General features: G+C 67.3%; 113 protein-coding genes, 1 tRNA gene and 1 pseudogene (1 of these 115 cut by a window edge). 61 read left to right on the forward strand and 54 right to left on the reverse strand.

Going from position 1 to position 108,469, the window contains the following annotated elements; genetic code table 11:
* Nucleotides 1-87 precede the first annotated feature (87 nt).
* From rimP to ABXG85_RS02850, 7 genes are all read left to right on the forward strand, one after another.
* A complete protein-coding gene (gene rimP, locus ABXG85_RS02820; RefSeq protein ID WP_353512396.1) occupies nucleotides 88-513 on the forward strand; it encodes a ribosome maturation factor RimP in 426 nt (141 codons plus the stop codon).
* 8 nt (nucleotides 514-521) lie between these two features.
* Nucleotides 522-1,685, forward strand: coding sequence for a transcription termination factor NusA (gene nusA / locus ABXG85_RS02825; RefSeq protein ID WP_353512222.1), 1,164 nt, complete (start codon nucleotides 522-524; stop codon nucleotides 1,683-1,685).
* Nucleotides 1,685-1,960: a YlxR family protein gene (locus ABXG85_RS02830; RefSeq protein WP_353512223.1), complete on the forward strand. Its 276-nt coding sequence runs from the start codon at nucleotides 1,685-1,687 to the stop codon at nucleotides 1,958-1,960. The genes nusA and ABXG85_RS02830 overlap by 1 nt, the downstream gene beginning before the upstream one ends.
* Nucleotides 1,929-3,644: a translation initiation factor IF-2 gene (infB, locus tag ABXG85_RS02835; protein WP_353512224.1), complete on the forward strand. Its 1,716-nt coding sequence runs from the start codon at nucleotides 1,929-1,931 to the stop codon at nucleotides 3,642-3,644. The genes ABXG85_RS02830 and infB overlap by 32 nt, the downstream gene beginning before the upstream one ends.
* 4 nt (nucleotides 3,645-3,648) lie before the next feature.
* A complete protein-coding gene (locus ABXG85_RS02840) occupies nucleotides 3,649-3,936 on the forward strand; it encodes a hypothetical protein (protein WP_353512225.1) in 288 nt (95 codons plus the stop codon).
* A 107-nt stretch (nucleotides 3,937-4,043) separates the two neighbouring features.
* Nucleotides 4,044-6,251, forward strand: a complete 2,208-nt coding sequence (gene secD / locus ABXG85_RS02845; protein WP_353512226.1) for a protein translocase subunit SecD — start codon at nucleotides 4,044-4,046, stop codon at nucleotides 6,249-6,251.
* Nucleotides 6,252-6,344: 93 nt separating this feature from the next.
* Entirely contained in the window at nucleotides 6,345-7,100 is a 756-nt protein-coding gene (locus ABXG85_RS02850) for a 3-hydroxybutyrate dehydrogenase (protein WP_353512227.1), read from the forward strand.
* Here the strand turns inward: ABXG85_RS02850 and sdaAA are convergent.
* Nucleotides 7,097-7,954: an L-serine ammonia-lyase, iron-sulfur-dependent, subunit alpha gene (sdaAA, locus tag ABXG85_RS02855; protein ID WP_353512228.1), complete on the reverse strand. Its 858-nt coding sequence runs from the start codon at nucleotides 7,952-7,954 to the stop codon at nucleotides 7,097-7,099. The two genes, ABXG85_RS02850 and sdaAA, sit on opposite strands and share 4 nt — an antisense overlap.
* 24 nt (nucleotides 7,955-7,978) lie before the next feature.
* Between sdaAA and ABXG85_RS02860 the strand changes: the two genes are divergently transcribed.
* Nucleotides 7,979-8,557: a response regulator transcription factor gene (locus tag ABXG85_RS02860; protein ID WP_353512229.1), complete on the forward strand. Its 579-nt coding sequence runs from the start codon at nucleotides 7,979-7,981 to the stop codon at nucleotides 8,555-8,557.
* A 39-nt stretch (nucleotides 8,558-8,596) separates the two neighbouring features.
* Here ABXG85_RS02860 and rplS read toward each other — a convergent pair whose 3' ends face one another.
* Genes rplS through ABXG85_RS02890 form a run of 6 tightly spaced genes read right to left on the reverse strand, consistent with a single transcriptional unit; the run spans nucleotide 8,597 to nucleotide 13,563 of the window.
* A complete protein-coding gene (gene rplS / locus ABXG85_RS02865) occupies nucleotides 8,597-9,037 on the reverse strand; it encodes a 50S ribosomal protein L19 (protein ID WP_353512230.1) in 441 nt (146 codons plus the stop codon).
* Nucleotides 9,038-9,094: 57 nt separating this feature from the next.
* A complete protein-coding gene (gene trmD / locus ABXG85_RS02870; protein WP_353512231.1) occupies nucleotides 9,095-9,814 on the reverse strand; it encodes a tRNA (guanosine(37)-N1)-methyltransferase TrmD in 720 nt (239 codons plus the stop codon).
* 6 nt (nucleotides 9,815-9,820) lie between these two features.
* A complete protein-coding gene (locus tag ABXG85_RS02875; protein ID WP_353512232.1) occupies nucleotides 9,821-10,438 on the reverse strand; it encodes a TetR/AcrR family transcriptional regulator in 618 nt (205 codons plus the stop codon).
* A 25-nt stretch (nucleotides 10,439-10,463) separates the two neighbouring features.
* Nucleotides 10,464-10,958 carry a DJ-1/PfpI family protein gene (locus tag ABXG85_RS02880; protein ID WP_353512233.1) on the reverse strand — a complete coding sequence of 165 codons (495 nt, stop codon included), beginning with the start codon at nucleotides 10,956-10,958 and terminating at the stop codon, nucleotides 10,464-10,466.
* A gap of 9 nt (nucleotides 10,959-10,967) precedes the next feature.
* A complete protein-coding gene (locus ABXG85_RS02885) occupies nucleotides 10,968-12,677 on the reverse strand; it encodes an FAD-dependent oxidoreductase (RefSeq protein WP_353512234.1) in 1,710 nt (569 codons plus the stop codon).
* Between the two features lie 31 nt (nucleotides 12,678-12,708).
* Nucleotides 12,709-13,563, reverse strand: a complete 855-nt coding sequence (locus ABXG85_RS02890) for an NAD(P)H-dependent flavin oxidoreductase (protein ID WP_353512235.1) — start codon at nucleotides 13,561-13,563, stop codon at nucleotides 12,709-12,711.
* Between the two features lie 36 nt (nucleotides 13,564-13,599).
* Between ABXG85_RS02890 and ABXG85_RS02895 the strand changes: the two genes are divergently transcribed.
* Nucleotides 13,600-14,772 (forward strand): MFS transporter, encoded by a 1,173-nt coding sequence (locus tag ABXG85_RS02895; protein ID WP_353512236.1) that lies wholly within the window; start codon nucleotides 13,600-13,602, stop codon nucleotides 14,770-14,772.
* Here ABXG85_RS02895 and ABXG85_RS02900 read toward each other — a convergent pair.
* The 9 genes from ABXG85_RS02900 to sdhC form a co-directional block, all read right to left on the reverse strand.
* Nucleotides 14,734-16,164: a glycosyltransferase family 2 protein gene (locus tag ABXG85_RS02900; RefSeq protein ID WP_353512237.1), complete on the reverse strand. Its 1,431-nt coding sequence runs from the start codon at nucleotides 16,162-16,164 to the stop codon at nucleotides 14,734-14,736. The two genes, ABXG85_RS02895 and ABXG85_RS02900, sit on opposite strands and share 39 nt — an antisense overlap.
* Entirely contained in the window at nucleotides 16,164-17,297 is a 1,134-nt protein-coding gene (locus ABXG85_RS02905) for a HEAT repeat domain-containing protein (protein ID WP_353512238.1), read from the reverse strand. Before ABXG85_RS02905 ends, ABXG85_RS02900 begins: the two co-directional genes overlap by 1 nt.
* Entirely contained in the window at nucleotides 17,281-17,643 is a 363-nt protein-coding gene (locus ABXG85_RS02910; RefSeq protein WP_486401640.1) for a response regulator transcription factor, read from the reverse strand. Before ABXG85_RS02910 ends, ABXG85_RS02905 begins: the two co-directional genes overlap by 17 nt.
* Nucleotides 17,644-17,653: 10 nt before the next feature.
* Nucleotides 17,654-19,822, reverse strand: coding sequence for an ATP-binding protein (locus ABXG85_RS02915; protein ID WP_353512240.1), 2,169 nt, complete (start codon nucleotides 19,820-19,822; stop codon nucleotides 17,654-17,656).
* Nucleotides 19,823-19,865: 43 nt separating this feature from the next.
* Nucleotides 19,866-20,183 (reverse strand): cupin domain-containing protein, encoded by a 318-nt coding sequence (locus ABXG85_RS02920; RefSeq protein ID WP_353512241.1) that lies wholly within the window; start codon nucleotides 20,181-20,183, stop codon nucleotides 19,866-19,868.
* Between the two features lie 62 nt (nucleotides 20,184-20,245).
* Nucleotides 20,246-20,944: a succinate dehydrogenase iron-sulfur subunit gene (locus ABXG85_RS02925; RefSeq protein WP_353512242.1), complete on the reverse strand. Its 699-nt coding sequence runs from the start codon at nucleotides 20,942-20,944 to the stop codon at nucleotides 20,246-20,248.
* Nucleotides 20,945-20,953: 9 nt separating this feature from the next.
* Complete coding sequence (gene sdhA / locus ABXG85_RS02930; protein ID WP_353512243.1) at nucleotides 20,954-22,687, reverse strand: succinate dehydrogenase flavoprotein subunit; 1,734 nt, start codon at nucleotides 22,685-22,687, stop codon at nucleotides 20,954-20,956.
* A gap of 1 nt (nucleotide 22,688) precedes the next feature.
* Nucleotides 22,689-23,084, reverse strand: a complete 396-nt coding sequence (locus ABXG85_RS02935; RefSeq protein WP_353512244.1) for a succinate dehydrogenase hydrophobic membrane anchor subunit — start codon at nucleotides 23,082-23,084, stop codon at nucleotides 22,689-22,691.
* Nucleotides 23,074-23,439 (reverse strand): succinate dehydrogenase, cytochrome b556 subunit, encoded by a 366-nt coding sequence (sdhC, locus tag ABXG85_RS02940; RefSeq protein WP_353512245.1) that lies wholly within the window; start codon nucleotides 23,437-23,439, stop codon nucleotides 23,074-23,076. The genes ABXG85_RS02935 and sdhC overlap by 11 nt, the downstream gene beginning before the upstream one ends.
* Before the next feature lie 279 nt (nucleotides 23,440-23,718).
* Between sdhC and speD the strand changes: the two genes are divergently transcribed.
* From speD to ABXG85_RS02960, 4 genes are all read left to right on the forward strand, one after another.
* A complete protein-coding gene (speD, locus tag ABXG85_RS02945; protein WP_353512246.1) occupies nucleotides 23,719-24,153 on the forward strand; it encodes an adenosylmethionine decarboxylase in 435 nt (144 codons plus the stop codon).
* Nucleotides 24,154-24,240: 87 nt separating this feature from the next.
* The gene (locus ABXG85_RS02950) at nucleotides 24,241-25,386 is read left to right on the forward strand and encodes an NEW3 domain-containing protein (RefSeq protein WP_353512247.1); all 1,146 of its coding nucleotides are present in this window, start codon (nucleotides 24,241-24,243) and stop codon (nucleotides 25,384-25,386) included.
* Nucleotide 25,387: 1 nt separating this feature from the next.
* A complete protein-coding gene (locus ABXG85_RS02955) occupies nucleotides 25,388-26,311 on the forward strand; it encodes an ABC transporter ATP-binding protein (RefSeq protein WP_353512248.1) in 924 nt (307 codons plus the stop codon).
* Nucleotides 26,301-27,257 (forward strand): ABC transporter permease, encoded by a 957-nt coding sequence (locus ABXG85_RS02960; RefSeq protein WP_353512249.1) that lies wholly within the window; start codon nucleotides 26,301-26,303, stop codon nucleotides 27,255-27,257. The genes ABXG85_RS02955 and ABXG85_RS02960 overlap by 11 nt, the downstream gene beginning before the upstream one ends.
* A 27-nt stretch (nucleotides 27,258-27,284) precedes the next feature.
* Here the strand turns inward: ABXG85_RS02960 and ABXG85_RS02965 are convergent, their stop codons facing one another.
* Nucleotides 27,285-27,665 (reverse strand): cupin domain-containing protein, encoded by a 381-nt coding sequence (locus ABXG85_RS02965; protein ID WP_353512250.1) that lies wholly within the window; start codon nucleotides 27,663-27,665, stop codon nucleotides 27,285-27,287.
* On the reverse strand, nucleotides 27,653-28,279 hold the full coding sequence (locus tag ABXG85_RS02970) for a phosphoribosyltransferase (RefSeq protein ID WP_353512251.1): 627 nt from the start codon (nucleotides 28,277-28,279) through the stop codon (nucleotides 27,653-27,655). Before ABXG85_RS02970 ends, ABXG85_RS02965 begins: the two co-directional genes overlap by 13 nt.
* A gap of 89 nt (nucleotides 28,280-28,368) precedes the next feature.
* On the opposite strand from ABXG85_RS02970, the gene ABXG85_RS02975 reads away from it, so the two are divergent.
* Nucleotides 28,369-30,051 (forward strand): long-chain-fatty-acid--CoA ligase, encoded by a 1,683-nt coding sequence (locus ABXG85_RS02975; protein WP_353512252.1) that lies wholly within the window; start codon nucleotides 28,369-28,371, stop codon nucleotides 30,049-30,051.
* Here ABXG85_RS02975 and ABXG85_RS02980 read toward each other — a convergent pair.
* From ABXG85_RS02980 to ABXG85_RS03025, 10 genes are read right to left on the reverse strand one after another with little or no spacing between them, the layout of a single operon-like run.
* Nucleotides 30,048-31,172 (reverse strand): cysteine desulfurase family protein, encoded by a 1,125-nt coding sequence (locus tag ABXG85_RS02980; RefSeq protein WP_353512253.1) that lies wholly within the window; start codon nucleotides 31,170-31,172, stop codon nucleotides 30,048-30,050. The two genes, ABXG85_RS02975 and ABXG85_RS02980, sit on opposite strands and share 4 nt — an antisense overlap.
* 9 nt (nucleotides 31,173-31,181) lie before the next feature.
* Nucleotides 31,182-31,628: an RrF2 family transcriptional regulator gene (locus ABXG85_RS02985; RefSeq protein WP_014516078.1), complete on the reverse strand. Its 447-nt coding sequence runs from the start codon at nucleotides 31,626-31,628 to the stop codon at nucleotides 31,182-31,184.
* Between the two features lie 15 nt (nucleotides 31,629-31,643).
* Entirely contained in the window at nucleotides 31,644-32,450 is an 807-nt protein-coding gene (locus ABXG85_RS02990; RefSeq protein WP_353512254.1) for a metal ABC transporter permease, read from the reverse strand.
* The gene (locus tag ABXG85_RS02995; RefSeq protein ID WP_353512255.1) at nucleotides 32,443-33,183 is read right to left on the reverse strand and encodes a metal ABC transporter ATP-binding protein; all 741 of its coding nucleotides are present in this window, start codon (nucleotides 33,181-33,183) and stop codon (nucleotides 32,443-32,445) included. The genes ABXG85_RS02990 and ABXG85_RS02995 overlap by 8 nt, the downstream gene beginning before the upstream one ends.
* 39 nt (nucleotides 33,184-33,222) lie before the next feature.
* A complete protein-coding gene (locus ABXG85_RS03000) occupies nucleotides 33,223-34,050 on the reverse strand; it encodes an ABC transporter ATP-binding protein (RefSeq protein WP_353512256.1) in 828 nt (275 codons plus the stop codon).
* A gap of 44 nt (nucleotides 34,051-34,094) precedes the next feature.
* On the reverse strand, nucleotides 34,095-35,291 hold the full coding sequence (locus tag ABXG85_RS03005) for an ABC transporter substrate-binding protein (RefSeq protein WP_353512257.1): 1,197 nt from the start codon (nucleotides 35,289-35,291) through the stop codon (nucleotides 34,095-34,097).
* Nucleotides 35,292-35,303: 12 nt separating this feature from the next.
* Nucleotides 35,304-36,371, reverse strand: coding sequence for a branched-chain amino acid ABC transporter permease (locus ABXG85_RS03010; protein WP_353512258.1), 1,068 nt, complete (start codon nucleotides 36,369-36,371; stop codon nucleotides 35,304-35,306).
* Complete coding sequence (locus ABXG85_RS03015; protein WP_353512259.1) at nucleotides 36,368-37,261, reverse strand: branched-chain amino acid ABC transporter permease; 894 nt, start codon at nucleotides 37,259-37,261, stop codon at nucleotides 36,368-36,370. The genes ABXG85_RS03010 and ABXG85_RS03015 overlap by 4 nt, the downstream gene beginning before the upstream one ends.
* Nucleotides 37,258-39,192 (reverse strand): long-chain fatty acid--CoA ligase, encoded by a 1,935-nt coding sequence (locus ABXG85_RS03020; RefSeq protein ID WP_353512260.1) that lies wholly within the window; start codon nucleotides 39,190-39,192, stop codon nucleotides 37,258-37,260. The genes ABXG85_RS03015 and ABXG85_RS03020 overlap by 4 nt, the downstream gene beginning before the upstream one ends.
* On the reverse strand, nucleotides 39,189-39,950 hold the full coding sequence (locus ABXG85_RS03025; protein WP_353512261.1) for an ABC transporter ATP-binding protein: 762 nt from the start codon (nucleotides 39,948-39,950) through the stop codon (nucleotides 39,189-39,191). The genes ABXG85_RS03020 and ABXG85_RS03025 overlap by 4 nt, the downstream gene beginning before the upstream one ends.
* 161 nt (nucleotides 39,951-40,111) lie before the next feature.
* On the opposite strand from ABXG85_RS03025, the gene rpmH reads away from it, so the two are divergent.
* The 6 genes from rpmH to prmC are packed head-to-tail and all read left to right on the forward strand — an operon-like array spanning nucleotide 40,112 to nucleotide 43,547.
* Nucleotides 40,112-40,258 carry a 50S ribosomal protein L34 gene (rpmH, locus tag ABXG85_RS03030; protein ID WP_014516087.1) on the forward strand — a complete coding sequence of 49 codons (147 nt, stop codon included), beginning with the start codon at nucleotides 40,112-40,114 and terminating at the stop codon, nucleotides 40,256-40,258.
* Complete coding sequence (gene rnpA, locus ABXG85_RS03035; protein ID WP_353512397.1) at nucleotides 40,228-40,596, forward strand: ribonuclease P protein component; 369 nt, start codon at nucleotides 40,228-40,230, stop codon at nucleotides 40,594-40,596. The genes rpmH and rnpA overlap by 31 nt, the downstream gene beginning before the upstream one ends.
* Nucleotides 40,597-40,601: 5 nt before the next feature.
* Nucleotides 40,602-40,844, forward strand: coding sequence for a membrane protein insertion efficiency factor YidD (gene yidD, locus ABXG85_RS03040; protein ID WP_353512262.1), 243 nt, complete (start codon nucleotides 40,602-40,604; stop codon nucleotides 40,842-40,844).
* Entirely contained in the window at nucleotides 40,841-42,133 is a 1,293-nt protein-coding gene (locus ABXG85_RS03045; protein WP_353512263.1) for a YidC/Oxa1 family membrane protein insertase, read from the forward strand. The genes yidD and ABXG85_RS03045 overlap by 4 nt, the downstream gene beginning before the upstream one ends.
* Nucleotides 42,134-42,142: 9 nt before the next feature.
* Nucleotides 42,143-42,730: a Jag family protein gene (locus ABXG85_RS03050; RefSeq protein ID WP_353512264.1), complete on the forward strand. Its 588-nt coding sequence runs from the start codon at nucleotides 42,143-42,145 to the stop codon at nucleotides 42,728-42,730.
* Complete coding sequence (gene prmC / locus ABXG85_RS03055) at nucleotides 42,693-43,547, forward strand: peptide chain release factor N(5)-glutamine methyltransferase (RefSeq protein WP_353512265.1); 855 nt, start codon at nucleotides 42,693-42,695, stop codon at nucleotides 43,545-43,547. The genes ABXG85_RS03050 and prmC overlap by 38 nt, the downstream gene beginning before the upstream one ends.
* On the opposite strand, the gene ABXG85_RS03060 is transcribed toward prmC, so the two are convergent.
* Nucleotides 43,455-44,840: a DUF3084 domain-containing protein gene (locus tag ABXG85_RS03060; RefSeq protein ID WP_353512266.1), complete on the reverse strand. Its 1,386-nt coding sequence runs from the start codon at nucleotides 44,838-44,840 to the stop codon at nucleotides 43,455-43,457. The two genes, prmC and ABXG85_RS03060, sit on opposite strands and share 93 nt — an antisense overlap.
* A complete protein-coding gene (gene lptB / locus ABXG85_RS03065; RefSeq protein ID WP_353512267.1) occupies nucleotides 44,841-45,569 on the reverse strand; it encodes an LPS export ABC transporter ATP-binding protein in 729 nt (242 codons plus the stop codon). It lies immediately after the preceding gene.
* A gap of 54 nt (nucleotides 45,570-45,623) precedes the next feature.
* Here lptB and gltX point away from each other — a divergent pair, with 54 nt between their 5' ends.
* From gltX to ftsY, 3 genes are read left to right on the forward strand one after another with little or no spacing between them, the layout of a single operon-like run.
* Nucleotides 45,624-47,036, forward strand: a complete 1,413-nt coding sequence (gene gltX, locus ABXG85_RS03070) for a glutamate--tRNA ligase (protein WP_353512268.1) — start codon at nucleotides 45,624-45,626, stop codon at nucleotides 47,034-47,036.
* Nucleotides 47,037-47,068: 32 nt separating this feature from the next.
* Nucleotides 47,069-47,506 carry a hypothetical protein gene (locus ABXG85_RS03075; RefSeq protein WP_353512269.1) on the forward strand — a complete coding sequence of 146 codons (438 nt, stop codon included), beginning with the start codon at nucleotides 47,069-47,071 and terminating at the stop codon, nucleotides 47,504-47,506.
* On the forward strand, nucleotides 47,506-48,420 hold the full coding sequence (gene ftsY / locus ABXG85_RS03080; RefSeq protein ID WP_353512270.1) for a signal recognition particle-docking protein FtsY: 915 nt from the start codon (nucleotides 47,506-47,508) through the stop codon (nucleotides 48,418-48,420). The genes ABXG85_RS03075 and ftsY overlap by 1 nt, the downstream gene beginning before the upstream one ends.
* Here the strand turns inward: ftsY and ABXG85_RS03085 are convergent.
* Nucleotides 48,417-48,569 carry a C1orf53 family protein gene (locus ABXG85_RS03085; RefSeq protein WP_353512271.1) on the reverse strand — a complete coding sequence of 51 codons (153 nt, stop codon included), beginning with the start codon at nucleotides 48,567-48,569 and terminating at the stop codon, nucleotides 48,417-48,419. The genes ftsY and ABXG85_RS03085 overlap by 4 nt on opposite strands.
* 30 nt (nucleotides 48,570-48,599) lie before the next feature.
* Between ABXG85_RS03085 and ABXG85_RS03090 the strand changes: the two genes are divergently transcribed.
* Nucleotides 48,600-49,007, forward strand: a complete 408-nt coding sequence (locus ABXG85_RS03090) for a disulfide oxidoreductase (protein WP_353512272.1) — start codon at nucleotides 48,600-48,602, stop codon at nucleotides 49,005-49,007.
* Here ABXG85_RS03090 and ABXG85_RS03095 read toward each other — a convergent pair.
* From ABXG85_RS03095 to ABXG85_RS03105, 3 genes are all read right to left on the reverse strand, one after another.
* Nucleotides 49,004-49,654, reverse strand: coding sequence for a chromosome segregation protein ScpA (locus ABXG85_RS03095; RefSeq protein WP_353512273.1), 651 nt, complete (start codon nucleotides 49,652-49,654; stop codon nucleotides 49,004-49,006). The two genes, ABXG85_RS03090 and ABXG85_RS03095, sit on opposite strands and share 4 nt — an antisense overlap.
* Entirely contained in the window at nucleotides 49,651-50,664 is a 1,014-nt protein-coding gene (trpS, locus tag ABXG85_RS03100) for a tryptophan--tRNA ligase (protein ID WP_353512274.1), read from the reverse strand. Before trpS ends, ABXG85_RS03095 begins: the two co-directional genes overlap by 4 nt.
* Before the next feature lie 45 nt (nucleotides 50,665-50,709).
* Nucleotides 50,710-50,796, reverse strand: a tRNA-Leu gene (locus ABXG85_RS03105).
* A gap of 234 nt (nucleotides 50,797-51,030) precedes the next feature.
* Between ABXG85_RS03105 and leuC the strand changes: the two genes are divergently transcribed.
* The 6 genes and pseudogenes from leuC to ilvD all read left to right on the forward strand — a co-directional run bounded on the left by leuC (nucleotide 51,031) and on the right by ilvD (nucleotide 56,802).
* Nucleotides 51,031-52,449 carry a 3-isopropylmalate dehydratase large subunit gene (gene leuC, locus ABXG85_RS03110; protein ID WP_353512275.1) on the forward strand — a complete coding sequence of 473 codons (1,419 nt, stop codon included), beginning with the start codon at nucleotides 51,031-51,033 and terminating at the stop codon, nucleotides 52,447-52,449.
* A gap of 11 nt (nucleotides 52,450-52,460) precedes the next feature.
* A complete protein-coding gene (gene leuD, locus ABXG85_RS03115) occupies nucleotides 52,461-53,066 on the forward strand; it encodes a 3-isopropylmalate dehydratase small subunit (RefSeq protein ID WP_353512276.1) in 606 nt (201 codons plus the stop codon).
* Nucleotides 53,063-54,100 carry a 3-isopropylmalate dehydrogenase gene (leuB, locus tag ABXG85_RS03120; RefSeq protein WP_353512277.1) on the forward strand — a complete coding sequence of 346 codons (1,038 nt, stop codon included), beginning with the start codon at nucleotides 53,063-53,065 and terminating at the stop codon, nucleotides 54,098-54,100. Before leuD ends, leuB begins: the two co-directional genes overlap by 4 nt.
* A gap of 109 nt (nucleotides 54,101-54,209) precedes the next feature.
* A pseudogene (locus ABXG85_RS12910) lies at nucleotides 54,210-54,308 on the forward strand (Uma2 family endonuclease); the annotation flags it as partial.
* 95 nt (nucleotides 54,309-54,403) lie between these two features.
* On the forward strand, nucleotides 54,404-55,138 hold the full coding sequence (locus tag ABXG85_RS03130; protein ID WP_353512279.1) for an SDR family NAD(P)-dependent oxidoreductase: 735 nt from the start codon (nucleotides 54,404-54,406) through the stop codon (nucleotides 55,136-55,138).
* Nucleotides 55,135-56,802 (forward strand): dihydroxy-acid dehydratase, encoded by a 1,668-nt coding sequence (ilvD, locus tag ABXG85_RS03135; protein WP_353512280.1) that lies wholly within the window; start codon nucleotides 55,135-55,137, stop codon nucleotides 56,800-56,802. Before ABXG85_RS03130 ends, ilvD begins: the two co-directional genes overlap by 4 nt.
* Here ilvD and ABXG85_RS03140 read toward each other — a convergent pair.
* The 9 genes from ABXG85_RS03140 to ABXG85_RS03180 are packed head-to-tail and all read right to left on the reverse strand — an operon-like array spanning nucleotide 56,799 to nucleotide 63,393.
* Entirely contained in the window at nucleotides 56,799-57,173 is a 375-nt protein-coding gene (locus tag ABXG85_RS03140; RefSeq protein WP_353512281.1) for a c-type cytochrome, read from the reverse strand. The genes ilvD and ABXG85_RS03140 overlap by 4 nt on opposite strands.
* Before the next feature lie 36 nt (nucleotides 57,174-57,209).
* Nucleotides 57,210-58,265 (reverse strand): polyamine ABC transporter substrate-binding protein, encoded by a 1,056-nt coding sequence (locus ABXG85_RS03145; protein ID WP_353512282.1) that lies wholly within the window; start codon nucleotides 58,263-58,265, stop codon nucleotides 57,210-57,212.
* On the reverse strand, nucleotides 58,262-59,041 hold the full coding sequence (locus tag ABXG85_RS03150; protein WP_353512283.1) for an ABC transporter permease: 780 nt from the start codon (nucleotides 59,039-59,041) through the stop codon (nucleotides 58,262-58,264). The genes ABXG85_RS03145 and ABXG85_RS03150 overlap by 4 nt, the downstream gene beginning before the upstream one ends.
* Entirely contained in the window at nucleotides 59,038-59,898 is an 861-nt protein-coding gene (locus ABXG85_RS03155; RefSeq protein ID WP_353512284.1) for an ABC transporter permease, read from the reverse strand. Before ABXG85_RS03155 ends, ABXG85_RS03150 begins: the two co-directional genes overlap by 4 nt.
* Nucleotides 59,891-60,958 (reverse strand): ABC transporter ATP-binding protein, encoded by a 1,068-nt coding sequence (locus ABXG85_RS03160; protein ID WP_353512285.1) that lies wholly within the window; start codon nucleotides 60,956-60,958, stop codon nucleotides 59,891-59,893. Before ABXG85_RS03160 ends, ABXG85_RS03155 begins: the two co-directional genes overlap by 8 nt.
* Before the next feature lie 18 nt (nucleotides 60,959-60,976).
* Nucleotides 60,977-62,056 carry a rod shape-determining protein RodA gene (gene rodA, locus ABXG85_RS03165; RefSeq protein ID WP_353512286.1) on the reverse strand — a complete coding sequence of 360 codons (1,080 nt, stop codon included), beginning with the start codon at nucleotides 62,054-62,056 and terminating at the stop codon, nucleotides 60,977-60,979.
* Nucleotides 62,057-62,063: 7 nt separating this feature from the next.
* Nucleotides 62,064-62,285 carry a cell division topological specificity factor MinE gene (gene minE / locus ABXG85_RS03170; RefSeq protein WP_353512287.1) on the reverse strand — a complete coding sequence of 74 codons (222 nt, stop codon included), beginning with the start codon at nucleotides 62,283-62,285 and terminating at the stop codon, nucleotides 62,064-62,066.
* The gene (gene minD / locus ABXG85_RS03175) at nucleotides 62,285-63,088 is read right to left on the reverse strand and encodes a septum site-determining protein MinD (RefSeq protein WP_353512288.1); all 804 of its coding nucleotides are present in this window, start codon (nucleotides 63,086-63,088) and stop codon (nucleotides 62,285-62,287) included. Before minD ends, minE begins: the two co-directional genes overlap by 1 nt.
* Nucleotides 63,085-63,393, reverse strand: a complete 309-nt coding sequence (locus ABXG85_RS03180) for a winged helix-turn-helix transcriptional regulator (RefSeq protein WP_353512289.1) — start codon at nucleotides 63,391-63,393, stop codon at nucleotides 63,085-63,087. Before ABXG85_RS03180 ends, minD begins: the two co-directional genes overlap by 4 nt.
* A gap of 73 nt (nucleotides 63,394-63,466) precedes the next feature.
* Here ABXG85_RS03180 and ABXG85_RS03185 point away from each other — a divergent pair, with 73 nt between their 5' ends.
* The 3 genes from ABXG85_RS03185 to ABXG85_RS03195 are packed head-to-tail and all read left to right on the forward strand — an operon-like array spanning nucleotide 63,467 to nucleotide 65,548.
* Complete coding sequence (locus tag ABXG85_RS03185; protein ID WP_353512290.1) at nucleotides 63,467-63,604, forward strand: hypothetical protein; 138 nt, start codon at nucleotides 63,467-63,469, stop codon at nucleotides 63,602-63,604.
* A gap of 9 nt (nucleotides 63,605-63,613) precedes the next feature.
* Nucleotides 63,614-65,158: an acyl-CoA mutase large subunit family protein gene (locus ABXG85_RS03190; protein ID WP_353512291.1), complete on the forward strand. Its 1,545-nt coding sequence runs from the start codon at nucleotides 63,614-63,616 to the stop codon at nucleotides 65,156-65,158.
* Between the two features lie 3 nt (nucleotides 65,159-65,161).
* The gene (locus tag ABXG85_RS03195) at nucleotides 65,162-65,548 is read left to right on the forward strand and encodes a nuclear transport factor 2 family protein (protein ID WP_353512292.1); all 387 of its coding nucleotides are present in this window, start codon (nucleotides 65,162-65,164) and stop codon (nucleotides 65,546-65,548) included.
* Between the two features lie 25 nt (nucleotides 65,549-65,573).
* On the opposite strand, the gene acs (ABXG85_RS03200) is transcribed toward ABXG85_RS03195, so the two are convergent.
* Complete coding sequence (acs, locus tag ABXG85_RS03200; protein ID WP_353512293.1) at nucleotides 65,574-67,520, reverse strand: acetate--CoA ligase; 1,947 nt, start codon at nucleotides 67,518-67,520, stop codon at nucleotides 65,574-65,576.
* A 128-nt stretch (nucleotides 67,521-67,648) separates the two neighbouring features.
* Between acs (ABXG85_RS03200) and ABXG85_RS03205 the strand changes: the two genes are divergently transcribed.
* The 10 genes from ABXG85_RS03205 (at nucleotide 67,649) to ABXG85_RS03250 (ending at nucleotide 81,186) form a co-directional block, all read left to right on the forward strand.
* A complete protein-coding gene (locus ABXG85_RS03205) occupies nucleotides 67,649-70,180 on the forward strand; it encodes an AMP-binding protein (protein WP_353512398.1) in 2,532 nt (843 codons plus the stop codon).
* Nucleotides 70,158-72,041: an acetate--CoA ligase gene (acs, locus tag ABXG85_RS03210; protein ID WP_353512294.1), complete on the forward strand. Its 1,884-nt coding sequence runs from the start codon at nucleotides 70,158-70,160 to the stop codon at nucleotides 72,039-72,041. The genes ABXG85_RS03205 and acs (ABXG85_RS03210) overlap by 23 nt, the downstream gene beginning before the upstream one ends.
* A gap of 206 nt (nucleotides 72,042-72,247) precedes the next feature.
* On the forward strand, nucleotides 72,248-72,499 hold the full coding sequence (locus tag ABXG85_RS03215) for a DUF4212 domain-containing protein (protein WP_353512295.1): 252 nt from the start codon (nucleotides 72,248-72,250) through the stop codon (nucleotides 72,497-72,499).
* Between the two features lie 9 nt (nucleotides 72,500-72,508).
* Entirely contained in the window at nucleotides 72,509-74,179 is a 1,671-nt protein-coding gene (locus ABXG85_RS03220; RefSeq protein ID WP_353512296.1) for a sodium:solute symporter family protein, read from the forward strand.
* Between the two features lie 66 nt (nucleotides 74,180-74,245).
* The gene (locus ABXG85_RS03225; RefSeq protein ID WP_353512297.1) at nucleotides 74,246-74,617 is read left to right on the forward strand and encodes a hypothetical protein; all 372 of its coding nucleotides are present in this window, start codon (nucleotides 74,246-74,248) and stop codon (nucleotides 74,615-74,617) included.
* The gene (locus tag ABXG85_RS03230; protein WP_353512298.1) at nucleotides 74,571-76,316 is read left to right on the forward strand and encodes a DUF294 nucleotidyltransferase-like domain-containing protein; all 1,746 of its coding nucleotides are present in this window, start codon (nucleotides 74,571-74,573) and stop codon (nucleotides 76,314-76,316) included. The genes ABXG85_RS03225 and ABXG85_RS03230 overlap by 47 nt, the downstream gene beginning before the upstream one ends.
* Nucleotides 76,313-76,489 carry a hypothetical protein gene (locus ABXG85_RS03235; RefSeq protein ID WP_353512299.1) on the forward strand — a complete coding sequence of 59 codons (177 nt, stop codon included), beginning with the start codon at nucleotides 76,313-76,315 and terminating at the stop codon, nucleotides 76,487-76,489. The genes ABXG85_RS03230 and ABXG85_RS03235 overlap by 4 nt, the downstream gene beginning before the upstream one ends.
* A complete protein-coding gene (locus ABXG85_RS03240) occupies nucleotides 76,486-78,978 on the forward strand; it encodes an ATP-binding protein (RefSeq protein ID WP_353512300.1) in 2,493 nt (830 codons plus the stop codon). The genes ABXG85_RS03235 and ABXG85_RS03240 overlap by 4 nt, the downstream gene beginning before the upstream one ends.
* Nucleotides 78,956-79,315, forward strand: coding sequence for a response regulator transcription factor (locus ABXG85_RS03245; RefSeq protein ID WP_353512301.1), 360 nt, complete (start codon nucleotides 78,956-78,958; stop codon nucleotides 79,313-79,315). Before ABXG85_RS03240 ends, ABXG85_RS03245 begins: the two co-directional genes overlap by 23 nt.
* Complete coding sequence (locus tag ABXG85_RS03250; RefSeq protein WP_353512302.1) at nucleotides 79,312-81,186, forward strand: 3'-5' exonuclease; 1,875 nt, start codon at nucleotides 79,312-79,314, stop codon at nucleotides 81,184-81,186. Before ABXG85_RS03245 ends, ABXG85_RS03250 begins: the two co-directional genes overlap by 4 nt.
* On the opposite strand, the gene purD is transcribed toward ABXG85_RS03250, so the two are convergent.
* Genes purD through ABXG85_RS03275 form a run of 5 tightly spaced genes read right to left on the reverse strand, consistent with a single transcriptional unit; the run spans nucleotide 81,176 to nucleotide 85,527 of the window.
* Nucleotides 81,176-82,429, reverse strand: coding sequence for a phosphoribosylamine--glycine ligase (gene purD / locus ABXG85_RS03255; protein WP_353512303.1), 1,254 nt, complete (start codon nucleotides 82,427-82,429; stop codon nucleotides 81,176-81,178). The genes ABXG85_RS03250 and purD overlap by 11 nt on opposite strands.
* Nucleotides 82,426-83,298 carry a phosphoribosylglycinamide formyltransferase gene (purN, locus tag ABXG85_RS03260; RefSeq protein WP_353512304.1) on the reverse strand — a complete coding sequence of 291 codons (873 nt, stop codon included), beginning with the start codon at nucleotides 83,296-83,298 and terminating at the stop codon, nucleotides 82,426-82,428. The genes purD and purN overlap by 4 nt, the downstream gene beginning before the upstream one ends.
* 1 nt (nucleotide 83,299) lies before the next feature.
* Entirely contained in the window at nucleotides 83,300-84,199 is a 900-nt protein-coding gene (locus ABXG85_RS03265) for an MBL fold metallo-hydrolase (protein WP_353512305.1), read from the reverse strand.
* On the reverse strand, nucleotides 84,193-84,987 hold the full coding sequence (locus tag ABXG85_RS03270; RefSeq protein ID WP_353512306.1) for a fumarylacetoacetate hydrolase family protein: 795 nt from the start codon (nucleotides 84,985-84,987) through the stop codon (nucleotides 84,193-84,195). The genes ABXG85_RS03265 and ABXG85_RS03270 overlap by 7 nt, the downstream gene beginning before the upstream one ends.
* Before the next feature lie 9 nt (nucleotides 84,988-84,996).
* Nucleotides 84,997-85,527 carry a glycerol-3-phosphate acyltransferase gene (locus ABXG85_RS03275; protein ID WP_353512399.1) on the reverse strand — a complete coding sequence of 177 codons (531 nt, stop codon included), beginning with the start codon at nucleotides 85,525-85,527 and terminating at the stop codon, nucleotides 84,997-84,999.
* An 84-nt stretch (nucleotides 85,528-85,611) separates the two neighbouring features.
* On the opposite strand from ABXG85_RS03275, the gene ABXG85_RS03280 reads away from it, so the two are divergent.
* From ABXG85_RS03280 to ABXG85_RS03320, 9 genes are all read left to right on the forward strand, one after another.
* Nucleotides 85,612-86,646, forward strand: coding sequence for a substrate-binding domain-containing protein (locus tag ABXG85_RS03280; RefSeq protein WP_353512307.1), 1,035 nt, complete (start codon nucleotides 85,612-85,614; stop codon nucleotides 86,644-86,646).
* Between the two features lie 3 nt (nucleotides 86,647-86,649).
* On the forward strand, nucleotides 86,650-87,093 hold the full coding sequence (locus ABXG85_RS03285) for a YqhA family protein (protein WP_353512308.1): 444 nt from the start codon (nucleotides 86,650-86,652) through the stop codon (nucleotides 87,091-87,093).
* Entirely contained in the window at nucleotides 87,093-87,758 is a 666-nt protein-coding gene (locus ABXG85_RS03290; protein WP_353512309.1) for a hypothetical protein, read from the forward strand. Before ABXG85_RS03285 ends, ABXG85_RS03290 begins: the two co-directional genes overlap by 1 nt.
* A 10-nt stretch (nucleotides 87,759-87,768) precedes the next feature.
* Complete coding sequence (gene mqnE / locus ABXG85_RS03295) at nucleotides 87,769-88,887, forward strand: aminofutalosine synthase MqnE (RefSeq protein ID WP_353512310.1); 1,119 nt, start codon at nucleotides 87,769-87,771, stop codon at nucleotides 88,885-88,887.
* The gene (locus ABXG85_RS03300; protein ID WP_353512311.1) at nucleotides 88,887-89,699 is read left to right on the forward strand and encodes a menaquinone biosynthetic enzyme MqnA/MqnD family protein; all 813 of its coding nucleotides are present in this window, start codon (nucleotides 88,887-88,889) and stop codon (nucleotides 89,697-89,699) included. The genes mqnE and ABXG85_RS03300 overlap by 1 nt, the downstream gene beginning before the upstream one ends.
* A 64-nt stretch (nucleotides 89,700-89,763) precedes the next feature.
* Complete coding sequence (locus tag ABXG85_RS03305; RefSeq protein ID WP_353512312.1) at nucleotides 89,764-90,300, forward strand: YceI family protein; 537 nt, start codon at nucleotides 89,764-89,766, stop codon at nucleotides 90,298-90,300.
* A complete protein-coding gene (locus ABXG85_RS03310; protein WP_353512313.1) occupies nucleotides 90,300-91,067 on the forward strand; it encodes a VOC family protein in 768 nt (255 codons plus the stop codon). Before ABXG85_RS03305 ends, ABXG85_RS03310 begins: the two co-directional genes overlap by 1 nt.
* 139 nt (nucleotides 91,068-91,206) lie before the next feature.
* Entirely contained in the window at nucleotides 91,207-92,241 is a 1,035-nt protein-coding gene (gene aroF / locus ABXG85_RS03315; protein WP_353512314.1) for a 3-deoxy-7-phosphoheptulonate synthase, read from the forward strand.
* Nucleotides 92,238-93,317, forward strand: coding sequence for a prephenate dehydrogenase/arogenate dehydrogenase family protein (locus ABXG85_RS03320; RefSeq protein ID WP_353512315.1), 1,080 nt, complete (start codon nucleotides 92,238-92,240; stop codon nucleotides 93,315-93,317). Before aroF ends, ABXG85_RS03320 begins: the two co-directional genes overlap by 4 nt.
* On the opposite strand, the gene ABXG85_RS03325 is transcribed toward ABXG85_RS03320, so the two are convergent.
* From ABXG85_RS03325 to ABXG85_RS03335, 3 genes are read right to left on the reverse strand one after another with little or no spacing between them, the layout of a single operon-like run.
* Nucleotides 93,302-94,258 (reverse strand): GGDEF domain-containing protein, encoded by a 957-nt coding sequence (locus ABXG85_RS03325; RefSeq protein WP_353512316.1) that lies wholly within the window; start codon nucleotides 94,256-94,258, stop codon nucleotides 93,302-93,304. The two genes, ABXG85_RS03320 and ABXG85_RS03325, sit on opposite strands and share 16 nt — an antisense overlap.
* 58 nt (nucleotides 94,259-94,316) lie before the next feature.
* Nucleotides 94,317-95,666 carry an FAD-binding oxidoreductase gene (locus ABXG85_RS03330; protein ID WP_353512317.1) on the reverse strand — a complete coding sequence of 450 codons (1,350 nt, stop codon included), beginning with the start codon at nucleotides 95,664-95,666 and terminating at the stop codon, nucleotides 94,317-94,319.
* 9 nt (nucleotides 95,667-95,675) lie between these two features.
* Nucleotides 95,676-96,155, reverse strand: a complete 480-nt coding sequence (locus tag ABXG85_RS03335) for a hypothetical protein (protein ID WP_353512318.1) — start codon at nucleotides 96,153-96,155, stop codon at nucleotides 95,676-95,678.
* 70 nt (nucleotides 96,156-96,225) lie between these two features.
* Here ABXG85_RS03335 and ABXG85_RS03340 point away from each other — a divergent pair, with 70 nt between their 5' ends.
* A complete protein-coding gene (locus ABXG85_RS03340) occupies nucleotides 96,226-96,678 on the forward strand; it encodes an EVE domain-containing protein (RefSeq protein ID WP_353512319.1) in 453 nt (150 codons plus the stop codon).
* Here the strand turns inward: ABXG85_RS03340 and pilC are convergent.
* A complete protein-coding gene (pilC, locus tag ABXG85_RS03345) occupies nucleotides 96,653-97,873 on the reverse strand; it encodes a type IV pilus assembly protein PilC (protein WP_353512320.1) in 1,221 nt (406 codons plus the stop codon). The two genes, ABXG85_RS03340 and pilC, sit on opposite strands and share 26 nt — an antisense overlap.
* Here pilC and ABXG85_RS03350 point away from each other — a divergent pair.
* Nucleotides 97,872-98,465 (forward strand): L-threonylcarbamoyladenylate synthase, encoded by a 594-nt coding sequence (locus tag ABXG85_RS03350; RefSeq protein WP_353512321.1) that lies wholly within the window; start codon nucleotides 97,872-97,874, stop codon nucleotides 98,463-98,465. The genes pilC and ABXG85_RS03350 overlap by 2 nt on opposite strands.
* On the forward strand, nucleotides 98,458-98,979 hold the full coding sequence (gene scpB / locus ABXG85_RS03355; RefSeq protein WP_353512322.1) for an SMC-Scp complex subunit ScpB: 522 nt from the start codon (nucleotides 98,458-98,460) through the stop codon (nucleotides 98,977-98,979). Before ABXG85_RS03350 ends, scpB begins: the two co-directional genes overlap by 8 nt.
* On the opposite strand, the gene ABXG85_RS03360 is transcribed toward scpB, so the two are convergent.
* Nucleotides 98,926-100,005, reverse strand: coding sequence for a PIG-L deacetylase family protein (locus ABXG85_RS03360; RefSeq protein ID WP_353512323.1), 1,080 nt, complete (start codon nucleotides 100,003-100,005; stop codon nucleotides 98,926-98,928). The genes scpB and ABXG85_RS03360 overlap by 54 nt on opposite strands.
* 33 nt (nucleotides 100,006-100,038) lie before the next feature.
* Here ABXG85_RS03360 and ABXG85_RS03365 point away from each other — a divergent pair, with 33 nt between their 5' ends.
* From ABXG85_RS03365 to ABXG85_RS03390, 6 genes are all read left to right on the forward strand, one after another.
* A complete protein-coding gene (locus ABXG85_RS03365; RefSeq protein WP_353512324.1) occupies nucleotides 100,039-100,662 on the forward strand; it encodes a GNAT family N-acetyltransferase in 624 nt (207 codons plus the stop codon).
* 198 nt (nucleotides 100,663-100,860) lie between these two features.
* Nucleotides 100,861-103,062: a DEAD/DEAH box helicase gene (locus ABXG85_RS03370; RefSeq protein WP_353512325.1), complete on the forward strand. Its 2,202-nt coding sequence runs from the start codon at nucleotides 100,861-100,863 to the stop codon at nucleotides 103,060-103,062.
* A 9-nt stretch (nucleotides 103,063-103,071) separates the two neighbouring features.
* Nucleotides 103,072-103,473 carry a hypothetical protein gene (locus ABXG85_RS03375; protein ID WP_353512326.1) on the forward strand — a complete coding sequence of 134 codons (402 nt, stop codon included), beginning with the start codon at nucleotides 103,072-103,074 and terminating at the stop codon, nucleotides 103,471-103,473.
* A 2-nt stretch (nucleotides 103,474-103,475) separates the two neighbouring features.
* A complete protein-coding gene (locus ABXG85_RS03380; protein WP_353512327.1) occupies nucleotides 103,476-106,070 on the forward strand; it encodes an adenylate/guanylate cyclase domain-containing protein in 2,595 nt (864 codons plus the stop codon).
* A complete protein-coding gene (dnaG, locus tag ABXG85_RS03385) occupies nucleotides 106,049-107,782 on the forward strand; it encodes a DNA primase (protein WP_353512328.1) in 1,734 nt (577 codons plus the stop codon). The genes ABXG85_RS03380 and dnaG overlap by 22 nt, the downstream gene beginning before the upstream one ends.
* 41 nt (nucleotides 107,783-107,823) lie before the next feature.
* Nucleotides 107,824-108,469, forward strand: partial view of a malate dehydrogenase gene (locus ABXG85_RS03390; RefSeq protein ID WP_353512329.1) — the 5' portion only. The gene runs 338 nt beyond the window's last position; only the first 646 of its 984 coding nucleotides appear in the window; it begins with the start codon at nucleotides 107,824-107,826; the stop codon falls past the right edge of the window.

Below are 108,469 nucleotides of genomic sequence, written 5' to 3' on the forward strand. Positions count from 1 at the left end.
TGGGTGTACACTGAGCCCAGTGCTCCCAAGGGAGGGGGGTGGGTGTAAGCCCACCCTTCCTTTGTGAAGGGAGGTGGGGAGGTGCCGGTGGACCTTTGGCGGTTAGTGGAAGAGGCGGTGGAGGCCTTGGGCCTTCAGGTTCTGGAGGTGAAGGAGGCCCCAGGCGAGGTCCTGGTGCGCCTGGAACGCCTGGACGAGAAGCCCATCACCGTGGCCGATCTGGAACGGGCGAGCCGCCACATCGAGGCCGCCTTGGACCGGGAAGACCCCATCCCAGGGAGCTACCGGCTCCTGGTGGAGTCCCCCGGGCCCAAGCGTCCCCTCTTCACCCGCCGCCACTTTGAGCGCTTCCAGGGCCTGAAGGCCAAGGTGCCTGGGCCCGAGGGCTTCGTGGGGCGGATCCTGCGGGTGGAGGGAGAAGAGGTGGTCTTCCAGGTGGGCCCAGAGGAAAAGCGCCTCAAGATCGGCACCTTCCGCGCCAACCTGGCCGAGTGGCCCGAGGAGCCTAGGTAGGAGGAAGCATGAACCGGGATTTTATTGACGCCATGCAACAGCTGGCCCTGGAGCGGGGCGTGACCACCGAGGAGGTCCTGGAGGCCTTCAAGGAGGCCCTGCGCAAGGCGTACATCAAGCGGCAGAAGGGTTACCGCAAGGAAGAGGTGGACGCCGGCAAGGGCCCCGAGGTGGACGTGTACATTGACCCGCAAACGGGGCGGATCGAGATGGTGGAGGTCCGCAGGGTGGTGGAAAAGGTGGAGGACCCGGACAAGGAGATCGCCCTCTCCGAGGCCCTCCAGTACGACCCCGAGGTCCAAGTGGGGGACGAGATGGAGTTCCCCATCGACCCGGAGGGGCTTTCCCGCATGGCCATCCAGGACCTGCGGCAAATCCTTACCCAACGCCTCAAGGAGTCCGAGCGCAACCGCATCTACAACGAGTACAAGGACAAGGAAGGGCAGGTCCTCACTGGGGTGGTGACCCGGGTGGACAACCGGGGCAACGTCTTCGTGGAACTGGGCCGGGGCGAGGCCTACCTGCCCAAAAGCGAGCAGATCCCCACGGAGAAGTACTACCCGGGGCAACGCCTAAAGGTCTACCTGAAGAAGGTGGACCGCTCCGCCAAGGGGCCTTCCCTCATCGTGAGCCGGGCCCACGAAAAGCTTCTGGAGCACATCCTCAAGCAGGAGGTGCCCGAGATCGCCGAAGGGATCGTGGAGATTAAGGCCATCGCCCGCGAGCCCGGGAAGCGGAGCAAGGTGGCGGTGATGAGCCACAACCCCAACGTGGACCCCATCGGGGCCTGCATCGGCCACAAGGGGCAGCGGATCCAGGCGGTTTCCGCGGAGCTGGGCCGGGAAAAGGTGGACATCATCCTGTGGTCCAAGGACCCTAAGGAGTTCATCCGCAACGCCCTCTCCCCCGCCCAGGTGGGCTCCATTGAGCTGGACCCCGAGACCAAGAAGGCCCGGGTGAAGGTGACCAAGGACCAGCACTCCCTGGCCATTGGCACCGGCGGCCAGAACGTGCGCCTGGCCTCGAAGCTCACCGGGTACGACATCCACTTCGAGGAGGCGGAGATCTCCGATCTGGACGAAGCCATTCGCCGCGCGGCGGAGGAGGAGGCGGCGACGCCCAGCCGGACCCGGGAAGAGTTTGAGAAGCTCTTCAAGGACCTTTCCGAGTGATGCAGCACGTCCCCTTGCGCATGTGCGTGGCCTGCCGCAGAAGGCGGCCTAAAGGGGAGCTTTTGCGCATCCTCATGACCCCCGAGGGGTTTCAGCTGGACCCCACGGGCAAGCTGCCGGGCCGGGGAGCCTACGTCTGCCCCGACAACCCGGACTGCTGGACGGAAAAGAAGCTCCGGCGCTTCGCCGGGGCCCGGGCCAAGGCGCTTTCCGAGGCCCTTTGGGCCCGTTTAGGAGGTAAAGATGGCCAAAGTACGCATCTACCAGCTGGCTAAAGAGCTGGGCATGGAAAACGAGGAGCTCTTAGAGCTCCTGGACCAGATGGGGGTACCCTATAAGTCCCACGCCTCCACCTTGAGCGAGGAAGACGCCGAGGCGGTGCGGGAACTGGTTCGGGAGCAGCGGGGACTCCAGGAAAAGCTAGCGGAGGAGGAGCGGCGAAAAAGCCTCCCCAAGCGCCCCCCTGTGGTGGTCATCATGGGCCACGTGGACCACGGGAAGACCACCCTCCTCGACTACCTGCGCAAAAGCCGCATCGCCGAGAAGGAGGCGGGGGGGATCACCCAGCACGTGGGCGCCTTTGAGGTCAAGACCCCTCAGGGCACCGTGGTCTTCATCGACACCCCGGGCCACGAGGCCTTCACCACCATCCGCCAGCGGGGGGCCAATGTGGCGGACATCGCCGTCATCGTCATCGCCGCGGACGACGGGGTCATGCCCCAGACGGAGGAGGCCATCGCCCACGCCAAGGCCGCCGGGGCGAAAATCATCTTCGCTCTGAACAAGATGGACCTGCCCCAGGCGGACCCCGAGAAGGTGAAGCGGCAGCTCATGGAGCGGGGCTTCGTTCCCGAGGAGTATGGCGGGGACGCAATCCTTGTCCCCATCAGCGCCAAGACAGGGCAGGGGGTGCAGGACCTCTTGGAGATGATCCTCCTCCTCTCCGAGCTGGAGGATTACCGGGCCGACCCCAACGCCGAGCCCCGGGGGGTGATCCTGGAGTCCAAGCTGGACAAGCAGGCGGGGATCATCGCCAACATGCTGGTGCAGGAAGGCACCTTCCGCGTGGGGGACTACGTGGTGGCCGGGGAGGTGTACGGGCGGATCCGGGCCATGATGGACGCCGACGGCAACCAGCGCAAGGAGGCGGGCCCGGGAAGCGCCGTGCAGGTTCTGGGCTTCCAGGAGCTCCCCCACGCCGGGGACGTGGTGGAGTGGGTGCCGGACCTCGAGGCCGCCAAGGAGATCGCCGAGGAGCGCAAGGAAGAACGCCGCGCCCGGGAAGAGGCGGAAAAGGAGCGCCGCCCCAAGACCATGGCCGACCTCTTGCGGGCCTTGCAGGAAGAGGGCCGGAAGGAGGTCAACCTGATCCTGCGGGCGGACACCCAAGGCTCTTTGGAGGCCATCCAGCACATCTTGGCCAAGGAGGGCACCGAGGACGTCAAAATCAACGTCCTGCTGGCCCAGGTGGGGGCCCCCACGGAGTCGGATGTCCTCCTGGCGCAAACGGCCGGGGCCGCCATCCTAGCCTTTGGCGTGAACCCCCCGGCCTCCGTGAAGAAGGCGGCGGAGCAAAAGGGCGTCCTCCTCAAGACCTTCCGCATCATCTACGACCTCATTGACGAGGTTCGGACCATGGTCAAGGGGCAGAAGGAGCCCCAGTTCAAGGAGGAGGTCCTGGGCCGGGCCGAGGTGCGCGCCGTCTTCCGCCTGCCCACGGGCAAGCAGGTGGCGGGGTGCATGGTGACCCAGGGCAAGGTCCCCCGCAACGCCGAGGTCCGGGTCCTGCGCAAAGGGCAGGAGATCTGGAAGGGCCGCATCGCCAGCCTCAAGCGCTTCAAGGAGGATGTGCGGGAGGTGGCCCAAGGGTACGAGTGTGGGATTGGCCTCGAGGGCTTCGACGATTTCCAGGAAGGGGACATCATCGAGGCTTTCCAGCTGGTGGAGGTACCCGCTTAAGCCCATGCGGGGCCTGAAGCTCCTAGCGGCCCTAAGCCTCCTCGTCCCGGGGTTCGCCTTCCCTCCCTCCCCGGGCAAGGGGGAGGCGGGGCTCCTGGCCAAAGGTCCGGTCCTGGTGCTGAAGGAGGATCGGGGCGGGGGCTTCGCCCCCCCTCTTTTGGGAAACCTAGGCCGGTCCACCCCACCCCGCCCACCCCGGCCTAGGGATAACCCCCTTCCCGCCCCCAAGGACGCCCTGCCCCAACCTGTCCTTTACCTCCTCTATGGGAAGCTCCAGCTGGAAGGTGGCTAAGGCTCCTCCCCGCCCTTGGTGCCTTACGGGAAGGGGGCGCCAAGGCTAGGGGATCCTTGGGCCTTCCCCCGGCTAAAGGAGCCTTGCTGTCTTCCAAAGGAGCAAGCATGAACCGCAAACTACTTAACGGGCTTTTCCTCCTATCCCTCTTCCTCCTCTCCTTGCTCTTTGTCTGGAAACCTTGGGCCCCAGGCGAACCCAAAATCCGGTTGGGCCTGGACCTCAAGGGGGGCCTGCGTATCGTCCTGGAAGCGGACGTGGAAAACCCCACCCCCGATGACCTGGAAAAGGCCCGCACCGTCTTGGAAAACCGCATCAACGCTCTGGGGGTGGCGGAGCCCCTCATCCAAATCCAGGGTCAGAAGCGCATCGTGGTGGAGCTTCCTGGTCTTTCCCAGGCGGACCAGGACCGGGCGCTCAAGCTCATCGGACAACGGGCGGTGCTGGAGTTCCGCATCCTGAAGGAAGGGGCGAGCGGCACCACCGTGGCCCAGATCAACCAGGCCCTCAGGGAAAACCCCCGCCTCAAGCGGGAGGAGTTGGAGAAGGACCTCATCAAGCCCGAGGACCTGGGCCCTCCCCTCCTCACCGGGGCGGACCTGGCGGACGCTCGGGCGGTCTTTGACCAGTTTGGCCGCCCCCAGGTGGCCCTCACCTTCACCCCGGAAGGGGCCAAGAAGTTCGAAGAGGTGACCCGCGCCAACGTGGGCAAGCAGCTCGCCATCGTCCTGGACGGGAAGGTCTACACCGCCCCCGTGATCCGCCAGGCCATCACTGGGGGGCAGGCGGTGATTGAGGGCCTCTCCGGCCTCGAGGAGGCCAGCGAGATCGCCCTGGTCCTCCGCTCGGGGGCCTTGCCCGTGCCCCTCAAGGTGGCGGAAATTAGGGCCATCGGCCCCACCCTGGGCCAAGACGCCATCCAGGCGGGCATCCGCTCCGCCCTCATCGGGACCCTGGCCATCTTCCTCCTCATCTTCGCCTACTACGGCCTCCACCTGGGCCTGGTGGCCTCCTTGGGCCTGATCTACACCTCAGCCCTAATCCTCGGCCTCCTCTCCGGGCTCGGGGCCACCTTGACCCTTCCTGGCATCGCCGGCTTGGTCCTCACCCTGGGGGCGGCGGTGGACGGAAACGTGCTCTCCTTTGAGCGCATCAAGGAGGAGCTCCGGGCGGGGAAGCGGTTCCGCCAGGCCATCCCCGAGGGCTTCAAGCACTCCACCCTCACCATCTTGGACGTGAACGCCGCCCACCTCTTGGCGGCGGCGGCCCTTTACCAGTACGCCACCGGGCCCGTGCGGGGCTTCGCCGTGGTCTTGGCCATCGGCGTGGTGGCCAGCGTCTTCTCCAACCTGGTCTTTAGCCGCTACCTCCTGGAGCGGTTGGCGGAACGCCGGGAGATCCGCCCCCCCATGTGGCTGGTGGACCCCCGCTTCAACTTCATGGGCCCCGCCCGCTACATCACCGCCGCCACCTTGCTCCTGGCGGTCTTGGCGGCGGGGGTAGTCTTCACCAAGGGCTTCAACTACTCCATCGACTTCACCGGGGGCACCGCCTACACCCTGCGCGCCGCCCCGGAAGTGAGCGTGGATACCCTAAGGCGCTTCCTGGAGGAAAAAGGCTTCCCCGCCAAGGAAGCGGTGATCACCGAGGTCCAGGCCCCGGTGGCGGACCACAAGGAGTTTTCCGTCAAGCTCCCGCCCCTTACCGACGAGAAGCGCCTGGAACTGGAAAGGCTCTTGACGGCGGAGCTCAAGGCCACGGTATTGACCTCGGAAACCGTGGGGCCGGCCATCGGCTCGGAGCTCCGTCGCAATGCGGTGATGGCGGTGCTGGTGGGCCTGGGGCTCATCCTCATCTACGTGGCCTTCCGCTTCGACTGGACCTTTGGGGTGGCGAGCGTCCTGGCCGTGGCCCACGACGTGGCCATCGTGGCGGGGATGTATAGCCTCCTGGGCCTAGAGTTTTCCATCCCCACCATCGCCGCCCTCCTCACCGTGGTGGGCTACTCCATCAACGACTCCATCGTGGTTTCCGACCGGATCCGGGAAAACCAAAAGCTCCTCCGGGGCTTGCCCTACGCCGAGCTGGTGAACCGCTCCATCAACCAAACCCTCTCCCGCACCCTCATGACGAGCCTCACCACCCTTCTGCCCATCCTGGCCCTCTTGTTCCTGGGGGGAAGCGTCCTGCGGGACTTCGCCTTGGCCATCTTCGTGGGGATCTTCGTGGGCACCTATAGCTCCATCTACGTGGTGAGCGCCCTGGTGGTCTTCTGGAAAAACCTCAGGCGCAAGGAGCCGAAGAAGGCGGCCTAGGTTGCTGGCTTAGCCCCGGGCCCAGAAGGGCCCGGGGTTCGTTTAGCGCTTGGCCTCAAAAGTCCCTGTAGGATGGCGCAAGGAGGGGACCCTGTGGGAAGCTTCGCAGGCAAAACGGTTCTGGTCACCGGCGCAGGAAGCGGCATCGGGCGCGCCATCGCCGAGGCCTTCGCCCGGGAAGGGGCCAAGGTCCTGGTCCACGACGTGCGGGACGCAAGCCCCTTGGCCAAGGAGCTAGGCGGGGTCTTCCTTCACGCCGACCTCGCCGACCCCGAGGAGGTGGTCGCCTTGGGGCGGGAGGCCGCCCGCCTGGGCGTGGACGTCCTGGTGAACAACGCCGGCTTCCAGCACATCGACCCGGTGGAGGCTTTCCCCCTGAAGACCTGGCAAAGGATGCTCCAGGTGATGCTCACCGCCCCGTTCCAGCTCATCCAAGCCCTTCTGCCGGGCATGAAGGAACGGGGGTTCGGCCGCATCCTCAACATCGCCAGCGTCCACGGCCTGGTGGCAAGCCCCTACAAGTCCGCCTACATCGCAGCCAAGCACGGGCTGATCGGCCTCACCAAGACGGTGGCCCTGGAGGCGGGGCCCTTTGGCGTCACGGCGAACGCCATCGCCCCAGCCTACGTGCGCACCCCCTTGGTGGAAAACCAGGTAGCCGACCAGGCCCGCACCTTGGGCATCCCGGAAGGGGAGGTGGTGGAAAAGGTCTTCTTGGCCCAGGCGGCCATCAAGCGCCTCATCGAACCCGAGGAGGTGGCGGCCTTGGCCCTATTTCTGGCCTCGGAGAAGGCGGGGGCCATCACGGGCGCCGTCTTCCCCATCGACCTGGGTTGGACCGCCCGCTAAGGAGCCTTCTTCAGCGCCTCTTCCGCCAGCCTCCGCCCCGTGGGGGTATCGGCCAGGCCCCCAAGGCCCGTTTCCTTGAGCTCTAGAGGGAGAAGGCGGCCGATCCCGGCCATGGCCAAGACCACCTCGTCCGGGGGGATGACACTCCTAATCCCCGCCAGGGCCATGGAGGCGGCACTCACCGCATGCACGGCGTAAAAACCATTCCGCATCACGCAGGGCACCTCCACGAACCCTCCCACAGGATCGCAGACCAGGCCCAAGGTGTTCTGGAGGGCAAGGGCAGCGGCGTGGGCCGAGGCCTCCGGGCTCCCGCCGAGAAGCTCCGTCACGGCCGCAGCGGCCATGGCGGCGGAAGCGCCGATCTCCGCCTGACACCCCCCGCTGGCCCCGGCGATGTGGATCACCCGGTTGATCATCTTGGCCACCCCACCCGCCAAGACCATGGGCATGAGGAGCTCCTCCTCGGGAATGCCCAGGTGGTCCGCCACCCCCAAAAGGGCCCCGGGCAGGGTGCCGGCGCTTCCTGCGGTGGGAGCGGCCACGATGCGCCCCATGCGGGCGTTCTCCTCGTTCACCGCCATGGCGTAGGCCTGGACCCGTTTCAACAAGGGGTCCTTTAAGGGGTCTTCCGCCTCCCACAGGGTCTTGGCGTTCTTGCCCACCATTCCCGCTACGCTGGGGGCGTCCGAGGCAAGGCCCCGGCGGATGGAGTCCCGCATGATGGCAAGGCGCTCCGCCAGCTTGGCCAAAATGGCCTCGGGGGCTAGGCCGGTTTCCTCCACTTCCTCCTTGAGCACGTGTTCCGAAGCCCGGCCGGAAAGCTCCGCCAGGCGGTTGAGCGTGAGGGCCATGCCTCCAGTATAGTCTTGGGAAAGGTGCGCCTCCTCATCGCCGACGACCATCCCCTGTTCCGCCTTGGCCTGAGGGCGGGCCTCGAGGCCTTGGGCCTTGAGGTGGTGGCCGAGGCCCAAGACGGCCTCGAGGCCCTGGAAAAGACCCTGGCCCTTAGCCCCGAGGCCGTGTTGCTGGACCTAAAGCTTCCTGTCCTGGACGGGCTGGAGGTGACACGGCGGCTACGGGAAAGGGGCTACCGGGGCCTTCTCGCCCTCCTCACCACCTACCAGGAGCCGGCTCTGGTCAAGGAAGCCTGGTTGGCAGGGGCTGACGCCTACTTCTCCAAGGAGCTTTCCGCCCCCGAGCTAAAGCACCGCCTCCTTAAGGTGGCGCGGGGCGAGGAAAGGCTCACCCCCCCCGACCTGCCCCCCCTCACGCCCCGGGAGCTGGAGGTGCTTAGGCTCCTGGCCCAAGGGCTTTCCGCCAAGGAGGTGGCCCGCCTCCTCCACCTCTCCCCCGACACGGTGAAAGACCACCTGGAAAGCCTCTACGGCAAGCTCCAGGCTAAAAACCGGGTGGAGGCCCTGGAAAAGGCTCGAGCCCTGGGTTTTCTCACGTAAAAAAGAGGCGGCCAGGCCGCCCCCCAGAGCCAGACTCCCCTACTCCCCCGCCTCGCCTTGGGCCTCGGCGGCCTGTGCTGCCTCCTTAGCCGCCCTGGCCCGCTCCTGATCCTGGCCGATCCGCTTGCGGTCGGCCCGGAGCTTGCGCCGGATCTCCCTTTCGGAAAGCTCGCGGATGAAGTAGAGCTTGGCCCGCCGGGCCCGGCCCCGCTGCACGATCTCCACCTTCTCGATCAAGGGGGAGCTCATGGGGAAGATGCGCTCCACCCCCACCCCGTAGCTCACCTTGCGCACGGTGAAGCTGGAGTTGTAGCCGTTCCGCTTGATCTTGATGACGATGCCCTCAAAGTTCTGGATACGGGTGCGGTTGCCTTCCTTCACCCGGTAGGCCACCCGCACGGTGTCGCCCGGACGGAACTCGGGCAGGTCGGTGCGGGCGTAGCGGGACTCCACCACCTTTAGAAGCGCTCCTCGGTTCATGCTTGGCCTCCCGTCCCAGAGGAACCCTTCAAGGGTTCGTGGGCAACAGCCTCTAGTCTATTCCTCCCGGTCCAGTTCCGCAAGCCAGGCCGCCTCCAACGCCCCAAGCCTCGCCTGGCGCACCAATTCGGGCCTAAGGAGAAGGGTGCGCCGCAAAGCCTCCCGCCGACGCCACCTTTCCACCTCCTGGTGATGGCCGGTCAGGAGCACCTCGGGCACCCTAAGCCCTCGGAACTCCGGGGGACGGGTGTACTGAGGATAGTCCAAAAGGCCCCGCACAAAGGAATCCTCCCGGTGGCTCTCTGGGTCGCCGATGACCCCGGGAACCAGACGGGCCGTGGCCTCCAAAACCGCCAAGGCCGCCACCTCCCCCCCCATGAGGACGTAGTCCCCGATGGAAAGGGTGCGGGTGACAAAGGCCTCCACCCGGGCATCAAACCCCTCGTAGCGGCCCGAAAGGAGGACCACATGGGACTTAAGCACCAGCTCCTCCGCCACCTTCTGGGTAAAAGGCTCCCCCGCCGGGCTCAGGAGGATGACCTCGTCGGCAGGGAGAACCGACTCCAGGGCGGCCACGGCCACGTCGGGCCGGATCACCATCCCCGCCCCGCCCCCGTAGGGGGTGTCGTCCACGCTCCGGTGCCGCCCCAGGCCAAAGGCCCTGAGGTCCACCACCTCCACCGCCAGGAGCCCTCGCCCTATCGCCTTACCCATAAGGGATTCCCGGAGCCATGGCCGCAACAACTCGGGGAAAAGGGAGATGAGGGTGTAGCGCATAGCCCTCTAGGCCTTGGCGGCGGAAATATCCTGGCGGGTAAGGATCCCCTCTAAAGCCAAGCGCAACGACCGCTCTAGCTCCACGCCAAGGTCGCGATGGGGCGTGTAGGCCGCCCACCGCAAAGCGGCCAGAAAGTACAAATCGGCCAGGGTCCGCCCCATCCGCTCCAAAGAAAGATCCCGCCGCACAATTCCTTTCTCCTGCAAAGGACGCAACACCTCGGCGATCAGATCCCCTAAAGGTAGCGCCTCAAAAGCAGCCCGCGCCCGTACTGGGTCCGGATTGAGAAGCTCGTAAAGAAGCGGCAACAAAAGCCCTTTCTCTTCTTTGGTGTACTGCGCCAGTTCGCTGAACAAGCGGTAAAGGACCTCCAGAGGGTCCATGCCTTGAGCAAGGTAACGGCGCACCTCTGCTTTTGCGTATTCCAGAAGTTGGGCACCATACTCTAACAGCACCGCTTCCTTGTAGGGGAAGTAGTTGAAAAAGGTGCCCCGGGAAACGTGCGCGGCCTTGGCGATGTCCGTGGCGGTGGTTTCCTGGAAGCCCCGCTCCCGAAATAGCTTCATGGCCGCCTGGAAGATCCGGTCCCGGCGGCGCTTCTTCTGGTACTCCCGGACGGACATGGGTTTAGTGTATCTTAGTCCAAACTCAAAGCACAACCGCTTTCTGAGCCCAGTCTTCCATGGCCCGGAGCAGGGCCAGGCCCCCTTGGGAGGTGTACACCCGGCCCGCCCGGTGGAACGCCTCTTCCCTCACCCGGTAACCCATCCGCACCAAGTCCTGGGCCACCTCCTCCCCCGCCGCCACCTCGAGGGGAAGCCTTCCCGCCTCGGCCAAAAAGAGGTGGGCGTTAAAGCCCACGAACACCGCCTCCACCTCCTCCCATACCTCTTCCAAAAAGGCCAGCCAGGCTGGGTCCTGGGCCAGACGCTTGGGCCGCTTGGCCCCCGGGATAAGGAGGGCCGTGGGCTTCGGAGCGGCCGGGAAGGCGTAGGTGGGGGTCCAGACCGACCCAGCAAGCCCCGGGGTGCCCTTCCTGCCCTTGGCCGCGGTGTAGGCGGGGACCCCCAAAAGGCGGGCCGCCTCGAGGCCAAGAGCGGCCTCCAGCTCGGAAAACTCGGGAAGGAGCAGTACGGCAAGCACCCTAAGCCATTATGGCAGAAGGCGGAAAAGGAGCCGGGCCGCCTCGCCCCGGCTCACCCCCCCTTCCCCCGGCCAGGGCGGCTCCCCCAAGGCCTGCAGGACCTGATTGAGAAGGGGGCGCCGCAAGGGCTTTTGCAGTTCCTCGCGGTAGAGCTCGCGGGCCTTAAGCACCACCCGCAGCCGCTCCTCGGGCCCCTTGGCCCGGTAATAGTGCTCCAGGTTGGCCAGGAAGTCGCCGAGCAGGATGGGCTCCGCAAGCCCCAAGGTGCCCTTCAGGTAGTAGGGACCGGCGAACAGCCCCCGCCTCAGGAGGCTCACCGCCTCCCGGTAACCGGGCCGGTCCGCTTCCACCCGGCCCCGCTCCCGGGAGGAAAGCCGGGCGCCCCGCTCCAGGAGGCGCCTGCGCAGGGCCTCGAGGGCAGCGGGGCTTGCGGCTAGCTCCTGGAAAGTTCCCAAGGGCACCCGCTCCAGCCCCGCCTGGGGCGCAAGGCGCAACAAGGCCGCCGCCACCCCCGCTGCCTCCCCCAGGGCCATCTGCAAGGGCACCACCCGGGCGGAGAAAGCGGCCACGCTGTCGAACCCCGCCGCCTGGGAAACCACCAGCAGGTTGGCCACCTCCCGCGGCACCAAGGTGCGGAAGGGCACCCCGTAGGGCGCCGGGGTCCCAAGGAGGTAAGGGGTTTCCCCAGGAAAATAGGCCTGGCCGTCCAATGGGTAGCCGCCCAAGGCCACGGCATCGGGGAAATCCTTGCCCAGGAGAACCTCCTCGGCCCGTAAGCGGTAAAGGGCCTGGAGGTGGCGGCTTTCCCGGAGGTAGAGCGCTGGGGCCACATCGGCCAGGCGGGCGGTGCCGAAGACCAGGGGGTCTTTCTCCCGGAAGAAGGCCACCACCCGCTCCGCCTCCAAGGCCGCCTCCTGCCGCTTGCGTTCCAGCTCCGAGGGGTCCAAGCCCTCGAGGCCAAAAAGGAGAAGGGCGTTGACCAGGAGGCTCCCGTCGTCCTGGCGGGACAGGTTGAGGCCCCTCAGGGCGTAACGGCCAGGGTCGGAAGGGGTATACCCCCGCGCCAGCTCGGCAAAACCCCAGCCGCTCCGACCCCAAGCCCCCGCCCCCGTGCGCCGCACCTGCCCCTCGTAGTTGAGGGCCAAGAAGACCACCCCCCAAGGCACCCCCTCCAGGCGGAAGACCAAGGTGGCGGCCATGGAGCGGCGGTCCAGCCCCGTGTCCTCCCGCCCCAGGGTGAAGGAAGCCCCGGCGCGAAACGCCAGCTCAGCGGTGTCGCTGGCGTCCAGGAAGTAGGGGGCCTGGTAGGCGGCCCTCGGGGTCCTTAGGAGAACGAGGCGGGCCCCCTCCACCTCCACGGCGTCCAGGGGCTCCTCCAGGCGCACCTCCACCCCTGCTTGGCGCAGCATGCCCCCAAAGACCTCCTCCGCCCGCTTCACGTCAAAGGAGGGCTCTCCCCCCACCCGGCGGTAAAACTCCCGGAAAAGCCCCCCTTGCAACAACCCGTCCCCGTCCTTGGCCACGTCCAAGGTGGCAAGCCACCCTTGGGTGAGGACGCCCCCTACCCCCCGGCCCGGCTCCACCAGGGCCACCTTAAGCCCCTCCTGGGCCGCAGCCACCGCCGCCGCCACCCCTTGAGGGGTGGCCCCGTAAACCACCAGGTCGTACTGGGCCCAAGCGAGGCCCAAGAGGATCACCCAGGCGATCCATCTAGGCATGGTCCGTGAGCGGGAAGCCGCAGGCAAGGGTTTAGGGAAGCGTGCGCTTGGCCTCCTGGTATTCCGCCACCAGGCGGGCCACCACCTCCTTGGCCGAGGGGATATCCCGGATGAAGGCCACCCCATGCCCGGCGGAGTACACCTCCTTCCAGGCCTTCCCCCCACCTTGGCGGAAGCGTTCCAAGGATTCTTTGAGGAAGTTGGCGGGTACCCCCGTGACCTCCGGGGTGTACTGGATGTCCTCCGGGGTGGCCCGCAAGAGGGCCTCCTTGTACTCCAAGGGCGCCTCCGACTCCAGGGTAGCGATGAAACGGGTGCCGATATAGGCCCCATCCCCCAGGGCCAGGGCGGCCAGGAGCTGCCTACCCGTGGCGATGCCGCCAGCGATGAGCACGGGTACTTCGAGCTCCTCGCGAAGCCAAGGCCCCAGGACAAAGGGGCTTACCCCCCCGGCGTGCCCCCCCGCCCCCGCGGCCACGGCCACCAAGGCGTCCGCCCCCACCTCCACCGCCTTCTTGCCGTGCCGCAGGCCCACCACGTCGCACCAGACCACGCCCCCGTAGGCCTTCACCCTTTCCACCACCCTCGAGGGGTCCCCCAAGGAGGTGACCACCAGGGGCACCTTGCGCTCCGCCACCGCCTCGAGGTCCTCCTCCAGGCGGGGGTTATCCTTCAGGATGAGGTTCACCCCGAAGGGCACCCCTTGGGGAAAGGTTTCCAGAAACTCTCGGAAAGCGGCGTGGGTGCGGAAGTTGAGGCTAGGAATGACCCCGATGGCCCCCGCCTCGGCCACGGCCAGAAGGAGCCTGGCCCCAGACACCAGGAACATGGGCGCAGCCACGATGGGGTAACGGATGCCCAGCATCCTCGTGATGGCGGTCTCCATGGGGGCGATTTTACCCGGTTCAAGGATAATGGGCGGGTGGAACCGGAGCGCTCCTTGCGGCTATCCATCCTGGAAGGCACCCTGGCCGTCCTGTTCCTCTACTGGAGCACGGGGGTCCTGATTACGGGCTACGCCCTGGCCTTGGGGGCGTCCCCCTTGGCCTTGGCCCTTTTGGGAGCCTTGCCCTTTTTGGCCCAGCTCACGGCTCCCCTGGCCCTTTTCTTGCGAGGAAGCCGCAAGGCGTTGACGGTGCGCCTCAACCTGGCCTCCCGCCTCCTCTTTTTGCCCACCCTCCTAGCTCCCCTGCTGCCCGAGGGGCTTAGGATCCCGGCCCTCCTCCTCTTCGCCGGGGCCTCCCAGCTCCTAGCCGCCCCCGTGGGGGTGCTCTGGCTTTCCTGGATGGCCGACTTGGTGCCCCCAGAGCGGCGGGGCCGCTACTTCGGCCTCAGGAATGCCCTTTTGGGCCTGGTGGGCACCGTGGGGAACCTCCTTGGGGGTCTGGTGGCCGATACCCTCCCCCCTCCCACGGGGTACCAGGCGGTGCTGCTCCTCGGCGTGGGGGCGGGGCTCTTGTCGGTCCTGGTCCTGCGGCTGCAAAAGGAGCCCCCGCTGGCCCCCGCACCCCCACCCCAAGCCGCCATGCGGGCCGCCTTGGAGGACCGGGCTTACCGGAACTACCTGGCCTTGGTCTTCCTCTGGTACGGGGCGGTGATGGTGGGGGGGCCCTTCGTGGTGCCCTACTTCGTCAAGGTGGGCGGGTTTTCCATGACCGAGGTGGGGCTGTGGACGCTGATCTCCGCCACCTCCGGGCTTCTTTTCGGGCCCCTGTGGGGCCGCATGGCGGACGGGGCGGGGCACGGGGTGGTGGTCTTTCGGGCCGGGATGGTGGGGGCCGCCATGCCTGTCCTTTGGCTTTTGGGCACGGAGGCTTTTCCCTGGCCCATCTGGCTTTCCGCCGTGGTCGACGCCCTGGCCTGGAGCGGCCTCGGCACAGCCTTGGTCAACGCCGCCTTGGCCCGGGCCCCCGAGGAGGCGCGAAGCGGCTACCTGGCCTTCTTCTGGCTGGCCTTGGGGCTTGGCGGGCTTGCGGGAAGCCTCCTGGGTGGCGGCCTCGCCAGCCTGGGCCTGGGCCCAAGCCCCTACCACCTGCCCATCCTCGCCTCCCTGGGCCTACGGCTTCTCGTGGCCTTGCGCTTCCGCGGGCTCTAGGCCCTTCCTTTGCATCTCCCCCCACACCCCCCGCTTGCGCCACACCTGGAAGGTGGCGAAAAAGCGCTCCAGGGCGAGGAGCTGGCGGTAGCCCAAGGCCTCGAGGATCCCCAAAAGGAGAAGCCAAAGCCTATCCCTTAGCCGCGGGTACCGCTTGAGGAGCAGGGTTTCCATCCCCACGGCCAGGTGGGAAAGGAGCACCCCGTACCCCACGGCCAAGGCTAGGAAAAGCACCCCCACCTCGGCGTTCAAGAGGCCCAACAGCCAAAACAAAGGGAAGAGGAGATAGCCCAAAACCTCCACCACCGGCCCCAACGCCTCAAAGAGGAAAAAGTAGGGCATGGCCACCAGACCAAGCCGCCCATACCGAGGGTTGAAGAGCATGGCCCGGTGCGTCCAAAGCACCTCCCAAAGCCCCCGGTGCCAACGGTTGCGCTGTTTGCGCAAGGTGGCTAGGTCCACCGGCACCTCGGTGTAGCAAATGGGGTCTGGGGTGTAGAGGATGCGGTAATCCCGCCCCTCCTCCCGGGCCCGGCGGTGGAGGCGCACCACCAGCTCCATGTCCTCCCCCACGGTGTCCGTGCGGTAGCCCCCCACCCGGATCACCTCCTCCCGGCGGAAGACCCCAAAGGCCCCAGAGATGATAAGGAGGGCATTCATGGCGCTCCAGCCGGCGCGACCCATGAAAAAGGCCCGGGCGTACTCGATCACCTGCATCTTCTCCAGGAAGCCCCGAGGTAGCCGCATCTCCCGCACCACCCCGCCCCGCACCACCGCTCCATTCAAGGGCCTGATGGTGCCCCCCACGGCCAGGACCCTATCCTCCTCCAGGAAAAGCCGGCTCGCCCGGAGGAGAGCCTGGGCGTCCAGGAGGCTATCGGCGTCCACGGCGCAAAAGAGGGGGTAGCGGGCGAAGTTGAGCCCGGCGTTTAAGGCGTCCGCCTTGCCCCCGTTTTCCTTGTCCACCACCAGGAGGTTGGGGTAAAGGAGGGAGCGGTACACCGCCCGTACCGGCTTGCTAGGAAGCGCCCGGCGATACACCCAGCTCACCTCCACCAGGCGGAAGGCTTCCTTCAGGACCTCCAGGGTCCTATCCTTAGGCCCGTCCGCCACCACGATTACCTCGAACTCCGGGTAGTGGAGGGCGAGGAAGGAGCGCACGGAGGCGGCGATGGTCTTCTCCTCGTTATAGGTGGGCACCAGGATGGAAACCGGGAGATAAGCCTCCCGCTCCAAAAGGTCCTTCAGGGCCAGCTCGGATAGCTCGTGAACGTAGCGGGCCACCATGGCAAGGCCCGTCAGGGCGAAGTAGGCGTAAAGGAGGTTCAAGAGGGCGAAGTAGTAGAGGACGAAGACCTGGTAAGCGAACAGGAGCCAAAGAAATGCCTCCATCACGCCTCCGCCACCTGTTTGGCCATATCCCGGCCGTAGGGGTCCGGGTGGGCTTCGGCGGCCTGGCGCAGGAGGGCGGGGTCTAAGGCCTTCAGGGCCTCCGCCGCCCCGCGGCGCACGTAAAAGGAAGGGTCGGAAAGGGCCTTCCATAGGGCTCTCCGGGCCAAGGCCCCCCCGAGAAGGGGAAGGAGGCGCACCGCCTGAAGGCGCAAGAACTCCTCCTCCGCCCCCAAGGCGGCCAGCACCGCTTCCTCGTGCCCCAAAGGAGGGTATTCCAGGCGCCAAAGGGCCCGCATGGCCGCGGCCCGCACCTCGGGGTCGGGGTGCTGGAGAAACCCCAGGACTCCTTCGGCCAGGCCGTGGAGCTTAAGCCGGCCCAGGGCCTCCAAGGCCGCCCACACCTCCTCCCTCCCCCCCTCCCGCAAAAGGCGCCGCACCACCGGCTCGGCGCGGTCCTCCAAAAGGAGGAGGACTTCCAAAAGCGCCCCTCTAGGCAACACTGCCCGCAACAGGGTCTCCGCCAAGGCCTCCAGGTCCTCCTCCCTCGCCAGGCGGGCCGCGGCCCGGGCCGCCGCCAGGCGCAACAGGGGGTCCTGGTGGGCCAAGTAGGGGCGGATGAGGGGGAAGGCCTCGGGCAGCCGGGCCTGGGCCAGGGCGTCCAGGGCCTCGAGGCGGCGGGCCCGGAAAGCCAGGGGGCTCTTTAGGGCCCTTTCCCAACGGGGTAGGCCCAAGCGGAGCCAAGGGAGGAGGGCCTGGGCCAGGTCCCCTTCCAGGCTCTCCCGCAAGGCCAGAAGGGCGGCGCAGGCCTCCTTAGGCCAAGGGAGGGGAGGCGGGGGCTCTCCCGCCAGGAGGGCCTGGGCGAACCGCTCCAGGTACTCTTCCCTCAGCCTCTCCTCCTTCCCTTCCCGCCAGGCGGTGTAGGCGTGGTAGCCGAGGACATAGGCCCCCAAGAGGACCAGGGCCAGCCCCGTAAGGGCGAGGCCGAGGAGGAGGGTGCCCACCGTCTCCCCGTACCCCAGGAGGCGGAAGAGGCGGGCGGTGAAGGCCAGGACCACATACCCCAAGGCCAGGGCCTCGAGGAGGACCACCAGGAGGACCACCAGGGCGTAAATCCCCTCACCGGACCGCCACATACCGCCCCAAGCGAAGGACGAGCTCCTTTGGGCTAAAGGGTTTGGTGAGGTAGTCCTGCGCCCCGGCCCGCAGGGCCTCCAGCACGTGGTGCTCCTGCTTTAGGCCCGAGAGGACCAACACCGGGGTTGCCTTCCCCAGGGTCTGGCGCAGATGGCGCAGGAGGTCCAAGCCAAACCCCCCAGGCAGGTTGAGGTCCAGGAGGATGGCGTCCCAGTCCTCCCCCAAGGCCGCCAGGGCCGCCGCATAGTCCCGGGCCAAATGGGGGGTCCACCCCTCGCGCCTTAAGGCCAGCTCCAGGACCTTGGCCACGGCGGGGTCATCCTCCACCACCAAAACCCGGGCCACGGGGACCATTTTATTCCCGAGAAAGGCGCTCCAGAAGGGCCCGCACCTCGGGTTCGGGGTTGCGGCGAAGCTCCGCCTCGAGGAGGCGCCTCGCCTCCTCCCTCCTCCCCTCCTCCAAAAGGGCCTTAGCCAAGGTGAAGCGGGCCAAGGGATAGTCGGGCTTGAGGGAAAGCACCTGCCGGGCGAGAAGCTCCGCCTCCTTGGCCCGCCCTAGGGCCAACACCACCTCGGCGAGCCCCCAGCGGGCGTCCAGGTTGCCGGGGTCTTGGGCCAGCACCTTGCGGTAGCTCTCCTCCGCCTCGGCGTAGCGGCCCATGTGGTAGAGAAGCCGCCCGTAGCGCACCCGGATGTCGGGGCTATCCAGAAGGGCCAAGGCCCTCTCGTAAAGGGGCTTGGCCTCTGCGTGGCGGCCTTGCAGGTAGAGGGCGAAGGCCAGCTCCCCCAAGGCCTCGGCGTCGTCGGGGAAAGCCTCCACCGCCCGCCTCAAGAAGGCCTCCGCCCCCCTAGGGTCATGGGGCAGGCGCCGTTTCCCTTGGTAGAAGCTATACCGCTCCCGGAAGGGCACCGGGTCCGAGGGGTAGCCCAAAAGCCCCGCCTCGTCCAGGGCGAAGGCCCGCACCTGGCTCACCCGGTCCGCCTGGGGCGTGTAGCGGAAAGCACCGGGGGAAGGGGCGGAAAGGACCACCCGTTCCCCGCTTCGCACCTCCACCCAAAACCCCTTAGCCCCCTCAGGGCCCAGGAGGCGGAAGACCACCCCGCCTTCCTCCCCCAGTACCGGCCGCACCAGGGGGGCAGGGAGGAGCTTCCGCCGCACCCCCGTGCCCAAGACCGCTCCCTCCCCGGCAGGCAGGCGCTCCCGCCCCAGGGCCAGGCGGCCCCGGTAGAGGGAAACGCGGGCCCCCTCCTCCCGCAGGAGGCGCAGGTGGGTACCCGTGGGCCTCAGCTCCCCTTCGGGGGTGACAAGGGTGAGGCCCGCGTTTCCCTCCCGCACCGCCTCCACCCCGCCCCGCTCCAAGGCCACCCGGAGCCTCTCCCCCCCGCCCCAAAGGCTCCGCCAGCGCCGGGCCTCCCCGTGGGCATCGGGGCTAAAGGCGAGCTCAAGCCCTTTCAGGCGCACCACCTCCCCCGCGGGCATCTCCCCAAAGGCCCGGGAGCCCAAGGGGGCGGGGTAGATGGGAAGCCGGGCCAGGGCGATCACCGCCACCAGGAGCAACAAAAGCCGCCCCACCGGGGCCCGCTGCCCAGGACGGGGCCGGGGAAGGAGGAGGAGGAAGGTGCTTCCCCGGCCCAGGCGGCTCTTTAGGCGCACCTCCCCCCCGTGGGCCTCGAGGACCCGCTTCACCAGGGCAAGCCCCAGCCCCGTCCCCTCCGCCTCCCCCCGGGTGGAGGCCCGATAGAAGGGTTCAAAGACCCTCTCCGCCTCCTCCTTGGGGATGCCGGGCCCCGTATCGCTAATGGCGATCCCGCAACGGTCCGGGCCCAAAAGGAGCCTTACGGAAACCCGCCCCCCCTCCGGGGTGTACTTGACGGCGTTGTTGAGAACGTTGAGGAGGGCTTGGTAAAGCCAGTCCCGGTCCCCATACACCCAAGCCTCCCGCCGGGGAAGGGAAAGGCGAAGGGCAATGCCCTTCCTCCGCGCCAAGGGACGCACCTCCTCCACCGCCTGGAGGAGCAGGGCCTTCAGGTCCACCCGCTCGGCCTTAAGCCGCACCCCTTGGCCCAGGCTCAGGTACTCCTGGGCCCGCTGCAGGAGGTCCTGGATGCGCCGGGCGGAGCGCTCGGCGATCTCCAAGAGCTCCTTGGCCTCTGCAGGAAGCCCCTCGGTTTCCCGGGTAAGCTCCAAAGCGCCCAAGACGCTCATCAAGGGGTTCTTGATCTCGTGAAGGAGCAGGCGAAGGAGCCTTTGGGTCTCCCCCTGGGTCCGGAGAAGGGCAAGCTCCCGCTCGCGAAGGACCAAGACCTCGCGAAAAGCCCTAAGGAGGAGGCGGAGGGCCTCCTGGAGCTCTTTGGAAGGGGGCTTTCCCTCCCAGTAAAGGGCAAGCTCCCCCTCCTCCCAAAGCTTTTCCCCCCTTAAGGGGGGCTCAGGCAACACCTCTCCCCGGAAGACCACCCGCACCGGGTAGCGACGGAGGAGTTCCGCCAAAAAGCCCAACTCCGCAGGAGGGTGCTGTCGGAGCATCACCCTGAGCGTAACCCAAGGTTTTGAAAGGGATGCGAAACCCCTAGGGCTTAGGGGCCATAACCACCAGGAGAAGGGCGGGGCTCGCGGACTCGTTCCGCACCCCGTGGGGCTTGCCCGCTGGGGCCAGAACCGCCATCCCCGGGGCCAAAAGGGCCTCTTCTTCTCCCACCTGCACCACCACCTCCCCCTCCAGAACGAAGTAGACCTTGTCCGCCCCCTCGTGGGCGTGCACCCTCTGGGCCTGGCCAGGAAGGAGGGCGTACAGGTCGTAGAACATATAGGGCGACTCAAAGACCGGGATCTTGGCCATCTTCTCCTGGCTATAGCGGGCCAGGCGCTTAAGGTCGCGGATCTCCATGGATGCAGTTTAACGGGAAAACGGAGGGGAGGCTTTTCCCCTCCGGTCCCCAAGCGCAACGCTTAGAAGCGGTCAAAGAGGATTTCCCGCTTCACCTCCTCAATAAGCTGGGTGACGGGGATCTCCCGGGGACAGGCCTCGGTGCAGTTGTAGGCGGTGCGGCACCGCCACACCCCGCTTCCCGAGCCCAGGGCCTTGAAGCGCTCCCGTTTGCCCCGGTCGCGGGAGTCAAAGATAAAGCGGTGGGCCTGGACGATGGCGGCCGGACCGATGTAGGTGCCGTTCACCCAGAAGACGGGGCAGCTGGTGGTGCAGCTGGCACAGAGGATGCACTTGGTGCCCTGATCGAAGCGCTCCCGTTCCTCAGGGGACTGGAGGCGTTCCCTCTGGGGCGGGGGCTCCTCGTTGATGAGGAAAGGCTTCACCGCCCGGTAGGCGGCGAAGAAGGGCTCCATGTCCACGATGAGGTCCTTCTCCACCGGTAGACCCCGGATGGGCTCCACGGTGATGACGCTGCCCAAGTCCTTCACCAGGGTCTTGCAGGCCAGGCGGTTCCGGCCGTTGATGAGCATGGCATCCGAGCCACAGATGCCGTGGCCGCAGCTACGGCGGAAGGCCAGGGTGCCGTCTTGGTCCCACTTGACCTTGTGCAGGAGGTCCAAGACCCGGTCCCAAGGCTCGGCCTCCACCTGGTAGGTTTGCCAGCGGGGCTTGGAGTCCTTGGCGGGGTCAAAGCGGAGGATCTTCAGGGTGACCTGCATGGGCGCCTCCTAGTAGGTGCGGGCCTTAGGCTCAAAGCGGCCCAGGACCACGGGCTTGTAGCGGAAGGCCACCTTGCCGTCTGCCACCTTGTAGGCCAGGGTGTGCTTGAGCCAGTTCTGGTCGTCCCGCTCGGGGTAGTCCTCCCGGGCGTGGGCTCCCCGGGACTCCGTGCGGTTCAGGGCGGAGTGGACCAAGGCCTCGGAGACCTCGAGGAGGTACCCGAGCTCCAAAGCCTCCACCAGCTCGGTGTTGTAAGCGTCCCCCTTGTCGTCGATGGCGATCCTCTTGTAGCGGTCCATGAGCTCCTTGAGGATCTCCACCTGCTTCTGCAAAAGCTCCCCGGTGCGGAACACAGAGGCGTGGTCCATCATGGACTGCTGCAACTCGGCCCTTAGCGCGGCCACCTTCTCCTTGCCCGTGGAGTTCTTGATCTGCTCAATGCGCTCCCGGCTTGGGCCCAGGTGCTCCTCGGTGAGCTCGTGGTAGTCGGCGTCCTTGGCGAAGCGGGCGGCGTGGATCCCGGCCCGGCGGCCGAAGACCACCAGGTCCCCCAAGGAGTTGGTGCCCAGGCGGTTCGCCCCGTGCAGGCTCACGCAGGCCGCCTCCCCGGCGGCGTAGAGCCCGGGAACCACGGTGTTCTTCTCGTCCTGGATCACCTGGCCCCACAAGGTGGTGGGGATCCCCCCCATGGCGTAGTGGGCCGTGGGCATCACCGGAACCGGCTCCTTCAAGGGGTCCACCCCCAGGTAGATGCGGCTGAACTCGGTGATGTCGGGGAGCTTTTTCTCGATGACCTCGGGGGGCAGGTGGGTGAGGTCCAACAGCACGTGGTCCTTCTTGGGTCCCACCCCGCGCCCTTCCCGCACCTCCAGGTACATGGCCCGGGAAACCATGTCCCTCGGGGCCAGGTCCTTGATGGTGGGGGCGTAGCGCTCCATGAAGCGCTCGCCCAGGGCATTGCGCAAAATCCCCCCCTCGCCCCGCGCCCCCTCGGTGAGGAGGATGCCCAAGGGGTAAAGCCCCGTGGGATGGAACTGGTAGAACTCCATGTCCTCCAGGGGCAGGCCCTTGCGGTAGAGGATGGCCTGCAGGTCCCCCGTGAGGGTGTAGGCGTTGGAGGTCACCTTGTAGATGCGGCCAAACCCCCCGGAGGCGATGACGATGGCCTTGGCCTGGAAGAGGTGGAGCTCCCCCGTGGCCAGCTCCAGGGCCACCAGGCCCTTGGCCACCCCGTCCTCGAGGATCACGTCGGTGACGTGGAACTCGTTGTAGAAGGTGATGTTGTGCTTAACGCACTGCTGGTAGAGGGTCTGGAGGATCATGTGCCCGGTGCGGTCGGCGGCGTGGGCCGCCCGGTGCACCGGGGCCTTGCCCCAGTCCTTGGTGTGCCCACCGAAGCGGCGCTGGGCGATCTTGCCGTTGGGGAGGCGATCAAAGGGAAGGCCCATGTGCTCTAGCTCGATCACCGCCTCGATGACCTCCTTGGCGAAGACCTCGGCGGCGTCTTGGTCGGTGAGGTAGTCTCCCCCCTTGACCGTATCGAACATGTGCCATTCCCAGTGGTCCTCCTCCACGTTGCCCAAGGCCGCCCCTATCCCCCCTTGGGCCGCCCCCGTGTGGCTCCGGGTGGGATAGAGCTTGCTGACCACCGCCACGTCGGCGCCTTCCCTGGCCGCATAAAGGGCGGTGGCGAGGCCCGCCCCGCCCGCCCCCACCACGATGACCTCGTGTCTGTGCGCCATACTAGTTCACCCCAAAATCGTGGTTGAACAGGCTCAGGCTCCCCAGGAAGAAGAGGAAAGCGAGGAGGCCGTACAGCACCACCTTGGTCCAAAAGCGCTTGGCCGGGTGGCGGATCCAGTCGTCCAACACGTAGCGAAGCCCGTTGCCCCCGTGCAGGAGGGCCAGGGCTAGGATAAGCCAGTCATAGACCTTCCAGGTGGTCTGGGAAAGTCTCTTGGCCACGTACTCGTAGTCGATGCTGTTGAGGTCGGTCATCACGGAGTTCATCCACATGTGGCCGATGAGCAAGAAGACCAAGACCACCCCGGAGATGCGCATGAAGACCCACCAGTAAAGCTCCAAGTTGGTGGTGGCCTCGAGCCGGGCCTCTTGGTAGCGCTTGGACTTAATCGCCATGGCCCCCTCCCAGGATGCCACCGCCAATCTTCACCAAGAAGGGCAGGTAGAAGAGGACGAAGAGCACCCACACGGCGTACCAAAGTTGCCGCTGGTAGCGCACCCCCCAGGCGGTGAAGTCCATGAGGATGATCCTAAGCCCGTTGAAGCCGTGGTAGAGCACCCCGGCGATGAGGAACAAAAGCCCCACCTGGAACACGGGCTGGTGATAGAACTTCATGAGGGTGTTGGACACCTCCGGCCCCCACATGGCGCTGGCGATGTTGGCCACGTGGAGCATGAGGAAGACCAGGATGCCCAGGCCCGAGATCCGGTGCAGGTAAAACGCCCACTGCCCTTCTCTTCCCCTGTACATGGCACCTCCTTGCCGGGGTTATCATACACCCTCCTCCTCGCCCGGTGCGTCGGGAAGGGAACACTCCCATTTCCATACCCCTATCCCGTATAGGAGGCGGGAAGGGAACGTATCTCCCCCCAGGCCCCCTGGGCCTCGAGGCCCCGGCGACATCCCCCCAGGGGAAAGCCGGGGTTTTTCCGCCCGGGAACGAGGTATTGACAGGGGGGGGAGGGGGGGGCATAATGGGGGGCGTGCCGCGGGGAATACCCCGGGGGGCACGGGAAGGAGGTGGTCAGGGTGGAACTCTTCGGATTCGGTCCGCATCTCATGGTGGACGGGTACGACGCCAACCCCGCAAAGCTCCAGGACGCCGAGCTGGTGCGCCGCGTTCTGGACGAGCTCCCCGAGGAGATGGAAATGACCAAGGTGCTTCCCCCCTTCGTCTACAGCTACGGGCCCAACGGGGAAGAAGGGGTGACGGGGGTGGTGATCATCGCCGAAAGCCACATCGCCATCCACACCTTCCCCAAGAAGCGCTTCCTTTCCATCGACATCTTCTCCTGCAAGGCCTTTGACATGGCCAAGGCCCTGAAAAAGCTGGCCGAGGTCTTTGAGATCGGCCGCTACGAAACCTACATGATCCACCGGGGCAAGGAGTTCCCCAAGGACCCCGAGCTGGCCCGCAAGATCGTCCTGGGCGAGCGGGAGTACTTGGAGGCCCGCCTTAGCTAGCGGACCCACCCCCTTCCCCGGGCGTGCCCGGGGCTTTTCATTTCTGACTCATGTTTCCTGCCTAGCCTTGGTAAAGGAGGCTTAGGTATGGTGCGCAAGTGGGTTCTCTTGGCGGTCTCCCTCTTGGGGTTGGCCCTGGCCCAAGGTTTCCGGGGCCTGTCCCTGGGCACTCCTTACCCCGAGATGGGGGTGCAGCCCGGGGAAAGCGTGAACCTGACCCTCACCCTGAAGAACCACGGCCTACCCCCAGGGGTGGTGCGGCTTTCCTTAGCTGAGGTGCCTCAGGGTTGGCAGGCAAGCCTCATCGGGGGCGGGCGGTTGGTGCGGGCCGTCTACTTGGCCCCCGATGGGGAGGCCACCCTCACCCTCCGCCTCCAGCCTCCCAGGGAGGTGAAGGCAGGCACCTACCGCTTCCTGGTCCGGGCCGAGGGTCTTGGCCAGACGGCGAGCCTGCCCATCGCCCTGGTAGTGGGCCAGGGCTTGCCGCAACGGCTTAGCCTCGAGGCCGAACTCCCCGTGCTCAAAGGTCCCCCCACCAGCACCTTCCGTTACCGGGTGACCCTCAAGAACGAGTCCGATCGGGACCTTCTGGTTTCCCTGGAGTACGAGGCCCCTAAGGGCTTCCAGGTCACCTTCACCCCCGCCTTCGCCAGCCAGCAGGTGACCAGCCTGCCCATCAAGGCGGGGGAAAGCAAGGACCTAGACGTGGAGGTCTCCTTGCCCAAGGACACCAAGGCGGACACCTACGGCCTCACCTTGCGAGCGGTGGCGGGGGAGGCCAAGGCGGAGCTGGCCCTCACCCTGGAAGTCACGGGGCGGCCCGAGGTGCGCTTCACCACCAAGGAAGGAAGACTTTCCGGCCAGGTGGTGGCGGGCCGGGAGAACCCGGTGAAGCTCCTGGTGAAAAACGAGGGGAGCGCCCCCGCCAAGAACCTGTCCTTCAGCGCCATGGAGCCCTCGGGCTGGGAGGTGAAGTTCGAACCGGATAAGCTGGAGTCCCTGGACCCTGGCCAGGAACAGGAGATCACCGCCCGTATCAAGCCCTCCCCCAAGGCGGTCACCGGGGACTACATGGTGACCCTTTCCCTCTCGGGGGACGAGGGGGTTTCCGAGAGCCTGGACTACCGGGCCACCGTGGTTCGCTCCAGCCTCTGGGGCCTTGTGGGGGTGGGGATCATGGCGGTGGCCCTCCTGGTCCTGGGCTTCGCCGTGAACCGCTTTGGCCGGAGGTAGCATGACGGTTATCCAAACCCGCGGCCTCACCAAGCGCTACGGCCGGGTGGTGGCCGTGGAGGACCTGAACCTGGAGGTGGCGGAGGGGGAGGTCTTCGGCCTCCTGGGCCCCAACGGCTCGGGCAAGACCACCACCATCCTCATGCTTCTGGGCCTCACCGAGCCCACCGCCGGGGAAGCCCGGGTCTTGGGCCTGGACCCCATGCGGGAGCCCCTAAAGGTGAAGGCCAAGGTGGGCTACCTCCCCGACCAGGTGGGCTTCTACGGGGAGCTCACCGCCTGGGAAAACCTCCGCTACACCACAAGGCTCCTGGGCCTCTCCGAGGCCGAGGCCAAGGCCCGCATCGAGGAGGTCTTGCAGCGCATGGGGCTTTGGGAGGTCAAGGACCGCCGGGTTTCCGCCTTCAGCCGGGGCATGCGCCAGCGCCTGGGCCTGGCGGAAGTCCTCCTCAAAAAGCCCAAGGTGGCCATCCTGGACGAGCCCACCCTGGGCCTGGACCCCGAGGCCGCCCGGGAATTCTTGGCCCTCATCAAGGGCCTGAAGCAAGAGGGCATCACCGTGCTCCTTTCCAGCCACCTGCTACATCAGGTGCAGGAGATCTGCGACCGGGTGGGGCTATTCCACAAGGGACGGCTCGCCCTCTTAGGCACCGTGGAGGAGCTAGCTCAACGGGTGCTGGGGGGCGGGTACGAGATCCTGGTGGAGGCGAGCCCGGGCCTTGCCGAGGCCTTCGCCGCCTTGGACGGGGTGGCCAAGGTGGAAACGGGGGAAGGGCGTTACCGGGTCCTCGCCACCCGCGACCTCAGGCCCGAGCTGGCCCGCATCGCCGTGGCGCAGGGTAGCCTCTACGGCCTAGCCCTTCGCAAGCCCAGCTTGGACGAGGTCTACGCCCACTACTTCCAGGAGGTGGCCCATGCGGCGTGAAGGCTCACCCTGGACCGGTCTTTGGGCGGTTTTCTTCAAGGAGATGGCCGACCACCTCTCGGGGCTCAGGATGCGGATCCTGGAAGCCCTGATCCTCCTTTCCGCCCTGGCCGCCCTGTACACGGGCACCCAAACCTTGCGGCAGACCGTGGGGGAGGACCCCTACCTCTACCTCAAGCTCCTCACCACCGCCCAGGACCCCTTGCCCTCCTTCGTGGGCTTCCTCTCCTTCTTTGTCCCCCTGGCGGCCATCGCCTTAGCCTTCGACGCCGTGAACGGGGAGTATGCCCGGGGCACGCTTTCCCGCATCCTCTCCCAGCCTATCTACCGGGACGCCCTCCTCTTCGGCAAGTTCCTGGCGGGGCTTGGCACCTTGGCGGTCCTCCTCCTCGCCCTTTTCCTCCTGGTGGTGGGCCTTGGGCTCTTCACCCTGGGCGTGCCCCCAGAGGCGGAGGAGATGGCCCGGGCCTTCTTCTTCCTCCTGGCCACCTTGGCCTACGCTGGGGTCTGGCTCGCCCTAGGCCTTCTCTTCTCGGTGCTTTTCCGCCAGCCCGCCACCGCCGCCTTGGCCGCCATCGGGGTCTGGCTCTTCTTCGCCGTCTTCTTTCCCATCCTCACCGACCTGGCGGCGAATGCCCTTCTCCTCCAGGCCGACCCCTTTGACCCGGAAAGCCAGCTGAGGCAGGCCAACCTGGCCCTTTGGATCTCCCGGCTTTCCCCCAACACCCTCTACGCCGAAACCCTCACCGCCGTCCTCAACCCGGCGGTACGCTCCTTGGGACCCATCCTCATCACCCAGCTGGAAGGGGCGGTGCTCGGAACCCCCCTACCTCTGGGGCAAAGCCTCCTCCTCATCTGGCCCCAGCTCACCGGGCTCATGGCCCTGGTCATCCTCCTCTTCACCCTGGCCTACGTGGCCTTCCAGCGGCAGGAGGTGCGGGCCTAAAACGGGCCGTGGCTTCCGCCACGGCCCTTATTCCTCCAGCCACTCCGTGGCGTAGGCGCTGGTCTTGGGGATAACGCAGAGGAACTCCACGGGCTCCTCCCCCTCGTTCACGTAGGCGTGCGGGGTGTCGGGGGGGATGTAGACCGCCTGGCCCGCAGCCACCTCCCGCACCTCGTTCCCCAACAAGACCTTCATGCGCCCGGAGAGCACGTACTGCTCATGCTCTATGGTGGGGTGCTTGTGCTTGGGGATCCGCCCTCCCGGGAGGAGGGTGAACTTGCGGGTGATGAAGTGGGGCGCCCCGTCCTCAGGACCGATGAGGACCTGGATAAAGGCCTTCTCCCCCCGTTCCACGGGGCGGGCCTCCACGCTGGCCGCCTGCTTGACCACGGGCTTCATGCCGCCCATTGTAGCAAAAGGCCCTCTACTTCCTCGTCCGTGACCTCGCTGAAGTCCAGATAGTAGGCTCCCACGGCGGCGAAGTCAGGGGGCGTGGAAAGGGCCACCACCTCCGCCCGCTCCTTAAGCTTCTCCACCGCTTCCGGGCTGGCCACGGGCACCGCCACCACCACGCGCCTGGGGTTTTCCGCCAAGACCACGGAAAGGGCCGCCTCCATGCTAGCGCCGGTGGCGATGCCGTCATCCACCAACACCACGTCCCTTCCGGCCAGGGGCACCTTGGGGCGCACCTTGCGGTAGCGCTCCGCCCGCTTGCGGATCACGTCCTTTTGCCGGGCCGCCTCCCGCTCCAAATAGCTTCGGTCAGCAAACTGCAACGCATAGGGGCGGAGGATGAGCTCACCCCGTTCTCCCACCGCCCCCAAGGCGAACTCGGGGTTGCCGGGGGCCCCCACCTTGCGTACCAAGACCACGTCCAGCTCGCCCCCCAGGCGCCGGGCCACCTCGTCCGCCACCACCACCCCACCCCGGGGTATTCCCAAAACCACGGGGCGCTCTAAGCCCAGGGGTTGTAAGGCTTCAGCCAAGAGGGCTCCGGCGTGCCGGCGGTCACGGAAGCGCATAGGAAACCTCCGCTATCCATGCTACACCAGCCCATGCTCTTGAACGCGGTATAAAGTGTCTGGTAGCCTGTAGGGCAAAGGAGGGTAGCATGTCTGAAGTCGGCACGAAGCCCTGGCTGGCCCATTACGACCCCGGTGTACCGGCGGAAATAACGGTCCCGCCCATTCCCCTCTGGCGCTTTTTGGAGGATAGCGCCAAGCGCTTTCCCCAGAACGTGGCCTTGGAGTTCTTGGGGAAGACCCTAACCTATGGGGAAACCTGGGAGCTTGCCCGCCGCTTCGCCCAGGGGCTTATGGACCTGGGGGTGAAGCCAGGGGAGCGGGTGGCCATCATGCTCCCCAATACCCCGCAGTTTGTCCTGGCCTTCTTCGGCACCCTCCTGGCGGGGGGCGTGGGGGTGAACGTGAACCCCTTATACACCCCGAGGGAGCTTCGGCATCAACTTAAGGACGCAGGGGCGGAAACCCTGGTTATCCTGGACCACCTCCTCCCCCGCTTCCTCGAGGTGGAGAAGGAAACCCCGGTGAAGCGGGTGGTGGTCACCGGGATTAAGGACTTCCTCCCCTTTCCCAAAAACCTCCTCTACCCCTTGAAGGCCAAAAGGGACAAGCTCCCCCTGGGCTTCCCCAAGCGGGAAGGGTTTCACGCCTTCCTAGACCTCCTCAAGCGCCCCCCCGCCACGCCCCACGTGGCCGACCCTGAGGACCTGGCCCTGTTGCAGTACACGGGCGGCACCACGGGGGTCTCCAAGGGGGCCATGCTCACCCACCGCAACCTGGTGGCCAACGTCCTGCAGATCGACGCCTGGGACCCCACCTCGAGGGAACTCTTGGGCAAGGGGGTGATGCTGGGGGCCCTGCCCTTCTTCCACGTTTACGGCATGACCGTGGCCATGAACTACGGGCTCTTTTCCGGCTACAAGATCGTCCTTTTGCCCCGCCCGGAGATCCACGCCGTGGTGGAGGCCATAGAAAAGCACCAGGTCACCCACTTCCCCGGGGTGCCCACCCTGTACGTGGCCTTCAACAACTTCCCCGGGATCGAGAAGCGCAACGTCAAGAGCATCCGCATCTGCCTCTCGGGGGCGGCGCCCTTGCCGGTGGAGGTGGCCAAGCGCTTTGAAGAGATCACCGGGGCCAGGCTCATCGAGGGCTACGGGCTCTCCGAGGCCAGCCCCGTGACCCACTCCAACCCGGTGGAGGGGGTGGTGAAGAAGGGCTCCATCGGCATGCCCCTTCCCAGCGTGGAGGCCAAGGTGGTGGACGAGGAGGGGCGGGAGGTGCCCCTGGGCGAGGTGGGCGAGCTTATCGTCAGGGGCCCCAACGTCATGAAAGGCTACTGGAACCGCCCCGAGGAAACCCAAAAGGCCCTCAAGGACGGCTGGCTCTTCACCGGCGACATGGCCCGCATGGACGAAGACGGCTACTTCTACATCGTGGACCGCAAAAAGGACATGATCATCGCCGGAGGCTACAACATCTACCCCCGCGAGGTGGAAGAGGTCCTCTACCAACATGAAGCCGTCCAGGAAGCCGCCGTGGTGGGCGTCCCCGACCCCTACCGCGGGGAAACCGTGGCCGCCTTCCTCGTCCTCAAGCCCGAGTACCGGGGCAGGGTCACGGAGAAGGACATCGAAGCCTTCTGCCGCAAACACCTCGCCGCCTACAAGGTGCCCCGCATCCTAGAGTTCCGCGAAAGCCTCCCCAAGTCCAGCGTGGGGAAGATCCTAAGGCGGGAGCTCAGGGAAGAGTTCGCCAAGAAGCGGGGCTAAGCCCGGGCCCGCGCCACCGCCTCCTTAAAGGCGGCCACCGCCTGGTCCACCTCCTCGAGGGTGGTGGCGCGGCCTAGGGAAAAGCGCAAGGAGGCCTTGGCCTCCTTGGAGGGGCGGCCCAGGGCCAGGAGGACGTGGGAGGGCTCCAGGCTCCCCGCAGAGCAGGCGGAGCCGGAAGACACCGCCACCCCCAGGAGGTCCATGGCGAGGAGAAGCGCCTCCCCGTCCGCCCCCTTCACCGTGACGTTGGTCAGGTGGGGCAGGCGGGCCGTGGGGTGGCCGTTCCGCTCCACCCCGGACACGGCCAGGAGGCCGGCCTCGAGGCGGTCCCGCAGGGCGGCAAGGCGGGGCGCCTCCTCAGGAAGAAGCCTTAGGGCCTTCTCCAAGGCCACCGCCATCCCGTGGGCCAGGACGGGGCTTGGCGTCCCCCCCCGCCTTCCCCCCTCCTGGCTTCCCGGCACCAAGGGAAAGAGGTCCACCCCCTGGCGCACCACCAGGGCCCCGATCCCCTTGGGCCCGTAGAACTTGTGGGCGCTTAGGGAAACCAGGTCCGCCCCCACCTCCTCCACCCGGAAGGGGACATGGCCCACCGCCTGCACGGCGTCCGTGTGGAAGAGGACCCCGTGGGCGTGGGCCAGTTCGGCCATCTCCCAGATGGGGTATAGGGTCCCCACCTCGTTGTTGGCCGCCATGACGCTCACCAGGATGGTGTCGGGCCGCAGGGCCTCCGCCACCTGCTCGGGGTAGACCAGGCCCGTGGGGTCCGGCTTGAGCCGGGTCACGGCGAAACCGAGCCGCTCCAAGAGGCGCAAAGCCCCGAGCACCGCCGAGTGCTCCACCTCGGTGCTCACCACGTGCCCCCGCCCCTTGGCCAAGGCCACCCCCAAAAGGGCCAAGGCGTCCGCCTCCGAGCCGCCGCTGGTGAAGACCACCTCCCGGGGCCGCACCCCCAAAAGGGCGGCTACCTTCTCCCTGGCCCCCTCCAAAACCCGCCGGGCCTCCTGGCCATAGCGGTGAATGCTAGAAGGGTTCCCGAACACCTCTTCCACCCCCCGCATGGCCTCCCGCACCTCGGGGTCCAAGGGGGTGGTGGCGGCGTGGTCCAGATAGATCCCGCGCACCCCCTAAGCCTACCCCGTGGGCTCCAGTTGGATGAGGCGCTTCGCCTCGATGAGCTTCCGTTCCTCAATGAGGTCCTTGAGGGTGGTCCCCCCCAGGACCTGGCGCATGGCCAGGTCCACCCGCTTCCAAAGAAGCTCCGTGGAGCACTGCCCCACTTTGGCGCAGCTTTCCGGGTCCTCAATGCAGGACACGGGGGCGAGGCTTCCCTCCAAGGCCTCCACCACCTCCAAGGCGGTGACCCGCTCCGGGGGGCGGGCCAAGCGGTACCCCCCTTTGGCCCCCCGCACGGAGCGGATGAAACCTGCCCGGCGCAACTGGGCGGCGATCTGCTCCAGGTAGTGCTGGCTGATGCCCTGGGCCTCCGCCACCTCCTTAAGGGGCACCGCCTCGGGGGCGCGGAGGCCGATCTCCACCAGGGCCCTCAGGCCGTACTGGGCCTTCGTGGAAACCCACATGCCCTCAGTATACCCCTATTTGCCGTGCGAAAATAGCCATTTTGTGAAGGCCAGGGCAAAGAACCCTGCCTGGGCCAGGACCACGCTGGCCCCGCTGGGCCAGTCCAGGAGGAAGGAGAGGAAAAGGCCCAGGAGGGTGGATAGGGCGGCGAAGAGGAGGGAAAGGAGGGTCATGCGGGCGAAGGTGGGAGCAAGAAGCCTTGCCGTGGCCCCGGGAATGACCAAAAAGGCCGCCACCAAAAGGACCCCCACCACCTTCACCGCCAGAACTAGGCTCACAGCGATGAAGCCGGCAAGGAGGTAGTCGTGAAAAACCACGGGCAGGCGGTCCGCCAGGGCGAGCTCCCGGTCCAAAGTGGCGTAGGCCAAGCTCCCCCAAAGGGGGAGGAGGAAAAGCCCCACGAGGCAAAGGAACCCCAAGGCCCAAAGGTCCTCCGGCCCCACCGCCAAGAGGGAGCCAAAGAGGTAGCCCATGGCGTCCCCCACATACCCCTTGGCCTTGGCCAGGAAAACCGCCCCTAAGGCCACGGAAAGGGCGAAGAAGACGCCGATGGCGGTGTCCTCGGAAAGCTCGGTGCGCTCCTTCACGAAGGTGATGGCCAGGGCTACCAAGAAGGTGAAGGGGAGGGCAAACCAAAGGGGCTCCCCCCGCAGGAAAAGCCCCAAGGCCACCCCGGCGAAGGCGGCGTGGGCCAGGCCGTCCCCCAGGAAGGAAAGCCGCCTTTGCACCACAAAGGGAGAAAGAAGCCCGGCCAAAAGGCTCACCAAAAGCCCAGCCAGGAGGGCCCGCTGGAAAAAGGGGTACGCCAAGGCCTCAAGCACCGCCACCTCCCAGATAGAGGCCGTGGGCGTGGCCCAGGTGGCCGAAGGCCTGGCGAAGGCACTCTTCGCTCAAGGCCCGCTCGGGTGGGCCAAAGCCCACCGCTTTTCGGTTGAGCACCAGAACGTGGCTGGCGTGGTGGGCCGCCTCCCAGTCATGGGTGACCATGAGGACCGTGGCCCCCGTTTCCGCCTGGTAGGCCTCGAGGTAGCGGTACAGGTCCACCTCCCCCGCCCGGTCCACCCCCGTGGCGGGCTCGTCCAGGAAGAGGAGCCGGGGCCGACGCACGAAGGCCCGGGCCAGGTAAACCCGCTGGAGCTGCCCCCCAGAAAGCCGGCCCAAGGGCCTTTCCGCCAAGCCCTCCGCCCCCACCCGCGCCAGGGCGCGGAGGGCCTCCGCCCGCACCCAAGGGCTTAGGCGGAAGGGCCAGCGCCGTAAAAGCCCCGTGGCCACCAGCTCCAGGGCCAAGGCGGGAAAGGTGCGGTCAAAGGCCTTGATCTGGGGCACGTAGCCGAACCAAAGGGGATCGGCCTCGGCCAGGGGGCGGCCCAGCACCCGCACGCTCCCCCGGAAGGGCACCAGGCCTAAAAGGGCCTTGAGGAGGGTGCTCTTCCCCGCCCCGTTGGGCCCCACGATGGCCACGAAGGCGCCTTCGGGCACCCGGAAGGAAACCCCCTCCAGGGCCCAGAACTCCCCCAGGCGCACGGCGAGGTCCTCCACCTCCAGGGCCCACACGCCCTTAACGATACTGAGTTTTCACTTTTTGGTCAAGGGCTACATGAAGCGCTTCCGCCGCTTATACGCCTTCACCTCCTTGAAGCTCTTCCGCCCGCCGCCCTTCACCCCCAGGTAGAACTCCTGGACATCGGGGTTCTGCAAAAGGTAGTCCCGGTCCCCCTCCAGGACGATCCGCCCCGTTTCCATGATGTAGCCGTAGTGGGCGATGGAAAGGGCCACCCGGGCGTTTTGCTCCACCACCAGGACCGTGACCCCCTCCTCGGCGTTCACCCGGGCCACGATATCGAAAATCTCCCGCACCAAAAGGGGGGCTAGGCCCAAGGAGGGCTCGTCCAAGAGGAGAAGTCTCGGCTTGGCCAAGAGGGCGCGCCCGATGGCGATCATCTGCTGCTCCCCCCCGGAGCAGTACCCTGCCAGACGGTGGCGGAGTTCGGCCAGGCGGGGAAAGTAGTGGTAGATGCGCTCCAGCTCCTCCCTAAGCCGGGCTTCCTTGCGGGTAAGGGTCCCTACCCTCAGGTTCTCCTCCACCGTGAGGTGCTTGAAGACCCGCCGCCCCTCCAGGACCTGGACGATGCCCCGCTTCACGATCTCCTCCGGGGGCAGGCCGTGGATGGGCCTTTGCCCGTAGAGGATCTCGCCTCGCACCACCTTCCCGTCCTCGGGGATGAGGAGGCCGGATATGGCCCTTAGCGTGGTGGTTTTCCCCGCCCCGTTGGGGCCTAAAAGGGCGGTGATCCGGCCCTCGGGCACCTTGAGGGAAACCCCTCTGAGCACCTGGATGATGTCGTGGTAGACCACCTCGATGTTGTTGACCAAAAGAAGGGTGGGGCCGAGGTCTTCTGGGCGCGTGGGGTTCAGGCTCATGGCGTGGGGGAAAGGCCCGGGGGGCGCCCCCCGGGCCACAGAGGCTACTTGCCGTAGTGGACCTTGCGGAAGAGGGCCGAGGTGAAGGGCTCGGTGATGGGGACGAAGCGGCCCCCCTTGGCCTCGAGGATCCGCAACCCCTCCGCCCCCGTGCGCTCGCTCTTGGTGAAGTCCACCTCAATCCCTTGCTTGGTGGACACGGCGAGCCCCGGCTTGAAGGCGGCCGGCCCGTTCATGCCCACGATAGCCTGGTACACGGTTTCGTTGGTGATGCGCTTGAAGCGTTCCTGGGCCCGCTTCATGGCCTCTATGGCGATGGCCGCCGCCAACATGCCCGCGGTGTAGTTGTGGTTCTCCACGTAGCCCGCCGGACGGCCGAAGCGGGCCACCAGGTCCTTTTGCAGGCGAATGCCGGGGGTATCCTCCTGGGCGGTGAAGTAAGGGCTCGCCCAGAGGAACCCCTCCGCCGCCTCCCCCGCCAGGCTCAAGAGGTCCACCCCACCGGTGTACACCGCCCCCAGGTGGCGCATCTTGCCGGAAAGGCCGAGCCGCCGCGTGTCCTTGAGGATGTTGGCCACGGGACCCGCCACGTTCTGGTGCACCACGAACTCCACCCCCGCCGCCTCAAAGCGCCGGAGGAGAGCGGTGTTGTCCAGGTTCCCCGCCCCCACCTCCTGCACGTCCACGATCTGGAGGCCCAGCTGGGCCGCCGCCTTGCGGGCATCCTCCACCGGGGCCCGGCCAAAGGGGGAGGGGTGGACCACCAGGGCCACCTTGGCCCCCCGCTTCTGCTTGGCGATGTACTCCAGGAGCGCCACCACCTGCTCGGAATAGGTGGAAACGGGGATGAAGTAATAGTCCCCGTTGGGGGGATCGATGAGGCCCACATGGTTGGAGGCGGGCAAGGTGGGGATCTTGAGCTCCTGGATCAGGGCCTTCATCTGCAGCATGCCCCCCGTGCTGTAGCCCAGGTAGACGGGAATTCTAAACCGGTCCACCGCCTCCTCAAAAAGGCGTTGCGTGGTGGCGTTATCGTAGCGGTCGTCCCGCACCACGCAGTTCAGCACCACCCCCGGGATGGAGCGGGCCATGTGCCGGCAGTAGTCCTCGATTCCCGCCCCGTACGGGGCCCCCGTTTCCGAGGTGGGGCCGGTGATGGCCCCCGACCAGAAAAGGGTTACCTGCTGCTGGCCCAAGGCCAGGCCTAACGCCGCCAAAACCGCCGCCAAACCCTTGCGCATACTTCCCTCCCTCTAGTACTTGAACGGCCACGTGCGGAAGTAGCTCCGCACGATGCGCCACCAGTTGTAAAGCCCCCGCGGCTCAAACATGAGGAAGAGCACGATGATGAGGCCGAAGGCCAAGGGCCTGAGGGCGCTGGCCACATCCACCCCGGCCACGCTGAAGCCCAAGGCCTTGATCAGGTTGGAGAGGGCCTCCATGTTCACGTCCAACAGGACCAGGAAAAGGGGGCCGAGGAAGCTTCCCACCAAGGTGCCAAGCCCTCCCACGATGGCCATGGCCAGGTACTTCACCGAGTGGGCGAAGACGTAGTCCTCGATGACCACCGCCCGGGAGAGGTAGGCGTAAAGCACCCCCGCCACCCCGGCGTAGAAGGCCCCCAGGGCGAAGGCGAAGAGCTTGGTGCGCCCCGGGTCCATGCCCATGGCGTCCGCCGCCCGGTCGTTGTCCCGCACGGCGATGAGGGCGCGGCCGTACTTGGTGCGGAGAAGGTTGCGGAAGAAGAGGGCGAGGAGGATAAGGGCCACCAGGGAAACGTAGTACCAGAAGTGGAAGTGGTTGCGAAACCCCGCCTCGTAGCCCAAGAAGCTGGCCCGGGGCAGGTCCATCGCCCCCCCTTGCTTGAGGAGGGGCAGGTGGCCCACGCTCCACTCAAAGATCATCTGGAAGGCCAAAGTGGCCAAGGCCAAATAGAGGTGCTTCACCCTGAGGCTGGGAATGCCCACCAGGAAGCCGAAAAAGGCGGCCACCAGCCCCCCTGTGGGGATCACCAGCCAGAAGGGAAGGCCCTGGGGCGCCAGGAGGGCGGCGGTGTAGGCCCCCACCCCCATGAAGGCCGCCTGGCCGATGTTGATGAGGCCAGCGTAGCCCGTGACGATGTTCAGGCCGAGCACGGCGATGCTATAGACGAGGATGAGGTCCAGGATGAAAACCTGGGTGCGGGAGAGGAACTGGGGCAACGCCCCAAGAAGCGCCAAGAAGGCCAAAAGGGAAAGGAGTTCCCGGTGGGTGGCGAAGATGCTGGTGTCCTGCCGGTAGCGGGTGCGGTAGTTGCCGGTCTGGGCCCAAGGGTTTCTCATACGCGCTCGATCTCCTCCGTGCCGAAAAGCCCGTGGGGCTTAAACCAAAGGACCAGGAGAAGCACCAGGAAGGGGAAGACGTCCCGGGTGCCCCCGCCGGGGATATAGGGGTCCAGAAAGCCCGCCGCCAGGTTCTCCAAGACGCCGATGAGGATGCCCGCCACCACCGCTCCCGGTATGGAGTCCAGCCCCCCCAAAATCACCACCGGGAAGACCCGGAGGCCGATGTGGACCAGGCTGTCCAGGTTGAGGCCGGAGAGGGTCCCCACCATCACCCCGCCCGCCGCCGCCGCCAAGCCGGCGGCCGCCCAGGCCAAGGCGAAGACCTTGGCCACGGAGACCCCCAGGCTCATGGCCGCCATCTGGTCGTCGGCCACGCTGCGCATGGCCACCCCCAAGGTGGAGCGCTGGAAAAACCAGGAAAAGAGCACCAAGAAAGCCCCGGTGAGGAAGAGGGCAAGGAGCTGGGCGTAGGAAACCCGCACCCCCAGGAGGCTCACCCCGCCCTCCGGGAGGAAGGGGGGATAGCCGTAGCTTCCCGCCCCGTAGGGGGTGAGGTGCAAAAGCCCATCCAGGAAAAAGGCCAGGCCGATGGTGGCCATGATGACGGAGATGATGGGCTGCCCCACCAGGCGCTTGAGGAAAAGCCGCTCCAACAAATACCCCATCAAGGCGGTGAAGGCCAAGGCCAAGGGGAACGCCAAGAGCACGGGAAGCTTCAGGTTCACCAGGAAGAAGTGGGCGGAAAACGCCCCGATGGCCAAAAGCTCCCCCTGGGCGAAGTTCACCACCCGGCTTGCCTTATAGATGAGGACGAAGCCCAGGGCCACCAAGGCGTAGATGAGCCCCAGGACTACCCCGGAAAGCACAAGCTCGAGGAGGAAGCTCACGCCAACACCTCCTCCCGCAGGTCCCAGACCGGGACCCGGGCCCGCACCCGCTGCGTGGTCCCGTCCTGGTAGCGGTACTCCGCCTCCACCTCCACCTCCTTGCCCTGGCCGTAAAGGGCCTCCACCAAGGGGGCGTACTTCTTGGCGATGAGCCCCCGGCGCACCTTGCCCGTGCGGGTGAGCTCCTCGTCATCGGCGTCCAGAAGCTTGTACAACAGGACGAAACGGCGGATCCTGAGCTCCTCGGGAAGCTCGGCGTTCACCCGCTCCACCTCCTTACGGATAAGGGCCGCCACCTCCGGCTTCAGGGAAAGGTCCAGGTAGGTGGTGTAGGCGAGCCCCCGGTCCTCCGCCCACTTGCCCACCGTCTGGGGATCGATGTTGATGAAGGCCGCCAGGAAGGGCTTGCGGTCGCCAAACACCACCGCCTCCTTGATGTAGGGGGAGAACTTGAGCTTGTTCTCCACGAACTGAGGGCTAAACACCCTGCCCCGCTCGGTGCGCATCACGTCGGAGAGCCGGTCGATGACCACCAGGTGGCCGTCTTCCGTAAGGTAGCCGGCATCGCCGGTGTGGAGCCACCCGTCCCGGAAGGTTTCCGCCGTGGCCTCGGGCCTTTCCCAGTAGCCGGCGCACACGGCGTCGGAGCGGAGGAGGATCTCCCCTTCCTCGCTGATCCTGACCTCCGTGCCGGGAATGGGCAGGCCCACGGTGTCGTGGCGCACGTCCCCATCCCGGTGCACGAAGGCGATGCCGATGATCTCCGTCTGCCCGTAAATCTGCTTCAGGTTCACCCCGATGGCGTGGTAGAAGCGGAACACGTCGGGCCCCAAGGCGGCCCCGCCGGTGTAGGCGCGGCGCAGGCGCAAGAAGCCCAGCTGGTCGCGGAGGGGCTTGAAAAGGACCTGGTCGGCCAAAACGTAGGCAAGGCGAAGGGCAAAGGGCATGGGCCTTCCCCGCATGCGGTACTCCGCCGCCCGGTAGCCCAGGCGCAGGAGCCTCTCATACACGAAGCGGTTGAAGGCGGGGCTTTCCGAGATGCGCACCCAGATGTTGCTCTGGATCCCCTCCCAAACCCTAGGAGGGCTGAACATCACGTGGGGACCGATCTCCTTGAGGTCGTTTAGGGCGGTTTCCACCGCCTCGGGGAAGTTCACGGCGAAGCCCCCGGTGAGGGCCATGGCCACCGACATCATCTGCTCCCCAATCCAGGCCAAGGGCAGGAAGGAGAGGTAATCGTCCGTGGGCTCGAGGGGGTCCACCTCCTGCAAGGCCACCCCCATGTGGATCAGGTTGCGGTGGCGGAGCATGGCCGCCTTGGGCCTCCCCGTGGTGCCGGAGGTGGAGGAGAGGTGGCAAACCTCCTCCGGGCTTGCGGCAAGGAGGAGCCTCTCCACCGCCTCGGGGTGGCGCTTGCGGTGCTCCCGGCCCCGCTCCAAAAGCTCCTCAAAGGAGATGAGCCAGGGATCCCGGTAGCCCCGCATGCCCTTGGGGTCCTCGTAGATGACGTGGCGCACCTGGGGGATCTCGTTCCGGATCTCGTAGAGCTTGTCCACCTGCTCCTGGTCCTCGGCCAGGACCAGACTCGCCCCGGTGTAGGCGAGCATGTAAGCGATCTCGGGGGGCAAGGAGCTTTGGTAGACCCCCACGCTAATCCCCCGCACCGCCTGGGTGCCCAGCTCAGCGTAAAGCCACTCGGGGATGTTGTCGGCGATGATGGCGAGGCGCTCCCCCGGTTCAAACCCCAAGGCCAGAAGCCCGTGGGCGAAGAGGAGGACCTTCTCGTAGTACTCAGCGTAGGTGATCTCGTTCCAGATGCCGTAGTCCTTCTCCCGCAAGGCCACCCGGTCCCCTTCCTCCAAGGCGCGAAGCCGTAGGAGCTGGGGCAGGGTGTAGCGCTTCATCTCGTAGGAGGGCCGGATCCCCTTCACGCCTCCACCCCCAGGTAGGCCTCCTGCACCCTCGGGTTTTGCGCCACGGCCTCCGGCGGGCCCTCGGCGATGACCTGGCCGAAGTCCAGGACGTAGACCCGGTCGGAGATGTCCATCACCACCCCGAGGTCGTGCTCGATGAGGATCACCGTGGTGCCCTGGGCGCGGATCTCCAGGATGAAGCGCACCATGTCCTCCTTCTCCTCCAGGGTCATCCCCGCCATGGGCTCGTCCAGGAGGAGGAGCTTGGGGGAAAGGGCCAAGGCCCGGGCCACCTCCACCCGCTTCCGCACCCCATAGGGCAGGTTGCCCACCAGGGCCTTGCGGTAGGGCTCCAGTTCCATGAAGTCGATGACCTCCTCCACCAAGCGGCGGTTCCTCACCTCCTCCGCCATGGCCCGGCCGTAAAAGAGCCCCGCCTGAAGGAGGCCGTAGCGGAGGTGGGTGTGCCGGGCCAGCATGAGGTTCTCCAAGACGGTGAGGCCGGAGAAAAGCTCGATGTTCTGAAAGGCCCGGGCGATGCCCTTCCGGGTGATCTCGTGGGGGCTTGCCCGGGTGATCTCCTCGCCCTCGAAGAGGATGCGCCCTCGCTGGGGGTGGTAGAAGCCGGAAATCACGTTCAGGAGGCTGGTCTTCCCCGCCCCGTTGGGGCCGATGATGGAAACGAGTTCCCCCTGGTCCACCCGCAAGGAGACGGCGGTCAGCGCGGCCACGCCGCCAAAGGTTAGGGTGACGTTCTCCACGAGTAGCTGGGCCACGGGCTCCTCCTTAACGACCGTTTGCCGGGAAGTATAAGGGGGGTGGCGGGGAAATGTCAACGTTATGCCGCCTGGGTGTAAAAAACCGTTAGACTGGGTACAGGGCTTTCTGTGCTACACTCTTTAGGGTATCGGGGCGCTCGCCCCAGGGAGGGAAATGAATGAAAAGGACCTGGCAGCCCAACCGGAGGAAGCGGGCCAAGACCCACGGCTTCCGGGCCCGCATGAAGACCCCAGGCGGCAGGAAGGTGCTGAAGCGCAGGCGGCAGAAGGGCCGCTGGCGCCTCACGCCCAAGGTGAACGCCTAAAGGCCCCGCCCCCCACCCCGGGGGGCAAACTCGTTGCCCTCAAGGGCGACCGGGCCTTCGCCCGCCTGCGCAAGGGCAAGACGGGGCGGGGTCGCTATGTGAGCGTGAAGTGGCTGCCGGCCCCCGAGCTCCGGGTGGGCATCGTGGTTTCCAAAAAGGTGGGCAAGGCGGTGGTACGCAATAAGGTGAAGCGGCGCCTGAGGGAGATCCTCCGCCGCCTCCACCTACCCAAGGCCCACCTCCTGGTGGTGGCGAGCCCCGAGGCGCGGGAGGCGAGCTACGCTGAGCTCTTCCAGGACCTGGTGCGCGCCCTGAGGAAAAGCGGGCTGATACAATAGGCGGCGTGCGCAGGCTCCTCGTACTCCTGGTCAAGGCGTACCGCCGGTACGTTTCCCCCCTAAAGCCTAAGACCTGCCGGTTTCACCCCACCTGTTCCGCCTACGCCCTCGAGGCCCTGGAGCGCCACGGGGCCTTTTGGGGGAGCTATTTGGCGGCGCGGCGGATTCTGAAGTGCCACCCCTTGCACCCCGGTGGCGTTGACCCCGTGCCTCAGGTTTTCCCACCCAGGAAGGAGGCGGGGCGATGAGGAAGCTCCTGGCCCTAGTGGCCCTTTTGGTGCCCGCCTTGGCCCTCGAGGCCACCTTCAAGGAAGCGGACGTGAACGGGGACGGCACCCCGGAAAAGGTGGCGGTGACCAACCTCATGGACCTGGCCTTTGACGCAAGGGGCCAGATCGTGGGCTGGTACGTGAAGACCTACAAGGGTACCAGCATCGGCGACTACACCCGGGCCCCCAACCTGGCGGAAGAGGGCCCCGTGGTGGCCCCGGAAGGCTTTACCCCGGAAAAGGCGGAGTTCCTGGTGGAGGATGGCCGCCTCCTGGCCCGCTTTCAGGGGCGGGAAGGCACCCTCACCTACCGCATAGAAAAGGGGCGCTACACCCTGCAGGTGGAGGCGGACTTCCCCCTCACCCTCAAGCTCAAAGCCCAGGGGCAGCCCAAGGTCCTACCAGCTGGCGCCCAAGAGCCCGCCCCCAGCGGGGAAGGCCTCCTGCGCTACCTGGCCTGGCAGACCAAGCCCAAGGCGGGTTACGCCCTGGTGGCCTTCGCCCAAGAACCCTTTTCCGGCAAGCTGGTGGGCAAGGAAGGGGAGGTGAGGCTCGAGGGGGATAGCCCCTTAAAGCTCTATGGCGGCCAGAACGAGCTGGTGCGCTTCCACGTGGAGGGACTCCTCTCCCTGCCCGGGCTCTTTAGCCCCAACATCTGGGGCCAGCTCTCCTTGGGCCTTCTTTGGCTCATGGAAACGGCCTTCCGCTACACGGGGAGCTGGGGCCTGGCCATCCTCTTCCTCACCCTGGTGGTGCGCCTCCTCCTTTGGCCCTTAATGCACCAGCAATTCAAGAGCATGGCGGAGATCCAACGCCTCCAGCCCCTCATCCAGAAGATCAACGAGAAGTACAAGGACGACCCCAACAAGCGGGCGGAGGCCACCATGAAGCTCTACCAGGAGCACAAGGTGAACCCCGCCGCCGGCTGCCTACCCCTTTTCATCCAGATGCCCATCCTCTTCATCCTCTGGAAGGTGATCGCCAACTACGAGTTCGGCCAGGGGCTTTTGTGGATCCCCGACCTGGCCCTGCCCGACCCCTTCTATGTCCTTCCCGCCCTCTACGTGGCCACCACCTTCCTCTCCACTTGGCTTTCCGCCCACGGCAACAAGGACCTCATCCGCCAAAGCCTCTTCATGAACCTGATCTTCATCTTCCTGGTCCTACAGTTCCCCTCGGGCGTAACCCTCTACTGGGTGCTCTCCAACCTTATCGGGGTGGTGCAGCAGTGGCTCATCAACCGGAGCCTGAAGCCGGTGGCGGCGTAAACTTGAGGCATGGACGAGAAGAAAAAGAGCATTGACGACCTCCTCTCCGACCTCGGGGTCTTGGAAGAGGCCCCGGTGGAGGTGGAGCTCAAGGAAGCGGGCAAGGAAGCCCGCCCCCAAGGGCCCAAGGAGGTGCTGGAGGCCTTCTTGGTGGGCCTCCTTCTCCGCCTGGACCCCGCGCACTACGTGGAAATCCGCCAGGAAGGAAACCTGCTCAAGGCGGAGGTCAAAGGCGGGGACCTGGGCCGCTTCATCGGCAAGGAGGGGCGCACCCTGAAGGCGGTGGAATACCTGGCGGGGGTGGTCCTGGCCAAGCACTTCGGTGGGGAATACCGGGTGGTCCTGGACGCCGCCGGCTACCGCAAGCGCCAGGAGGACAAGATCCGGCGCATCGCCGAGGACGCCGCCTTGACCGTGGCCATGACCGGGGAGCCCCTGCACCTTCCCCCCATGCGCCCCTCGGAACGGCGCATCGTCCACATGCTCCTCAAGAACCACCCCCAGGTGACCACGGAAAGCCAGGGGGAGGGCGAGGCGCGCCACGTGGTGGTCTACCCCCGTGATAAGGCTCCTCCGAGCGCTTCAGGCGCGGCTTAAGGAAGCGGGCCTCCCCGAAGGGGAAGCCTGGGATCTCCTAGCCTTAGCAACGGGGCTTTCCCGGAAGGACCTCCTCCTCAGGCTGGCGGAGCCCCCGCCCGAGGGGGCGGAGGAAAGGGCTTGGGCCCTTTTGCAAAAGCGGCTTTCCCGCTACCCTTTGCAGTACCTCCTGGGGGAGGTGGAGTTTTTCGGCCTGCCCCTAAAGGTGGCCGAGGGGGTCCTTATCCCCCGGCCCGAAACGGAGGGCCTGGTGGCCCTGGCCCTGGCCCTTCCCCTCCCCCCAAGGCCCCGGATCTTGGACGTGGGCACGGGCACCGGGGCCATTGCCCTGGCCCTGAAGCGTCACCTCCCCGAGGCGGAGGTCTTCGCCACGGAGGTGGACGAGAAGGCCTTGCGCCTAGCGGAAGAAAACGCCAGGCGGCTCGGCCTCGCCGTGCGTTTCCTCAAGGCCCCCCTCACCGGGGGGCTTAAGGGGCTAGACCTGGTGGTGGCCAACCCTCCCTACCTCCCCGAGGCCTACCGGGAGGCGGCCCCTCCGGAGCTCGCCTACGAAAACCCTTTGGCCCTTTACGCCGGGGAGGAGGGGCTCGCCGTGGCCTGGCCCTTAGCCTTGGAGGCGGAAAGGGCCCTAAGGCCAGGGGGCTTTCTCCTTCTGGAACTGGCCCCGGAAAACGTCCACCGCCTGGGGGAAGCCCTTCGGGAAAGGGGCTTTGAAGCGGAGGTGCTACGGGACCTGGCGGGTCGGGATCGGTACCTCCGGGCCCGGCGGCCCCCCAAGGAGCCGGTAGGCGAGGAAGGGCCGCTCCGTGGTCCATAGCTCCTTTTCCGCCACCACCCCCACCCGCACTACCCCCCGTTGCCCTTTTAGGAGGGAAAGGCCCCGGGCGAGCTCCTCCGGGGAGGGGAAGGTGGCGTATTCTGGGGGAAACCCTGCTTCCAGCAGGCGCTTCCTCGCCTCCTCCCCCAGGCGCTCCAGGACCTCCTGGTTGCGGGCTGGCGTGGCCAGGCGGAAGGTGGCGCTACTGAGGACCTCCCCCTCGGCGAAGGCCCGCCTTTCCGGGTAAAAGCGCACCCGCACCAAAAGCCTCCCCTCTTGGTACCCGGCCCCCTCGAGGACCGCAAGCCCCGGGCCCCTGGCCTCCCCCAGAAGCTCCGCCCCCCGGAAGCCCTGGAGGAGGGCCCGCCTTTCCGCCACCCTCTCCAGCACCGCCCGGCCCTCCTCCGCCCCCAGGCGCACCTCCCCCAGGTAAAGCCCTTGACTAAGCCGCACCAGGCTCTGGGTCAGCTGCCCCTTTTCCCCTTGCAGGGCCTCGGCTTGGGCCAAAAGGCTTCGGAGGCGCTCCTCCGCCTGGCGGAGCTCCCCGCGGGTGCGCTCCAGGTTCGCCCTGAGGCCCTCCGCCTCTTGAGCGAGGTGGCCCCGCTCCTGCCGCGCCTCCTCCAGTCGGGCCAGGGCCTTGGCGAGCTCCCCTTGAAGGCGGCGCCTTTCCGCCTCTAGCCCCCGCGCCGCCTCTTGCAGGGCCTTTAGACGGGCCTCGAGGCCCTGGAGCTCCCGGCTCCTTTCCCCAAGCTCCTTGGTCTTTAGGGTGAGGAGGGCCGCCAGCTCCTCCCGCTCCGCCTTAAGCCTCTCTGTTTCCTGGAGAAGGTCCTTTCGCTCCTGGGTGAGGGCCTGAACCTGTCGGGCCAGGGCTTGCGCTTCGGCCTCGAGGCGGCCCCGCAAGGCCTCCGCCGCCGCCAGGGCCTCGGAAAGCTCCCGCCTTTCCTGCCGCAAGGCGTTGAGCTCCGCCAAGGCCTGCGCCGCCTCCGCCTCCATGGCCGCCTTAGCCTGGAGGAGAACACCCCGCTCCACCTTAAGCTGGTCCCGCTCCTTTCGGATGGCCTCCGCTTGCAGGATCACCTCCCGGGCCTCGCGGAAGACCAGAAGGAAGCCCAGGTAGCTCAAGAGGGCGATCCCCACCCCGGTGAAGACGGCGATGAGGGTGGCGGTCTGACGGGGACGAAGGCGGAAAAGGCGGAAATGGCGCTTTCCCGCCCACTTGGCCACCCGGTCCCCCAGGTAGGCCACCAGGGCGGAAAGGATCACGAGGAGGAAAAGAAGCGCCCAGAAGGTCATCTAAAGCTCGTAATCCTCGCCCAGGTAGTGCCGCCTTACCCCCTGGTCCTGGGCGAAGGTGTCGGGGTCCCCGTGGAAGAGCACCTGGCCGTCGTACATCAGGTAGACCCGGTCGGTGATGGCCAGGGTCTCCCGCACCGCATGGTCGGTGATGAAGACCCCCACCCCCCGCCGCTCCCGGAGCTCGGCGATGACCTTTTGGATCTCGCGCACGTTCTTGGGGTCCACCCCGGTAAAGGGCTCGTCCAGGAGAATGAAGTCGGGGTCGGTGCAAAGGGCCCGGGCGATCTCCAACCTGCGCCTTTCCCCCCCGGAAAGGGCATAGGCCATGCGGTCTTTGAGGTGGTAAATGGCCAGCTCCTCCAGGAGGGCCTTGGCCTTTTCCAGGCGCTCTTTTTTGGAAAGAGGTTGAAACTCCAGGATGGCGAGGAGGTTTTCCAACACGGTCATGCGCCGGAAAGCGCTGGGCTCTTGGGGCAGGTAGCCGAGGCCAAGCCGAGCCCTTCGGTACATGGGCAGGCGGCTCACCTCCTGCCCCTTTAGGTAGATGCGTCCTGCGGTGGGCTTGATGAACCCCACCACCATGTAGAAGGTGGTGGTCTTCCCCGCCCCGTTGGGCCCGAAGAGGGCCACAATCTCCCCCCGCCTGAGGTGGAGGTCCACCCCCCGCACCACCTCCTTGGGGCCGTAGCGCTTGCGCAAACCCTGGGCCAGAAGCTCCCCGTCCATTACCCCCAAGCCTAAGGCCCGGCCTTTAAGCGCGGATGAGATAATGGGCGAGGTATGGTGGTGACCCGCATCGCCCCAAGCCCCACGGGGGACCCCCACGTGGGCACGGCGTACATCGCCCTTTTCAACTACGCCTGGGCCCGCAAAAACGGGGGGCGCTTTCTGGTGCGCATAGAGGACACCGACCGCGCCCGCTACGTTCCGGGGGCGGAGGAGAGGATTTTGGCCGCCCTCAAGTGGCTCGGCATCACTTACGACGAAGGCCCCGACATCGGCGGCCCCCACGGGCCTTACCGCCAGTCGGAAAGGCTTCCCCTCTACCGGGAGCACGCCGAGGAGCTTTTGCGACGGGGATGGGCCTACCGGGCCTTCGAAACCCCGGAGGAGCTGGAGCAGATCCGCAAGGAGAAGGGGGGGTACGACGGCCGGGCCCGGAACATCCCCCCGGAAGAGGCGGAGGAGCGGGCCAGGCGGGGCGAACCCCACGTGATCCGCCTCAAGGTCCCCCGCCCCGGCACCACCGAGGTCAAGGACGAGCTCCGGGGGGTGGTGGTTTACGATAACCAGGAGATCCCCGACGTGGTCCTCCTGAAGTCCGACGGGTACCCCACCTACCACCTGGCCAACGTGGTGGACGACCACCTCATGGGGGTCACGGACGTGATCCGGGCGGAGGAGTGGCTGGTTTCCACCCCCATCCACGTCCTCCTCTACCGGGCCTTCGGCTGGGAGGTGCCCAAGTTCTACCACATGCCCCTCCTGCGCAACCCCGACAAGACCAAGATCAGCAAGCGGAAAAGCCACACCTCCTTGGAGTGGTACAAGGCGGAGGGGTTTTTGCCCGAGGCTTTGCGCAACTACCTCTGCCTCATGGGCTTTTCCATGCCCGATGGGCGCGAGATCTTCAGCCTCGAGGAGTTCATCGAAGCCTTCCGCTGGGACCGGGTTTCCTTGGGGGGGCCGGTCTTTGACCTGGAGAAGCTAAGGTGGATGAACGGGAAGTACATCCGGGAGGTCCTCCCCCTGGAGGAGGTGGCGGAGCGGGTGAAGCCTTTTTTGCAACAGGCCGGGCTCTCCTGGCCTGACGAGGCCTACCTGCAAAGGGCCGTGGCCCTCATGCGCCCCCGCTTCGACACCCTCAAGGAGTTCCCAGAAAAAGCCCGCTACCTCTTCACCGACGACTACCCCTTCTCGGAAAAGGCCCTGGCCAAGCTGCAGGAGGGCCTACCTCTCCTCCGGGAGCTCCTCCCCGCCCTCAGCGCCCAGGAGGATTGGAGCGAGGCCGCCCTGGAAGGCCTCCTAAGGGGGTTCGCCGAGGCGCAGGGTCTCAAGCTCGGCCAGGTGGCCCAACCCCTCCGGGCTGCCGTAACAGGAAGCCTGGAAACCCCGGGGCTTTTTGAGATCCTGGCCCTCCTGGGCAAGGAGCGGGTCCTTAGGCGGCTGGAGCGGGCCTTGGCCGCCTCGTGAAAAGAAGCGCGAAAGGGGCTATACTGGGTGGGATGAAGCGGGTTTTCCTCCTCTTGTTCCTTCTCGGTTTCGCCAGCGCCCAAAGCGCCATCCAGATGCGCTTCGGCCACGGGGCAGCCCTAGGCCTCACCTTCGGGGCCGGGGTGGAAAGCCGCCTAAGGCAGAACCTGGTGGGCCGCCTCACGGCGGAACTCGCTCCCGCCGCCCCCGGGGTGGCCGTGGAGGCCGCCCTCCTCTTCAAGCCCGACCTGGGCCAGTACGACCCGGGCCTCACGGGCCTTCTCCCCTACTTCGGGGGCGGCTTGGGCGCCGTCTTGGGGCCACGCCCCACCGCTGGGGTGGGCTTCACCTTGGGCCTCGAGGGCCTTCTTGACCCCTACACCGGCCTCTTCGCCGAGGGGAGCTACGTCTACGGCTTCGCCGACTTCCCCAAGGTCTGGCGCTTGGCCCTGGGGGTAAACTTCCGCTAATGGGCTTCTTTGACCGCCTAAAGGCCGGGCTGGCCAAGACCCGGGAAACCCTCCTCAAGGCCATCCCTTGGGGCGGCAATCCCGAGGAGGTCTTGGAAGAGCTGGAGATGGCCCTCCTGGCCGCCGACGTGGGGGTGGCGGCCACGGAGGAACTTTTGGCGGAGCTTCGGGCCTCGGGAAGGAAGGACCTAAAGGAAGCGGTGAAGGAAAAGCTCGTCCAGATGCTGGAGCCGGACGAGCGCCGGGCCAGCCTGCGCAAGCTGGGCTTCCGCCCCCAAGCCCTCAAGCCGGTGGAGCCTCGGGGGCGCGTGGTGATGGTGGTGGGGGTGAACGGGGTGGGCAAGACCACCACCATCGCCAAGCTGGGCCGCTACTACCAGGCCTTGGGCAAAAAGGTGATGTTCTGCGCCGGGGACACCTTCCGCGCCGCCGGGGCCACGCAGCTCGCCGAGTGGGGCAGGCGCTTGGGCATCCCCGTGATCCAGGGGCCCGAAGGAGCAGACCCCGCCGCCCTCGCCTTCGACGCAGCCCAAGCCCGAAGGGCGCGGGGCTTTGACCTCCTTTTCGTGGACACCGCCGGCCGCCTCCACACCAAGCACAACCTGATGGAGGAGCTCAAGAAGGTGAAGCGGGCTATCGCCAAGGCCGAGCCCGGGGAGCCGGGGGAGGTCTGGCTGGTGCTGGACGCCGTCACGGGGCAAAACGGCCTGGAGCAGGCCAAGCGCTTCCACGAGGCGGTGGGCCTCACCGGGGTCATCGTCACCAAGCTGGACGGCACCGCCAAGGGGGGGGTTTTGGTCCCCATCGTGCGCACCCTGAAGGTGCCCATAAAGTTTATTGGGGTGGGGGAAGGCCCGGAGGACCTCCAGCCCTTTGACGCCGAGGCGTTTGTGGAGGCCCTTCTAGAAGCCTAATCCTCCTCCTTAGGCCGCCAGGGGCAGTGGCGGCACCCCGAGCCGCAGCAGTAGCCCCGCTTGCGGTGGTAGGCCTCGGTGAAGACCCTCCTATCCCCTTCCCAGTAGAAGTCCTCCCCTTCCCGCAAGGCCTCGTCCTCACTCTTCACAAACTCCAGTTTAGGGGTATGCTTTAGCCGATGAAGCGCGGCGCTGCCCTCCTCGGTTTCGCCTGGGTGGTGGCCTTGGTGGCCACCCTGGGTAGCCTCTACTACTCCGAGGTTCGGCTTTTCCTCCCCTGCGAGCTCTGCTGGTACCAGCGCATCTTCATGTACCCGCAAGCGGTGATCCTGGGCCTGGCCCTTTGGCGGCAGGACCTCGGGGTGTGGCCCTACAGCCTGGCCCTCTCCCTGATCGGGGGGAGCATCAGCACCCTGCACCTCCTGGAACAAAAGTTCCCCGAGCGCTTCACCCTGGCCTGCAAACCCCCCGTGCCCTGCTCGGTGGAGTACATCCCCCAGTTCCCCATCCCCTTGCAGGCCCTCATCGCCTTCCTTCTCATCGCCCTCAGCATGGGGCTTTTGGCCAAGGCGGCGAGGCAGGGCTAGGCCAAGCGCCGGGCCTCGAGGGCTCCCTCCACCTCCACGTACAAGGGGGCGAAGGGGGCCTCCTGATAAAGCCGCACCCGCCCCAAGCGGCAGGCCTCCAAAAGGGCGGCGAAGCCCACTACCTTTTCCTCCCAAGAAGGAAGGGGCAGGCGGTGGAAGGCTACCCGGCCCTTTAGGAAGGGCAAAAGCCTGGACCAGGCCTCCTGCAAGCCAAAGGCCTCCCGCGGCAGGTGAAGCACCGCCTTGCGAAAGGGGCGGGCCGCCTCGGCCAACACCTTGGGGGGAAGCCGCAAAGGAGGCCTGGGCACGGGGGGAGGAGCCGCCGGGTACAGCCGGGCCCGCTTGGCCCACCGCCCCTCCAAAAAGGCCACGGCCTCGGAAAGGTCCAGAAGGACCCGCACCAAGGGCGCTTCCTCCCCCTCCTCCTTGGGCGTCAGGGCCTTTTCCGGGGCCAGCTTCAGGACGAGGAGCTCCGCCAAAAGGGGCAGGAGCTCGGCCTTGGCCTTCAGGTCCTCCGGCACCTGGGAAAGGGCCTGCTCCACCACCTGCAGGACGGGGAGGTCCTTGGGGGAAAGCCGCCCCCGCCTCAGGGCCTCCCTAAGCTCCACGGGAGACCCGGAAAAACCGGGAAACTCTAGGCGGATCACGCCAGGACCGGCCGCTTCCGGGGCAGGAGGAGGCCCACCTTCTCCCGCACCTCTTCCATGGTGGCCGCCGCCACCGCCCGCGCCCGCTTGGCCCCTTCCACCAGGACGTCCATCACGTAGTCGGGGTCCCGCTTAAGCGCCTCCGCCCGCTCCCGGATGGGCCTTAGGGTCTTCATCATCTCCTCAAAGAGGATGCGCTTCACCACGTACGTGCCCACCCCCGCCTTGCGGTACTCCTCCTTGAGGGCCTCCACCAGCTCCTTGGGGGCGAAATAGGAAAGATAGGTGAAGACGATGGTCCTCTCCGGGTCCCCGGGGTCGGAAAGCCGGATCCTTTGCGGGTCGTCGGGCAGGTGCTGGACCTTCTGCCAGATGCTCTCCTCGGGCTCCAAGAGGCCGATGGTGTTCCCCAAGGACTTGCTCATCTTGGCCTTGCCGTCAATGCCCGGCACCCGGGGGGCCTCCGGGTTCAAGAGGGCCTCAGGCTCGGGGAAGGTTTCCCCGAAGAGGTGGTTGAAGCGGCGGGCGATCTCCCGGGTGAGCTCGATGTGCTGCACCTGGTCCTCCCCCACCGGCACGGTGTCCGCCTTGTAGATGAGGATGTCCGCCGCCTGCAAAACGGGGTACATGAGGAGGCCGCTCCAGATGGTTTCCTGCTTGCTGGCCTTGTCCTTGAACTGGGTCATGCGGGTGAGGTCGCCCAAGGGGGTCAGGGTGGTGAAGACCCAGGAAAGCTCCGTGTGCTCGGGCACGTGGGACTGGACGAAGAGGGTAACCTTGTCCGGGTCAAGCCCGGCGGCGATGTTCACCAGGGCCGCCTCAAAGGTGCGGCGGGCCAAGGTCTTGGGGTCGTAGGCCAGGGGGTTGGTGAGGGCGTGGTAGTCCACGATACAGAAGAAAGCCTCCCGGCCCAGCTTCTCCCCGAGGGCCACCCACTGCTTGATGGCCCCCAGGTAGTTGCCGATATGGATCTCCCCCGAGGGCTGGATGCCCGAGAGGACGCGCTTCATGGCCTAAGTGTAGCAAAAGGTTTTGGCCCCCTTTCGGGGGCCTTTTGGTGCCGGGGGCGGGACTTGAACCCGCACGCCCTCGCGGGCACACGACCCTGAATCGTGCGCGTCTACCAATTCCGCCACCCCGGCAGACGCAAGGGTCATTCTAGGGGGACGGGCGCCGCTCGTCAAGCTGGGCCGGAGCCTCCTCCTACCCGCTTCCTGGAAAGCCCACCTTGACCAAAGGGCCAGAAGCCCTTAGGCTAGGGAGCAATGCGGCGGGGCATCCTGCTAGACCTAGACCGGGCGGGCCCGGTCTAGGGAGGCCTTTCCGCTTTCCCCCGGGCCCCAAGGACCCGGGGGGCTTTTTATAGGGAGGGAGCCATGGGAAAGACGCTGTACGAGAAGGTTTGGGAAGCCCACGAGGTAAGGAGGCTCAGAAACGGGCAGAGCCAGCTCTTCATAGACCTGCACCTCCTGCACGAGGTGACGAGCCCTCAGGCCTTCGGGATGCTGAAGGACCTGGGGCTCAAGGTGCGCTACCCGCACCGCACCTTCGCCACCGTGGACCACATCGTCCCCACCCACGACCGCACCGAGCCCTTCCAAGACCCCCTGGCCCAGAGCATGCTGGAGGCCCTCCGGCATAACACCCAGGAACACGGCATCACCTTCTTTGACCTGGGGAGCGGAAACCAGGGTATCGTCCACGTGATTGGGCCCCAGCTCGGCCTCACCCAACCCGGCATGACCATCGCCTGCGGCGACTCCCACACCTCCACCCACGGGGCCTTCGGGGCGGTGGCCTTCGGCATCGGCACCAGCCAGGTGCGGGACGTCCTCGCCACCCAGACCCTAGCCGCCCAGAAGCTCAAGGTGCGGCGGATCAACGTGGAGGGGAAGCTTGCCCCCGGGGTCTACGCCAAGGACGTGATCCTCCACCTCATCCGCCACCTGGGGGTGAAGGGGGGCTTGGGCTACGCCTACGAGTACGGGGGAAGCGCCGTGGAGGCCATGGACATGGAAAGCCGCATGACGCTTTGCAACATGTCCATTGAAGGTGGGGCCCGGGTGGGCTACGTGAACCCCGACGAGACCACCTTCCGCTACCTCGAGGGCCGCCCCTACGTCCCCAAAGGGGCCGAGTGGGAGGAGGCCAAGAAGCGGTGGCTCGCCTGGCGCTCCGACCCCGACGCCTCCTACGACGACGTGGTCACCTTCCGCGCCGAGGAAATCGCCCCCACCGTCACCTGGGGCATCACTCCGGGGCAGGCCATCCCCATAGACGGCCGCATCCCCCTCTTGGAGGAACTTCCCGAGGAGGAGCGCCCCGTGGCCGAGGAGGCCTTGGCCTACATGGGCTTCCAGCCGGGACAGCCCATCAAGGGGGTGCCCATCCAGGTGGCCTTCATCGGGAGCTGCACCAACGCAAGGCTTTCCGACCTGCGGGAGGTGGCCCGCTACCTCAAGGGGCACAGGGTGAAGAAGGGGGTGCGGGCCCTGGTGGTGCCGGGCTCGGAGTGGGTGGCGAAGCGGGCCGAGGAGGAAGGGATCGCCGAGATCTTCCGCGAGGCGGGGTTTGAGTGGCGCAACCCGGGGTGCTCCATGTGCCTGGCCATGAACCCCGACCGCCTGGAAGGGGACGAGCTTTGCGCCTCCAGCTCCAACCGCAACTACAAAGGGCGCATGGGAAGCCCCAGGGGGCGCACGGTGCTCATGAGCCCCCTCATGGTGGCGGCGGCGGCGGTGGCCGGGGAGATTGCCGACGCCCGGGAGGTCTTCGGCGTGGTGGGCGCGCGCTAAGGAGGTGCAGGATGCTGGAGAAGTTTACGGTCATCCGGGGAAGGGCGGTGCCCCTTCGGGGCGAGGACATCGACACGGACCGGATCATCCCGGCCCGCTTCATGAAGGCCCTCACCTTTGAGGGCTTGGGCCGGTACCTCTTCTACGACGAGCGCTTTGACGAGAAGGGCAACCCCAAACCCCACCCCCTGAACGACCCCCGCTACCAGGGGGCGAGCATCCTTTTGGTGGAGTCGGGCTTCGGCTCGGGCTCTAGCCGCGAGCACGCCCCCCAAGCCATCAAGCGGGCGGGGTTTAGGGCCATCATCGGGGAGAGCTTTGCGGAAATCTTCTTCGGCAACGCCACCGCCATCGGCCTTCCCTGCGTGGCCTTGGCCCCGGAAGACCTGGCGGTGCTCTTCCAGGCGGTGGAGCAAGACCCCGGGCTGGAGGTGGAGATCGACCTGGTCAACCAGGAGGTGCGCTTCGGGGACCGGGTGGCTCCCCTCTTCATCCGGGAGGAGGCTCGGGAGGCCTTGACCCAGGGGCTTTGGGACCCCATCGGGGAACTCCTGGAAGCGGGGGAGCTCCTGGACGCCTTCGACCGGAAGCTCCCCTACCCTAGGAGGGCGGAATGAAGGTGGCGGTGCTTCCCGGGGACGGCATCGGCCCCGAGGTGACGGAGGCCGCCCTGAAGGTCCTAAAGGCCCTGGACGAGGCGGAGGGCCTTGGCCTCACCTACGAGGTCTTCCCCTTCGGGGGAGCGGCCATAGACGGGCACGGGGAGCCCTTCCCCGAGGTGACGCGGCGGGGGGTGGAGGAGGCGGAAGCGGTGCTTTTAGGGAGCGTGGGCGGGCCCAAGTGGGACAACCTGCCCAGGCCAATCCGCCCCGAAACCGGCCTCCTCGCCCTGCGGAAAAGCCAGGACCTCTTCGCCAACCTCCGCCCCGCCAAGGTCTTCCCGGGGCTGGAGAAGCTTTCCCCTCTGAAGGAGGAGATCGCCCGGGGGGTGGACGTCCTCATCGTGCGGGAGCTCACCGGGGGGATCTACTTCGGGGAGCCTCGAGGCATGTCCGAGGCAGAAGCTTGGAACACGGAGCGTTACAGCAAGCCCGAGGTGGAGCGGGTGGCCCAGGTGGCCTTCGAGGCGGCGAGGAAGCGCAGGAAACACGTCACCAGCGTGGACAAGGCGAATGTCCTCGAGGTGGGGGAGTTTTGGCGCAAGACCGTGGCGGAGGTGGGGCGAGCCTACCCCGAGGTGGCCCTGGAGTACCAGTACGTGGACGCCATGGCCATGCACCTGGTGCGCAGCCCCGCCCGCTTTGACGTGGTGGTGACGGGCAACCTCTTCGGGGATATCCTCTCGGACCTGGCGAGCGTCCTCCCTGGCTCCTTGGGGCTCCTCCCCTCCGCCTCCTTGGGCCGGGGCACCCCGGTCTTTGAGCCCGTGCACGGCTCCGCCCCGGACATCGCCGGCAAGGGGGTGGCCAACCCCACCGCCGCCATCCTCTCCGCCGCCATGATGCTGGAGCACGCCTTCGGCCTGGTGGAGCTGGCCCAGAAGGTGGAAAGGGCGGTGGCCCAGGCCCTGGTGGAAACCCCGCCCCCCGACCTGGGGGGCACCGCGGGCACCCAGGCCTTTACGGAGGCCGTGCTCCGCCGCCTAGAATGAGGGAAATGGTCCGCCACCGCTTTAGGGCTAAAGAGGGCCTACCCGCGCCAAGAGGCCCTGGAGGAGGGCTTGCGGAGGTCCTTTCCCTCCCCCTTAAGGAGGCCCTCCCATGACCCGCCATCGGACTACCCTAGACGCATTCCATCGCAGGGTGAAAGCCGGGGTGTTCCCCGAGGACCTGCGGCTTGGACTCGGGGAAGGAGACCTTCGCCACCCCGGAGGTGGAGCGTACCGGGAGGTGAAGGCCTCGGGCCCCGGGAAGCGGCTTTCCTTCCTGGGCGTGGCAATCCCCACGGAGGACCTATGAGAAAGACCCTGATCCTCACCGGGGCGAGCCGGGGCATCGGTAAAGCCCTAGCCCTGGAGCTCGCTAAGGCGGGTTACGACCTGGTGCTCAACGCCCGCTCGGAGGCCCCCCTAAGGGGGGTGGCGGAGGAGGCCCAGGCCCTGGGGGCTAGGGTGACCCACGTGGCGGGGAGCGCCGGCAAGGCCGAGGTGGCCGAGGCCCTGGTGCAGAAGGCGGTGGAGCTCGGCCACTTCTTCGGCTACATCCACAACGCCGGGGTCCTGCACCCAGGGCCTTTGCTCTACGAGGTAGCGGAGGCCCTCTTCATGGAGGTCCTCGAGGCCAACCTCCTCGCCGGCTACCAACTCGCCCGCTTCGCCTATCCCCTCCTAAGGCACCAGGGGGAAGGGCTTGCGGTCTACGTGGGCTCGGGGGCAGCGGAGACGAACCTCCCCGGCATCGGCGCCTACGCCGTGGCCAAGGCGGCGGAGGAGCACCTGGCGCGGCAGCTGGCCACGGAGGTGCCCGAGGTGGCCTGTTTTATTTACCGCCCCGGGGTGGTGGAAACCGAGATGCAACGTCAAGCCCGAGAGGCACAGGGAAGCGCTGCTCCTGTGCTGCAGCGGGTCTTTAGGGGCTACAAGGAAGAAGGCCTTCTACTTACGCCGGAGGAGGCGGCCAGGGCCCTGGTGCGCCTTCTCCCCAAGGCAAGGCAGTACCACGGCAAAACCGCCAGCTGGAGGGACGCATGAGATCAGATCGCATCAAGAAAGGACTGCAGCAGGCCCCGGCCCGGAGCATGCTCCGGGCGGTGGGGGTGGGGGACGAGGACTTCCACAGGCCCTTCGTGGGGGTGGTGAACACCTTTACGGATGGGATGCCCTGCAACTTCCACCTGCGGCAGCTGGCCCTGGACCTCAAGGCGGGCCTAAGGGAGGCGGGCCTGGTGCCCTTCGAGTTCGGGGCCCCCGCCATCTCCGACGGCATCAGCATGGGCACCCCGGGCATGCGGGCCAGCCTCGTGAGCCGCGAGGTCATCGCCGACAGCGTGGAGCTCGTGGCCCAGGGCTACCTTTACGACGGCATGGTGGCCCTTTCCGCCTGCGACAAGACCATCCCCGGGGGAGCCATGGGGGTCATCCGGAGCGGCGTCCCCGGCATGGTCCTCTACGGCGGCACCATCGCCCCCGGGGAGTGGCGGGGCAGGAAGCTCACCATCGTGGAGGTCTTTGAAGCGGTGGGCCAGCGGGCGGCGGGCAGGATCACGGACGAGGAGCTTTTGGAGGTGGAAAAGCGGGCCATCCCTGGCCCCGGGGCCTGCGGCGGCCAGTACACCGCCAACACCATGGCCATGGTCCTCGAGGTCCTGGGCCTCTCCCCCGTGGGCTACAACGCCATCCCCGCCGTCCACCCGGAAAAAGCCCAGGCCACGCGGGCGGCGGGGCGGATCCTGGCCGAGGCCATCGCCAGGGACTGGAAGCCAAAGGACTTCCTCACCCGCAGAAGCTTCCTCAACGCCATCGCCACCGTGGCCGCCACGGGGGGGAGCACCAACGCCGTGCTCCACCTCCTGGCCATGGCCAAGGAGGCGGGGGTGGAGCTCCGCCTGGACGACTTCGACGAGGTTTCCCGCAAGACCCCGGTCATCGCCGACCTAAGGCCCTGGGGCACCTACACCGCCTGGGAGCTCTACGAGGCAGGGGGTACCGCCTTGGTCTTTAAGCGGCTTTTGGAAGCGGGCCTCCTCTATGGGGAGGAAAAGACCCTCACCGGAAAGACCCTGGCGGAGGAGGTGGAGCGGGCCTACCGCGAACGGGAAGGACAACAGGTGGTCTTCCCCGTGGAACGGGCCCTCAAGCCCCACGGGGGCCTAGTGGTGCTCAAAGGCAACCTCGCCCCCCAAGGGGCCGTTTTGAAGCTGGCCGGCACCGAGCGCACCTTCTTCGAGGGCACGGCCCGGGTCTTCGACTCGGAGGAGGCGGCCATGGAGAAGGTCCTCAAGGGGGAAATCTGCCCTGGGGACGTGGTGGTCATCCGCTACGTGGGGCCCAAGGGGGCCCCCGGCATGCCGGAGATGCTCTCCGTGACCAGCGCCCTCGTGGGGGAGGGCCTGGGCCCCGAGGTAGCCCTCCTCACCGACGGCCGCTTCTCCGGGGGCACGCGGGGCCTCATGATCGGCCACATCGCCCCCGAGGCCTTCGTGGGCGGCCCCATCGCCCTCCTGGAGGAGGGGGACCGGGTGCGGATCGACGTGGAGAACCGCCGCCTCGAGGTCCTCCTCCCCGAGGAGGAGCTCGCCCGGCGCCGTGAGCGGTGGCAGCCCCGCCCACCCGCCTTTCGCCACGGGCTTTTCGCCCGTTACGCCGCCTTGGTGCGCCAGGCGGACGAGGGCGCCAGCCTGGAAAACCCCCTTTAGGGGCGCTTCACCTGGTCGGGGGTGAGGTTTAGCCCCCGCCCCCGCCGCACCTCCTCCGGGGTGAAGGCCTCCCCCTTGGCCCCGAGGAGGGCGCGGAGGTGGTTTAGAAGGGAGGCGACCTCTTCGTCCTTGAGCTGGGCGAAGCCGGGCATCAAACCCGCCTCGCCCTTCTTGCCGTAGAGGACCACCAGGACCAGGTAGCGCCGCCCTTCCGGGGTGGCGAAGAGGGGGGCCACCTCTTGAAGCCCTGGGTAAGGGCGCACCCCCTGGGCCCGCTCCCCGTGGCATTGGGCGCAAAGCCGCCGCCAAGGCTCCCCCCCCTGGGCCAGGGCCACAATCCCCAGAAGGAAGAGGGCCAGAAGCCGCTTCATGGGCTCATTATAGACAATAAACCTACCCTGGGCTCTTTAGCGGGCCTTTATCTCGGTCCAGACCCGGTCAAAAAGGGCGATTTCCGGCCCCAGGTCCTTGAGGTACTCTAGCTTGGCCCGAACCTCCTCGGGGGGAAAGACCACGGGGTCCTGGCGCATCTCCTCGGGCAGAAGGGGAATGGCGGCGGCCACCGGGGTGGCGTAGCGGGTGTACTCGGCCAAGGCGGCGGCGTTCTCCGGGGCCAAGAGGAAGTCAATAAAGCGGTAGGCCAGCTCCTGGGCTGGGCCCCGCTTCAGGACCACCAGGGCGTCGGTCCAAAGGGTTCCCCCTTCCTTGGGGATGACGTAGCGGAGGCGCGCCTCCTCCTGGCGGGCCTGGAGGACGTCCCCCGAGTAGGCAAGGCTCAAGGCGGCGTCCCCCGCCAGGATGCGGTTTAGCGCCTCGATGCCCCCGGCGAAGCCCACGGAGCGCCCCTTAGCCGCAATCAGGAGCTCCTTGGCCTTCTCCAAGGCCACGGGTTCGGTGGTGTTCACCGAGTAGCCCAAATACTTCAGCGCCGCCCCGATGGTCTCCCGCATCTCGTCCAGGAGGAGGAAAGGCCCCACCTGGCGCCCTGGGTCGAAGAACACGGCGTAGGAGTCCACCGGGCCCTTCACCAGGTCCTCCCGGTAAGCGATCCCCGTGGTGCCCCAGAGGTAGGGGATGGAGTACTGGAGGCCCGGGTCGTAGGGGGGGTCTTGGAAAAAGGGGTCCAGGTTCTGGAGGTTGGAGAGCTTGGCCTTGTCCAAGGGAACGATGAGCCCCTCCCGGACCATCTGCAGCACGTAGTAGTCCGGGGCCACCACCAAGGAGAACTCCTGGTCCGCTCCCGCCTTCAGCTTGGCCAGCATGGCCTCGGGGGACTCAAAGGTGTCCAGGACCACCTTGGCCCCGGTTTCCGCCTCGAACTTCTTCACGAGCTCCTCGGGGATGTAATCCGCCCAGTTCAGGAAGTAGAGGGTGCCCGCCCCCTGGGCCGGCCGGGGCCGGAGCAGGAAAACCCCCAACAGGACCAAAACCGCCAGGAAAAGAAAGACCGTCACACGCCTCATACCCGCCTCCGGGAAAGAGCATACCCCAAAGCCAGAAAAACCGCCGAAAGGCCCACGATAAGGGTGGAAAGGGCATGGACCTTAGGGCTCACTCCTAGCTTGACGCTAGAGTAGATGTAGAGGGGCAAGGTGGTGGCCCCGGGGCCAGCGGTGAAGAAGGTGACCACGAAGTCGTCTAAGGAGAGGGTAAGGGCGAGGAGGGCCCCCGCCGCCACCCCCGGCCAGGCCAAGGGCAAGGTGACGTAGAGGAAGGTCTGGAAGCCCCTGGCCCCCAGGTCCCGGGCCGCCTCCTCCAAGGCGGGGTCCAGAAGGAGAAGCCGGGAGCGCACCACCAAGGTGACGAAGGCCAGCTGGAAGGTAATGTGGCCCAGGATCACGGTGAGGAGGGAAAGCCGGGGAAAACCGAAAAGCTCCCGGGAAAAGGCAAAGAGGAGCAAAAGCGAGATCCCCATGACCACGTCGGGCACCACCACCGGGACATAAAGGAGGTAGCGCAAAAGCGCCTTGCCCCAAAAGCGGTAGCGCACCATGCCCAAGGCGAGGAGCGTACCCAAGACCGTGGAAACCAGGGTGGAAACCAGGGCCACCGTCAGGGTGTTTAGGAAGTACTCCAACACACGCGGATCCTGGAACAGGGCCCGGTACCAGTCCAGGGTGAAGCCGCTGAAGCGCACCCCCCGGCGGCTCTCGTTGAAGGAAAGGGCCACGATGACCAGGATGGGCCCATAGAGGAAGAGGTAGACCAAGAGGGCGTGGAGGGAAAGTAGCCGCCTCATACCAGCTCCTCGAGCCCCCTTTCCCCCTGGATCCGGGCGTACAGGTAAAGGCTTAGGAGGACGAAGCCCATGAGGAAAACGCTCAAGGCCGCCCCGAAGGCCCAGTCCCGGGTGACGCCGAACTGCTGTTGGATGAGGTTGCCGATGAGGACCACCCGCCCCGCCCCCAAAAGGTCCGCCACCACGAAGGTGCCCATGGCGGGGATAAAGACGAGGACGCTACCGGCAAAGAGCCCGGGATAAGTCTGGGGGAGCACGGCGTGCAAGAAGGCGCGGAAGGGCCTCGCCCCCAGGTCGTAGGCCGCCTCCAAAAGCTGCCAGTCCAGCCTCTCCACGCTGGCGTAGACGGGCAGGACAAAGAAGGGCAAGAAGGTGTAGACCGTGGCCAGGAGCACGGCGCCAAAGGAGGGGTAGAAGGCGAAGGGGCCCAGGCCGAAGGCCCCCAGAAAGGCGTTCACCAGGCCTTCCCGCTGGAGCAAGACCAGCCAGGCGTAGACCCGGATGAGGAAGTTGGTGAGGAAGGGCAGGAGGAGCAAAAAGAGGAGGAGGTCCCGCTTGGGATGGCGGGCGATGTAAAAGGCCAAGGGGTAGCCCAAGAGGGCGGAAAGGAGGGTAGCCCAGACCCCCACCAGGAGGCTTTGGGCGAAGGCCTCGAGGTAGACGGGCTGGAGAGCCCGGGCGTAATTGTGAAGCCCTAAGGGCAGGCCGAGCTCCCCATAAGGCCCCCGGGAGAGGAAAGAGGCCAGGAGGACCAAAAGGGAAGGGAGAAGCACAAAGAGGAAGAGCCAAAGCCCCCCCGGCCCTACGGTGACCAGGACCCGCAAGATGCGCTGCCCAGGAGTCGCCGCCTCATTCATGAACCACCACCAGGTTCTCCGGGGGAAGGTAGCAGTAAACCTCCTCCCCATAGCCGAACTCCTCCGCCCCTGGCTCCTGCAGGTCCTGGTTGAGGGTGTAGGCGAGAAGCCGCACCTCCCCCGCCCTAAGGTAGTACTGGTTCTCCGCCCCCGTGTAGACGATCTCCTCCACCGCCGCCCGCACCAGGTTCTCCCGGGCCGGGGCCCCGTTTTGCGCCGGGTAGAGGCGGATCTTTTCCGGGCGGATGGCCAAGAGGGCCTCCTTCTGCAAGGGCTCTTTCAGGCGCAAGGGCCCCAGGGGGGTTTCCGCCCCCAAAGGGTGGGGCTTAGCAGGAAGGAAGTTGGAGCGGCCTAAAAACTCGGCCACAAAGCGGCTCTTGGGCCGCTCGTACACCTCGTCGGGAAGGCCCATCTGCACGATGCGCCCTTCCCGCATCACGGCGATGCGGTCCGACATGACCAAAGCCTCTTCCTGGTCGTGGGTGACGAAGATGAAGGTGGTGCCAAGCCGCCTCTGGAGCTGCATGAGCTCCACCCGAAGCTCCTGGCGTAGCCGAGCATCCAAGGCGGAAAGGGGCTCGTCCAAAAGGAGGACCAAGGGCTCTAAGACCAGGGCCCGGGCCAGGGCCACCCGCTGCTTCTGCCCCCCGGAAAGCTCCCGGGGGTAGCGCTTCTCCAGGCCCATAAGGTCCACGAGCTCCAAGGCCCAGGCCACCTTCCGCTTCACCTCCGCCTGGGCCAGGCCCTTCATCCGAAGGCCGAAGGCCACGTTCCCCTCCACGGTCATGTGGGGGAAAAGGGCGTAGTTTTGAAACACGGTGTTCACTGGCCGGGCGTAAGGGGGAACCCCCGCCATGTCCTTACCGGCGATCTCCACCCGCCCGGCGTCCGGCGTGTCGAACCCGGCCAGGATCCGCAAAAGGGTAGTCTTGCCGCACCCAGAAGGCCCCAGGAGGCTGAAGAACTCCCCCCTTCGCACCTCCAGGTCCACCCCGTCCAAGGCCACCACCCCGCCGAAGGCCTTGCGCACCCCGGCCACGCGCACCAGCACCTCCGCCACGGGGCCCAGTTTAGCAGGCTAGGGCGCCGCCCGGTCCCGGTGGACCAAAAGGACCAGACCCAGGGAAAAGAGGGTGGCCATCAGGCTAGAACCCCCGTAGGAAAAAAGGGGCAGGGTTAGGCCGGTGACGGGCATCACCCCCAAGGCCACCCCTAGGTTCACCACCACCTGAAAGCCCAGCATCCCCCCCACGCCGGCGAGGAAAAGGCGGTCGGCCATGCGGGAACACTCCAGGGCCAAGCCCAAGAGGCGAAGGAGCAAAAGGGCGTAAAGGCCCAGGAGGGCCACCGCCCCCACGAACCCCCATTCCTCCGCCCAAACCGCAAAGACAAAGTCCGTGTGGCGGAAGGGCACGAAGCCCAGTTGCGTCTGGGTTCCTTGCCCGTACCCCTTGCCGAAAAGCCCCCCAGAACCGATGGCGATGGTGGACTGGATCACCTGGAAGCCCTGGCCCAAGGGGTCGCGGTAGGGGTCCAAAACGATGAGGACCCGCTCCCGCTGGTAAGGCTTGAGGTTGGGCCAGACCACGGTGGGCACCAGGAGGACCAGGGCCAAGACCCCCACCAAAAGATGCTTCCAAGGAAGCCCCCGCACAAAGAGCACGGCGAAGGCGCCGAAGAGGACCACTAGGGTGCCCCCAAGGTCGGGCTGGAGGAGGAGGAGCGCCGCCACCGGGGCCGTGAGGAGGCCTGGCAAGACGTAGTCCCAAACCCGGCGGATGGGCCTTTCCTCCAGGAGGCGGGCCAGGGCCAGGACCAGGCCCACCTTGGCAAGCTCCAGGGGCTGGAACTGGAGAGGCCCCAGGACAAACCAGGCCTTGGCCCCGTTGATCTCCCGGCCCACCCCAAGCACCGCCACCAAGAGGGCCAGGGAAAGGGCGTAAAGGGGGTAGGCCCAGGCGAAGAGGAGCCTGCGGGAGAGGAACTGGACCGCCACCGCAAGCCCCAGTCCCAAGGCCAGGGCCAAGGCTTGCCGTGGGATCAGGGCGGGGTCCGGGGTGGCGCTTTTCAGATTGAGGAGCCCCAGGGCAGCCAGGGCCAAGGCCAGGAGGATCAGGCCCCAGTCGTAGGCGAGAAGGTTAGGCCGTCTGAGGACCATGCCGCCCTTAGCGCAAGGGGATGTCCGCCACCAGCACCACCTTCTCCCCCCGTTCCTCCAGGGCCACCTGAAGCCCCTCCTCCTGGGCAGGGAAGTAGCGGCGGAGGACCTCCAAAAGGTCCTTTTTTAGGCTTTCCACCAACCCCGGGGAAAGCCTGGCCCGGTCGTAGGCCAAGACCAGCTTGAGCCTCTCCTTGGCCTTTTCCTTGCTCCGCTTACGCCACCACATCACCGACCCCCGAAGAGCTTGCGGATGACCCCCAAGAAACCTTGGGCCTCCTCCAGGTGGCGGAAGGGCACCTCCTCGCCCCGCATGCGCCGGGCGGTGTCCAAGAAGGCCTGGGCGGCGGGGCTCGCCCCTTTGAGGACCAAGGGCTCCCCTTGGTTGGTGGAGACGATCACCTGCTCGTCCTCGGGGATGATGCCGATGGGCTTTAGGCCCAGGATCTCCACCACGTCCTCCACGGAGAGCATGTCCCCCCGGCTCACCATCTTGGGCCGGAGGCGGTTGATGACCAGGTAGTTCTCCCGGATCTCCCGGGCTTCCAGGAGGCCAATGATCCGGTCGGCGTCGCGAACGCTGGACACCTCGGGGTTCACCACCACCAAGGCCCCCTCCGCCGGGGTAGCGGCGGTCTGGAAGCCCTTCTCAATGCCGGCGGGAGAGTCGATGAGGACGCGGTCAAAGCCCTCTTCCGTGAGAAGGAAGCGCACCAGTTCTTGGAACTTGGCCGGGTCCAGCGCCTCCTTGTCCTTGGTCTGGGAGGCGGGGAGGAGGTAGAGGTTTTCCACCCGCTTGTCGCGGATGAGGGCCTGCCGAGGCTTGGCCCGCCCCTCCAGGACGTCGATGAGGTCAAAGACCACCCGCCCCTCGAGGCCCATGACCACGTCCAGGTTTCTCAGGCCCACGTCCACGTCCACCACCGCCACCTTCTCCCCCAGCTTGGCCAAGGCCGTACCCAGGTTGGCGGTGGTGGTGGTCTTCCCCACCCCGCCCTTGCCGGAAGTCACCACGATGGCTCTCGCTTTCACGTTACCCCCTCCTGCTTGGCCTCCAATACCTCCTCCAATCCGCGCAGGAAATCCAAAACCCGCTTGCCCCGCGGGGTCAGGGTGTATTCTACCCGGGGCGGCACCTCGGGGTAAGCCCGCCGCTCCACGAAGCCCAAGACGTGGAACTCGCGAAGCCGTTCCGCCAGGGTCCTGGGGGAAAGGACGAGGAGGCTTTCCAGGTCGGAAAAGCGGGAGGCCCCCCGGCTCAAGGCAAAGAGCACCTCCGGCGCCCCCCGCCTGGCCAGGACCTTGAGCACCTTGCGGGCGTTCTTGGACAGGGCCATGGGCTAATGCTATCAAAAGAGGATGTAGCTAGGAAGCAGGGAAGCGAGGCGGGAAAAGGGGTATGCTAAGGGGGTGCGGGAAGAGCCTAAGCCCGACTGGAAGGATTTTTTGGCCCTGGTGTTAGCCGCCTACAGCCTGCTCCTTCCGCCCTTACTCCTCATTCTGGGGGTTCTCTTTCTCGCCCTTCTTCTCCTCCGCCTTTTCCTGTAAAACTAAGCTATGGAAGGCCTTTTTGAGTCCTTGCCGGAAGGTTACCGGGAAAAGCTCGGCCGCCCGGGGGAGTACCCCTTCACCCGGGGCATCTACCCCCGGATGTACCTGGACCGGCTCTGGACCATGCGCCAGTACGCCGGCTTCTCCACCGCCGAGGAGTCCAACGCCCGCTACCGATACCTTCTGGCCCAGGGCCAGACGGGCCTCAGCGTGGCCTTTGACCTACCCACCCAGCTGGGCCTGGACCCCGACCACCCCATGAGCGTGGGGGAGGTGGGGCGGGTGGGGGTGTCCATCGCCACCCTCGAGGACATGCGCAAGCTCTTTGACGGCATCCCCCTGGACCAGGTCTCCACCAGCATGACCATCAACGCCCCCGCCATGATGCTCCTCGCCCTCTACCTCCTGGTGGCGGAGGAGCAAGGGGTTTCTTGGAACAAGGTCTCGGGCACGGTGCAAAACGATATCCTCAAGGAGTTCTTCGCCCGGGGTACCTACATCTACCCTCCTGGGCCCTCCATGCGCCTGGTGACCGACATCTTTGAGTTCTGCGCCCAACACGTGCCCAAGTGGAACACCATCAGCATCTCCGGCTACCACATCCGCGAGGCGGGGGCCACCGCCGCCCAGGAGATCGCCTTCACCCTAGCCGACGGCAAGGCCTACGTGCGGGCGGCCCTGGAGCGGGGGCTGGACGTGGACGCCTTCGCCCCCAGGCTCTCCTTCTTCTTCGCCGCCCACAGCGACATCTTGGAGGAGGTGGCCAAGTTCCGCGCCGCCAGGCGGCTTTGGGCCCGCATCATGCGGGAGGAGTTCGGGGCCAAGGACCCCAAAAGCTGGATGCTCCGCTTCCACACCCAGACGGGGGGCTCCACCCTCACCGCCCAGGAACCCCTGAACAACGTGGTGCGCACCGCTTACCAGGCCCTGGCCGCCGTGCTCGGGGGCACGCAAAGCCTCCACACCAACGCCTACGACGAGGCCTTGGGCCTGCCCACAGAGAAAAGCGCCCTCCTGGCCCTGCGCACGCAGCAGATCCTGGCCTACGAGAGCGGGGTGACCAAGGCCATTGACCCCTTGGGGGGAAGCTTCTACCTGGAGCACCTCACGGACCAGTTGGAACGGGAGGCGGAAAAGCTCATCGCCGAGATCGACGTCCTGGGCGGGGCGGTAGCCGCGGTGGAAGCGGGCTACTTCCAAAGGGCCATCGAGGAGTCCGCCTGGCAGTTCCAGAAGGAGGTGGAGGAGGGCAAGCGGATCCTCGTGGGGGTGAACCGCTTCTTTGACCCCCATAGCCCCTTGAACGAGCCTGTGCCCGTGCAGCGCATCGACCCCGAGCTCCACGAAAGGAGGAAGCGGGAGCTTGCCGCCTTCAAGGCCAAGCGGGATGGCGAGAGCGTCCGGGTGGGCCTCGAGCGCCTGCGCCAGGCGGCGCGGGGCCAGGAAAACCTCTTCCCCCACGTCCTGGAGGCCTTCCGCCGCCGGGCTACCTTGGGGGAGGTCTGCGGGGTCCTGCGGGAGGAATGGGGAGAGTACCAGCCAACGAGGTGAGCCGTGGAGAGCGAAACGGAGCTTTGGAGCTTCCTGGAGCGCCACCTGAAAAGCATCTACGAGGGGGACTACGCCACCTACGCCGCCACCACCCACGAGGAGCTTTCCCTTTACGAGTGGTTCGTCACCCCCCACCGCCTGGACGGCCTGGACTTCCACCGCTTTATGGTGGAGAAGAACTGGGCCACGAGGGGTAAGCCCTACCGGATCGACCTTTTGGAAAGGCGGCTTCAGCGCTACGGGGAGGTGGCCATCTTCAGCTACACCCTCCTCCTCACCGTGGAGGAGGAAGGGGGGCTACGGCACCAAGCGGTGAACGAAAGCCGGGTAGCGGTGCGCTTCCCTGAGGGGTGGAAGGTGGTGCACGTGCACAAAAGCCCGGCGGGCTAGCCCGCCGGGCCGGGGGCGCCCCGCATCAGGCCCCTTCCTTGAGCTTCTCCACCACGGAGCGGTCCTCGAGGGTGGAGGTGTCCCCCTTGATCTCCTTCTCCCCGGCGGCGATCTGCCGCAGGAGGCGGCGCATGATCTTGCCGGAGCGCGTCTTGGGCAAAGCGTCGGTGAAACGCACCTCGTCGGGGCGGGCGATGGGTCCGATCACCTTGGCCACGTGGGCCTTGAGCTCGTCCCTAAGGGCATCGGCAGGGGTGAAGCCCTCCTTCAGGGTCACGAAGGCCACGATGGCCTCCCCCTTCATGGGGTCGGGCCGGCCCACCACCGCCGCCTCCGCCACCGCGGGGTGGGAAACCAGGGCGGACTCGATCTCCATGGTGCCCAGGCGGTGGCCCGCCACGTTCAAGACGTCGTCCACCCGGCCCTGGATCAGGTAGTAGCCCTCCTTGTCCCGCCGGGCCCCGTCCCCGGTGAAGTAGACCCCGGGGTGCTGGCTGAAGTACTGCTGGAGGAAGCGCTCCGGGTCGCCCCAGACGGTGCGGAGCATGCTGGGCCAAGGCCGCGTGATGCAAAGGTGGCCGCCCTCGTCCGGGTTCTCCACGGGCTGGTGCTCGCTGTCCAGGATCTCCGGCTTCACCCCGAAGAAAGGCTTCCCAGCGTGCCCCGGCTTCATGGGATGGGCCCCGGGCAGGGTGGTGATCATGATCCCGCCCGTTTCCGTCTGCCACCAGGTGTCTACGATGGGGCAGCGCCCCTTGCCGATCACGTGGTAGTACCAAAGCCAGGCCTCGGGGTTGATGGGCTCGCCCACGGTGCCAAGAAGCCGCAAGGTTTCCAGGCGGTGCTTGGCGGGCCAGCCTTCCCCCCACTTCATGAAGGCGCGGATGGCGGTGGGGGCGGTGTAGAGGATGGACACCCCGTACTTGTCCACGATCTGCCAGAAGCGGTCGGGCTCAGGCCAGTTGGGGGCCCCCTCGTACATCACCGTGGTGGCCCCGTTCAGGAGGGGCCCGTAGACCACGTAGGAGTGGCCGGTAATCCAACCCACGTCGGCGGTGCACCAGTAGACGTCCTCGTCCTTGAGGTCAAAGACCAGCTTGGTGGTGTAGTAGACGTAGGTCATGTAGCCGCCCGTGGTGTGCAAAACCCCTTTGGGCTTCCCCGTGGAACCCGAGGTGTAGAGGATGAAAAGGGGCTCCTCCGCCTCCATGGGCTCGGGGTCCAAGCGGTCGGGGGCCGCCTCCATGAGCTCGTGCCACCAGTGGTCCCGGCCCGGGGTCCAGGGCACCTCCTCCCCGGTGCGGCGCACCACCACCACGTGCTCCACGCTAGGGGTTTCCTTGAGGGCCTCGTCGGCGTTCTGCTTCAGGGGAACGATGCTGCCCCGGCGGTAGCCGCCGTCGGCGGTGATGAGGACCTTGGCCTGGGCGTCCTTGATGCGGTCGGCCAAGGCCCCGGAGGAAAAGCCCCCGAAGACCACGGAGTGCACCGCCCCGATACGGGTGCAGGCCAGCATGGCGATGGCCGCCTCGGGGACCATGGGCAGGTAGATGGTGACCCGATCGCCCTTCTTCACCCCAAGCCGCTTCAGGACGTTGGCGAACTTCTGCACCTCCCGCCAAAGATCGTGGTAGGTGAGGACCCGCTCCTCCCCCGGCTCCCCTTCCCAGACCAAGGCCGCCTTGTTCTTGCGCCAGGTCTTCACGTGGCGGTCCAGGGCGTTGTAGGAGAGGTTGGTCTTGCCCCCCACGAACCACTTGGGGTGGGGGAGGTCCCCCTCCAGGACCTTCTGCCAGGGCTCAAACCAGTGGAGCTCCGAGGCCACCCGTCCCCAGAACCCCTCGGGGTCCTTTAGGCTTTCCTCGTACAGGCGCGCGTACTCCTCCTCGCTCTTGATGTGGGCCTGCTGGCGGAAGGCCTCGCTTGGGTAAAACACCCGCTCTTCCTTGAGCACGCCTTCAATCCGGTCCATACCCCCTCCTTTGCCCTTGAGGATAGGCGGGGCCAAGGATGGGGTCAAGAAAAGGGGGGTTTTTCACCATTTGCCAAAGCCCCCCTTTCTTGACAGGAGGGGGCTTGCCAAGGGCAAGATGGAGCCAGATGGCCAAGAAGCGAAGCCTCTCCACCGTGCAGGCCGCCCTGCGCATCCTGGCCTACCTGGCGGAGCACCCGGAAGGGGTGGAGGTGAAGGAGGTGGCCCGCCTTCTGGGCAAAAGCCTCTCTACCGCCTACGCCCTCCTGAATAGCCTGGTGGAGGAAGGCTTCGCCGTCAAAGGGGAAAGGGGCTACCGCTTGGGAAGCGCCAAGCCGGTCCCCGCGGAAACCACCCCCTTGGAAGAGGCCCTGGAAGAGCTTTACCTCCGCACCCGGGAGCGGTGCTACCTGGCCCTCCTCACCCCCGAAGGGGTGAGGCTGAAGACAAGAGGGCGGCAGGGCCAGCCCCACCCCCTGGGGGAAAGCCTCCCCGAAGGGGCCCACGCCCTGGCCTTGGGCAAGGTCCTCCTGGCCTTTGGCGCCCTGCCCCTTCCCCCCTTGCGCCCCCGCACCCCCTACACCCTCACCGACCCCATGGCCCTGGAGGAGGAGCTCAAGCGGGTGCGGGAGTCGGGCCTGGCGGCGGAGATGGAGGAGTACGCCCTGGGGCTTTCCGCCCTGGCCGCCCCCCTGTTTGGCCCAGGGGGGGAACTCCTCGGCACCCTAGGGGTGGTGGTGCCCGCCCGGCGCTTCCCCTTCGCCTTTAGCCGCCTGGCCCGGGCCCTCTCCGAGGTGGCCCAGGTCTCCCCCTACCTCAAGCCCCCCGAGCCCCCAAGCCTGGCCCCACCTCCGGAGGCGAGCTTTAGGGTGGAGGTGGTGGAGCCCCCCACGGAGCTCAAGGAAAGGGCCAACCTGAAAGACCCCGCCTCCGCTTACCGGGAGGCCCTCGAGGACCCCGAGGGCTTCTTCGGCCCCTTCGCCCGGGAGTTCTTCTGGGAAAGCCCCTGGGAAACCCTTTACGACCCAGAACGCCGCCTTTGGTTTGCGGGCGCCCGCACCAACGCCGCCCTTAACGCCCTGGACCGCCACCTCCCCGAAAGGGCCCAGCAGGTGGCCCTCCTCACCCTGGACGGGGAAGGACACCTGGAAAAGTGGACCTACCGGGAACTCCAAGACCTCTCCGCCCGCCTGGCGGGCCTCCTCCAAAGCCTGGGGGTAAGGGTGGGGGACCGGGTGGCCCTCTACCTCCCCACGGGGGCGGAGGCCGCCTTGGCCCTTTTGGCCTTAGCCCGGCTTGGGGCGGTGCACGTGGCCCTGCCCGTGGGGCTGGGGCCTGAGGCGCTTAGGGAGCGGCTTCTCCAAAGCGAAGCCCGCCTCCTCATCGCCGCTGACGGCTACTACCGCCGGGGGCAGCTCATCCCCTTGCGCCCCGTGGTGGAGGCGGCGCTGGCGGGGCTGGACCTCCCCGTGCTCTGGCACGTGCGGGGAAGCACGGAGTTCCTGGAAAGGGCCTGGGAAGGCGAGCCGGTGGAGCCGGTGCCCGTGCCCGCCCACCACCCCCTCTTCATCCTCCACACCTCGGGCTCCACCGGTAGGCCCAAGGGCGTGGTCCACGGCCATGGGGGGTACATGGTAGGGGTGGCCTGGGCCCTCCGCTACCTCTTCGATCTGAAGCCGGGGGAGGTCTTCCACACCACCGCCGACCTCTTCTGGGTGGTGGGCCACTCCTTTGGCCTCTACGCCCCCCTGTTCCTAGGGGGCACCAGCCTCCTGGTGGAGGACCGCCCCGACCACCCAAGCCCCGCCGCCTTCTACGAGCGCCTGGCCCGGCTCAAGGTGGACGTCCTCCTCACCTCCCCCACCCTCCTCCGCACCCTGAGGCGCCACGGGGAGGCGCGGCCCACGGGCCTTCGGCTGGTGGGGAGCGTGGGGGAGGCCTTGGCCCCGGAGGTCTGGCGCTGGGCCCGGGAAAACCTGGCCTGGCCCCTGGACAACTGGTGGCAGACGGAGCTGGGGGCCCCGGCCCTCGCCACCCCTCTTCCCCTCCCGGCCAAGCCCGGCTACGTGGGGGTGCCCCTCCCCGGGGTGGAAGCCCGGGTGGTGGACGAGGCGGGTCAGGTCCTCCCCCCAGGGGCCAAGGGGCACCTGGTCCTCCTCCGGGCGGGCCCGGCCCAGATGGTGGACCTCCTAGGGGGGGAAAGCCCCTGGCGGGGCGGGCTCTACTGGACCGGGGACCTGGCGGTGATGGACGAGGAGGGGTATTTCCGCATCCTGGGCCGCTCGGAAGAGGTGATCAAGGTGGGGGAGGCAAGGCTCGGCACCGCCGAGGTGGAGGCCGCCGCCCTCACCCATCCCCAGGTGGCGGAGGCGGCGGCCGTGGGGGTGCCGGGGGAGGAAGGGGAGGAGATCGTGGTTTTCGTGGTGCCCAAGCAGGCGGTGCCCGAGGAGCTAAAACCCCTTCTGGCGGAAAAGCTCAAGGCCCACCTCCTGCGCCACCTGGGCCCCGTGGCCCCGCCCCGGGTCCTCTTCGCCGAAAGCCTGCCCCGCACCCGGAGCGGCAAGATCCTCAGGCGGCTTCTCAAGGCGGAACTTTTGGGCCTAGACCCGGGGGACACCTCGGGACTGGAGGAACACTATGGCGGTGGAAAAGCTCCTTAAAGCGGAAGAGCGGCTCTGGGCCCCAGAAGCCTTGCGCCAGGCGGCGAACCTCAAGAACTTCGCCGCGGAGTACCGGCGGAGCCTCGAGGACCCCGAGGGCTTCTGGGGGACCTGGGCCCGGCGCTTCTACTGGGAAACGCCCTTCGCCAAGGTGTTGGAGTGGAACCTCCCCGAGCACCGCTGGTTCCTGGGCGGCACCACCAACGCCGTCTACAACGCCCTGGAACGCAACGTGGAACGGGGGCTTCGGAACAAGGTGGCCCTCCTCTACCTGGGCGAGGACGGCCAGGAGCAAAAGCTCACCTACGGGGAGCTCCTGGACCGGGTGCGCCGCCTGGCCACGGCCCTCGAGGCCCTGGGCGTGGGCAAGGGGGACCGGGTGGTGGTCTACATGCCCCTCACCCTGGAGGGCGTCATCGCCATGCTGGCCACCGCCTATCTGGGGGCCATCCACAGCGTGGTCTACGCCGGGCTCGGGGTAGCGGCGCTAAGGGAGCGCATCCTGGACGCCGGAGCCAAGCTCCTCATCGCCGGGGACGTGAGCCACCGCCGGGGCAAGGGGGTGGACCTCCGCTCCATCGTGGAAGAGGCCATCAAGGACCTGCCCCTAAAGGTCATCTGGTTCCAACGGGCTTACCGGGGGAAGCTTCCCGAGGGGCATTACGATTTCCAGGAACTCCTCTGGAACACCCCCCCAAAGGCCCGGGCGGAGATGGTGGAGGCGGAGCATCCCCTCTTCATCCTCTACACCTCGGGCTCCACGGGCAAGCCCAAGGGGGTGGTCCACGTCCACGGCGGCTACATGGTGGGCACCACCTACCACCTGCGCACCTTCTTTGACGTGAAGGACGAGGACGTCTTCTGGGCCACCAGCGACATCGGCTGGATCGTGGGCCACTCCTACATCGTCTACGCCCCTCTCCTGGAGGGCGTTACCTCCCTGTTGCGGGAAGGGGCCCCCGACTACCCCGACCCCGGGGCCTTCTGGCAGGTGGTGGAGCGGTACCGGGTGAACGTGATGTTCACCGCCCCCACGGCGGTACGGCTTTTCATGAAGTACGGCCCGGAGTGGCCCAAGCGGTACGACCTCTCCTCCTTGCGCCTCCTGGCCGTGGCCGGGGAACCCCTAAACCCCGAGGCCCTGCGCTGGGCCTACACGCACCTGGTGGATGGGGGCCAAAGGGGCTTTGTGGCGGATAACTGGTGGCAGACGGAGCTGGGCGGGCCCACCCTGGGCACCCCCCTCACCCTCCCAGCCAAGCCGGGCTTCGCCGGGGTGGCCCTCCCCGGGGTGGAGGCTTCCGTGGTGGACGAGGAGGGGAGGCCCGTGCCCCAGGGGCAAGGGGGGCTCTTGGTGCTCAAGCGGCCCTTCCCCCACATGATGCGCACCGTCTGGGGCAACCACGAGCGCTACCTCCAGTACTGGCGGGAGGTGCCGGGGGGCGTCTACGCCGCCGGGGACGTGGCGAGCCAGGACGAGGAGGGCTACTTTAGCGTCCTGGGCCGGGCGGACGATGTCCTCAACGTGGCTGGCCACCGCATCGGCACCGCGGACGTGGAAAGCGCCCTGGTTTCCCACCCCGCGGTGGCGGAGGCGGCGGTGATCGGGGTGCCTGACCCCCTGAAGGGGGAGGCCATCAAGGCCTTCGTGGTCCTGCGCTCAGGGCAGAGCCCCTCGGAGGAGCTCAAGGAAGGGATCCTCCAGCACGTGCGCCGGGAACTCGGCCCCATCGCCACGCCCAGGGAAGTGGTCTTCCTGGACAAGCTGCCCAAGACCCGCTCGGGCAAGATCCTGAGGCGGCTTTTGAAGGCGAGGGAGCTGGGGAAGGATCCAGGGGACCTTTCCACCCTGGAAGAGTAGCCCCCTCCCCCTTGGTCCCACCCCCTCGGGGGCGGGTTTCCGTTTACCCTCAGGCCTACCCCAGGGAAAACCCCGGCTTTTGCGCATGGTCGCAAAGCCCTCTTTTCTTGACACCCCCCTCATCCTTCCCTAAGATTGCCGCTAACCGCGAGGGAAGCTAACTAGAGGAGGCGCAGGCGGGCGCTTCCCGAGCGGGGGAGGGAGTTATGAGCGCGTTAGAGAGCTACTGGCGAGAAAACCTAAGCCTGATCCGGAACCTCCTTATCGTATGGGCCTTGGTGTCCTACGTGCTGGGCATCCTTTTGGCGGAACCCCTGAACGCTATCCGGGTCTTCGGTGGCCCGCCCTTGGGGTTCTGGATCGCCCAGCAGGGGAGCATCTACGTGTTCGTAATCCTTATCTTCTACTACGCTTCCCGGATGGCCGCCTTGGACCGAAAGTACGGCTTTGAGGACTAGGAGGTCGCCATGAGCGCTGAAGTCTGGACTTGGATCATTGTGCTTCTCACCTTTGCCCTCTACTTGGGCATCGGGTACTGGGCCCGCGTCCGGGAAACCACAGGGTTCTACGTGGCGGGCCGCGGCGTTCCTCCGGTGGCCAACGGGGCCGCCACCGCCGCCGACTGGATGTCGGGCGCCAGCTTTATCTCCATGGCTGGCCTCATCTCCTTCCTGGGCTTTGACGGGGCAGTATACCTCATGGGCTGGACAGGGGGGTATGTGCTACTCGCCCTCCTCCTCGCCCCCTATCTGCGCAAGTACGGCAAGTTCACCGTGCCCGAGTTCGTAGGGGACCGCTACTATTCCAACGTGGCCCGGGTGGTGGCGGTGATCTCCGCCCTCTTCGTCTCCTTCGTGTACGTGGTGCCCCAGCTCCGGGGCGTGGGCATCGTTCTTTCCCGCTACCTGGGGGTGGATGTGGCCACAGGGGTGTGGGCTGCCGTTTTGGTCACCGCCTTCATCGCCGTGATCGGCGGGATGAAAGGCATCACCTGGACCCAGGTGGCCCAGTACACCGTGCTGATCATCGCCTACCTCATCACGGGTGTCGCCCTCTCCAACCTCCTCACGGGGAACCCCATCCCCCAACTTGCCTTCACCTTCTCCGACTTCGCTGTGCGCCTTAGCCAACTGCAAGTGGAGCTGGGCCTCAACGAGTACGTGAAGCCCTTCCAAAACCTAAGCCAGCTCAACGTCTTCCTCATCACCCTAACCCTTATGGTGGGCACCGCCGGCCTACCCCACGTGATCATCCGCTTCTACACCGTGCCCAAGGCCTCCGACGCCCGTTGGAGCGCCGGTTGGGCCCTTCTTTTCATCGCCCTGCTCTACACCACCGCTCCCGCCGTGGCCGTCTTCTCCAAGTACAACCTCCTGAACACCTTGGCCAACAAGCCGGTGGAGGAGGTGCAGCAGATTGACTGGGTGCAGAAGTGGAGCAAGACGGGCCTCCTCAAGTTGGAGGACAAAAACGGGGACGGTATCTACCAAATCACCGCCAGCCGCGACACCAACGAGATCACGATTGACCGGGACATCATCGTCCTCTCCACGCCCGAGGTGGCGAAGCTCTCCCCCATCGTGGTGGGCCTGGTGGCGGCAGGTGGCTTGGCAGCGGCGCTTTCCACGGCAGCGGGTCTTCTCATCGTCATGGCCAGCGCCATCTCCCACGACCTCTACACCCGCATCATCAACCCCCAAGCCTCAGAGACCACCAAACTCACCATCGCCCGGGTGGTGATCCTCCTGGTCACGATCCTCGCCGCCCCCTTCGGCATCAACCCCCCCGCCTTTATCGCCCAGCTGGTGGCCTTCGCCTTCGGGCTTGCCGCTAGCACCTTCTTCCCTGCCATCATCTTGGGCATCTTTGACCGGAGGATGAACACGCAAGGGGCGGTGGCTGGGATGCTGGTGGGGCTTATTTTCACCGCCACCTACATCGTGGGCACCAACTACCTGGGCTGGCCTCGCTTCCTCTTCGGTATCTCCCCGGAGGGCATCGGCACCGTGGGAATGCTCCTGAACTTCCTGGTGGCCTACCTGGTCTCCCGGGCCACGCCCCCGCCCCCCGTGGAGATCCAGAAACTGGTGGACGAGATCCGTGTTCCCAAGGGAGCAGGCCAGGCAGCGGAACACTAAGGAAGACCCCCCGGGGAAGCCCCGGGGGGTTCCCCATTGGCCCACCCTAAAACCCTAAAGTAGAGTATGGTCTTTCGCTACCTTCGCTTTTACCTGGGAACCTTGGTAGCCCTCTTCGCCTTCTATCTGGGGGGGCACTACGCCTTAGGCCTTCCCTTTCCCACCCCCGGCTTCCTCCTGCGCCTCGCCCTAGTGTCCCTAGTGGGCATGGGGCTTGGCGTCCTCTACCACCGCCTCTGGCCCCTCCCCCCACCAGGCCTGGGGCGGGTGGTGCGGCTTTTCGTCCTCCTGCCTCCCGCCTTCGTCTTGGGCCTAGGCCTCACCCTGGCCCTGGGAGGGCAGGCGGCCTACCACTTCCTGGTGCCCCTTTTGGCCTGGCTCGCCCCGGACTATGGACCCCAAAGCGGTCCCACCCCTGAACGCCCTCCCCGAGGCTGAGCGGGAAGCCCGCCTCCAGGAGGCCCAGGAGGAAACCTACCCCCCTGGCACCCGCTTCCTCCTGCAAGGGGGGGAGCCCGCTCACGCCCTGTTCCTGGTGCTGGAAGGAGAGGTGGCCCTCCTGGACGGGGAACAGGAGGTGGGGGTGCTCGGGGCGGGGGAGTTTTTCGGGTTTCCCTCCCTCCTTTCCGGGGAGCCCCCGGCCTTTAGCGTGGTGGCCAAGACCCCGGTGCGCCTCCTCCGCTTTCCCGAGGAGAGCTTCCGCAAGCTCCTCGCCCACCCCGAGGCGGCCCGCTTCTTCGGGCAGGGGCTGGCGGAGCGGGTGCGGCTTAGGGCCTTGGACCTCTCCCTCTTCGCCCCCGTGGGGCGGCTGGTGCGGCGGGCACCGATCTTCATCGCCCCGGAGGCCCCAGTACAGGAAGCGGCGCGGAGGATGCGGGAGGAAGGCATCAGCAGCCTCCTGGTGGCCTCTGACCCCCCCGGCATCCTCACCGACCGCGACCTGAGGAACCGGGTCTTGGCCGAGGGCCTCCCCCCCTCCACCCCGGTGGCGGCGGCCATGACCGCCCCCCTCTTCGCCCTCCCCGCAGACACCCCCCTCTACGAGGCGGTGGCGGCCATGGTGGAGCGGGGCATCCACCACCTGCCCCTCACGGAAGGGGAAAGGATCGTGGGCCTGGTGACCCACACCGATCTTCTCCTCCACCAGGCGCAAAGCCCCCTCCTCCTCCTGCGGCGGATCGAGCGCCTGGAGCTCGGTCGCTACAGCGCCGAGGTGGCCCATCTGGTGGAGGGGCTTTTTCAGAAGGGCCTCGAGGCCCTCGAGATCGGCCGGGTGGTGGCCTCCTTGAACGACGCCCTGATCCGCCGTCTGGTCAAGGAGGCGGAAACTGCCCTGGGGCCACCCCCCATCCCCTATAGCTTCATGGTCTTCGGCTCGGAGGGCCGCAGGGAACAGGCCCTCCTCACCGACCAGGACAACGCCTTGGTCCTGGGGGAAGGGGGGCACGAGGCCTACTTCCAGGCCCTGGCGGAGCGGGTGGTGGGGGGGCTTTTGCAGGCGGGGATCCCCGAGTGCAAAGGAGGGTACATGGCCACCCGCTGGCGCATGCCCCTCACGGACTGGATCGCCACCTTCCGCCGCTTCATGGAAACCCCCGAACCCCAGGCCCTCTTGGAAACCCAGATCTTCTTTGACTTCCGGAGCGCCGCCGGGGACCTTTCCCTTAAGCCCTTGGAGGAAGCCGTCCTGGAAGGGGCCAAGCGGGGGGTTTTCCTCTACCACCTGGCCCGGGCCAGCCTGGAGTTCCGCCCTCCCTTGGGCTTCCTGGGCAGGGTGCGCACGGAGGAAGGCTTTGTGGACCTCAAGCGCTCGGCCCTCGCCCCCATCGTGGCCCTGGCCCGGCTTTACGCCCTCCTGGCCGGAAGCGCCACCAAGGGTACGGTGGAGCGGCTACGGGCGGCGGCGGAAGGGGGGACGCTAAGCCGGGAAGGGGCGGAGCGGCTCGAGGAGGCCTTCCGCTTCTTCTTCGGCCTGCGCCTGGCCCACCAGCTCCAGGCCTTCCGCGAGGGCAAGGAGATCGGCAACAAGGTGCTCTGGGCGGCCCTCTCCCCCGGGGAAAGGCGGCGGGCCCTGGAGGGGTTTAGGGCCATCCTAGAGGTCCAGGAAAGCACGGCGAGCCGCTTTAACCTGCGATGAAGGAGAAAGCCTTCGCCCTTTTCCTCCTCGCCCTCTTCCTCTTCACCCTGCCCCTAAGCCTCCTCTTCCGAGGGGTAGGGGGGCCCTGGGAGCTTCCTCCCCTTTACCTTTACCTCTTCGGGGCCTGGGCCTTGGTGGTCCTCCTGGCCTTTCTCCTCTTCCGCCGGCCATGAGTCCTTGGGCGCTCCTCCTCGGGCTTCTCCTCTACCTAGGCCTCCTCTTCCTGGTGGCCCTCTGGGGGGAAAGCCGCCCCCGCCTCGCCCAAAACCCTTGGGTCTATGCCCTTTCCCTGGCGGTCTACGCCACCGCCTGGACCTTCCTGGGTAGCGCCGGCCGGGCGGCCACGGAAGGGGCCACCTTTCTGCCCATCTACCTAGGCCCCACCCTGGTCCTCCTCCTTTGGCCCTGGCTCCACGGGAGGCTCCTCGCCCTGGCCCGAACCCACCGCCTCACCTCCTGGGCGGACTTCCTTCACCTGCGCTATGGCCCTGGCCCCCTGGCCCCCCTGGCGGCGGGGTTCTTGGTGGTGGGGCTTCTGCCCTACCTGGCCCTGCAGCTCAAGGCCATCGCCCAGGCCTTCCTCTTCCTGAGCGGGGAAGAAGCCCCCTTGGCGGACGTGGCCCTCCTCACCGCCCTCCTCCTCGCCCTCTTCGCCATCCTCTTCGGGACCCGCCGCCTGGACCCCTCCGAGCGCCACCCGGGCCTGGTCCTGGCGGTGGCCTTCGAGTCCTTGGTGAAGCTCTTCGCCCTCCTCCTGGTGGGGGCCTTGGTTCTCCTAAGCCTGGGAAACCCCTTCCCCCGCGCCCAGGCCGAGCCTGACCTCCACCCCCTCCTCCTGCCCCCCGAGGGGCTTTCCGGGCACCTGGCCTGGGTGAGCCTGGTGGCGCTCTCGAGCCTCGCCTTCCTCTTCCTGCCCCGGCAGTTCCACGTGGCGGTGGTGGAAAGCCAAAACCCCCGCCACCTGCCCCACGCCGCCTGGGCCTTTCCCCTATACCTTCTCCTCATCAACCTACCCATCCTCCCCTTGGCCCTTTGGGGGAGGCTTCTCCTGCCCGGAGAAAACCCCGACCTCTACGTCCTGGCCCTGCCCCTCCTGGCCGGAAGCCCCCCCGTGGCCTTTTTGGCTTTCCTGGGAGCGGTATCCGCGGCCACGGCCATGGTGGTGGTGGAGGGGCTTTCCCTTTCCATCCTCCTCTCCAACCACCTCCTCTCCCCCCTCCTCCTGCGCCGCCGCGCCCTGGGAAGCCTCCTCCTTTGGCGCAGGCTGGCCATCCTCCTGGTGCTCCTCCTCGCCTACCTCTACTTCCGCCTGGCGGGGGAGGCCTACGCCCTGGTGGGCATGGGGCTCATCTCCTTCGTGGCGGTGGCGCAGCTGGCCCCGGCGGCCCTCCTGGGCCTCTTCTGGAAAGGGGCCACGGGGGCGGGGGCCCTGGCGGGGTTCCTCGCCGGGGTGGCCCTTTGGGCCTACACCCTCTTCCTCCCTGCCCTGGCCCGCTCCGGCTTCCTCCCCCCCCTCTTCCTAGAAGGCCCCCACCCCCTCCTCCACCCGGAGGGGCTTTTGGGCCTAAAGGGATTGGACCCCATCACCCATGGCTTCCTGGTAAGCCTGGGGACCAACCTGGCCCTCACCTTGGGCGTATCCCTCTTCACCCGCAAGGAGGCCCCCCTAGGGGGGCGCACCGGGGAGGTGGCGGCGCTCGCGGCCCTTTTGGAAAGGATCTTAGGAAAAGAGGTGGCGGAGGCCTTCCTCAAGGAAGCGGAAGGCCTTTCCGGCACCGAGGCTGCCTTGCGGGCCGAGGCCTTTCTCTCCTCCGCCCTGGGGCCCGCCACCGCCCGGCTCCTCCTCCTTTCCGTCACGGAAGAAGCCCGGGAGGAGCATAAGCCCCTCCTGGAGGAGGCGGCCCGGGAGTCCAAGGCGGTGCGGGCCTACGCCCAGGCCCTGGAAAGGGCCCAGGCCGAACTGGCCGAGGCCTACGAGCGGCTAAAAGCCCTGGACCAGGCCAAGGACGAGCTCCTTTGGGCCGTGTCCCACGAGCTCAAGACCCCCCTCACCGCGGTGCGGGCCCTGGCGGAGATCCTGGCCACCCACCCCGACCTCTCCGAGGAGGAGCGGAGGCGCTTCACCGCTCTTTTGGCGAAGGAGGCGGCGAGGCTTTCCCGCCTGGTGGAGGAGGTCCTGCGCTACGCCCGCCTTCAGACGGGCCCCGCCCCCAAGAAGGAGCCCACGGACCTCAAGGCCCTGGCGGAGGAGGCCCTGAGCCTCACCGAGCCCTTGGCCCGGGAGCGGGGCGTTAAGCTGGAAGCGGCCTTGCTGCCCCTCCAAGCGGACACCGACCGGGACCGGGTCCTCCAGGTACTCCTGAACCTCCTCACGAACGCCGTGCGCCACGCCCAAAGCCGGGTGCGCCTGGAGCTTGGGGCGAGGGGGCAGGAGGCCCTTTTCCGCGTCCTGGACGACGGCCCCGGGGTGCCCAAGGAGGCGCGGGAGCGGATCTTTGAACCCTTCCAGAGCCTTGCGGGGGGCACAGGGCTAGGGCTTTACCTGGCGCGGCGCCTCGCCGAGGGCCTGGGCGGGCGGGTTTACCTGGAAGAGGGGGAAGGCGGGGCCTTTGCCTTCACCGTACCCTTGGAGGTGAACCATGCGGATCCTTTTGGTGGATGACGAGGAGAGCATCCTGGTACCCCTCGAGTTCCTCCTGCGCCGGGCAGGGTACGAGGTGGCCTTGGCCAAGACGGGGGAGGAGGCCTTAAGGGCGGCGGAGGCGAGCCCCTTTGACCTGGTGGTGCTGGACCTCATGCTCCCGGGCCTGGACGGCTTCGCCGTTTTGGAGCGCCTCAAGGCCCACCCCCATCCCCCCAAGGTCCTGGTCCTCACCGCCCGGGGCCGGGAGGCGGACCGGGCCAAGGCGGAGGCCTTGGGGGCGGAGGGCTTCTTGGGCAAGCCCTTTGCCCTAGACGACCTTCTCGCCCGGGTGCGGGCGCTTCTGGAGGGGGCATGAGGGAGGCCCTGCGCTTCCTGGGCGCCCTCTTGTTGGGCCTCCTCCTGGTGGGGGCGACGGTGGGGGCGGGGGTGTTCTTCCTCCTTCAGGGGGAGGAAGCCCTGGCCCGGGAACTCTTGCGGCTGGCCCAGGAAAAGGCCTTTCTCCTCCTCTTCTTGGCCCTCCTCTTCGCCTTGGTCCTGGCCGCCCTCCTCCACCCCCTTTTCCTGGGGTACCTGGCCGCCACCCGGGCCCTGGGCCAGGAGGCGGAGGTCCTCCTGGCTAACCCCGGCCACCGCCTGCGCCTAAGGGGGCCCTTTGAGCTCCAGGGCCTGGCCCGGCTCATCAACCGCCTGGCGGAGGAGAAGGAAGCCCTGGAAAAGGAGGTGGAGGCCCGCGTGGCCGAGGCCAAGGCCCTCTTGGCCCGGGAGCGGGAGGTCCTGGCCACCCTGATCGCCCACCTGCCCCAAGGGGTGGTCCTGGCCAACCCCAAGGGCCAGGTCCTCCTCTACAACCCCCCGGCCCGCAGGTTCCTGGGGGAAGGGCTGGGGGCGGGGAAAAGCCTCTTCGGCCTTCTGGACCGGAGCTTGCTCGCCCACGCCCTGGCCCTGCCCGAGGAGCGCTTCCTCACCCAGGGCCCCAAGGGCCCCTTGCGCCTGCAGGCCGTTCCCCTAGAGGCGGGCTTTTTGCTCCTCTTGGAAGAGGCCCGGGAGGAAGGGGCCCTGGAGGAGGCTACCCTGCACCGCCTCAAGGACAAGCTGGCGGGGCTTAGGGCCCTGGTGGAGGCGGCGGCGCAGGAATCCCCCCACCCCCTCCTGGCTCAGGCCCGGGCCGTGGCGGAGGCCCTTTCCCACCTGGTGGAGGGGTTGAAGGCGCCGGTGCGGGCGGAGGAGGTACGGGCGGAGGACCTCATGCCCCTTCTGGCAGAGGCCCTGGAACGGGAGGCGGGGCTTTCCCCGGGGTTTTCCCTGAAGGAAGGGGCCGAGGGGCTTTTGGTGCAGGCGGACACCTACGCCCTAGCCCGGGGCCTCGCCGCCACCCTGGCGGGGGAGGAGGAGGTCTTTTGGGAAGGGGAGCGGCAAGGGAACCTCTTCCGCCTTACCCTCCTCTTCCCCCACCCCGCCCCGAGGCCCCACCCCCTGCTGCAGGCAGCGGTGGAGGCCGCCCTGGGGAGCCTTTGGCGGGAAGGGAACCGCCTCCACTTGCTCCTTCCGGCCCGGGAGGCCCCAAGCCTCCCTGCCCCCCAAGGTCCCCCGCCCCGGGCGGAGGTGGTGGACCCCGCCCTCCTCCAGGTGCCGGAGGCCCTCGAGGACGCCCCCCTGGAGGGCCTCCTCTACACCGCCTTCGACCTGGAGACCACGGGGCTGGACCCGGAAAAGGACGCCATCATCGCCCTGGGGGCGGTGCACGTCCTGGGGCGGCGGGTCCTCCACCAGGAGACCTTCGAGGCCCTGGTGGACCCGGGCCGCCCCATCCCCAAGGCGGCCACGGAGGTGCACGGCCTCACCTGGGAGATGCTAAAGGGCAAGCCCAAGCTGGAGGAGGTCCTTCCCGCCTTCCAGGCCTTCCTGGAGGACACGGTGCTCCTCGCCCACAACGGGGCCTTTGACCTGGCCTTCCTGCGGAGGGCGGGGGTGGGGGAGCCCCCCTTGGTGGACACCCTCCTCCTCGCCCATCTCCTCTTTCCGGACCTCAAGGACCACCGCCTCGAGGCCCTGGCGGAGCGCTTTGGGGTCCCCGTCCTGGGGCGGCACACCGCCCTCGGGGACGCCCTCATGACCGCGGAGGTCTTCGTCCGCATGGTGCCCCTGCTGAAGGAAAAGGGCTACGCCACCTTGGGTGCGGTGCTCGCCGCCTGCCAGAGGCTCCCCCTGGCCCGGCTCAAGTACTAGCCCTCCTCAGGGCCCTCCGGCCGATGTCCTTCCGGAAGACCGCCCCGGGGAAGCCCACCTGGGGGATGAAGGCGTAAGCCCGGCCCAGGGCCTCCTCCAAATCCTTCCCCAGGCCCACCACGTTCAAGACCCTCCCCCCGGCGGCGAGAAGCCGCCCCCCTTCCCACCGGGTACCCGCATGGAAGACCAAGACCCCTTCCGGGGGCTCGGGCACATGGAGGGGGATGCCCTTCTTGGGGGCCTCGGGGTAGCCGGGGGCGGCCAGGACCACGCAGGCGGCGGCCCCCTCCCTCCAGGCCAGGGCGGTGCCCCCAAGCCGCCCCTCCGCCACCTTCAGGGCAAGCTCCACCAGGTCGCTTTCCAACAGGGGAAGCACCGCCTGGGCCTCGGGATCGCCAAAGCGGGCGTTGAACTCCAAGACCTTGGGGCCCTCCCGGGTGAGCATGAGCCCGGCGTAGACCACCCCCCGGTAAACCACCCCCTCCGCCCGGAGGCCCCGGACGAGGGGCTTCAGGATCTCCTCCTCCACCCGCTTGAGGGTGGCGGCGTCCATGGGGTAAGGGGCCACCGCCCCCATCCCCCCGGTCATGGGACCCTGGTCCCCGTCCAAGAGGCGCTTGTGGTCCTGGGAGGGGATGAGGGGCAGGATGGTTTCCCCGTCCGTGAGGGCCAGGACCGTGGCCTCCTCTCCCTCCAGGTACTCCTCCATGACCACCTCGCCCCCCTCCGGGCCGGAAAGGAGGTTCAAGACCGCCTGCTTGGCCTGGTGCAGGTCGAAGGCCACCGTGACCCCCTTGCCGGCGGCGAGGCCCGAGTCCTTGATCACGATGGGGACCCCCACCGCCTCCAGGTACTCCAGGGCCTCGAGGGCCTCGGTGAAGACGCGGTAACGGGCGGTGGGGATGCCGTGGCGCTCCATGAAGCCCTTGGCGAAGGCCTTGGAGCCCTCAATCATCGCCGCCTTCTGCGTGGGGCCGAAGATCTTCAGGCCCCGCTCCAAGAAGGCGTCAGCAATCCCCTCCACTAAGGGGGCCTCGGGGCCCACCAGGGTGAGGTCTATGCCCTCGGCCAAGGCCCAGTCCGCCAGGGCCTCCACGTCCCCGCTCCAGGGGACGAGCTCGGCCAAGGCCGCCATCCCGGCGTTGCCGGGGGCGGCGTAGAGCTTCTCCACCAGGGGGCTTTGCGCCGCCTTCCACAGGAGGGCGTGCTCCCGCCCCCCGCTGCCCACCACCAAGACCCTCATAGGGGGGATTCTACCCGCTTCCAAAGCGCCAAGGCCGCCTCCCCCACCTCGGGCAAGGCGGCGAGCTCCTCCTCTAGGGGCAGGTGGGGCGCGGCCAGGAGGTGGGCGAGGAGAAAGGCCCCCCGCACCCAAGGGTTGCGGGAAGGCCCCAAGGCCTCGGGCCAGAGGTCCTCCCGGCCCCACAGGGCGAGGGCGGAAAGGGCCCGGGCATAAAGGGCCCGCTCCTGCGGGCGAAGGGGGTAAAGGGCCTCCCTCAGCCCACCGAAGGCCTCGGGGGGGCGGGCCAAGCCCAGGAGGAGGAGGCGCACCGCCTTCGGGTAAAGCCTGTGCTCCAGGCGCAGGACCCGGGCCTCCACCTCCTCCTCCCGGTCCCCGGGGAGGATGGGCACCCGCCCCTGGAGGACGATGGGCCCCGTGTCCATCCCCTGGTCCACGAAGTGCACCGTGGCGCCCGTTTCCCGCTCCCCCGCCTCCAGGACCCGGCGGTGGACGTGGAGGCCGGGGTAGGCGGGGAGGAGGGAAGGGTGGATGTTGAGGAGGCGGCCATACCACCTCTCCACAAAACCCGGGGAGAGGAGGCGCAGGAACCCGGCCAGGAGGACCACGTCCACCCCCCTGGCCTCGAGGCGGGCCAGGGCCTCCCCCTCAAAGGCCCGCCGCCCCCGCCAGGGCAGGGCCACCGCCTCCACGCCCTCCTTCCTTGCCCGCTCCAGGGCCAAGGCCTCGGGGTTGTCGGAGAGGAGCAACCTCACCTCCCCCAAGGGGTTACCGGGGGGGAAGGCGCGGAGGAGGGCCACGAGGTTCGTCCCCCGCCCCGAGGCCAAGACCGCCATCCGGGCCGGGCGGCCCAGGGGAAAGGGCCAGGCCATCTCAGCCCTCCAAGGCCTCGGGGTGGTGCTTCTGCCAGTAGCGCACCAGGCCCTGCAGGTTCATGTAGGGGGGATCGGCGAGCTCGTAAAGGCGCATCCCCTCCTCGTCCACCCCCGCCCGCTTCAGGCCCTCCCGCCAGTAGGCCTCAAAGCGCCGGACGAGCTCCTCCGGGGCAAGCCCCTCCTTGAGCCGGCTCAGCGTCCAGCCCGCCCACTCCTCCAGGACCTGGCGCAGGGCCAAGAGGTGCGCCTCCACATCCCGGTAGACGCCGAAGTGGGTGAGGTAAAGCGCCTCGGGGCGTAAGGTCAGAAGCCGGTCCAAGGAAGCGTACCAGCTTTCCAGGTGGATGTCGGGAGGGGGGGTAGGGGGGAGCACCGGCCCCGGAGCGATGCGCACCCCGGCGATGTCCCCGGCGAAGACCATCCCCTCCACCCAGTAGGCGTGGTGGTGGGAGGCGTGGCCCAGGGTCTCCAGGGCCTGCACCTTCACCCCGCCCAGGTCCACCACCTCCCCGTCCTCCAGGACCCGCACCCGCTCCGGGGCGATGCCCTTAAGCTCCCCCCAAAGGGGCTTTAAAAGCGCCCCGTAGATGCGCTCTGCCGAGGCCAGGAGCCGGGAAGGGTCCACCAGGTGTGGCGCTCCCTTGGGGTGGACGTAGACCGTGGCCCCGCCCTGGGCCAGCCGCCAGGCGGCCCCGGCGTGGTCCAGGTGGATGTGGGTGACGAAGACGTGGCGCACCGCCTCGGGCTCCACCCCGTGGGCTCTAAGCCCTTCCACCAGGCGGGGGTAGGTGCTCTCGGGGCCCGTTTCGATGAGAACTGGCCCCACCGGGGTGTCCAGGAGGAAACTGGCGATAACCCTCTGCGCCCCCTGGAACCCCAGGTCCAAGACCTTCACCACGGCCGCACCTCCTTGGGACCGATGCGGGTGTGGAGGGTCCCCACCCCCTCCACCGCCACCTCCAGCCGGTCCCCGGGCCTTAGGGCTCCCACCCCTTCCGGGGTGCCGGTGAGGACCACGTCCAGGGGCTCGAGGGTCATGAAGGTGGAGATGTGGGCCAGGATCTCCGCCACGCTGAAGATCATCTGGGAGGTGTGCCCCTCCTGCCTAAGCTCCCCGTTCACGTAGGTGCGGATCCAGACGTTTTGCGGGTCCAGATCCGTCTCCAGCCAAGGCCCCAGGGGCAGGAACTTGTCGGCGCTCTTGGCCCGCACCCACTGCAGGTCCTTTTTCTGGACGTCCCGGGCGGTGATGTCCAGGGCCACGGTGTAGCCGAGCACGTGGTCTAAGGCCTTCTCGGGGGGGACGTTGCGCATGCGGTCACCCACCACCACGGCAAGCTCCCCCTCGTAGTGGAGCTCCTCGGTGAAGAAGGGATAGGGCACGGCGTCCCCCGTGTTCCAGGGGTCCATGGGGTTGCCCGGGTGGGCCAGGGTGTTGGGGGCCTTGAGGAAAAGCCCCGGCTCCTTGGGCAGATCGTGGCCAAAATCGTGCCCCATCTCCCGGATGTGCTCCCGGTAGTTTCGCCCCACGCAGACGATCTTGCTCGGGGTCGCCGGTACCAGGAGCCGGACCGAAGCCAGGTCATAGCGCCGGCCCGTGGGGTTCCCCCCGGGGCCGTCGGTTTCCAAGACCACTTCCCCTTCCAGGATGCCCCAGCTTCCGCCGTTAAACCGGAGGATCTTCATGCCCCAAAGCTACCACCTTCCCTTAAGGATTTGTAGGCCCCTCAAGGCCACCACCAGGGCCACCAAGAAGGCGGCAAACCGCCCTTCCCCGGGCACCAGCAAGAACAGGAGCAGGTAGCCGAAGGCAGCCCCGAAGGGGATAGGGTAGACCCCTCGCCGCCTGCGCCACCAAAGGAGGTGGTACACCCCAGCCACCAGGAGGGCGAAAAGAGCGGAAACGAGGGCTTCCCGTGGGAACCAGGCCAGGAAAAACCCCAGGGAAGGCGCAATCCCTCCGCCCCCCCGGAAGCGGAAGAAAAGGGGCCAGGTGTGCCCCGCCACCAGCGCCGCCCCCGCCCAAGGGCGCCAGGCTACCGGGGTCAAAAGGCCCACCACAACCCCTTTGCCCACGTCGAAGAGCACCACCCCCAGCGCCGCCCAAGGCCCCTTCTTCCGGAAGACTCCGGAGCCTCCGGGAAGGTCCTTCCCCCGGACCTCAGGAAAGAAGAGAAGCCCCCCCACCAGGGAGCCCAGGAGGTAGGCCAGGAGCACGTACCCCATGCCCCCATTCTTGCAGAGGGCCGCCTTTTGCTCTATCCTGAAGGTGGAAGTTTCCATGAAGCGCTTCCACCACGGGACCAGGCCATGAGAAAGAAGAAGCCCACCATCCACGAGGTGGCCGCCCGGGCCGGCGTGGGCCTGGGCACAGTGAGCCGCGTGCTCAACAACCATCCGGCGGTGCGCCCGGAAACCCGGGCCCGGGTCCTTAGGGCCATGGAGGAGCTGGGCTACACCCCCAACCCCCACGCCCGCCGGATCGCCGGGGGAAGGAGCTACACGGTGAGCGTCCTCCTCCCCTTCGTGGCCACGGAGTTCTACCGCAGGCTCGTCGAGGGGATAGAAAGCGTCCTGCTGGAAAAGCGCTACGACCTGGCCCTCTTTCCCATCCTCTCCGAGGCCCGGCTTCGGCGCTACCTGGAAAGCCACACCCTGGCCTACCTTACGGACGGCCTTATCCTGGCCTCCTACGACCTCACGGAGCACTTCGAAGGGGGCAAGCTCCCCACGGACCGGCCCGTGGTCCTGGTGGACGCCAAAAACCCTCGGTACGACTCCGTCTACCTGGACAACTTCCTAGGCGGCCACCTGGCGGGGGCCTACCTGGCCCGCTTCCCCGGGGCCATCTTCGCCGTGAAGGTGGAGGAGGAGCCCGACCGGGCCTTCCGCCACACGGTCTTCGCCGAGCGCATGGCGGGGTTCTTGGAGGCGCTCAAGGAGCGGGGGCGGCCTTTCCCGGGGGACCACCTCTACACCACCCGCCTCTCCCCGGAAGGGGGGCGGCTCGCCTTGCGCCACTTCCTGGAAAAAAGCTCCCCGCCCCTCAACGTCTTCGCCGGGGCCGATCAGGTGGCCCTAGGGGTCATGGAGGAGGCAGAAAGGCTAGGCCTCACCGTGGGGAAGGAGGTGCGGGTCCTAGGGTTTGACGGCCACCCCTTTGCCGAGGAGGTGGGGCTTTCCACCATCGCCCAGCCCGTGGAGGCCATGGGGGCCAAGGCGGCCCAGCTTCTTCTGGAAAGGATGCAGGGCTACGCCGGCCCCCCGCGGGAAGTGCGCTTTGAGCCCCTTCTGGTGGAGCGGGCTTCCACCGGTACCCCGCCCGCCGTGCCCTACGTGCCCTAAGCCATGCGCCTGGAACCCTTCGCCAACCTCGTCCGCTGGGTCATGCTCCTGCCGGTGGCGGGGCTTCTCCTCGGGGCCTTCTACTTCGCCTGGAACGCTTTTTTTGAGGCGCTAAAGGCCCTTTTCCACCCCCTGGAAGAAGCCCTCCCCGCCTTGGTGGGGGCGGTGGACCTGGCCCTTTTGGCCGCGGTCTTCCTCCTCTTCTCCCTGGGCCTCTTCGAGCTTTTCATCCGCCCCTTGGCGCTTCCCATGGGGAACATCTTGGCGGTGGAAAACCTCTCCGACCTCAAGGCCAAGCTGGGCCAGGTGATCGTCATGATCCTGGTGGTGAAGTTCTTTGAGAGGGCGCTGGGCTTCAAACCGCAAAGCGCCCTGGACCTCCTCCTCTTCGCCGGGGGCGTGGCCCTCTTGGCGGGGGCGCTTTGGCTGGCCAAGGCCAAGGAGTAGTGCTCGTCTACCTGGACCAAAACCACGCCAGCCGCATGGCCAAGCACCTCCTGGGCCAACGGGGCCACGAGGCCTTCGGCAGGCTCTTCCAGGCCCTAAAGGGGAAGGCGCTGGCCCCGCCCAGTCCCTTTCACGTCCTGGAAACCCTCCACCCGCAAAACGGACCCCCGGAGAAGGCAGGCTACCTCCTCCCCGCCCTCAAGGCCGTCTTCGCCGAGCTTTCCCAAGGGTACTGGGTGCGCCCGTGGCCGGAGGTGGCCTGGCGGCAGGGACGGGGCCTTTACCGGGAGGACCTCCTCGGGCGGGAAGGGAGCTGGGAGGAGCCGGCGGACCTCTCCCCCTTCCTGGGCCTTCCGGAGCGCCTTAGGGGGCTTCCTTTCCTCGAGGCCCAAGAGACCGCCCGCCGGGAGATCCTGGCCCGCACCGGCCTGAAGGAGGTCCCCTTCGTCCGCCTCCTGGCGGAACTTCTCGCCCGCATGGCCACGGACCCCCACCGCAAACCCCGCCCCTCCGACCTCCTGGATGCGGTGATGGCGGCCACGGTCTACCCCTACGTGGACCTCCTCCTCACCGACCGCTACCTCCGAAACCTCCTCCCCGAAAGGAGCGTGGGGGGAAGGCAAAAAGAAGTGGAGGCCCTGGTCAGGCGCCTTGAGGGGGAGTAGACTGCCCCCCGTGAAGGGGATTAGGGACCCCCGCCTCCTGCCCATCGCCGAAAAGGTGGAAGCCGGGGAGCGGCTCACCTTTGCCGAGGGGCTCGTGCTCTACGAAACCCAAGACCTGCCCGCCCTCATGCGCCTGGCCAACCGGGTGCGGGAAAGGAAGCACGGCCACAAGACCTACTTCGTCCACTCCATCCGTGTGTCCCAGACCAACATCTGCTACGTGGGCTGCACCTTCTGCGCCTTCCAAAGGCGCTTTGGCGAAGAAGGGGCCTGGGACTGGGACGTGGAGGAGGTGGTGGCTTGGGTGAAGGCCCGCTACCAGCCCGGCCTCACCGAGATCCACATGACCGCCGGCCACCACCCCAAGCGGCCCTTCCAGTACTACCTGGACCTGGTGCGGGCGCTAAAGGAAACCTTCCCCGGGGTGCAGGTGAAGGCCTGGACGGCGGCGGAGATCCACCACTTTTCCAAAATCGCCCGCCTGCCCTACCGGGAAGTGCTCCAAGCCCTAAAGGAGGCGGGCCTGGACGCCATGCCCGGGGGTGGGGCGGAAATCTTCGCCGAGCGGGTGCGGAAAAGGATCGCCCGGGCCAAGGTGAGCGCCGAGGGTTGGTTGGAAATCCACCGCACCGCCCACGAGCTCGGCATCCCCACCAACGCCACCATGCTCTACGGGCACATAGAAACCCTGGAAGAGCGCCTGGATCACATGGACCGCCTGCGGCGCCTCCAGGACGAAACCGGGGGCTTCATGAGCTTCATCCCCCTGGCCTTCCAACCCGACGGGAACCAACTGGCCCGGGAACTGGGCAAAAGGGAGTTCACCACGGGCCTGGACGACCTGCGCAACCTGGCGGTGGCCCGGCTCTATCTGGACAACATCCCCCACATCAAGGGGTACTGGGCCACCTTGACCCCCGAGCTCGCCCAGGTTTCCTTGGACTGGGGCGTCACCGACATAGACGGCACCCTCATCGAGGAGCGCATCGTCCACATGGCGGGAAGCCCCACCCCCGAAGGGCTCTCCAAACGGGAACTCGCCCGCATCATCCTGGCGGCGGGGCGGATCCCCGTGGAGCGGGACGCCCTCTACCGGGAGGTGCGGGTCTGGAACCAGGTGGAGGCCTGATGGCCTACGTCCTGGGGGTACCCCTCTACGCCAACACCGCCCCCCTTTACCGCTTTTTGGAGGCGGATGGGTTTGCCCTCCGCTACGGGGTGCCGGCGGAGCTGAACCGCATGGTGCTCTCGGGGGAGGTGGGGCTTTCCCTGGTTTCCAGCTACTTCTACCTGAAGCACCAAGAGGCCTTGAGCCTCCTTCCGGACTTCTCCGTGGCGGTGTTGGGCCGGGTGTACTCGGTGAACCTTTTCCACAAGGTACCCCTAAAGGCCCTAAAGCGGGTGGCCCTCACCACGGAAAGCGCCACCAGCGTGGAACTGCTCAAGCTCCTTCTGCGGGAAGGGGGGCTGACCCCCGCCTACGCCCAGGCGGAGGGGGGCTTGGAACTCTTGGAAAGCCACGACGGCGTTCTCCTCATCGGCGACCGGGCCATAAAGGCCTACGCCGCCCTCCTGACCGAGCTTCCCGAAACCCCCCACGCCCTTCCCACCCGCTTTGGTGGGGTGGAGGTGGTGGACCTTTCGGCCCTTTGGTTCCAAAGGACCCGTCTCCCCTTCGTCTTCGCCGTCTGGGCTTATCGCAAGGAAAACCCGCCCCCTACGGCCCTGGTACAGGCCCTCCGGCGGGCAAGGCGGGAGGGCTTGGGCCGGCTGAAGGAGGTGGCGGAGGGGGAGGGGAAGCGGCTTGGCGTAAACCCCCTCCTCCTCCAACACTACCTTTGGAACTTCCGCTACCACCTGGAAGAGCCCGACCGGCTAGGCCTCCAAGCCTTCGCCGAGGCCCTAGGCCTTCCCTTCCGGCCCACGTACTACCCTGGCTAGCACTTGACTTTATATAGCGCTTTAGATAGTATGCTAATGGGCCAAGGGACCAAAGGAGGCGTGTATGCGTTGGAACCTAGACCCCACCCACACCAGCGTGGAGTTCGCCGTGCGGCATATGATGATCGCCACCGTGAAGGGCACCCTCAACCTCAAGGAGGGCTACGTGGAAACGGACGAAAGCGGCAAGCCCCTCCGGGTGGAAGCCTGCCTGGACGCCAAGAGCATCCACACCGGGGTGGCGGACCGGGACAACCACCTGCGCTCCCCCGACTTCCTGGACGTGGAACACTACCCCGAGATCGTCTTCCGGAGCGAGAAGATCACCCCTCTAGGGGAGGGGCGCTACCGCGTGGAAGGGGAGGTGACCCTCCGGGGCGTGACCCGGCCCCTTGCCTTCGAGGTGGAAACCCATGGCCCCGCCAAGGACCCCTGGGGCAACGAGCGCATGGCGGCCCACTTTGAAGGGAAGCTCAACCGCAAGGACTTCGGCCTCACCTGGAACGTGCCCCTGGAGATGGGCGGGGTGCTGGTGGGGGAAGAGGTGCGCTTTAGCGTGGACACGGAGGCGGTGAAGGTTCAGGAGGTGGTGGCCCGGTAATGCCCTTTCCCAGGCGGCTCCTTTCCTTGGCCCTCAGGGTGCGGGACCTGGAGGCCGCCTTGGGGTTTTACCGCCATCTTTTGGGGCTAGGGGTGGAGGAGGACCCTCCCCGTTACCGCCTCTTCCCTGCGGGAAGGGGGTTTTACCTGGAGCTCCACCACGATCCCCAGGCCCCCCTAAGGCCCTACCCCTCGCTGGGGCTCTACCATTTCGCCCTCCTCCTCCCGGACCGGAAGGCCTTGGCCGGGGTCTTCCGGAGGCTCCTGGAAGCCGGGGCCTTCTTTGAAGGGGCGGCGGACCACGGGGTTTCCGAGGCCCTGTACTTCCGGGACCCCGAGGGGAACGGCCTCGAGCTCTACTGGGACCGCCCCCAAGGGGAGTGGCCTAAAGGGCCTTTGATGTTCACCGCCCCCCTAGACCTGGAAGGGCTCCTGGCGGAAAGCCCCAAGGCCGCCCCCCTGCCCCCGGAAACCCTTCTTGGCCACCTCCACCTGCATGTGGAGGACCTGGCCGAGGCCGAGGCCTTCTTCACCGGAAGCCTGGGGATGGAGGTCACCCTGCGCACCTACCCCGGGGCCCTCTTCTTCGCCTGGGACGGCTACCACCACCATGTGGGGGCCAACACCTGGGCGGGCAAAAGGAGGGCGCCCTACGGGGCCACGGGGCTTTTGGGCTACACCCTCTTGGACCCCCAGGGGCGCGCGGCGACCCTTCTGGACCCCGTGGGGGCAGGGGTGCGGTTGACAGGCCCAGGGGTCACCCCCTAAACTTGGGGGCAATATGCGGACCGTAAAGCGCTACTTCGGCTTTTATTATCCCGCCGGGGGCGCCCTGCGGTCCGCATAGGCGTTTACCGCAACCGGGCGCCCCCCAAAAGGGGGCGCCCAAGGTTTTTAGGAGGGGAAGATGCTTATCGTGATGAAGCGGGGACACACGGAGGCGGAGCTGGAAGAGGTGGTGCGGGAGATCGAAAAGGTGGGGTACCGGCCCCACGTCTCCCGGGGGGTGGAAACCACCCTGGTGGGGGCCATCGGCCGCGGCCCCACCCCCGAGCTCATGGAGCACTTCCGGGCCCTTCCCGGGGTGGCGGAGGTCATCCCCATCTCCAAGCCTTGGAAGCTGGCGAGCCTCGAGGTTCAACCCTTCCCCACCATCTTGGACTTCCCCACGGGGAAAACCGGGGGCGGGCACGTGATGGTGGCGGCGGGCCCCTGCGGGGTGGAATCCCGGGAACAAACCCTGAAGGCGGCCCGGTACGTGAAGGCCCACGGGGGGGCAATGCTCCGGGGCGGGGCCTTCAAGCCCCGCACGAGCCCTTACGCCTTCCAGGGCCTGGGGGTGGAGGGCCTGAAGATCCTGGCCGAGGCCCGGAAGGAAACGGGCCTCCCCGTGGTCACGGAGGTCCTCTCCCCGGAGCAGGTGGAGCTGGTGGCCGAGTACGCCGACGCCTTCCAGATCGGCGCCCGCAACGCCCAGAACTTCCCCCTGCTCCAGGCGGTGGGCGAGGCGAAAAAACCCGTCCTCCTCAAGCGGGGCATGAGCATGACCCTGGAGGAGTTTTTGATGAGCGCGGAGTACATCCTCTCCCGGGGGAACATGCAGGTCATCCTGGTGGAGCGGGGCATCCGCACCTTCGAAAAGGCCACCCGCTTCACCCTGGACGTCTCCGCCGTGCCCGTGCTCAAGAGCTGGACCCACCTTCCCGTCTGGGTGGACCCCTCCCACCCCGCGGGCAAACGGGACTGGGTCATCCCCCTAGCCCTGGCGGGGCTTGCCGCCGGGGCGGATGGGCTCATCGTGGAAACCCACCCCGAGCCCGAAAAGGCCCTCTCTGACGCAGCGCAGCAGCTCCACGAGCACGAGTTCGCCGAGCTCATGGAAAGGGTGCGCCGCCTGGTGGCCGCCCTGGACAAGGCCCTTTCCGCCCCCGCCCTGGCATGAAGCCCCTCTTCGGCAAGGTGGGCATCTTTGGCGTGGGCCTCCTGGGGGGCAGCGTGGCCCTGGGGCTTAAGGAGCGGTTCCTGGCGGAGGAGGTCCACGCCTACGATCAGGACCCCTCGGCCTTGGAAAAGGCCCTCTTCCTCGGGGTTGCGGACCGGGTCCACGCCGAGCTCGGGCCCTGGGTGGGGGAGCTTTCCCTGGGGATCCTGGCCGCCCCCGTGGGGGCTTTGCCCGCCCTGGCCCAGACCCTAGGTCCCCTGGCCCACCCCGAAAGCCTCTGGACCGATGTGGGAAGCGTCAAGGGCAAGGTGGTGGCGGCCCTGGAGGGGCTTCTTCCCCACTACCTGGGGAGCCACCCCATGGCGGGCAGCGAGCGGGCTGGGGTGGAAAACGCCCACGCCGGGCTTCTGCAAAACGCCGTCTGGGTCCTAACCCCCACGGCCCGCACGAGCCCCAAAGCCCGGGAGGGCATACGGCGCTTAGTGGAGGCCCTGGGGGCCTACCCCCTGGAGATGCCCCCCCTCCTCCACGACCAGCTGGTGGCCCGGATCTCCCACCTCCCCTACCTCCTGGCCGTGGCCCTCAACCGCATGGTGGCGCAAAACCCCCACAAGGACCTCCTCATCTTCCTGGCCGCCGGGGGCTTCCGCGACCTCACCCGCATCGCCTCGGGAAGCCCCAGGATGAGCCGGGACATGGTGGTGGAGAACCGGGAAGCCCTCAAAGAGGCCATAGAGGAGCTAAGGGCGGTGCTTTTGGAACTGGAAGGGCTTCTAGACGAGCCCGAGGCCCTCTTGCAAGCGGCGGAGGAGGCCAAGCGCACCCGGGATAGCCTTCCCATCGTGCGCCGTAGCCTCCTCCCCGAGATGTACGACCTGGTGGTCCAGGTGCCGGACCGCCCCGGGGAGATCGCCCGCATCGCCACCGCCTTGGGGGAAGCCGGGGTTAACATCAAGGACATCGAGGTCCTCACCATCCGGGAAGCGGCGGGGGCCTTGCGCCTCTCCTTCGCCACCCGGGAGGAGCGGGAAAGGGCCCAGGAGGTGCTAAAGCGAGCAGGTTATCGGCTTCCCTGATCCTGAGTGTACCGGGCCACGCGGTCCTTTCCCCCACGCTTGGCCCGGTAGAGGGCCTCGTCTGCCCGCCGGTAGAGCTCTCCCAGATCCCCCCGGTAGGAGGCTACGCCGAAACTGGCGGTGGTGCCCAACGCCTTAAGGCCCTCCCGCAGCCGCTCCGCCAAGCGGGTGGCCTGGAGGGGGTCGGTTTCCGGCAGGAGGATGGCGAACTCTTCTCCCCCCCAGCGGCCCACCAGGTCCCCCCGGCGCACGTGGGCCACCAGGTAGCGGGCCACCTCTTTCAGGAGCCGGTCCCCTTCCGGGTGGCCCTTCTCGTCGTTCACCCGCTTGAAGTCGTCTAGGTCCAAAAGCACCAGGCTGAAGGGCTTCTCGCCCCGTTCCACCCGGGCCGCCTCCCGCTCCAGGGCCATCTCCAAGGCCCGGCGGTTGGGCAGGCCCGTGAGGGGACAGGTGAGGGCCTGCTCGCGCCAGAAGCGGGCCTGGCCGTAAAGCTCCCGGAAGCGAGCGAGGAGCAAGGTTAGGGCGAGAAGCACAAGCTGGCTCAGGGCAAAGTGGGCGTAATAAGGGCCGAGCTCCCGGCCCCAAATAGGTGGAGCCAGGGAAAGAAGCACCCCCCAAAAGAGGGATGCCGCCAGGGCCCAGGGCACGGGGTAGGCGAAGGCGGCTACCAGGTAAAGAGCAGGGGACCAGTACCCCACCACCCACCCGTCCTCCTGGGCTCGCCAAAGCTCGAAAAGGAGGTAGGCTCCAAGCCCATGGACCAAGAACCTGGGGGCCCGCTTGGGACCACGGGTGAGCGCAAGGAGGAAGTAGAGGGCGAAGGCGCCGTAGGCCAGCCAGAGACCTAGGGTCTTCGGCGGGTACCACGCAAGCTGGAGGCCGATGCCCAAGGGAAGGCCGAGCCAAGCGGACCAGTAAAGAAGGCGGGCCAAGCGGTACATGGATCCATTTTTATCCGAAGGTATGCGAAAAAAATGTACAAAAACTTAAGGGAGGAACTTAAGGGAGGAGCTTCCCCGGGTTTAAAAGCCCCGCTGGGTCCAAGGCCGCCTTAACCTGGCGGAAGGCCTCGAGGGTCTCCCCATCCACCGCCTCCGCCATGAACTTCCGCTTCATGAGCCCGATGCCGTGCTCGCCGGAAAGCACCCCGCCGTGCCGGAGGGCCACCCGGGCAATCTCGTGGGCGAGCTCCCAAACCCTTTGCTCGCTCTCCCGCCTGGGGTCAAAGAGGATGTTGGGGTGGAGGTTCCCATCGCCGATGTGGCCGAACTGCACCACCACCAGGCCGAAGGCTTCGCCCAAGGCGCGGATCTCCCGCACCACCTGGGGCAGGGCGGAGCGGGGCACGGCGATGTCCTCGTTCACCCGCTTGGGCCGGATCCGCCCCAAGGCGGGGCTCACCGCCCGGCGGGCCCGCCAGAAGGCCTCCGCCTCCTTCTCGTCCCGGGCCCGCCGCACCTGGGCGCCATGGGCCTGGGCCGTTTCCTCCAAGAGGGAAAGCTCCTCCTCCACGAGCTCGGCCTCATCCCCATCGGTTTCCGCCAGGAAGAGGGCGTGCCCTCGAGGGAGACCCATGTGGAGGTAGTCCTCCACGGCGTCCACGCAGGCCGGGTCCAGAAACTCCAACCTCGCCGGCACCGCCCCCGAAGCGATGGCCCGGGACACCGCCTCCGCCAAGGCCCCCACCTCGGGGAAGGCGGCCATGAGGGTGGCCCGGTGCCGGGGCAGGGGCACAAGGCGCACCCGGGCCCCGGTGATGAGGCCCAGGGTGCCCTCGGAACCCACCAAAAGCCCTGGCAGGTCAAAGGCCTTCCTTTCCAAAAGGTGGGCCTCCCCGAAGGCGTCCACGAACTCCAGGGCCAAAAGGTAGTCCCCCGTGACCCCGTACTTGAAGCAAAGGGGCCCCCCGGCGTTTTCCCCCAGGTTCCCCCCGAGGGTGCTGGTGCGGTAGGAGGCGGGGTCCGGGGGGTAGAAGAGCCCGTAGGGCCTGGCTGCCTCGGAGATGCGGACCGTGGTCACCCCAGGCTCGGCCCAGGCGGCCTGCGCCACGGGGTCCAGGGCCAGGCGGTCCATGCGGGTGAAGGCCACCACGATGGCCTCTCCCAGGGGCACCGCGCCCCCGGAAAGCCCGCTTCCCGCCCCCCGGGGCACCAGGGAAAGCCCATACCTCCGGGCCAGGCGCACCAGGGCCTGCACCTCCTCCCGGGTTTCCGGAAGGGCCACCGCTAAGGGCCTTTCCCCCACCAGGATGGCGTCATAGCGGTAGACTTCCTTCTCCGCCGGGGAGAGGAAGACCCTCGGCCCCAAAAGCCGCCTCAGCTCCTCCTTGGCCGCCTCCCAAGCCCCCATGCCCTAAGGCTACCAGGCGGGGTCGCAGGAGGGCGTGGCGTCCGGGTCGACGGCGTTACCCGCCACATAGGGCCCCGCAAGCCCCCCGGTGAAGCCCTGGAGCCAAAGGCGGCGGGGCGGGAGGCTAGGCTCCACGCCGATCCCCTGGACCCCCACCCCGCCTTGGGGCGAGAGGGCGGAAACCGCCTGGATGGCCCCTTCCGGGGTCACCTCCACCCAGCCCTGGACCACCCCCCCATAGAGGGGGCCCTGGAGGAGCGCCCGCTCCTCGGGAAGGGCCCTTTCAGGCGAAACCCCCTCGGGGAGCCAGTAGAACACCAGCCGGTCCAGCCTGCCCTCCAGGAAGAAGCGGTAGTCCACCCGGGTGGTGCCGGAGGCGCAGTAGGTGGTCTGGGTGGCGAGGCCCGAGATGCGGTGCCCGGGGTAGACCACCTCCAGGGTCAAGGAGCAGGCGGCCAAGAGGGGAAGAAGGAGAAGAAGCCCTCGCATAGCTTCATCTTCGCCTCCTCCCCGCCCCCTAGGCTTTGCCCAAGCTAAAGGGAACTTTAGACTGGGCCCCATGGCGTACTGGCTCCTCAAGTCCGAGCCCCAGGTGTACAGCATCGAGGACCTCAGGCGGGAGGGGCGGGCCCTATGGGATGGGGTGCGCAACTACCAAGCCCGCAACTACCTCCTGCGGATGCGGGAAGGGGACCTCTGCTTCTTCTACCACTCCAGCGTCCAGCCCCCGGGCATCGCCGGGCTGTGCCAGGTGGTGCGCACCGGCATCCCCGACCCCACCCAGTTCGACCCAAGTAGCCCCTACTTCGACCCCAAGGCCACCCCGGAAAGGCCCCGGTGGTACACGGTGGAGGTGGCCTTCCTCGAGGCCTGGCCCCTCATTCCCCTGGACGAACTCCGGACCTGCTTCCCCCCCGAGCACCCCCTGGGGAAAAGGGGGAACCGGCTTTCCGTGATGCCGGTTCCCCCGGAGGTGGCGGAAAGGCTTATTGGGCGGAAAGGGTGCCGATGATCTTGAAGAGGGGCAGGAACATCCCGGCCACGATCATGCCCACGATGACGCCCAGGAAGATGATCATCAAGGGCTCGATGGCCGCGGTGAGGCTCGCCACCGCCTCGTCCACCTCCCGCTCGTAGAAGTCCGCCAGCTTGTTCAGCATGGTGTCCAAGGCCCCCGTTTCCTCGCCGATGGCCACCATGGAGCTCACCATGGGGGGAAAGACAAAGGGGTGCTGGGCCAAGGTGAGGTTCAAGGGGTCGCCCTGCTGGATCCGCTGCTTCGCCGCCTCCACGATCTCCTCCACCACCACGTTCCCGGCGGTCCCCTTGGTGATGTCCAAGGACTCCACGATGTTCACCCCGCTCCCCAAGAGGAGGGCCAAGGTGCGGGAGAAGCGGGCCACTGCGGTCTTGCGGTTCAGGTTGCCGAAGACGGGGATGCGGAGCTTGATGCGGTCAATGACCCTGCGCCCCTGGGGAGTGCTGTAGTACCAGCGGTAGACGAAGAAGAGGACCACCGCCAAAAGAAGGAGGGGTAGGGTAGCGGCCCGGAGCAAGTTGGAAACGGCGATGAGGAAACGGGTAAGGAGGGGGAGCTCCGAACCCAGGTCCGTGAGGATCTGGGCGAACTGGGGCACGATGCCCGTGAGGAGGAAATAGGCCACGCCCACGGCAAAGACGAAGACGATGACCGGGTAGGTCATGGCGCTCTTGATCTTGCCCCTGAGCTCCAGCTCCTTCTCCAAGAAGCTCGCCAGGCGGTCCAGGATCACGTCCAACCCCCCCGAGGTCTCCCCCGCCCGCACCAAGTTCACGTAAAGCCGGGAGAAGAGCTTGTGCTTGGCCAGAGCCTCGGAGAAGGCCATGCCGCCTTCTATGTCGGCGCGCACCTGCTTGAGGATTTCCCGGAACTTCTTGTTCTCCGTCTGCCGCTCCAAAATGGCCAGGGACTGGAGGAGGGTGAGGCCCGCCCCCAGCATGGTGGCGAGCTGCCGGGAGAAAACGGCCAGGTCCTTAAGGCCAGGACCCCGCTCCAAGACGGGAAGCCGCACCTCAGCCCTTAGGCCTTTTCCCGGCTCCTTGATCTCCGCCACGAAAAGACCCCGGTCGCGAAGGAGCCTTGCGGCGGTGCGGAGGTCTTCGGCCTCGATGGTGGCCTCCACCAGGCGGCCCTGCCGGTCGCGGGCCTTATACTGGTAGACTGGCATGGTAGAAGTATACCAGAAGGAACTGGAAGAGGCCGCCCGCACCCTGCGGGAAGGGGGGCTTGTAGCCTTCCCCACGGACACGGTCTTCGGCGTCCTGGCCCCCATGGAGGACGAGGCCGCCTGCCGCCGCATCTACCAGGTCAAGGGACGGCCCGAGGAAAAACCCCTCCAGGTCCTGGTGGCGGACCTGGAAAGCGCCCTAAGGCTTACCGAGTTAGGCCCCCTGGAAAGCAAGTTCGTGCGCCTGGTGGAAACCTTCTGGCCCGGGGGGCTCACCGTGGTGGTGCCGGGGCGAAACATCCCCCCTTGGATCAGCAAGGACGGCTCCGTAGGCCTTAGGATGCCCGCCCACGAGGGGCTGCGGGAGCTCCTTTCCCGGGTAGGGGGCTACGCCGCCGCCACCAGCTTGAACCGGAGCGGGGAACCCCCGGTGCGCACCGCGGAGGAAGCCCGAGCCTTCGCCGTGGACTTCGTCTTTCCTGGGGAGGCGGGGGGGCTTGCCTCCAGCGTGGTGGACCTGCGCACAGGGGAGGTCTTGCGGGAAGGGGCCATCCCCAAGGAGGCCCTCCTGGCCTACCTCCAGGATGCCTAGCCTGAAAGCGGAGATCCTGGCTGTCCTCTTCGCCGCAGGAAGGCCGGTAAGCCTCAAGGAGCTTCGCGCCTTGGGTCACCCGGAAGAGGGGATCTTGCGGGCGCTAAAAGCCCTGGAGAAGGACCTGGAAGAGGGCCACCTGGGGGTGGCCCTGGAGCGGGTGGCGGGGGGGTGGCGGCTCGTGGTGCACGAAAGCGCCCTCCCTGCGGTGGAGAAGGTGCTCAAGCCCTCGCCGCCAAGGCTTTCCAAGGCGGCCCTCGAGGTCCTGGCCCTCATCGCCTACCACCAGCCCGTGGCCCGGGCGGAGCTGGAGGCCATGCGGGGGAAGAGCGTGGAAGGCGTCCTGGAAAGTCTCCTGGAACGGGGGCTCATCCGGGTGGTGGGGGAAAAGGAGGCCCCGGGCCGCCCCAAGCTCTACGGCACCACGGAGCGCTTCCTGGAGGTCTTCGGCCTGGAGAGCCTAGAAGACCTCCCGCCCCTCGAGGACGGCCCACCCCTCCTCCTCCGCGGCTAGGGCCTCCTTGGCGGGGATGGGCAGGGGGCTAAAGAGCTCGTTCTGGCGCACGAAGGCGAGGAGGAACCGCCCCAAAAGGCGCATCTGGCTCCGGTGGGCCCGGATGGCCTTTTCCTTTAGGCGCACCTCCTCCTCGCTCAAGGGAAACCGCCGCCAGGGAAGCCCCCGCCCCCGCGGGGGCGGGTAGAGGGGAAGCCGGGGGTGGAGGCCCTTGGGCAAGGGGTACTGGTACCCCCCGTGGACGATGTAGTACTCCAGAATTCCCTCTAGACCCAAGGCCGCCGCCGCCTGCATGCCGAAGTAGGCGGTGGCCTGGTGGTCCCGGTGGGCGTCCAGGGGGCTTGGCAGGAGGATGCGGCTTGGCCTAAGCTCCCGGAAAAGCTCCAGCAAAACCCCTTCCAGGGCCTTGCCCGTATAGGGCAGGCCCAGGCGGTAAGCCCCGGGGTAGGCCACGGCCTTAAGCCCGGTATAGGGGCTTTCCCAGGGCAGGTAGTAGTGGGTGGTGAAGAGGGCGAAAAGCCCCTGGTCGGGAAAGCCCAAAAAAATGGCGCTTTCCCGCCCAAGCCCCAGGGCCTCTAAGCCCCGCCAGGCCTCCACCATGCGCCGCAGGGCCAGGCGGCGCATGGCCTCCTGGGAGGGCAAGGGGCTTCCCGCCGCCAGGTCAAAGGCGTCCCCCGAGGTGAGGTAGACCACGGTAACCCGCCCCCCTTGGGCCGCCACCCGGCGCATGCGCCCCGCCGCCGCCAACACCTCGTCGTCGGGGTGGGGGGCGAGGACGAGGAGGTGCTCCCTGGGCCCCGGCGCCTCCGCCACGGGAAGCCCCCGGGTCCGCAAGGAGGCGAAGAAGGCGTGGTAGTAGGCGAAGAGGAAGCGCCCGTTGACGAAGGCCCAAACCCCCAGGGCCGCCAAGAGGACCGCCACCCGCTCGGCCCACAAGAGACCCAGCCAAAGCCTTAGCGCCTCCGCCAAGGCGAGGTAGGCGAGGAGCAGAAGGAGAAGCCACTGCCAGGGGGCCAAGCGGCGCACGAGGGGCATTCTACCCGGGGGTAGACTGGAACCGTGCCTAAGGTGCGCCAGGCCAGGCTCGAGGACCTCCCCGCCATCGCCCACATCTCCCACCAAACCCTCCTTTTGGGCCGGGAGGGGTCGCGGGTCTTTCCCAGCGAGGCCCTTTGGGGGGAGCTTTTCGTAGCCCCTTACCTGAAGCGGGGGTGTTGCAACCTGGTGGCCGAGGAAGGGAAGGAGGTGGTGGGCTACATCCTGGGGGCCTGTTCCGATGGAGCCCTCCTGGGCTACCTCCTCCCCCGGCTACCCCTCCTCCTCCTTCGGCTCGCCCTGGGCCGCTTTGGCCCCCCTCTTCCCCACCTGGCCTACCTCCTCCGCCTCCTTCTCTTCCGGGGTCCCAGGGCCCCCAAGGGCCGCTACCCCGCCCACCTCCACATCGCCGTGAGCGCTAAGGCCCAGGGCCAGGGGGTGGGGCGGGCCCTTCTCACGGCCTTCTTGGACTGCCTCCGGGCTAAGGGCGTGCCGGGGGTGCAGCTTTCCACCACCCGGGCCAACCAGGCGGCCCGTAGGCTTTACCAAAGCCTCGGCTTCCGCCTCTACGCCAAGCGAGCCAGCCCCTTCTGGGCCCCCTACCACGGCCGCCCCGTGATCCACGAGGTCTGGGTGAAGGAGCTTTAGGGGGCGGAGCCGCTTAGGGTAAGCGTGCGCAGGGCATGGGCCCCAGTCGCTGGGCCGCCTCCCGCGCCCGCCGAAACCCCGCCCCCTAAGCGCCGCTTCGCCCCCCCACGAGGGCCTCGCCGTAGCCCAGGCAGGCCCCAATCCGCCGCCCTTCCACGTTTGGGGTGGCGGGGAGGATCGTGGGCCCATAATAAAGGGGTGCTGCCCGAGGCCCTAAGGGGGTGGGAAAGCTACCGGGAGTGGCTCGAGGCCGACCCTGAGTTCCAAGGGCGCATCGTCTTCGCCCAGCTCCTCCCGAAAAGGCCCCCGCAAAAGACCCCGCCCCAAGGGCCCTTCGCCGGGGTCCTGAAGGCCTTGGGCCTCGTCCCCTTTCGCCACCAGCAGGAGGCCTTGGACCGGGTGGCCGAAGGCCGGAACCTGGTCATGGCCTACTCCACCGCCGCCGGAAAAAGCCTCGTCTTCCAAGTGCCCGTGCTCCAGGCCGCCTTGGAGGGGGAAACGAGCCTCCTCCTCTTTCCCACCAAGGCCCTGGCCCACGACCAGCTAAAGCGCCTCCGGGCCATGGCGGAGGCCCTGGGGGTCCAGGGGGTCTACCCCTACGACGGGGACACCCCCGCCGCCACCCGCAGGAAGGCCCGGGAGGAAGGGAGGATCCTCCTCTCCAACCCCGACATGCTCCACTTCGGCCTCCTGCCCCGGCACGGGGAGTGGGCCCCCTTCCTCTCCCGCCTCCGCTACCTCGTCCTGGACGAGCTTCACGCCTACCGGGGAGTCTTCGGCACCCACGTGGCCTTGGTCCTCTTCCGCCTCCTGCGCCTGGCCCGCCACTACGGGGCGAACCCCCAGGTGATCGCCGCCAGCGCCACCATCGGCAACGCCCGGGAACACGCGGAAACCCTCACCGGCCTCCCCTTCGTGGCGCTCCAGGAGGCGGTGGCCCGCTCGGAACGGGAGCTTTTGGTCCTCCTCCCCAAGCCCCTGGACCGGAAGGGGGAAAGGCGGCGAAGCCCCCTTCTGGAGGCCGCCTACCTGGCCCGGGCCCTGGCGGAAGGGGGGCTGCGGGCCCTGGTCTTCGCCAACGCCCGCAAGAGTGCCGAGCTCATCGCCCGCTACGCCGCCCACCCTGCGGTTCGCCCCTACCGGGCGGGCTACACCGCCCGGGAAAGGCGCAGGCTGGAGGAGGCCCTCAAGGAAGGGGTGGTGCGGGTTCTGGTGAGCACCAGCGCCTTAGAGCTTGGGGTGGACATCGGGGAGCTAGACGCCGTGGTCCTGGTGGGCTACCCCGGCTCGGTTTCCGCCTTCTGGCAGCGGGCGGGAAGGGCGGGGCGCGGGGAGCGGCGGGCCCTGGTGGTCTACATCCCCAGGGAAGACCCCTTGGACGAGTACTTCCTCCACCGCCCCGAGCTCCTCCTCCAAAGCCCCCCCGAGGTGGCGGTGGCGGACCCCAAGAACCCGGTGCTCTGCCCCTTGCACCTCCACGCCGCCGCCTGGGAGAGGCCCCTCCTGCGGGAAGAGGTGCTCTGCCCCGAGGCCCTCGCCGAGCTCAAGGAGAAGGATGGCCGCTTCTATACCCCAAGGAGGCGTCCTCACCGGGAAATCTCCTTGAGGGGCCTGGGGACCCCCTTCACCCTAAGGGGGCCAGAAGGGGAGGTCCTGGGCTACCTGGACGAGCGCCAGGCCTACTGGGAGGCCCATCCCGGGGCCATCTACCTCCACGGGGGGGAAAGCTACCTGGTGCGGAACGTGGACCCCCTGCGGCGGGAGGTGTGGCTCCTCCCCGCCCTGGAGGACTACTACACCGAGCCCCGGGCGGAAACGGACCTGGAGGTCCTTTCCGGGGAGCCCGTGGGCCAGGGGGTCTATGTGGGGAAGGTAGTCATCCGGGAGCGGGTGGTGGGCTACGTGAAGAAGCGCTTTTTCACGGGAAGCATCCTAGAGGAGGTGCCCCTGGAACTCCCCGAGATCTCCTTCCCCACGGAGGCCCTTTGGTTCCACCCCCTCGAGGCGGTGCCCCCCCACCAGATCCCCGGGGGCATCCACGCCCTGGAACACGCCATGATCGGCCTCCTGCCCCTCTTTGTCCTGGCGGAACGGCAGGATATCGGGGGCATCTCCTACCCCTTCTACCCTAGGCCCCTTCCCTCCGGGCAGGGCCCCACCATCTTCATCTACGACGGCTACCCCGGGGGCGTGGGCTACGCCCGGGCTGCGGCCCAGCGCTTTCCAGAGTGGGTGCGGGCCACCTTGGAGCTCCTCAAGCGCTGCCCCTGCGAGGAGGGCTGCCCCCGGTGCGTCCTCTCCCCCAAGTGCGGCAACGGCAACCAGTACCTGGACAAGAAGGCGGCCCTGCTCCTGGCAGCCAACCTGACCCTCTTCCTGCCCCGAGGGGCGGTGCATTAGACTCCTCTCATGCCCCAGGCCCTGGAGGAAAGCCCCGAAACCTTCTTCGCCCGCTTCCAGGAACACGCCATTTGGGCCCACCTCTTCCCCGAGCCCTGGGGGAGCCCCCTCCTCGAGGTCCTGGCGGAGGGCGTACTGGTGTACGCCTTTGACCGGGGCGCCCCCCCAGCCCCCACGGGGCCCACCCGCATCCTCCTCCACGGGGTGGTGGCGGAGGCAAAGCCTTTAGAGGGCACCCCCTTCCTGGAACGCAAAAGGGACCGCTACCGCCTGGGCGGGGAGGCGGTGCCCTTGGGGGAGGGGTTTTACCTCCTCCGGGCCCCCCTTCCCGTGGTGGTCTACGCCGAGGCCCCCCTGCCCCCCAAGGCTGAGGTCCTCCTCCACCCTCCCTTGATGCTCTTCCGGGAGTAGCCGTGCGCTGCGAGTGCGGGCACAAAAACCCCCCCGAGGCCCGGTTCTGCATGGCCTGTGGCCGGGCCCTAGGGGTCATCCTGCCTGAGGAGCGGCGCTTTGTGAGCGTGGTCTTCTTCGACCTGGTGGAGTCCACCCGGGGTTTCCAGGAAGGCTTGGACGCCGCCTACGCCCGGCTGCAGGAGGCCCTAGAAGGGGCGGCCCGCGCCGCCCGGGCCAAGGGCGGGTTCGTCCACCGCTTCCTGGGGGACGGGATCCTGGTGCTCTTCGGGGCGCCCAGGGCCAGGGGTCTGGAACCCTGGCGGGCCCTGGAAGCCGCCTTGGACATGGTGCGGGCCTCCCCCTTCCCCGCCCGGGCCGGGGTGGCCAGCGGGGAGGTGCTCTGGGCCCCCTTGGGTAGCGGCCAAGCGGGGGAGCCCACGGCGGTGGGTAGCCCCGTGGTCCTGGCGGAGCGGCTCTCCAAACTGGCGGCCCCAGGGGAGGTCCTGGCGGACAGCGCCACCTTGACCCTCGCCAAGGGGGCTAAGGCCGAGTTCTTAGGCCAGCGGGAAGCCCGGGGCCTGGGATGGGTGGCGGTGCACCGGGTAAGGGCGGTGGAGATGGCCCTGGACCCCAAGGAAGACGCCCTCCTTCGGGAACTGCGCCAAGCCCTGGCCCACCCCCCCGCCCGGCTCAACCTGGTGGGCCCCCCGGGAAGCGGCAAGAGCCTCCTTTTGGCAAAGTTCTTGGAAAACCCCCCATTTCCCGTGGCCTTCCTAGAGCGCATGGGCCCAGAAACCCCCCTGCGGGCAAGCCTCCGCCAGGCGGTGGAAGGTGCCTTGGGCGATCCCGAGGCCCTTGTGGCCAAGGCGGGCCTCCCCCCCAAGCTGGCCCTGGCCTTCCGCTATAGCCTGGGCCTCGAGGCCCGCCCTTCCTGGAGCCGGGAGGCCTTGGAGGGGGCCATCCTCGAGGCGTGGAAGCGGCTTTTGGCCACCTTGGAGAAACCTCTCCTCATCGTCCTCAAGGACCTCCACGCCCCCGACCGTACCCTGGAGCGCTTCCTTCACACCGAGCTTCCCCCAAACGTCGCCCTTTTGGTGGAAAGCCGCCTTCCCCTCTTCGCCCCCACCCTGGCCCTAAAGGGGAGAAAAGCCCCTCCCCTCCTGGCCCTCCAACCCGCCCTAGACGCCCTGCCCCCGGCGGAGCGGCGGGCCCTTTTGGCCTACGGGGTCTTGGGGGAGGTGCCGGAAGCCTTGGTGCGGGAGCTGGTGGGCCCTTTCGCCAAGGCGAGGCTCCTTAAGGAAGGGCTTCTGCACGGGGAAACCCCCCTCCCCGAGGTGCGGGAGGCCGCCCTCGCCCTGGTGCCCGAGGCCACGGCCAAGGCCTGGCACGGGGAAGCCGCCCGCTTCTACCGGGAACGAGGCCATCTAGCCCCGGCTGCCTTCCACCTGGCCCAAGCCGGGAAGGCCCAGGAGGCCGCCCAAATCCTCCGCTCCCTGGCCCAGGCCGCCTGGCGCCAAGGCCACCCGGAACAGGCCATCCCCCACTACCAGGAAGCCCTCCGGGTAGCCCCCCCCTCTTGGAAAGGGGCCTTAGCCCAGGAGCTTCAGGATGCCCTCGCCTCCTTAGGCCAAGGGGAGGAGGCCCAGGAGGGCCCGAGGTCCCAAGACCCCCTCCTCGAGGCCTTTCGGAAGGCAAAAGACCCCTCAGACCTCCTCCCCCTCCTCCCCGGGCTCAAGCCCTACCCCTTGGAGGAGGCCCAGGCCCGCCTCCTCCTGGCCGGGGCGCTTTGGCGCCGCTTCCAGCCCCAGCGGGCCCTGGAGGTCCTAAGCCCCTTCCACCCCCACCTACCCCCTTCCCTCCACCTCCACCGCCAAAGCCTCTATGCGGGCCTCCTCATGGACCTGGGCCGCTACGCCGAGGCGGAAGCCCTCCTCAGCCAGGAGGGGGAAGGGGACCCGGAAGCCCTCACCCGCTTCCGCGTTACCCGGATCCGCCTCCTTTTGGAAACAGGCCGCCTGCCCCAAGCCTTGACGGAGGGGGAGGCATGGTACCAGGAAGCCCCCCACCCGTGGCTCGCCGCCGCCCTCCTCACCGCCTGGACCCTAAGGGGCCGCTTCCGGGAAGACCTCTTCCAGGAGGCCCTGAAACACCCGGATGGCCGGGGCCTCGCCGCCTTGGCCCTGGCCCACCACCGCTGGCAAAAAGGCCTTGACCCCGTGCCCCTCCTCAAAGAGGCCCTGCGGGAGGCCCGCCGCCTTTCCAACCCCTACGTCCACCACCTGGCCCTCACCTCCTTGGCCCTATACCTCTGGCCTCTGGCCCCCCGGAAGGCCCAGGCCCTTTCCCAGCACCTCCTCTACCAGACCCATCGCACGGGCTTCGCCGTGCACCACGAGATAGCCAGGCTCCTCAGGGCCCAGCTCCTTCTGGAAAGGGGGGAACCCGTGGAACACCTCCTAGGGTTTTCCCCCTCGGTCCCCTTGACCCGAGCCTGGCACGGCCTGTTGGCCGGGGAACCCCCGGGGCGGGAGCTAAGGGGATACGGTATCCTGGGGAGGTGGGTTCAGCGCCTTTGGCTTGAGCGGGGGATGGGATGGACACGGCGCAAGCGGTAGAGGCCATCAAGCGCCGCCTCTCCTTGAAGGAGGTGGTTTCCCGCTACGTGGCCCTAAAGCCCGCGGGCCGGGGGCGGTGGAAAGGCCTTTGCCCCTTCCACCAGGAAAAAACCCCTTCCTTTTACGTAGATGAGGAAAAAGGCCTTTTCCACTGCTTTGGCTGCAAGGCGGGTGGGGATCTTTTCGCCTTCGTGGAGCGCATAGAGGGGTTGGATTTCCCCACGGCCCTGGAGCGCTTGGCGGAGGAGGCCGGGGTAGAGCTTCCGCAAAAGCCGGGCGGCCCACAAAACCGCAAGGAACTCCTGGAGGTCCTGCGCCTGGCCCAGGCCTACTTCCAGGAAGGCCTCGTCGCCTCAGAGGAGGCCAAAAGCTACCTGCAACGCCGGGGCCTCCGCGAGGACAGCGTGGCCCGCTTCGGTCTGGGCTACGCCCCGGCCAAGGCGGACGGCCTCCTCACCTATCTGGTGCGCCACGGGGTTAGCCCGGAGGAGGGCCTGAAGGCAGGGGTGCTGGCGGAAAAGGAGGGGCGCTTTTTTGACCGCTTCCGCCACCGCATCACCTTCCCCATCAAGGACCATCTGGGCCGCATCGTGGCCTTCACGGGCAGGGCCCTGGGGGACGAAACCCCCAAGTACCTCAACTCCCCGGAAACCCCCCTTTTCCGCAAGCGGGAAGTCCTCTTCGCCTACCCCGAGGCCAAGGCCAGGCTCCGGGAAGGGCGGGCCATCGTGGTGGAGGGGCTTTTTGACGCCATCGCCCTGCACCAGATGGGCTTTGGGGAAACCGTGGCCGCACTGGGTTCTGGCCTTTCCGAGGAACAGGCCAGGCTCCTAAAGGCCCAGGAGGTGCGGGAGGTCTACCTGGCCTTTGACGCCGACGAGGCGGGGCAGAAGGCGGCCTTGCAGAGCCTGGACCTGGAGATGGCGCGGCAGTTTCTCTTTTACGCCGTGCGCCTGCCCGCAAAGGACCCCGGGGAGCTCCTCCTTTGGGAAGATGGCCCGGCCCGCTTCCAAAAGGCCTTGGAGGTGGCGCTTCCCGAGGTGGAGTTCCGCTTCCAGGAAGCCGCCAAGGGCCTGGACCTCACCCGGCCCGAGCACAAGCGGAAGGTCCTCGAGGCCCTCACCCCCAGGATGCTCGCCCCCGAGCCCTTCGACCCCGTAGCCGAACGGCTAAAAGCCCTGGTGGTGGAGCGCCTCGGCCTCTCCCCCAGGCAGTTGGAAGAGTACCTGGCAAGCCGCAAACGGGGCCGGCCCGCCCCGCCCCCGCCCCCCAAGGCCGAGCCCAAGGACCGGGCCCTCCTCCTGGAGCTAGACGTCATGGCCCTCCTTCTTTCCCTTCCCGAGGAGCGCTTTTTGGACTGGGTCCTCTACGTTTCCGACCACGTCTGGCCCCCAGCAGGCTCCCTCCTCGCCGAGTTCTTGGACCTGGCCCGGCGGGAACCCCGGCGGGACTACCTGAGGCAGGTGCTAAGCCGCAAGGAGGCGGGGGGGCTCTTTTTGGAAAAGCTCATGATGGCCCCGCCCCTAGAAGAACCCCGCTTCCCCGAGGTAATGGAGAAGACCCTCGCCCGCTTGCGGGAAGCCTACTACCTGGAAAGGCGGGCCAAGCTCAAGGCCCTTTTGGCCCAGGAACCTCGGCTGGAGCTCCTTAAGGAAATCCAGGAGCTGGACCAGGCCATAGAGGCCGAGCGGCGCATCTACCGGGGGCTATAGGGGGTAAAATGCCCCTGGGCGTGGGCCCAAAGGAGGTACGCATGAAAAGCCCCGTTCGCGTGGCGGTCACTGGCGCCGCAGGTCAGATCGGCTATAGCCTCCTCTTCCGCATCGCCGCGGGGGAGATGCTGGGCAAGGACCAGCCCATCATCCTGCAGCTTCTGGAAATCCCCCAAGCCCTGAGAGCCCTGGAGGGGGTCATCATGGAGCTGGAGGACTGCGCCTTCCCGCTTTTGGCCGGGGTGGTGGCCACCGACGACCCCAAGGTGGCCTTCAAGGACGCAGACTACGCCCTTCTGGTGGGGGCGGCCCCCCGCAAGGCGGGCATGGAGCGGCGCGACCTCCTGGAGATGAACGGCAAGATCTTCACCGAGCAGGGCCGGGCCCTGGCGGAGGTGGCCAAGAAGGAGGTGAAGGTGCTGGTGGTGGGGAACCCGGCCAACACCAACGCCCTCATCGCCTACAAGAACGCCCCGGGCCTAAACCCCCGGAACTTCACCGCCATGACCCGCCTGGACCACAACCGGGCTAAGGCCCAGCTGGCCAAGAAGACCGGGGTGCCTGTGGACCGGATCCGCCGGATTACGGTTTGGGGCAACCACTCCTCCACCATGTTCCCCGACCTCTTCCACGCCGAGGTGGAGGGCAGGCCCGCCCTGGAGCTTGTGGACATGGAGTGGTACGAGA

The organism is Thermus sp. LT1-2-5, assembly GCF_040363165.1.
GTDB lineage: Bacteria > Deinococcota > Deinococci > Deinococcales > Thermaceae > Thermus.

Coding starts and splice junctions, on each gene's coding strand:
- nusA (WP_353512222.1), top strand. CDS start 522: ATGAACCGGGATTTTATTGACGCCATGCAACAGCTGGCCCTGGAGCGG.
- ABXG85_RS02830 (WP_353512223.1), top strand. CDS start 1,685: ATGCAGCACGTCCCCTTGCGCATGTGCGTGGCCTGCCGCAGAAGGCGG.
- infB (WP_353512224.1), top strand. CDS start 1,929: ATGGCCAAAGTACGCATCTACCAGCTGGCTAAAGAGCTGGGCATGGAA.
- ABXG85_RS02840 (WP_353512225.1), top strand. CDS start 3,649: ATGCGGGGCCTGAAGCTCCTAGCGGCCCTAAGCCTCCTCGTCCCGGGG.
- secD (WP_353512226.1), top strand. CDS start 4,044: ATGAACCGCAAACTACTTAACGGGCTTTTCCTCCTATCCCTCTTCCTC.
- sdaAA (WP_353512228.1), bottom strand. CDS start 7,954: ATGGCCCTCACGCTCAACCGCCTGGCGGAGCTTTCCGGCCGGGCTTCG.
- rplS (WP_353512230.1), bottom strand. CDS start 9,037: ATGAACCGAGGAGCGCTTCTAAAGGTGGTGGAGTCCCGCTACGCCCGC.
- trmD (WP_353512231.1), bottom strand. CDS start 9,814: ATGCGCTACACCCTCATCTCCCTTTTCCCCGAGTTGTTGCGGCCATGG.
- ABXG85_RS02875 (WP_353512232.1), bottom strand. CDS start 10,438: ATGTCCGTCCGGGAGTACCAGAAGAAGCGCCGCCGGGACCGGATCTTC.
- ABXG85_RS02885 (WP_353512234.1), bottom strand. CDS start 12,677: ATGCCTAGATGGATCGCCTGGGTGATCCTCTTGGGCCTCGCTTGGGCC.
- ABXG85_RS02890 (WP_353512235.1), bottom strand. CDS start 13,563: ATGGAGACCGCCATCACGAGGATGCTGGGCATCCGTTACCCCATCGTG.
- ABXG85_RS02900 (WP_353512237.1), bottom strand. CDS start 16,164: ATGGAGGCATTTCTTTGGCTCCTGTTCGCTTACCAGGTCTTCGTCCTC.
- ABXG85_RS02905 (WP_353512238.1), bottom strand. CDS start 17,297: ATGTGGCGGTCCGGTGAGGGGATTTACGCCCTGGTGGTCCTCCTGGTG.
- ABXG85_RS02915 (WP_353512240.1), bottom strand. CDS start 19,822: ATGCTCCGACAGCACCCTCCTGCGGAGTTGGGCTTTTTGGCGGAACTC.
- ABXG85_RS02920 (WP_353512241.1), bottom strand. CDS start 20,183: ATGGAGATCCGCGACCTTAAGCGCCTGGCCCGCTATAGCCAGGAGAAG.
- ABXG85_RS02925 (WP_353512242.1), bottom strand. CDS start 20,944: ATGCAGGTCACCCTGAAGATCCTCCGCTTTGACCCCGCCAAGGACTCC.
- sdhA (WP_353512243.1), bottom strand. CDS start 22,687: ATGGCGCACAGACACGAGGTCATCGTGGTGGGGGCGGGCGGGGCGGGC.
- ABXG85_RS02935 (WP_353512244.1), bottom strand. CDS start 23,084: ATGGCGATTAAGTCCAAGCGCTACCAAGAGGCCCGGCTCGAGGCCACC.
- sdhC (WP_353512245.1), bottom strand. CDS start 23,439: ATGTACAGGGGAAGAGAAGGGCAGTGGGCGTTTTACCTGCACCGGATC.
- ABXG85_RS02950 (WP_353512247.1), top strand. CDS start 24,241: ATGGTGCGCAAGTGGGTTCTCTTGGCGGTCTCCCTCTTGGGGTTGGCC.
- ABXG85_RS02955 (WP_353512248.1), top strand. CDS start 25,388: ATGACGGTTATCCAAACCCGCGGCCTCACCAAGCGCTACGGCCGGGTG.
- ABXG85_RS02960 (WP_353512249.1), top strand. CDS start 26,301: ATGCGGCGTGAAGGCTCACCCTGGACCGGTCTTTGGGCGGTTTTCTTC.
- ABXG85_RS02965 (WP_353512250.1), bottom strand. CDS start 27,665: ATGGGCGGCATGAAGCCCGTGGTCAAGCAGGCGGCCAGCGTGGAGGCC.
- ABXG85_RS02970 (WP_353512251.1), bottom strand. CDS start 28,279: ATGCGCTTCCGTGACCGCCGGCACGCCGGAGCCCTCTTGGCTGAAGCC.
- ABXG85_RS02975 (WP_353512252.1), top strand. CDS start 28,369: ATGTCTGAAGTCGGCACGAAGCCCTGGCTGGCCCATTACGACCCCGGT.
- ABXG85_RS02985 (WP_014516078.1), bottom strand. CDS start 31,628: ATGTGGGTTTCCACGAAGGCCCAGTACGGCCTGAGGGCCCTGGTGGAG.
- ABXG85_RS03000 (WP_353512256.1), bottom strand. CDS start 34,050: ATGAGCCTGAACCCCACGCGCCCAGAAGACCTCGGCCCCACCCTTCTT.
- ABXG85_RS03005 (WP_353512257.1), bottom strand. CDS start 35,291: ATGCGCAAGGGTTTGGCGGCGGTTTTGGCGGCGTTAGGCCTGGCCTTG.
- ABXG85_RS03010 (WP_353512258.1), bottom strand. CDS start 36,371: ATGAGAAACCCTTGGGCCCAGACCGGCAACTACCGCACCCGCTACCGG.
- rpmH (WP_014516087.1), top strand. CDS start 40,112: ATGAAAAGGACCTGGCAGCCCAACCGGAGGAAGCGGGCCAAGACCCAC.
- ABXG85_RS03045 (WP_353512263.1), top strand. CDS start 40,841: ATGAGGAAGCTCCTGGCCCTAGTGGCCCTTTTGGTGCCCGCCTTGGCC.
- ABXG85_RS03050 (WP_353512264.1), top strand. CDS start 42,143: ATGGACGAGAAGAAAAAGAGCATTGACGACCTCCTCTCCGACCTCGGG.
- ABXG85_RS03060 (WP_353512266.1), bottom strand. CDS start 44,840: ATGACCTTCTGGGCGCTTCTTTTCCTCCTCGTGATCCTTTCCGCCCTG.
- lptB (WP_353512267.1), bottom strand. CDS start 45,569: ATGGACGGGGAGCTTCTGGCCCAGGGTTTGCGCAAGCGCTACGGCCCC.
- gltX (WP_353512268.1), top strand. CDS start 45,624: ATGGTGGTGACCCGCATCGCCCCAAGCCCCACGGGGGACCCCCACGTG.
- ABXG85_RS03075 (WP_353512269.1), top strand. CDS start 47,069: ATGAAGCGGGTTTTCCTCCTCTTGTTCCTTCTCGGTTTCGCCAGCGCC.
- ftsY (WP_353512270.1), top strand. CDS start 47,506: ATGGGCTTCTTTGACCGCCTAAAGGCCGGGCTGGCCAAGACCCGGGAA.
- ABXG85_RS03090 (WP_353512272.1), top strand. CDS start 48,600: ATGAAGCGCGGCGCTGCCCTCCTCGGTTTCGCCTGGGTGGTGGCCTTG.
- trpS (WP_353512274.1), bottom strand. CDS start 50,664: ATGAAGCGCGTCCTCTCGGGCATCCAGCCCTCGGGGGAGATCCATATC.
- leuC (WP_353512275.1), top strand. CDS start 51,031: ATGGGAAAGACGCTGTACGAGAAGGTTTGGGAAGCCCACGAGGTAAGG.
- leuD (WP_353512276.1), top strand. CDS start 52,461: ATGCTGGAGAAGTTTACGGTCATCCGGGGAAGGGCGGTGCCCCTTCGG.
- leuB (WP_353512277.1), top strand. CDS start 53,063: ATGAAGGTGGCGGTGCTTCCCGGGGACGGCATCGGCCCCGAGGTGACG.
- ABXG85_RS03130 (WP_353512279.1), top strand. CDS start 54,404: ATGAGAAAGACCCTGATCCTCACCGGGGCGAGCCGGGGCATCGGTAAA.
- ilvD (WP_353512280.1), top strand. CDS start 55,135: ATGAGATCAGATCGCATCAAGAAAGGACTGCAGCAGGCCCCGGCCCGG.
- ABXG85_RS03140 (WP_353512281.1), bottom strand. CDS start 57,173: ATGAAGCGGCTTCTGGCCCTCTTCCTTCTGGGGATTGTGGCCCTGGCC.
- ABXG85_RS03145 (WP_353512282.1), bottom strand. CDS start 58,265: ATGAGGCGTGTGACGGTCTTTCTTTTCCTGGCGGTTTTGGTCCTGTTG.
- ABXG85_RS03150 (WP_353512283.1), bottom strand. CDS start 59,041: ATGAGGCGGCTACTTTCCCTCCACGCCCTCTTGGTCTACCTCTTCCTC.
- ABXG85_RS03155 (WP_353512284.1), bottom strand. CDS start 59,898: ATGAATGAGGCGGCGACTCCTGGGCAGCGCATCTTGCGGGTCCTGGTC.
- rodA (WP_353512286.1), bottom strand. CDS start 62,056: ATGGTCCTCAGACGGCCTAACCTTCTCGCCTACGACTGGGGCCTGATC.
- minE (WP_353512287.1), bottom strand. CDS start 62,285: ATGTGGTGGCGTAAGCGGAGCAAGGAAAAGGCCAAGGAGAGGCTCAAG.
- ABXG85_RS03180 (WP_353512289.1), bottom strand. CDS start 63,393: ATGGCCCTGTCCAAGAACGCCCGCAAGGTGCTCAAGGTCCTGGCCAGG.
- ABXG85_RS03190 (WP_353512291.1), top strand. CDS start 63,614: ATGGAAGGCCTTTTTGAGTCCTTGCCGGAAGGTTACCGGGAAAAGCTC.
- acs (WP_353512293.1), bottom strand. CDS start 67,520: ATGGACCGGATTGAAGGCGTGCTCAAGGAAGAGCGGGTGTTTTACCCA.
- ABXG85_RS03205 (WP_353512398.1), top strand. CDS start 67,649: ATGGCCAAGAAGCGAAGCCTCTCCACCGTGCAGGCCGCCCTGCGCATC.
- acs (WP_353512294.1), top strand. CDS start 70,158: ATGGCGGTGGAAAAGCTCCTTAAAGCGGAAGAGCGGCTCTGGGCCCCA.
- ABXG85_RS03215 (WP_353512295.1), top strand. CDS start 72,248: ATGAGCGCGTTAGAGAGCTACTGGCGAGAAAACCTAAGCCTGATCCGG.
- ABXG85_RS03220 (WP_353512296.1), top strand. CDS start 72,509: ATGAGCGCTGAAGTCTGGACTTGGATCATTGTGCTTCTCACCTTTGCC.
- ABXG85_RS03225 (WP_353512297.1), top strand. CDS start 74,246: ATGGTCTTTCGCTACCTTCGCTTTTACCTGGGAACCTTGGTAGCCCTC.
- ABXG85_RS03230 (WP_353512298.1), top strand. CDS start 74,571: ATGGACCCCAAAGCGGTCCCACCCCTGAACGCCCTCCCCGAGGCTGAG.
- ABXG85_RS03235 (WP_353512299.1), top strand. CDS start 76,313: ATGAAGGAGAAAGCCTTCGCCCTTTTCCTCCTCGCCCTCTTCCTCTTC.
- ABXG85_RS03240 (WP_353512300.1), top strand. CDS start 76,486: ATGAGTCCTTGGGCGCTCCTCCTCGGGCTTCTCCTCTACCTAGGCCTC.
- ABXG85_RS03245 (WP_353512301.1), top strand. CDS start 78,956: ATGCGGATCCTTTTGGTGGATGACGAGGAGAGCATCCTGGTACCCCTC.
- ABXG85_RS03250 (WP_353512302.1), top strand. CDS start 79,312: ATGAGGGAGGCCCTGCGCTTCCTGGGCGCCCTCTTGTTGGGCCTCCTC.
- purD (WP_353512303.1), bottom strand. CDS start 82,429: ATGAGGGTCTTGGTGGTGGGCAGCGGGGGGCGGGAGCACGCCCTCCTG.
- purN (WP_353512304.1), bottom strand. CDS start 83,298: ATGGCCTGGCCCTTTCCCCTGGGCCGCCCGGCCCGGATGGCGGTCTTG.
- ABXG85_RS03270 (WP_353512306.1), bottom strand. CDS start 84,987: ATGAAGATCCTCCGGTTTAACGGCGGAAGCTGGGGCATCCTGGAAGGG.
- ABXG85_RS03275 (WP_353512399.1), bottom strand. CDS start 85,527: ATGGGGTACGTGCTCCTGGCCTACCTCCTGGGCTCCCTGGTGGGGGGG.
- ABXG85_RS03280 (WP_353512307.1), top strand. CDS start 85,612: ATGAGAAAGAAGAAGCCCACCATCCACGAGGTGGCCGCCCGGGCCGGC.
- ABXG85_RS03285 (WP_353512308.1), top strand. CDS start 86,650: ATGCGCCTGGAACCCTTCGCCAACCTCGTCCGCTGGGTCATGCTCCTG.
- ABXG85_RS03300 (WP_353512311.1), top strand. CDS start 88,887: ATGGCCTACGTCCTGGGGGTACCCCTCTACGCCAACACCGCCCCCCTT.
- ABXG85_RS03305 (WP_353512312.1), top strand. CDS start 89,764: ATGCGTTGGAACCTAGACCCCACCCACACCAGCGTGGAGTTCGCCGTG.
- ABXG85_RS03310 (WP_353512313.1), top strand. CDS start 90,300: ATGCCCTTTCCCAGGCGGCTCCTTTCCTTGGCCCTCAGGGTGCGGGAC.
- aroF (WP_353512314.1), top strand. CDS start 91,207: ATGCTTATCGTGATGAAGCGGGGACACACGGAGGCGGAGCTGGAAGAG.
- ABXG85_RS03320 (WP_353512315.1), top strand. CDS start 92,238: ATGAAGCCCCTCTTCGGCAAGGTGGGCATCTTTGGCGTGGGCCTCCTG.
- ABXG85_RS03325 (WP_353512316.1), bottom strand. CDS start 94,258: ATGTACCGCTTGGCCCGCCTTCTTTACTGGTCCGCTTGGCTCGGCCTT.
- ABXG85_RS03330 (WP_353512317.1), bottom strand. CDS start 95,666: ATGGGGGCTTGGGAGGCGGCCAAGGAGGAGCTGAGGCGGCTTTTGGGG.
- ABXG85_RS03335 (WP_353512318.1), bottom strand. CDS start 96,155: ATGCGAGGGCTTCTTCTCCTTCTTCCCCTCTTGGCCGCCTGCTCCTTG.
- ABXG85_RS03340 (WP_353512319.1), top strand. CDS start 96,226: ATGGCGTACTGGCTCCTCAAGTCCGAGCCCCAGGTGTACAGCATCGAG.
- ABXG85_RS03350 (WP_353512321.1), top strand. CDS start 97,872: ATGGTAGAAGTATACCAGAAGGAACTGGAAGAGGCCGCCCGCACCCTG.
- pilC (WP_353512320.1), bottom strand. CDS start 97,873: ATGCCAGTCTACCAGTATAAGGCCCGCGACCGGCAGGGCCGCCTGGTG.
- scpB (WP_353512322.1), top strand. CDS start 98,458: ATGCCTAGCCTGAAAGCGGAGATCCTGGCTGTCCTCTTCGCCGCAGGA.
- ABXG85_RS03375 (WP_353512326.1), top strand. CDS start 103,072: ATGCCCCAGGCCCTGGAGGAAAGCCCCGAAACCTTCTTCGCCCGCTTC.
- dnaG (WP_353512328.1), top strand. CDS start 106,049: ATGGACACGGCGCAAGCGGTAGAGGCCATCAAGCGCCGCCTCTCCTTG.